This window comes from Lentzea californiensis (assembly GCF_024648825.1).
Taxonomy (GTDB): domain Bacteria; phylum Actinomycetota; class Actinomycetes; order Mycobacteriales; family Pseudonocardiaceae; genus Lentzea; species Lentzea californiensis.
In genome coordinates this window covers 115,344-228,845 of record NZ_JANBBE010000007.1, presented here as the reverse complement: position 1 = coordinate 228,845, position 113,502 = coordinate 115,344, and the positions used below count along the sequence as shown (strand labels likewise).

At 70.1% G+C, this 113,502-nt stretch carries 108 protein-coding genes, 1 pseudogene and 1 riboswitch (2 of these 110 running past the window's edge); of the genes and pseudogenes, 60 read left to right on the top strand and 49 right to left on the bottom strand.

Translation table 11 applies throughout. The annotated features are described in order from the left end of the window. The 3 genes in view from LX88_RS25500 to LX88_RS25490 are tightly spaced (at most 30 nt apart) and all read left to right on the top strand, a layout consistent with a single transcriptional unit that may run on beyond the window. Nucleotides 1-1,057 carry the 3' portion of a phosphocholine-specific phospholipase C gene (locus LX88_RS25500; protein ID WP_258950338.1) on the top strand. 890 nt of this gene lie to the left of the window's left edge, so only the last 1,057 of its 1,947 coding nucleotides appear in the window; its start codon lies beyond the left edge, outside the window; its stop codon occupies nt 1,055-1,057. A 9-nt stretch (nt 1,058-1,066) separates the two neighbouring features. Further along, nucleotides 1,067-2,272, top strand: a complete 1,206-nt coding sequence (locus tag LX88_RS25495) for a hypothetical protein (RefSeq protein ID WP_258950337.1) — start codon at nt 1,067-1,069, stop codon at nt 2,270-2,272. Between the two features lie 30 nt (nt 2,273-2,302). Then, nucleotides 2,303-4,345, top strand: a complete 2,043-nt coding sequence (locus tag LX88_RS25490; RefSeq protein ID WP_258950336.1) for a primosomal protein N' — start codon at nt 2,303-2,305, stop codon at nt 4,343-4,345. Nucleotides 4,346-4,387: 42 nt separating this feature from the next. Here the strand turns inward: LX88_RS25490 and LX88_RS25485 are convergent, their stop codons facing one another. Beyond that, the gene (locus tag LX88_RS25485) at nt 4,388-4,855 is read right to left on the bottom strand and encodes a hypothetical protein (RefSeq protein WP_258950335.1); all 468 of its coding nucleotides are present in this window, start codon (nt 4,853-4,855) and stop codon (nt 4,388-4,390) included. Between the two features lie 65 nt (nt 4,856-4,920). Here LX88_RS25485 and ggt point away from each other — a divergent pair, with 65 nt between their 5' ends. Then, a complete protein-coding gene (ggt, locus tag LX88_RS25480; RefSeq protein WP_258950334.1) occupies nt 4,921-6,690 on the top strand; it encodes a gamma-glutamyltransferase in 1,770 nt (589 codons plus the stop codon). A 258-nt stretch (nt 6,691-6,948) separates the two neighbouring features. Here ggt and LX88_RS25475 read toward each other — a convergent pair whose 3' ends face one another. Beyond that, the gene (locus LX88_RS25475) at nt 6,949-7,467 is read right to left on the bottom strand and encodes a DinB family protein (protein WP_258950333.1); all 519 of its coding nucleotides are present in this window, start codon (nt 7,465-7,467) and stop codon (nt 6,949-6,951) included. A 168-nt stretch (nt 7,468-7,635) separates the two neighbouring features. On the opposite strand from LX88_RS25475, the gene LX88_RS25470 reads away from it, so the two are divergent. The 4 genes from LX88_RS25470 to LX88_RS25455 are packed head-to-tail and all read left to right on the top strand — an operon-like array spanning nt 7,636 to nt 10,742. Then, on the top strand, nt 7,636-7,785 hold the full coding sequence (locus tag LX88_RS25470) for a hypothetical protein (RefSeq protein ID WP_258950332.1): 150 nt from the start codon (nt 7,636-7,638) through the stop codon (nt 7,783-7,785). Between the two features lie 46 nt (nt 7,786-7,831). After that, the gene (gene def / locus LX88_RS25465; protein WP_090069087.1) at nt 7,832-8,380 is read left to right on the top strand and encodes a peptide deformylase; all 549 of its coding nucleotides are present in this window, start codon (nt 7,832-7,834) and stop codon (nt 8,378-8,380) included. A 2-nt stretch (nt 8,381-8,382) separates the two neighbouring features. Next, on the top strand, nt 8,383-9,309 hold the full coding sequence (gene fmt, locus LX88_RS25460) for a methionyl-tRNA formyltransferase (protein ID WP_258950331.1): 927 nt from the start codon (nt 8,383-8,385) through the stop codon (nt 9,307-9,309). Then, a complete protein-coding gene (locus tag LX88_RS25455; RefSeq protein ID WP_258950330.1) occupies nt 9,306-10,742 on the top strand; it encodes an RsmB/NOP family class I SAM-dependent RNA methyltransferase in 1,437 nt (478 codons plus the stop codon). Before fmt ends, LX88_RS25455 begins: the two co-directional genes overlap by 4 nt. A 154-nt stretch (nt 10,743-10,896) precedes the next feature. On the opposite strand, the gene LX88_RS25450 is transcribed toward LX88_RS25455, so the two are convergent. Further along, nucleotides 10,897-11,892 carry a YncE family protein gene (locus tag LX88_RS25450; protein ID WP_258950329.1) on the bottom strand — a complete coding sequence of 332 codons (996 nt, stop codon included), beginning with the start codon at nt 11,890-11,892 and terminating at the stop codon, nt 10,897-10,899. Nucleotides 11,893-11,980: 88 nt separating this feature from the next. On the opposite strand from LX88_RS25450, the gene LX88_RS25445 reads away from it, so the two are divergent. The 7 genes from LX88_RS25445 to LX88_RS25415 are packed head-to-tail and all read left to right on the top strand — an operon-like array spanning nt 11,981 to nt 16,975. Next, nucleotides 11,981-12,481 carry a flavoprotein gene (locus LX88_RS25445; protein WP_258950328.1) on the top strand — a complete coding sequence of 167 codons (501 nt, stop codon included), beginning with the start codon at nt 11,981-11,983 and terminating at the stop codon, nt 12,479-12,481. A 26-nt stretch (nt 12,482-12,507) separates the two neighbouring features. Then, nucleotides 12,508-13,158: a ribulose-phosphate 3-epimerase gene (rpe, locus tag LX88_RS25440; RefSeq protein WP_258950327.1), complete on the top strand. Its 651-nt coding sequence runs from the start codon at nt 12,508-12,510 to the stop codon at nt 13,156-13,158. A gap of 14 nt (nt 13,159-13,172) precedes the next feature. Then, nucleotides 13,173-14,156: a bifunctional diaminohydroxyphosphoribosylaminopyrimidine deaminase/5-amino-6-(5-phosphoribosylamino)uracil reductase RibD gene (gene ribD, locus LX88_RS25435; RefSeq protein WP_258950552.1), complete on the top strand. Its 984-nt coding sequence runs from the start codon at nt 13,173-13,175 to the stop codon at nt 14,154-14,156. 8 nt (nt 14,157-14,164) lie between these two features. Next, the gene (locus LX88_RS25430) at nt 14,165-14,785 is read left to right on the top strand and encodes a riboflavin synthase (protein ID WP_090069094.1); all 621 of its coding nucleotides are present in this window, start codon (nt 14,165-14,167) and stop codon (nt 14,783-14,785) included. Beyond that, nucleotides 14,782-16,044 (top strand): bifunctional 3,4-dihydroxy-2-butanone-4-phosphate synthase/GTP cyclohydrolase II, encoded by a 1,263-nt coding sequence (locus LX88_RS25425; RefSeq protein ID WP_258950326.1) that lies wholly within the window; start codon nt 14,782-14,784, stop codon nt 16,042-16,044. Before LX88_RS25430 ends, LX88_RS25425 begins: the two co-directional genes overlap by 4 nt. Beyond that, nucleotides 16,041-16,538 (top strand): 6,7-dimethyl-8-ribityllumazine synthase, encoded by a 498-nt coding sequence (gene ribH / locus LX88_RS25420; protein ID WP_090069097.1) that lies wholly within the window; start codon nt 16,041-16,043, stop codon nt 16,536-16,538. The genes LX88_RS25425 and ribH overlap by 4 nt, the downstream gene beginning before the upstream one ends. Then, entirely contained in the window at nt 16,535-16,975 is a 441-nt protein-coding gene (locus LX88_RS25415; protein WP_372511416.1) for a PH domain-containing protein, read from the top strand. Before ribH ends, LX88_RS25415 begins: the two co-directional genes overlap by 4 nt. Here LX88_RS25415 and LX88_RS25410 read toward each other — a convergent pair. The 3 genes from LX88_RS25410 to LX88_RS25400 all read right to left on the bottom strand — a co-directional run bounded on the left by LX88_RS25410 (nt 16,972) and on the right by LX88_RS25400 (nt 20,934). Continuing rightward, nucleotides 16,972-17,397, bottom strand: a complete 426-nt coding sequence (locus LX88_RS25410; protein WP_258950324.1) for a DUF1761 domain-containing protein — start codon at nt 17,395-17,397, stop codon at nt 16,972-16,974. The genes LX88_RS25415 and LX88_RS25410 overlap by 4 nt on opposite strands. Nucleotides 17,398-17,521: 124 nt before the next feature. Next, nucleotides 17,522-20,338, bottom strand: coding sequence for an aconitate hydratase (locus tag LX88_RS25405; protein WP_308203459.1), 2,817 nt, complete (start codon nt 20,336-20,338; stop codon nt 17,522-17,524). A gap of 188 nt (nt 20,339-20,526) precedes the next feature. Next, complete coding sequence (locus tag LX88_RS25400) at nt 20,527-20,934, bottom strand: hypothetical protein (protein WP_258950322.1); 408 nt, start codon at nt 20,932-20,934, stop codon at nt 20,527-20,529. Between LX88_RS25400 and LX88_RS25395 the strand changes: the two genes are divergently transcribed. The 3 genes from LX88_RS25395 to LX88_RS25385 are packed head-to-tail and all read left to right on the top strand — an operon-like array spanning nt 20,933 to nt 25,082. After that, nucleotides 20,933-21,664, top strand: coding sequence for an ATP-binding cassette domain-containing protein (locus LX88_RS25395; RefSeq protein WP_258950321.1), 732 nt, complete (start codon nt 20,933-20,935; stop codon nt 21,662-21,664). The two genes, LX88_RS25400 and LX88_RS25395, sit on opposite strands and share 2 nt — an antisense overlap. After that, complete coding sequence (locus LX88_RS25390; protein WP_258950320.1) at nt 21,661-22,293, top strand: hypothetical protein; 633 nt, start codon at nt 21,661-21,663, stop codon at nt 22,291-22,293. The genes LX88_RS25395 and LX88_RS25390 overlap by 4 nt, the downstream gene beginning before the upstream one ends. Beyond that, the gene (locus LX88_RS25385) at nt 22,293-25,082 is read left to right on the top strand and encodes an AfsR/SARP family transcriptional regulator (protein ID WP_258950319.1); all 2,790 of its coding nucleotides are present in this window, start codon (nt 22,293-22,295) and stop codon (nt 25,080-25,082) included. The genes LX88_RS25390 and LX88_RS25385 overlap by 1 nt, the downstream gene beginning before the upstream one ends. On the opposite strand, the gene LX88_RS25380 is transcribed toward LX88_RS25385, so the two are convergent. The 3 genes from LX88_RS25380 to LX88_RS25370 form a co-directional block, all read right to left on the bottom strand. Further along, nucleotides 25,002-26,309: an FAD-dependent monooxygenase gene (locus LX88_RS25380; protein WP_258950318.1), complete on the bottom strand. Its 1,308-nt coding sequence runs from the start codon at nt 26,307-26,309 to the stop codon at nt 25,002-25,004. The genes LX88_RS25385 and LX88_RS25380 overlap by 81 nt on opposite strands. Before the next feature lie 84 nt (nt 26,310-26,393). Beyond that, entirely contained in the window at nt 26,394-27,899 is a 1,506-nt protein-coding gene (locus LX88_RS25375; protein ID WP_258950317.1) for a proline-rich domain-containing protein, read from the bottom strand. Further along, nucleotides 27,896-28,348 (bottom strand): hypothetical protein, encoded by a 453-nt coding sequence (locus LX88_RS25370; protein ID WP_258950316.1) that lies wholly within the window; start codon nt 28,346-28,348, stop codon nt 27,896-27,898. Before LX88_RS25370 ends, LX88_RS25375 begins: the two co-directional genes overlap by 4 nt. A 17-nt stretch (nt 28,349-28,365) precedes the next feature. Between LX88_RS25370 and LX88_RS25365 the strand changes: the two genes are divergently transcribed. From LX88_RS25365 to LX88_RS25355, 3 genes are all read left to right on the top strand, one after another. Then, complete coding sequence (locus tag LX88_RS25365; protein WP_090069116.1) at nt 28,366-29,175, top strand: SIR2 family NAD-dependent protein deacylase; 810 nt, start codon at nt 28,366-28,368, stop codon at nt 29,173-29,175. Nucleotides 29,176-29,185: 10 nt separating this feature from the next. Next, nucleotides 29,186-30,700 (top strand): AMP-binding protein, encoded by a 1,515-nt coding sequence (locus LX88_RS25360; RefSeq protein WP_258950315.1) that lies wholly within the window; start codon nt 29,186-29,188, stop codon nt 30,698-30,700. 355 nt (nt 30,701-31,055) lie between these two features. Beyond that, nucleotides 31,056-32,366: an NlpC/P60 family protein gene (locus LX88_RS25355; protein WP_258950314.1), complete on the top strand. Its 1,311-nt coding sequence runs from the start codon at nt 31,056-31,058 to the stop codon at nt 32,364-32,366. Between the two features lie 60 nt (nt 32,367-32,426). Here LX88_RS25355 and LX88_RS25350 read toward each other — a convergent pair whose 3' ends face one another. Then, nucleotides 32,427-32,903 (bottom strand): GNAT family N-acetyltransferase, encoded by a 477-nt coding sequence (locus LX88_RS25350; RefSeq protein ID WP_258950313.1) that lies wholly within the window; start codon nt 32,901-32,903, stop codon nt 32,427-32,429. 47 nt (nt 32,904-32,950) lie between these two features. Here LX88_RS25350 and LX88_RS25345 point away from each other — a divergent pair, with 47 nt between their 5' ends. From LX88_RS25345 to LX88_RS25335, 3 genes are read left to right on the top strand one after another with little or no spacing between them, the layout of a single operon-like run. Beyond that, entirely contained in the window at nt 32,951-33,484 is a 534-nt protein-coding gene (locus LX88_RS25345) for a TetR/AcrR family transcriptional regulator (protein WP_258950312.1), read from the top strand. Continuing rightward, nucleotides 33,481-34,122: a Rossmann-fold NAD(P)-binding domain-containing protein gene (locus tag LX88_RS25340; RefSeq protein WP_258950311.1), complete on the top strand. Its 642-nt coding sequence runs from the start codon at nt 33,481-33,483 to the stop codon at nt 34,120-34,122. Before LX88_RS25345 ends, LX88_RS25340 begins: the two co-directional genes overlap by 4 nt. After that, complete coding sequence (locus tag LX88_RS25335) at nt 34,119-34,508, top strand: hypothetical protein (protein ID WP_258950310.1); 390 nt, start codon at nt 34,119-34,121, stop codon at nt 34,506-34,508. Before LX88_RS25340 ends, LX88_RS25335 begins: the two co-directional genes overlap by 4 nt. On the opposite strand, the gene LX88_RS25330 is transcribed toward LX88_RS25335, so the two are convergent. From LX88_RS25330 to LX88_RS25315, 4 genes are all read right to left on the bottom strand, one after another. Then, on the bottom strand, nt 34,495-35,052 hold the full coding sequence (locus tag LX88_RS25330; protein ID WP_258950309.1) for an isochorismatase family protein: 558 nt from the start codon (nt 35,050-35,052) through the stop codon (nt 34,495-34,497). The two genes, LX88_RS25335 and LX88_RS25330, sit on opposite strands and share 14 nt — an antisense overlap. Nucleotides 35,053-35,126: 74 nt before the next feature. After that, entirely contained in the window at nt 35,127-36,029 is a 903-nt protein-coding gene (locus tag LX88_RS25325; protein ID WP_258950308.1) for a GlxA family transcriptional regulator, read from the bottom strand. Further along, on the bottom strand, nt 36,026-36,574 hold the full coding sequence (locus LX88_RS25320; protein ID WP_258950307.1) for a cysteine hydrolase family protein: 549 nt from the start codon (nt 36,572-36,574) through the stop codon (nt 36,026-36,028). The genes LX88_RS25325 and LX88_RS25320 overlap by 4 nt, the downstream gene beginning before the upstream one ends. An 83-nt stretch (nt 36,575-36,657) precedes the next feature. Beyond that, the gene (locus LX88_RS25315) at nt 36,658-36,999 is read right to left on the bottom strand and encodes a DUF2203 domain-containing protein (protein WP_258950306.1); all 342 of its coding nucleotides are present in this window, start codon (nt 36,997-36,999) and stop codon (nt 36,658-36,660) included. Between the two features lie 27 nt (nt 37,000-37,026). Here LX88_RS25315 and LX88_RS25310 point away from each other — a divergent pair, with 27 nt between their 5' ends. Then, on the top strand, nt 37,027-37,899 hold the full coding sequence (locus LX88_RS25310) for an oxidoreductase (RefSeq protein WP_258950305.1): 873 nt from the start codon (nt 37,027-37,029) through the stop codon (nt 37,897-37,899). Here LX88_RS25310 and LX88_RS25305 read toward each other — a convergent pair. After that, on the bottom strand, nt 37,886-38,629 hold the full coding sequence (locus LX88_RS25305) for an ABC transporter permease (RefSeq protein WP_258950304.1): 744 nt from the start codon (nt 38,627-38,629) through the stop codon (nt 37,886-37,888). The genes LX88_RS25310 and LX88_RS25305 overlap by 14 nt on opposite strands. Beyond that, nucleotides 38,626-39,534 carry an ATP-binding cassette domain-containing protein gene (locus LX88_RS25300; protein ID WP_258950303.1) on the bottom strand — a complete coding sequence of 303 codons (909 nt, stop codon included), beginning with the start codon at nt 39,532-39,534 and terminating at the stop codon, nt 38,626-38,628. The genes LX88_RS25305 and LX88_RS25300 overlap by 4 nt, the downstream gene beginning before the upstream one ends. A gap of 77 nt (nt 39,535-39,611) precedes the next feature. Between LX88_RS25300 and LX88_RS25295 the strand changes: the two genes are divergently transcribed. The 5 genes from LX88_RS25295 to LX88_RS25275 all read left to right on the top strand — a co-directional run bounded on the left by LX88_RS25295 (nt 39,612) and on the right by LX88_RS25275 (nt 43,839). Then, a complete protein-coding gene (locus tag LX88_RS25295; protein ID WP_258950302.1) occupies nt 39,612-40,295 on the top strand; it encodes a TetR/AcrR family transcriptional regulator in 684 nt (227 codons plus the stop codon). Next, complete coding sequence (mobA, locus tag LX88_RS25290) at nt 40,292-40,822, top strand: molybdenum cofactor guanylyltransferase (protein WP_258950301.1); 531 nt, start codon at nt 40,292-40,294, stop codon at nt 40,820-40,822. The genes LX88_RS25295 and mobA overlap by 4 nt, the downstream gene beginning before the upstream one ends. A gap of 61 nt (nt 40,823-40,883) precedes the next feature. Beyond that, nucleotides 40,884-41,933, top strand: a complete 1,050-nt coding sequence (locus LX88_RS25285) for an AAA family ATPase (protein WP_191304813.1) — start codon at nt 40,884-40,886, stop codon at nt 41,931-41,933. 62 nt (nt 41,934-41,995) lie between these two features. Beyond that, nucleotides 41,996-42,877: a DUF58 domain-containing protein gene (locus tag LX88_RS25280; RefSeq protein WP_258950551.1), complete on the top strand. Its 882-nt coding sequence runs from the start codon at nt 41,996-41,998 to the stop codon at nt 42,875-42,877. Beyond that, the gene (locus tag LX88_RS25275; protein WP_258950300.1) at nt 42,874-43,839 is read left to right on the top strand and encodes a VWA domain-containing protein; all 966 of its coding nucleotides are present in this window, start codon (nt 42,874-42,876) and stop codon (nt 43,837-43,839) included. Before LX88_RS25280 ends, LX88_RS25275 begins: the two co-directional genes overlap by 4 nt. On the opposite strand, the gene LX88_RS25270 is transcribed toward LX88_RS25275, so the two are convergent. The 5 genes from LX88_RS25270 to LX88_RS25250 form a co-directional block, all read right to left on the bottom strand. Next, a complete protein-coding gene (locus tag LX88_RS25270) occupies nt 43,836-44,369 on the bottom strand; it encodes a dihydrofolate reductase family protein (protein WP_258950299.1) in 534 nt (177 codons plus the stop codon). The two genes, LX88_RS25275 and LX88_RS25270, sit on opposite strands and share 4 nt — an antisense overlap. Beyond that, complete coding sequence (locus LX88_RS25265) at nt 44,366-45,229, bottom strand: TAXI family TRAP transporter solute-binding subunit (RefSeq protein WP_258950298.1); 864 nt, start codon at nt 45,227-45,229, stop codon at nt 44,366-44,368. The genes LX88_RS25270 and LX88_RS25265 overlap by 4 nt, the downstream gene beginning before the upstream one ends. Continuing rightward, nucleotides 45,226-46,530, bottom strand: a complete 1,305-nt coding sequence (locus LX88_RS25260) for a sensor histidine kinase (RefSeq protein ID WP_258950297.1) — start codon at nt 46,528-46,530, stop codon at nt 45,226-45,228. The genes LX88_RS25265 and LX88_RS25260 overlap by 4 nt, the downstream gene beginning before the upstream one ends. Next, nucleotides 46,531-47,190, bottom strand: coding sequence for a response regulator transcription factor (locus tag LX88_RS25255; protein ID WP_258950296.1), 660 nt, complete (start codon nt 47,188-47,190; stop codon nt 46,531-46,533). It abuts the gene before it with no gap. A 119-nt stretch (nt 47,191-47,309) separates the two neighbouring features. Further along, complete coding sequence (locus LX88_RS25250) at nt 47,310-49,892, bottom strand: FAD-binding and (Fe-S)-binding domain-containing protein (protein WP_258950295.1); 2,583 nt, start codon at nt 49,890-49,892, stop codon at nt 47,310-47,312. Between the two features lie 108 nt (nt 49,893-50,000). Between LX88_RS25250 and fabG the strand changes: the two genes are divergently transcribed. The 3 genes from fabG to LX88_RS25235 are packed head-to-tail and all read left to right on the top strand — an operon-like array spanning nt 50,001 to nt 52,600. Further along, nucleotides 50,001-50,705: a beta-ketoacyl-ACP reductase gene (fabG, locus tag LX88_RS25245; protein ID WP_030481838.1), complete on the top strand. Its 705-nt coding sequence runs from the start codon at nt 50,001-50,003 to the stop codon at nt 50,703-50,705. A 49-nt stretch (nt 50,706-50,754) separates the two neighbouring features. After that, nucleotides 50,755-51,522 (top strand): enoyl-ACP reductase FabI, encoded by a 768-nt coding sequence (gene fabI, locus LX88_RS25240; protein WP_258950294.1) that lies wholly within the window; start codon nt 50,755-50,757, stop codon nt 51,520-51,522. A gap of 52 nt (nt 51,523-51,574) precedes the next feature. Next, on the top strand, nt 51,575-52,600 hold the full coding sequence (locus LX88_RS25235; RefSeq protein WP_258950293.1) for a ferrochelatase: 1,026 nt from the start codon (nt 51,575-51,577) through the stop codon (nt 52,598-52,600). Here LX88_RS25235 and LX88_RS25230 read toward each other — a convergent pair. From LX88_RS25230 to LX88_RS25215, 4 genes are all read right to left on the bottom strand, one after another. Next, nucleotides 52,597-53,922, bottom strand: a complete 1,326-nt coding sequence (locus tag LX88_RS25230; protein WP_258950292.1) for an extracellular solute-binding protein — start codon at nt 53,920-53,922, stop codon at nt 52,597-52,599. The two genes, LX88_RS25235 and LX88_RS25230, sit on opposite strands and share 4 nt — an antisense overlap. Then, nucleotides 53,919-55,721 (bottom strand): vWA domain-containing protein, encoded by a 1,803-nt coding sequence (locus LX88_RS25225; protein ID WP_258950291.1) that lies wholly within the window; start codon nt 55,719-55,721, stop codon nt 53,919-53,921. Before LX88_RS25225 ends, LX88_RS25230 begins: the two co-directional genes overlap by 4 nt. Nucleotides 55,722-55,847: 126 nt before the next feature. Continuing rightward, nucleotides 55,848-56,645 carry an Rv1486c family protein gene (locus LX88_RS25220; RefSeq protein WP_258950290.1) on the bottom strand — a complete coding sequence of 266 codons (798 nt, stop codon included), beginning with the start codon at nt 56,643-56,645 and terminating at the stop codon, nt 55,848-55,850. 60 nt (nt 56,646-56,705) lie between these two features. Beyond that, nucleotides 56,706-57,131 carry a YcxB family protein gene (locus LX88_RS25215; protein WP_258950289.1) on the bottom strand — a complete coding sequence of 142 codons (426 nt, stop codon included), beginning with the start codon at nt 57,129-57,131 and terminating at the stop codon, nt 56,706-56,708. Between the two features lie 97 nt (nt 57,132-57,228). Between LX88_RS25215 and LX88_RS25210 the strand changes: the two genes are divergently transcribed. The 4 genes from LX88_RS25210 to LX88_RS25195 all read left to right on the top strand — a co-directional run bounded on the left by LX88_RS25210 (nt 57,229) and on the right by LX88_RS25195 (nt 63,253). Further along, entirely contained in the window at nt 57,229-59,373 is a 2,145-nt protein-coding gene (locus LX88_RS25210; protein WP_258950288.1) for a N,N-dimethylformamidase beta subunit family domain-containing protein, read from the top strand. A 55-nt stretch (nt 59,374-59,428) separates the two neighbouring features. Continuing rightward, nucleotides 59,429-60,820, top strand: a complete 1,392-nt coding sequence (locus tag LX88_RS25205; RefSeq protein ID WP_258950287.1) for a sigma 54-interacting transcriptional regulator — start codon at nt 59,429-59,431, stop codon at nt 60,818-60,820. Nucleotides 60,821-60,977: 157 nt separating this feature from the next. After that, the gene (locus LX88_RS25200; RefSeq protein WP_258950286.1) at nt 60,978-62,906 is read left to right on the top strand and encodes a vWA domain-containing protein; all 1,929 of its coding nucleotides are present in this window, start codon (nt 60,978-60,980) and stop codon (nt 62,904-62,906) included. After that, nucleotides 62,906-63,253, top strand: a complete 348-nt coding sequence (locus tag LX88_RS25195) for a hypothetical protein (RefSeq protein ID WP_258950285.1) — start codon at nt 62,906-62,908, stop codon at nt 63,251-63,253. Before LX88_RS25200 ends, LX88_RS25195 begins: the two co-directional genes overlap by 1 nt. On the opposite strand, the gene LX88_RS25190 is transcribed toward LX88_RS25195, so the two are convergent. Beyond that, on the bottom strand, nt 63,241-63,777 hold the full coding sequence (locus LX88_RS25190) for a DUF4240 domain-containing protein (RefSeq protein ID WP_258950284.1): 537 nt from the start codon (nt 63,775-63,777) through the stop codon (nt 63,241-63,243). The two genes, LX88_RS25195 and LX88_RS25190, sit on opposite strands and share 13 nt — an antisense overlap. A 75-nt stretch (nt 63,778-63,852) precedes the next feature. Here LX88_RS25190 and LX88_RS25185 point away from each other — a divergent pair, with 75 nt between their 5' ends. Next, nucleotides 63,853-64,665, top strand: a complete 813-nt coding sequence (locus LX88_RS25185) for an SCO6745 family protein (protein ID WP_258950283.1) — start codon at nt 63,853-63,855, stop codon at nt 64,663-64,665. On the opposite strand, the gene ctaD is transcribed toward LX88_RS25185, so the two are convergent. From ctaD to LX88_RS25165, 4 genes are all read right to left on the bottom strand, one after another. Beyond that, nucleotides 64,662-66,434 (bottom strand): aa3-type cytochrome oxidase subunit I, encoded by a 1,773-nt coding sequence (gene ctaD / locus LX88_RS25180; RefSeq protein ID WP_258950282.1) that lies wholly within the window; start codon nt 66,432-66,434, stop codon nt 64,662-64,664. The two genes, LX88_RS25185 and ctaD, sit on opposite strands and share 4 nt — an antisense overlap. A gap of 38 nt (nt 66,435-66,472) precedes the next feature. Next, nucleotides 66,473-67,798, bottom strand: coding sequence for an alpha/beta hydrolase (locus tag LX88_RS25175; protein ID WP_258950281.1), 1,326 nt, complete (start codon nt 67,796-67,798; stop codon nt 66,473-66,475). Further along, nucleotides 67,799-71,695, bottom strand: coding sequence for an AAA family ATPase (locus LX88_RS25170; protein WP_258950280.1), 3,897 nt, complete (start codon nt 71,693-71,695; stop codon nt 67,799-67,801). A 66-nt stretch (nt 71,696-71,761) separates the two neighbouring features. Then, on the bottom strand, nt 71,762-72,490 hold the full coding sequence (locus tag LX88_RS25165; protein ID WP_307791139.1) for a slipin family protein: 729 nt from the start codon (nt 72,488-72,490) through the stop codon (nt 71,762-71,764). 215 nt (nt 72,491-72,705) lie between these two features. On the opposite strand from LX88_RS25165, the gene mshC reads away from it, so the two are divergent. Beyond that, nucleotides 72,706-73,944 (top strand): cysteine--1-D-myo-inosityl 2-amino-2-deoxy-alpha-D-glucopyranoside ligase, encoded by a 1,239-nt coding sequence (gene mshC / locus LX88_RS25160; protein WP_090070176.1) that lies wholly within the window; start codon nt 72,706-72,708, stop codon nt 73,942-73,944. Here mshC and LX88_RS25155 read toward each other — a convergent pair. The 3 genes from LX88_RS25155 to LX88_RS25145 form a co-directional block, all read right to left on the bottom strand. Next, nucleotides 73,941-74,429, bottom strand: coding sequence for a hypothetical protein (locus tag LX88_RS25155; RefSeq protein ID WP_258950279.1), 489 nt, complete (start codon nt 74,427-74,429; stop codon nt 73,941-73,943). The two genes, mshC and LX88_RS25155, sit on opposite strands and share 4 nt — an antisense overlap. 1 nt (nt 74,430) lies before the next feature. Beyond that, a complete protein-coding gene (locus LX88_RS25150; protein WP_258950278.1) occupies nt 74,431-74,673 on the bottom strand; it encodes an ATP-dependent Clp protease adaptor ClpS in 243 nt (80 codons plus the stop codon). Nucleotides 74,674-74,809: 136 nt separating this feature from the next. Then, nucleotides 74,810-76,513: a S8 family peptidase gene (locus LX88_RS25145; RefSeq protein WP_258950277.1), complete on the bottom strand. Its 1,704-nt coding sequence runs from the start codon at nt 76,511-76,513 to the stop codon at nt 74,810-74,812. A 499-nt stretch (nt 76,514-77,012) separates the two neighbouring features. On the opposite strand from LX88_RS25145, the gene LX88_RS25140 reads away from it, so the two are divergent. Next, nucleotides 77,013-78,113, top strand: a complete 1,101-nt coding sequence (locus tag LX88_RS25140; RefSeq protein WP_258950276.1) for a S1 family peptidase — start codon at nt 77,013-77,015, stop codon at nt 78,111-78,113. Between the two features lie 88 nt (nt 78,114-78,201). On the opposite strand, the gene LX88_RS25135 is transcribed toward LX88_RS25140, so the two are convergent. Next, nucleotides 78,202-78,699 carry a GbsR/MarR family transcriptional regulator gene (locus LX88_RS25135; protein ID WP_258950275.1) on the bottom strand — a complete coding sequence of 166 codons (498 nt, stop codon included), beginning with the start codon at nt 78,697-78,699 and terminating at the stop codon, nt 78,202-78,204. Between the two features lie 82 nt (nt 78,700-78,781). Between LX88_RS25135 and LX88_RS25130 the strand changes: the two genes are divergently transcribed. Next, nucleotides 78,782-79,669 (top strand): ABC transporter ATP-binding protein, encoded by an 888-nt coding sequence (locus tag LX88_RS25130; protein WP_258950274.1) that lies wholly within the window; start codon nt 78,782-78,784, stop codon nt 79,667-79,669. Beyond that, on the top strand, nt 79,666-81,249 hold the full coding sequence (locus tag LX88_RS25125; RefSeq protein ID WP_258950273.1) for an ABC transporter permease: 1,584 nt from the start codon (nt 79,666-79,668) through the stop codon (nt 81,247-81,249). Before LX88_RS25130 ends, LX88_RS25125 begins: the two co-directional genes overlap by 4 nt. On the opposite strand, the gene LX88_RS25120 is transcribed toward LX88_RS25125, so the two are convergent. Further along, nucleotides 81,179-82,339, bottom strand: a complete 1,161-nt coding sequence (locus LX88_RS25120; RefSeq protein WP_258950272.1) for an MFS transporter — start codon at nt 82,337-82,339, stop codon at nt 81,179-81,181. The genes LX88_RS25125 and LX88_RS25120 overlap by 71 nt on opposite strands. 76 nt (nt 82,340-82,415) lie before the next feature. After that, complete coding sequence (locus LX88_RS25115) at nt 82,416-83,315, bottom strand: PAC2 family protein (RefSeq protein ID WP_308203458.1); 900 nt, start codon at nt 83,313-83,315, stop codon at nt 82,416-82,418. A 48-nt stretch (nt 83,316-83,363) separates the two neighbouring features. Between LX88_RS25115 and metH the strand changes: the two genes are divergently transcribed. Together metH and LX88_RS25105 are read left to right on the top strand one after the other, a co-directional pair. Further along, a complete protein-coding gene (metH, locus tag LX88_RS25110; RefSeq protein ID WP_258950271.1) occupies nt 83,364-86,903 on the top strand; it encodes a methionine synthase in 3,540 nt (1,179 codons plus the stop codon). After that, entirely contained in the window at nt 86,896-87,552 is a 657-nt protein-coding gene (locus LX88_RS25105; RefSeq protein ID WP_258950270.1) for an HAD family hydrolase, read from the top strand. The genes metH and LX88_RS25105 overlap by 8 nt, the downstream gene beginning before the upstream one ends. Here the strand turns inward: LX88_RS25105 and LX88_RS25100 are convergent. The 4 genes from LX88_RS25100 to LX88_RS25085 form a co-directional block, all read right to left on the bottom strand. After that, nucleotides 87,549-87,938, bottom strand: a complete 390-nt coding sequence (locus LX88_RS25100; RefSeq protein ID WP_258950269.1) for an SMI1/KNR4 family protein — start codon at nt 87,936-87,938, stop codon at nt 87,549-87,551. The two genes, LX88_RS25105 and LX88_RS25100, sit on opposite strands and share 4 nt — an antisense overlap. Nucleotides 87,939-88,207: 269 nt before the next feature. Further along, entirely contained in the window at nt 88,208-88,963 is a 756-nt protein-coding gene (locus LX88_RS25095) for a CbtA family protein (RefSeq protein ID WP_258950268.1), read from the bottom strand. A 21-nt stretch (nt 88,964-88,984) separates the two neighbouring features. Continuing rightward, on the bottom strand, nt 88,985-89,173 hold the full coding sequence (locus tag LX88_RS25090; protein WP_090070489.1) for a CbtB domain-containing protein: 189 nt from the start codon (nt 89,171-89,173) through the stop codon (nt 88,985-88,987). 33 nt (nt 89,174-89,206) lie between these two features. Then, a riboswitch (cobalamin riboswitch) is annotated at nt 89,207-89,381 on the bottom strand. A gap of 48 nt (nt 89,382-89,429) precedes the next feature. After that, entirely contained in the window at nt 89,430-90,080 is a 651-nt protein-coding gene (locus LX88_RS25085) for a (2Fe-2S)-binding protein (RefSeq protein ID WP_258950267.1), read from the bottom strand. An 83-nt stretch (nt 90,081-90,163) separates the two neighbouring features. Between LX88_RS25085 and LX88_RS25080 the strand changes: the two genes are divergently transcribed. From LX88_RS25080 to LX88_RS25065, 4 genes are all read left to right on the top strand, one after another. Next, nucleotides 90,164-91,369 (top strand): RNA-guided endonuclease InsQ/TnpB family protein, encoded by a 1,206-nt coding sequence (locus LX88_RS25080; RefSeq protein WP_258950266.1) that lies wholly within the window; start codon nt 90,164-90,166, stop codon nt 91,367-91,369. A gap of 124 nt (nt 91,370-91,493) precedes the next feature. Further along, the gene (locus tag LX88_RS25075; RefSeq protein ID WP_089912086.1) at nt 91,494-91,757 is read left to right on the top strand and encodes a phosphoribosyl-ATP diphosphatase; all 264 of its coding nucleotides are present in this window, start codon (nt 91,494-91,496) and stop codon (nt 91,755-91,757) included. Between the two features lie 14 nt (nt 91,758-91,771). Next, a complete protein-coding gene (hisG, locus tag LX88_RS25070) occupies nt 91,772-92,632 on the top strand; it encodes an ATP phosphoribosyltransferase (protein WP_258950265.1) in 861 nt (286 codons plus the stop codon). Continuing rightward, nucleotides 92,629-92,940, top strand: coding sequence for an antibiotic biosynthesis monooxygenase family protein (locus LX88_RS25065; protein ID WP_258950264.1), 312 nt, complete (start codon nt 92,629-92,631; stop codon nt 92,938-92,940). Before hisG ends, LX88_RS25065 begins: the two co-directional genes overlap by 4 nt. On the opposite strand, the gene LX88_RS25060 is transcribed toward LX88_RS25065, so the two are convergent. The 4 genes from LX88_RS25060 to LX88_RS25045 all read right to left on the bottom strand — a co-directional run bounded on the left by LX88_RS25060 (nt 92,901) and on the right by LX88_RS25045 (nt 95,432). After that, nucleotides 92,901-93,515 carry a phosphoribosyltransferase gene (locus tag LX88_RS25060; protein WP_258950263.1) on the bottom strand — a complete coding sequence of 205 codons (615 nt, stop codon included), beginning with the start codon at nt 93,513-93,515 and terminating at the stop codon, nt 92,901-92,903. The two genes, LX88_RS25065 and LX88_RS25060, sit on opposite strands and share 40 nt — an antisense overlap. 29 nt (nt 93,516-93,544) lie before the next feature. Further along, nucleotides 93,545-93,676, bottom strand: a complete 132-nt coding sequence (locus LX88_RS25055; protein WP_258950262.1) for a hypothetical protein — start codon at nt 93,674-93,676, stop codon at nt 93,545-93,547. A gap of 140 nt (nt 93,677-93,816) precedes the next feature. Further along, nucleotides 93,817-94,587: a thioesterase family protein gene (locus LX88_RS25050; protein WP_258950261.1), complete on the bottom strand. Its 771-nt coding sequence runs from the start codon at nt 94,585-94,587 to the stop codon at nt 93,817-93,819. Continuing rightward, nucleotides 94,587-95,432 carry a RecB family exonuclease gene (locus tag LX88_RS25045; RefSeq protein ID WP_258950260.1) on the bottom strand — a complete coding sequence of 282 codons (846 nt, stop codon included), beginning with the start codon at nt 95,430-95,432 and terminating at the stop codon, nt 94,587-94,589. The genes LX88_RS25050 and LX88_RS25045 overlap by 1 nt, the downstream gene beginning before the upstream one ends. A gap of 166 nt (nt 95,433-95,598) precedes the next feature. On the opposite strand from LX88_RS25045, the gene LX88_RS25040 reads away from it, so the two are divergent. Then, on the top strand, nt 95,599-96,717 hold the full coding sequence (locus LX88_RS25040; protein WP_258950259.1) for a site-2 protease family protein: 1,119 nt from the start codon (nt 95,599-95,601) through the stop codon (nt 96,715-96,717). Between the two features lie 12 nt (nt 96,718-96,729). Then, nucleotides 96,730-97,557 (top strand): tRNA (adenine-N1)-methyltransferase, encoded by an 828-nt coding sequence (locus LX88_RS25035; RefSeq protein WP_090005877.1) that lies wholly within the window; start codon nt 96,730-96,732, stop codon nt 97,555-97,557. A gap of 57 nt (nt 97,558-97,614) precedes the next feature. Here LX88_RS25035 and LX88_RS25030 read toward each other — a convergent pair whose 3' ends face one another. Continuing rightward, nucleotides 97,615-98,469: a hypothetical protein gene (locus tag LX88_RS25030; RefSeq protein ID WP_258950258.1), complete on the bottom strand. Its 855-nt coding sequence runs from the start codon at nt 98,467-98,469 to the stop codon at nt 97,615-97,617. 43 nt (nt 98,470-98,512) lie between these two features. Then, complete coding sequence (locus LX88_RS25025; protein WP_258950257.1) at nt 98,513-99,394, bottom strand: Rv0361 family membrane protein; 882 nt, start codon at nt 99,392-99,394, stop codon at nt 98,513-98,515. Between the two features lie 713 nt (nt 99,395-100,107). Between LX88_RS25025 and arc the strand changes: the two genes are divergently transcribed. Then, nucleotides 100,108-101,907 (top strand): proteasome ATPase, encoded by a 1,800-nt coding sequence (arc, locus tag LX88_RS25020; RefSeq protein WP_258950256.1) that lies wholly within the window; start codon nt 100,108-100,110, stop codon nt 101,905-101,907. 340 nt (nt 101,908-102,247) lie between these two features. Here arc and LX88_RS25015 read toward each other — a convergent pair whose 3' ends face one another. Together LX88_RS25015 and LX88_RS25010 are read right to left on the bottom strand one after the other, a co-directional pair. Beyond that, the gene (locus tag LX88_RS25015) at nt 102,248-102,877 is read right to left on the bottom strand and encodes a response regulator (RefSeq protein WP_258950255.1); all 630 of its coding nucleotides are present in this window, start codon (nt 102,875-102,877) and stop codon (nt 102,248-102,250) included. After that, complete coding sequence (locus tag LX88_RS25010) at nt 102,874-103,941, bottom strand: sensor histidine kinase (protein WP_258950254.1); 1,068 nt, start codon at nt 103,939-103,941, stop codon at nt 102,874-102,876. Before LX88_RS25010 ends, LX88_RS25015 begins: the two co-directional genes overlap by 4 nt. A 111-nt stretch (nt 103,942-104,052) precedes the next feature. On the opposite strand from LX88_RS25010, the pseudogene LX88_RS25005 reads away from it, so the two are divergent. From LX88_RS25005 to LX88_RS24985, 5 genes and pseudogenes are all read left to right on the top strand, one after another. Then, a pseudogene (locus LX88_RS25005) lies at nt 104,053-104,694 on the top strand (ABC transporter ATP-binding protein); the annotation flags it as partial. Nucleotides 104,695-104,750: 56 nt separating this feature from the next. Further along, the gene (locus tag LX88_RS25000) at nt 104,751-105,506 is read left to right on the top strand and encodes an ABC transporter permease (RefSeq protein WP_258950253.1); all 756 of its coding nucleotides are present in this window, start codon (nt 104,751-104,753) and stop codon (nt 105,504-105,506) included. 96 nt (nt 105,507-105,602) lie between these two features. Beyond that, the gene (locus LX88_RS24995) at nt 105,603-106,655 is read left to right on the top strand and encodes a glycoside hydrolase family 5 protein (protein WP_258950252.1); all 1,053 of its coding nucleotides are present in this window, start codon (nt 105,603-105,605) and stop codon (nt 106,653-106,655) included. 73 nt (nt 106,656-106,728) lie between these two features. Then, the gene (locus LX88_RS24990) at nt 106,729-107,607 is read left to right on the top strand and encodes an aldo/keto reductase (RefSeq protein ID WP_258950251.1); all 879 of its coding nucleotides are present in this window, start codon (nt 106,729-106,731) and stop codon (nt 107,605-107,607) included. Between the two features lie 13 nt (nt 107,608-107,620). Then, a complete protein-coding gene (locus LX88_RS24985; protein ID WP_258950250.1) occupies nt 107,621-107,956 on the top strand; it encodes an antibiotic biosynthesis monooxygenase family protein in 336 nt (111 codons plus the stop codon). On the opposite strand, the gene LX88_RS24980 is transcribed toward LX88_RS24985, so the two are convergent. Continuing rightward, nucleotides 107,943-108,434: an NUDIX hydrolase gene (locus LX88_RS24980; RefSeq protein ID WP_258950249.1), complete on the bottom strand. Its 492-nt coding sequence runs from the start codon at nt 108,432-108,434 to the stop codon at nt 107,943-107,945. The genes LX88_RS24985 and LX88_RS24980 overlap by 14 nt on opposite strands. Nucleotides 108,435-108,541: 107 nt before the next feature. Between LX88_RS24980 and LX88_RS24975 the strand changes: the two genes are divergently transcribed. From LX88_RS24975 to prcB, 4 genes are all read left to right on the top strand, one after another. Continuing rightward, nucleotides 108,542-110,941 (top strand): FtsX-like permease family protein, encoded by a 2,400-nt coding sequence (locus LX88_RS24975; RefSeq protein ID WP_258950248.1) that lies wholly within the window; start codon nt 108,542-108,544, stop codon nt 110,939-110,941. 97 nt (nt 110,942-111,038) lie between these two features. Then, entirely contained in the window at nt 111,039-112,532 is a 1,494-nt protein-coding gene (gene dop, locus LX88_RS24970) for a depupylase/deamidase Dop (RefSeq protein ID WP_258950247.1), read from the top strand. A 79-nt stretch (nt 112,533-112,611) separates the two neighbouring features. Continuing rightward, nucleotides 112,612-112,806, top strand: a complete 195-nt coding sequence (locus tag LX88_RS24965) for a ubiquitin-like protein Pup (RefSeq protein ID WP_030471529.1) — start codon at nt 112,612-112,614, stop codon at nt 112,804-112,806. Between the two features lie 49 nt (nt 112,807-112,855). Then, nucleotides 112,856-113,502: the 5' portion of a proteasome subunit beta gene (prcB, locus tag LX88_RS24960; protein WP_258950246.1), read on the top strand. 202 nt of this gene lie beyond the right edge of the window; the window shows 647 of its 849 coding nt (coding positions 1-647); its start codon is at nt 112,856-112,858; the stop codon falls past the right edge of the window.

Genomic DNA, 113,502 nt, shown 5'->3' with positions numbered 1-113,502 from the left:
CGCGGGCCGGCTGCCCGCCGTGTCGTACCTGGTCCCGTCCTCTGCGGACTCCGAGCACCCCGGCGCGTCCTCGCCCGCGGCCTCCGCGTCGATCACCTACCAGGTGCTGGACGCGCTGGCGTCCGACCAGGAGGTCTGGGAGTCCACGGTCCTGTTCATCACCTACGACGAGAACGACGGCTTCTACGACCACGTGCCGCCGCCGCGCCCGCCGTTGTCCGTCACCGACGAGTACGTGGGTGACCGGCCGTTGGGACTGGGTGCGCGCGTGCCGATGACCGTCGTCTCGCCGTGGTCCGTGGGCGGTTACGTGAACTCGCAGGTGTTCGACCACACGTCGATGACGCGGTTCCTGGAGAAGTGGACCGGCGTGCGGTCGGAGGAGATCTCCGCGTGGCGCCGGACCGTTGCCGGCGACCTGACCTCGGCGTTCGACTTCGACCGGCGCCGGACGTGGCCCGAGGTCGGCGAGCCCGCCCCGGTACCGCCCGCGACGCCGCGGTGGCGTCCCGCGCCTCCGTCCGAGCAGAAGATGCCGGAGCAGGAGCCCGGACGGCGGCGTGCGCGTGCCCTGCCGTACCAGCCCGAGGCGTCGTTGCGCGGGTCCTCGCTGGAGATGTCGAACTCCGGGGCGGCGTCCGTGCACTTCGCCCTGTACCCGTACTCCGGGCAGTTCGCGTTGCCGCAGCACTTCGACGTCGCGTCGTCGGCTGCACTGGAGGTCGCCGGTGAGCATGACCTCGTGTTGCTGGGACCCAACGGTTTCCGCCGTGAGTTCGCCGGGTCTTCCTCTGACCGTGCGCGCGTCTCGTCGTCGGTGCGTGGATACAGCCGTGTGCTGACGTTGACGTTCGAGAACAGCGGATCGTCGCGGCTGACGTTCGTGCTGGGGCGGCGTCGTTACGTCGTGAAGCCGGGACATCGGCACGTCATCCCGTGGCTGACCGCCATGAACTCCGGGTGGTACGACCTGACGGTGACGGTGGAGGAGGAGCCGGAGTTCCGCCGCCGTTTGTGCGGTCACATCGAGAACGGCCAGGAGTCGATCTCCGGCTAACGTGGCCTCGTGGAGATCACGGGGGACGAGATCCGGAAGCGGATGATCGAGCACGAGGCGCTGGACCCCGGAGGCCTGAAGATCGTCGGCGCGACGATCATCGGCCAGCTCGACCTGTCCGACGTCGTCGCCAAGAAGCCCTTGGTGCTGCGGGACTGCACGACGGAGCAGCCGGTGCTGCTCAACCGGGCGCAGTTCTCGCTGCTGGACCTGCGGGGCCTGGTCGCGCCGGCGGTCGAGGCCCGCGGCCTGGCCGTCGACCACCACCTCCGGCTCAGCGGTGCCCGGCTGGGCGCAGGGGAGTCGGTCGACGCGCCGCACATGCGCATTGGCGGCAGCGTCCACCTGGACGACGGGCTCCACGCGCCGGGTTCGGTGACGCTGAGCGGATCGCGGGTCGCCGGCGTGCTGATGTTCGGTGGCGGACGCTTCGAGTCGGGGCTGACGCTGGTGGACCTGCAGGTCGGTGACGGCATCTTCCTGAACGCGGGGTGCGAGGTCTCGGGCGGTGGCAGGCACGCGGCCGTGCGCATGCGCGGGACCCGCGTGGACGGGCAGGTCGTCCTGCGCGAGGGGCGCTTCAGCTCGTCCGGCGTCGCGCTCGACCTGCGTCACGTGCGCGTCGGCAAGGACCTGCTGATGCCGTTCGGCGGGATCGACGGCCAGGTGCAGCTCGAAGGGCTCACCTACGAAGGGCTGCCGCGCGACGCCACAGTGGACGAATGGCTGTCGTTGTTGCCGGAGCGCACTCTGCGCTACTCGGCTCAGCCGTGGGCCCAGCTGGCCTCGGCGCACCAGGCAGCCGGGCACGAACGCGACGTGCGGCGGATCCGCGTTGCCCAGCAACGTGATCTGCGCCGGCGCGGCCAGCTCTCGCGATGGGGACGCGTCTGGCACCTGGTCCGCGGCATGACCGTCGGGCACGGCTACCGGCCCGGCCTCGCGCTCGTGTGGCTCGCCGGGGTGCTCGCCGTGTCGGTGGGTGTGGTGCTGGTCTCCGGTGCCGTGCGGTGCTCGACGGTCGAGCAGGTCGGCTACGCCCTGAACGTGGCGACGCCGCTGGTCAAGGTGGACGCCGCCCGCTGCACGGTCGACGCGGGTACGGGCGCGGGCCAGGTGGTGCTGGCGTCGACGTGGCTGCTGCAGGTCCTGGCGTGGGCGTTCGCCACCCTGTTCGTGGCGGGCTTCACCGGATTGGTGAGGCGCAACGCGTGACTGTCGGGGGTGTCTGATACACCAGGAGGTATGAACGCGAAGACCGGAGCGAGAAAAGGGGAGCGGGTCCCCGCTGAGTCGCTGCCGGTCGCCCGGATCGTGGTGGACGTGCCGCTGGCCCACCTGGACCGGCCGTTCGACTACTCGGTTCCGTCCGAACTGGACGCTGCCGCGGTGCCCGGCTGCCGGGTCAGGGTGAGGTTCGCGGGCCAGCTGGTCGACGGTTACCTGCTGGAGCGCGTGGAGACGTCGGAGTACGGCAAGAAGCTCGCTTTCATCGAGAAGGTCGTGTCGCCCGAACCGGTGCTCGCGCCCGAGATCGCCACGCTGGCGCGCACGATCGCGGACAGGTACGCGGGCGGCATGATCGACGTGCTGCGGCTGGCCGTCCCGCCCCGCCACGCCCGCGCGGAGGCCGCGGCACCGGGGGAGCCGCCGCCGCTGCCGCAGCTTCCCGCCTGGGTGCCCGCGTCCGCCGGCGGTGAGCCCGCGCGGTCGCAGCTGCCGCCCGTTCCCGCCGACGCCTGGTCGCGCTACCCCCGCGGCCCCAAGTACCTGGAGGCCCTGCACGAGGGCCGGCCCGCCCACGCCGTCTGGCAGGCGCTGCCCGCCGAGGACTGGCCCGCCCGGCTCGCGGAGGCGGCCGCCGCGGTCGCGTCGTCCGGCCGCGGAGTGATCATCGTGGTGCCGGACCACCGCGATCTGGCCCGGGTCGCCAAGGCGTGCGACGCGGTGATCGAGGGCGTGGTGACGCTGTCGGCCGATCTCGGGCCGTCGGAGCGCTACAAGCGCTGGTTGTCCGTGCGCCGTGGCGTGGCTCGGGTGGTGGTCGGCACGCGTGCGACGGCGTTCGCACCGGTGCGGGACCCTGGGCTGCTCGTGGTCTGGGACGACGGCGACGACCTGCACGTCGAGCAGAGGTCGCCGTATCCGAACGTGCGTGACGTGCTGGTGCAGCGTGCGCACATGACGGGTGCCGCGTTGCTCATCGGCGGGTTCGCCCGCACGGCCGAGGCGCAGCTGCTGGTCGAGACGGGCTGGGCGCACGAGATCGTGGCGTCGCGCGAGACGCTGAGGTCCGTCGCGCCGAGGGTGGTCTCGGTGGGCGACAACGAGTGGCAGGACGTCAAGGACCCGGCCGCCCGCACGGCCCGGCTGCCGTCCATCGCGTTCGACGCGGCCCGGTTCGCCCTGGCCGACTCGCCGGTGCTGATCCAGGTGCCGCGCCGGGGCTACGTGCCGTCTCTCGCCTGCGGCCAGTGCCGCGGTCCCGCGCGGTGCCGCCGGTGCGCCGGTCCACTGGCGTTGCCCGGCGGCACCGAGGACGGGCTGCCGAAGCCCGCGTACTGCCGGTGGTGCGCGGCGACGGAGGCCGGGTTCCGCTGCCCCACGTGCGGCTCGCGCAAGCTGCGCGGCCAGGTCATCGGCGCCAAGCGCACGGCGGAGGAGCTCGGGCGTGCGTTCCCCGGTCACCCGGTGCGGACGAGCGGCGCGGACGCGGTGCTGACCGAGGTGCCGGGCAAACCGGCGCTGGTGGTCGCGACACCGGGTGCCGAACCCGTGGCCGAGGGCGGCTACGGCGCGGTGCTGCTGCTCGACGGGTGGGCGTTGCTGGGCAGGGCCGACCTGAGAGCCTCCGAGGAGGCGCTGCGCCGGTGGATGACGGCGGCCGGCCTGGTGCGGCCGGGCAACGGCCGGGTGGTCGTGATCGCCGACTCGTCCCTGACCCCGGTGCAGGCCCTGGTCCGCTGGGACCCGGTGTGGCACGCCGCCACCGAACTGGCCGCCCGCACCGAGCTCGGCTTCCCGCCGGCGGTCCGGATGGCGACCGTCGACGGCACCCCGGACGCGGTGAACGCCATGCTCGACGAACTTCGCCTGCCGCCCACCGGCGAGATCCTCGGCCCGGTGCCTCTGGGCGACGACGAGACGAAGGAACGCGCGCTGGTGCGGGTCTCCCGGGCGGAAGGCCGCCAGCTGGCCGCCGTGCTGGCCGAGGCGCAGGCCGTGCGGACGGCCCGCAAGGAGCAGGACCTGGTGCGCATCAAGCTCGACCCGCTGGAGGTCCTGTAGCGCCGGATTCGGTGAAGGCCCCGCGTCCGGGGCCGACGCGCGTCAGCTGTCGTAGTGGGAGCGCAGGCCCGCCATGTGCTCGCGGATGTCCTCGTCGGTGAGCTTCTCGTACTCGAGGTACTCACTCAGGTACGTCATGAGGTCGCCGCGTTCGGGGTGGTCCTCGCCCGCGATCACGTGCGCCGTCGTGCCCGCGATGCCCGCCGGGAACAGCAGGAAGCCGTCGAGGCCCGCCATGGTGTCGAAGGAGGCGTTCTTGGCCTCCCACAGGGCCCAGACGTCCTCCTCGCGGCCGCACTCGGCGAGCAGCAGGGCGGCGAGCCCCAGCGCCTCGCTCACGCCCCAGCCCTCCTGGTGGGCGGCGGTCTCCTGGGCTAGCAGGTGGCGCAGCAGATCGGCGTCGCCATCGCGGCGTGCGCGCAGCAGGAGGTGCAGCGCTTCCTCGCGGTCCGCCTCGTCGAGCGGGGTGTTCGTGAAACTGGTTCGCAACTGGTCAAGATCGATCGACACGCCCGCACCTTAGGCCTTCCTCAAGGACTGTTGCCATCCGGTCGTAACGGAGTAGAAGTTTCCGCATGTTGCGAACGGTTGCCGCACTGACGCTCTCCGTCGTACTGGTCGCCCCTGCTCCGGCAGGCGCGGCGGAATCATCGCCACGCGTGCCCGAACAGGTGGGCTGGGGAGGCGCTGTCTCGAGCGTCGACCCCGACGCGTCCCAGATCGGCATCGACGTGCTCCGCCGCGGTGGCAACGCCGTCGACGCCGCCGTCGCCACCGCCGCCGCGCTCGGCGTGACCGACCCGTTCAGCGCGGGCATCGGTGGCGGCGGGTTCTTCGTCCACTACGACGCCCGCACCCGCCGCGTGTCCACTTTGGACGGCCGGGAGACCGCGCCGCGGTCCGCCACCGACCAGCTCTTCGTGGAGGACGGCAAGCCCCTGCCGTTCGCCGAGGCGATGACCAGCGGCAAGTCCGTCGGCGTCCCCGGCACGCCCAAGACGTGGCAGCAGGCGCTGCGCAAGTGGGGCACGCTCAACCTTCGCGAGGCCATGGCGCCCGCGGAAGCGCTGGCACGGCGCGGTTTCGTCGTCGACCAGACGTTCAACTCACAGATCACGAACAACGCCGCCCGCTTCGCCGACTTCACCTCGACCCGCGATCTCTACCTGCCCGGCGGGCAGGCTCCCGCGGTCGGCAGCACGTTCCGCAACCCGCAGCTCGCCGACACCTACCGCGAGCTCGCCCGCACCGAACTCGCGTCGCTCTACGGGGGTGCGGTCGGCCGCGACCTGGTGCAGGCCGTGCGGAAGCCGCCGGTCGTGCCCGGCTCGACCCGCAACGTGCGCGCCGGCGACATGCAGCTCTCCGACCTGACGCGCTACCAGGTCGAGCGCCGCGACCCGACGCACACGCGCTACCGGGGCCTCGACGTCTACGGCATGGCCGCACCGTCGTCCGGCGGCACGACCGTCGGCGAGGCGCTCAACATCCTCGAGTCGACCGACCTCTCGAAGGTCTCCGACGTCGAGTACCTGCACCGCTTCATCGAGTCGACGAAGCTCTCCTTCGCCGACCGCCTGCGCTGGGTCGGCGACCCGGCCTTCTCCCGCGTGCCGACCGAGGGCCTGCTCTCGCAGAAGTTCGCGGACAGCCGCGCGTGCCTGATCAAGCCCGACGCCGTGCTGCCCGCCCCGCAGCCCGCCGCCGACCCGCGCAACCCGCAGGCCTGCGAGGCCACCGCCGGTATCTCGGCGCAGCGCGAGGACGCCGAACGCACCACGCACCTCACGACGGCCGACCGCTGGGGCAACGTCGTCGCCTACACCCTGACGATCGAGGCTGAGGGCGGCAGCGGCATCGTCGTGCCGAACCGCGGCTTCCTGCTCAACAACGAGCTCACCGACTTCGAGTTCGTCGCCCCGACCCCGGGCGTCCCGCACCCGAACCTCCCCGGCCCCGGCAAGCGCCCGCGCTCGTCCATGGCCCCGACGATCGTCCTCGACCACGGCAAGGCCCTGCTCGCCGTCGGCTCGCCGGGCGGCTCCACCATCATCACCACGGTCACCCAGATCCTGACCGCCCGCCTGGACCGCAAGATGTCCCTCGTCGACGCGGTGGCCGCCCCGCGCGCCTCGCAGCGCAACGCGGCCACCACCCCGGCCGAGGCGGCGTTCATCGCGGCCTCGACCACGGCCGGCCTGCAGGCCATCGGGCACAGGTTCAGCCAGAACGCCGAGATCGGCGCCGCCACGGCCGTCGAACGGGCCGGGGACGGCCGCTGGCGTGCCGTCGCCGAGCCGACCCGGCGCGGCGGAGGTGCCGCCCGAGTGGTGAAGGTCGGCTGACCCGAACCCGACCGGCTGGAGTGCGCGACGCCGCACTCCAGCCGGTCGGTCACGCCACGACGGTCTCGCCCTAGAACAGGTCCCGGCCGGGATTTGCGGTGCAGCGGACGGCCATGTACGTCTGCGGCCCGCGAACTTGGTGACAGTTCCCTCGTCGCCGCCCCGGCCGGTGCGATGACAGCGGACACGGCCGCCACGACTGCGGCGAGCACGGCACCGAGCCGCGTGGTGATCCTCCGCCACAGCAGAGAAATGCCGCTATTCGTTGGTACGTCCGTCGATGCGTTCGCGGATGAGGTCGGCGTGACCGTTGTGCTGCGCGTACTCCTCGATCAGGTGGATGTAGAGCCAGCGCACTGAGATCTCGCCCACGCGCTCGTGCACGAAGGTGTCGTCGAGGTCCCGGGCCGCCACCGCCGTGCGGGACTCGGCCATGGCGTCGAGCAGGCCGGCGTACTCCGCCTCGGCGCGTGCGGGGGCCAGGTGCTCGAAGGCGCCGTCCCGGTTGCCCGGCACGCTGTAGCGGGCCTTGACGTCCTCGCCCGCCAGGCGGCGGCGGAACCAGACGCGCTCGACGTCCGTGAGGTGGCGGACCAGGCCCAGCAGGGTCAGGTTCGACGGTGGTGTGGACGCCACGGCGAGTTGTTCGCCGGAGAGGCCCGCGCAGTTGGCCAGGAAGGTGGCGCGGTGGCGGTCCAGCCACGCTTCGAGCATCGGGCGTTCCGCACCGAGCAGTGGTTCGCCGGCCGGGGTGACTTCGGGTGCCGTCCAGGTCATGGGGTCATGCCTAGCCGATGCCGCCCGGCCTCGTCGCATCAGCCTCATGACCTCGGCGGATCCACCTTCCGGCCGAGGCCGGCGCGTGATCTTCCTACCCTGGGCTGATGCCGGCTCGATACCGCGAGCCGATGTGGGCTGACCTGCGTGAACGGCACAGTTCACGGCATGACGACGACCACGGTTTCCAGCGCCCCGGCTGCCCACATCGACTTCCACGCGCTGTTCCGCCCCGTGCTGACGGCGCTGCGGTTCACCGTCCACTTCCTCCTGGCACTGGTGGGCGTGATCTTCCTCGGCAGCGCGTCCGAGCACTGACCGCGCTCCTCGTAGACTGACCTCCAGTCCACACGAGGAGCACTGCGTGACCGTCCAACCCATCCGCCTGTTCGGCGACCCCGTGCTGCGCACCGCGGCCACCGAGGTCACCGACTTCGACAAGGAACTGCGCACCCTGGTCAAAGACCTGTGGGACACGATGCAGGACGCGGGCGGAGCAGGACTCGCCGCGCCACAGCTCGGTGTCGGACTGCGGGTGTTCACGTACCACTGCGACGGTTTCGCCGGCCATCTCGTCAACCCGACGTGGGACGTGGTGGGCGAGGAGATGCAGGACGGCTCCGAGGGCTGCCTGTCCATCCCCGGCATGTCGTGGGACTGCAAGCGCCACCTGCACGTCGTGGCCAAGGGCTGGAACATGCACGGTGAGCCCGTCGAGGTCGAAGGCACCGAGACGCTGGCCCGTTGCATCCAGCACGAGTCGGACCACCTCGACGGCGTGTTGTTCCTCGACCGCCTCGACGCCGACACCCGCAAGCAGGCCATGCGGGAGATCCGGCAGTCCGAGTGGTTCGACGGTACGGTGCCCACCTTGAAACAGAGCCCGCACCCACTCTTCGGCAGGTCCAGCTGACCATGCGACTCGTGTTCGCCGGTACGCCCGAGGTCGCACTGCCCTCGCTGCGCGCCCTCATCGCCTCCTCCCGCCACGACGTCGTCGCCGTGGTCACCCGTCCCGACGCACCCTCCGGCCGTGGCCGCAGGCTCGAGCGCTCCCCGGTGGGCGCGCTCGCCGACGAGCACGGCATCGAGGTCCTCACGCCCGCCAAGGCGGGGGAACCCGAGTTCCTCGACCGCCTGCGCGCGCTCGAACCCGACCTCTGCCCGGTCGTCGCCTACGGCAACCTGCTCCCGCAGCGCACGCTCGACGTGCCGAAGTTCGGCTGGGTCAACCTCCACTTCTCCGTGCTGCCCGCGTGGCGCGGCGCCGCGCCGGTGCAGGCTTCCGTGCGCAACGGCGACGACATCACGGGCGCCTCGACGTTCCGCATCGTGAAGGAGCTCGACGCGGGTCCGGTGTTCGGCGTCGTCACCGAGAAGGTGCGCGACCGCGACACCTCCGGCGACCTGCTGACCCGGTTGTCCGAGTCCGGTGCCCACCTCCTGCTGTCCACTGTGGACGGCATCGAGGACGGCACGCTGGTCGCCGTCGACCAGCCCACCGACGGCGTCACCTACGCCGGCAAGATCACCGTCGAGGACGCCCGCCTCGACTTCGCCGCGCCCGCCGTGGCGGTGGACCGCCTGGCGCGCGCCGTCACGCCGGAGCCCGGCGCGTGGGCCGAGTTCCGCGGCGAGCGGTTGAAGCTCGGCCCCGTGACGCCGGTGGACGACGTGACGTTGCCGGCCGGCGAGATCCTCGTCGAACGCAAGCGCGTGCTCGTGGGCACGGCGACCACCGCCGTGGCGCTGGGCGAGGTACAGGCACAGGGCAAGAAACGCATGGGCGCCACCGACTGGGCCCGCGGCACGCGTATCGAAGCAGGGGAGCGCATCGCATGACCGGCCATTCGCGAGGAGCTTCCAAGCCGTCGCGCCCGAGCAGTCCCCACCCGCCGAAGCGGCGCACCGGCCCCTCCCGGCCACCCGTGGAGGACCCGGCACGCCTCGCCGCGCTGGAGACGCTGCGCGCGGTGCGCCAGCGCGACGCGTACGCCAACCTCGTGCTGCCGCAGCTGCTGCGCGAACGCCGTATCACCGGCCGTGACGCGGCGCTCGCCACCGAACTCACCTACGGCACGTCGCGAGCGCAGGGCCTGCTCGACGCAGTCATCGAGTCGTGCTCCGACCGGCCGCTGTCCGAAGTGGACGGTTCGGCGCTCGACGCGTTGCGGCTCGGTGCGTACCAGCTGCTGCGCACCCGCATCCCGTCACACGCGGCGGTCGCCTCGACCGTCGACCTCGTCCGAGCCGAGCGGGGCTCCGGGATCGCGGGCTTCGTCAACGCCGTCCTGCGCCGGGTCGCGGCGCAGGACGAGGCGGCCTGGGTCGACGAGCTCGCCCCCGACCCGGAGACCGACCCGATCGGCAACCTGGCCTTCACCCACGCCCACCCGCGCTGGATCGCGCAGGCGTTCGCGGAGGCCCTCGGCAGCCGCGAGGAGCCGCTCAAGCGTGCCCTGGAGGCCGATGACGCACGGCCGGCCGTGCATCTGGTGGCCCGTCCGGGCGAGGTGAGCGCCGACGAGCTCGCCGCCATCACCGGCGGTGACGTGGCGCCGTACTCGCCCTACGGTGTGCACCTGGAGGCCGGGGCGGGCGACCCGGGCGATCTCGAGCCCGTCCGGGAGCGCCTCGCCCACGTCCAGGACGAAGGCAGCCAGCTCTGCGCACTCGCACTGACGCGCGCGCCGATCGAAGGTACGGACGACCGCTGGCTCGATCTTTGCGCGGGCCCCGGCGGCAAGGCCGCCCTGCTCGCCGCGCTGGTCGGCATCGAAGGCGGCGAGTTGATCGCCGTCGAGAAGGCACCCCACCGCGCCGAGCTCGTGCGCAAGCTCACCTCAGGCCTGCCGGTCACCGTGGAGGTGGCCGACGGGCTCGAGACCGGCTTCGTCGAAGGAGCGTTCGACCGCGTGCTGGTCGATGCGCCCTGCACCGGTCTCGGTGCGCTGCGCAGGCGCCCGGAGGCGCGGTGGAGGCGCCAGCCCGCCGACGTCGGCACGCTCACGAAGCTGCAACGCGAGCTGCTGACCGAGGCGCTGCGGCTGGTGCGCCCTGGCGGCGTGGTGGCTTATGTCGTGTGCTCACCTCATCTCTCCGAGACCGTAGGGGTGTTGACGGACGTCGCGCAGCGGACCGGGGCCGAGGTGCTGGACACGCGGGAGTTCTTCCCCGGAGTTCCGGACCTCGGGGAGGGACCGCACGTTCAGCTGTGGCCTCATCTGCACGGCACCGACGCGATGTTCTGCGTGGTGCTGCGACGCCCTGTTTGAGCGCTCGTGAAGGACGCTAGCGACGGGGTCTGACAGGTTCGGGCCCGTCGGCTCGCAAAGGGGTGCAACGGCTTCGGGGTTCACCGGTTCGAGTGACGAAGTGATGCCCTGCACCAACGGGCCGGGCGAGCAACAGCTCGTCCGGCCACTCACGTCAGGCCTTCAGCACGTGCAGCTGAGCCGGCTGACCGAACCGGTTGCCCACCGCGTAGACCCAGCGGCCGCCGGGACCCCACGCCAGGCTCGCCTGGTACAGGTACGGCGCCTCGTACGAACGGGACTCGTCGAGCGAGCCCGCCGGGTAGAGGCGCACGGACGTGTCGCTGTTGACCCCCGCGGCGAGAGCACCGGAGTCGGCGCTCACCGCCACCGCCACCGGGTAGGGCCCGGTGTTGTAGGTGCCGCGCACCGCGAGGGTGTCGGTCGTGTACGACTGGATCTGGTACGGCGCCCCACTCGCCACGTGGACCTGGCTGCCGTCCTGGGAGAACTCGACGTCGGCCAGGTTGCTGCCCGCCTCGCGGGACGCCTGGACGGCGAGCCCGTCGCCCTCCTCGCGCAGGACGACGAGGTCCGACGGCGACAGGCTCGGCTGGCCCGCCGCCAGCAGGCCGGGCCTGGCGGGCGACGTCGCGAGCTGCTGCGGGCTGTAGTGCCCGGTCACGAGGCCCGTGCGGGCGTCCGCGCCGTTGAACGAGACACGGCCGATGCCGCCGCCCCACGTGTTGCAGCCGTAGCTGAAGTACAGGCGGTTGCTGGTGATCGCGAGGTCGGACGGGCACACCTCACCGACCGGGTAGCGAGCCCGCTCGGTCAGCGTGAGCGTGTCCAGCGCGGCGATCGCGCCGTACTGGGACAGGGCGACGAAGACCGTCTCGCCGTCCGGGCTCAGCGCCAGACCCGTGGCGCCGGGCAGGTTCGACAGCTTGGTGACCGGGTTGCCCGACAGGTCCGTGACGGCGACGGCGTTGTCGGTCTTGCTGCTCACGAACACGTGGCCCAGCGTCGGGTCGACCGCGATGTCCGAGAAGGACTTCAGCGCCAGCGGCACGGTGCGCTGCGGCGGTTCGGCGGACGCGGGAAGGGCTGTGGCCGCCACCAGGACGGCCGTCATCGCGGTGGCGCTGAGCCACCGGTTCCACTTGTGCATCTTGCTCCCCTCAGTGTGCGGGTGATCACCCGCGGTAGGGGACGTTAGCGGCGGTGTCCGACAAAAAAGACCGCCTAACATCGCAGCGGTGACTACGCGTGGATTGCTCGGATTGGCCGCTTCCGGGTGCGGCGGTGTCGAGTCGTGGTTCCGCACGGAACTCGCCGAGCCGGCCGTGCGACGGGGGTGGCGGTTGGCCATCACGTTCACGCCGGCGGTCGTCCCGTGGTTCGAGGAGGCCGGTGAACTGGGCAGGCTGCAGGCGCTGACGGACCTCCCGATCCGCTGGGAGCCGAGGATGCCGAGCCAGCCCAAGCCCTACCCGACGCCGGACGCGTTCCTCTTCGCCCCGGCCAGCGCGAACTCCGTGGCCAAGCTGGCCCTGGGCATCGGCGACAACCAAGCGCTGACCGCCCTGAACGAGGGCATCGGCGTCGAGAACTGCAAGGTCGTCGTCATGCCCCAGGCCAACGCGGACAAGCGCCGTCACCCCATGTGGGAGACGCACGTCACGACGCTCACCAATGCGGGTGTCGTCGTGGTCTCAGACGTGGCTCCCGGCAGGCTGCTCGACCTGCTGGACACCTAGACTTCACCCTTGTGGTCCACACGCCGATGATCGCCCCCAGCATCCTGTCCGCCGACTTCGCGCGCCTCGCCGACGAGCTCGCCGCGGTGCCCACGTCGGACTGGATCCACGTCGACGTCATGGACAACCACTTCGTGCCGAACCTGACGCTCGGCCTGCCCGTGGTGAAGTCGCTGCTCAAGGTCACCGACATCCCGATCGACTGCCACCTGATGATCGCGGACCCGGACCGCTGGGCCATCGGCTACGCGGAGGCCGGCGCGTACAACGTGACCGTGCACGTCGAGGCTGCGAGCGACCCGGTGGCGCTGGCCAAGAACCTGAGGGCGGCGGGCAGCAAGGCCGGTCTGAGCATCAAGCCCGGCACCCCGCTGGAGCCGTACGTCGAGGTCCTCAAGCACTACGACACGCTGCTGGTCATGTCGGTCGAGCCGGGCTTCGGCGGGCAGAGCTTCATGGCGGACGTGCTGGACAAGGTCCGCCAGGCCCGTCACCTCGTCGACACCGGGCACCTGAAGCTGCTGGTGGAGATCGACGGCGGCATCAACGCCGACACGATCGAGCAGGCCGCGCAGGCCGGTGTGGACTGCTTCGTCGCGGGTTCCGCCGTGTACGACGCCGCGGACCCCGGCAAGGCCGTCGAGGCACTGCGCGCCCAGGCAGCCGGTGCGAGGTGACCCCGCAGGACGCGATGACGCTCGCCATCGCGGAGAGCGAACGGGTCCGGGGCACCACCAGCCCCAACCCGCCGGTCGGCTGCGTCATCCTCGACGAGGGCGGTAACGCGGTCGGGTTCGGGGGCACGCAGCCGGTCGGCGGGCCGCACGCCGAAGTGATGGCGCTCAGGGCAGCGGGCTCGAAGGCTCGTGGCGGCACCGCGGTGGTCACCCTCGAACCGTGCGCGCACCATGGCCGTACGCCGCCGTGCGCCGAGACGCTCATCGAAGCCGGCATCAAGCACGTCATCCACGCCACCAGTGACCCGAACCCGAAGGCCGCGGGCGGCGTCGAGGTGCTCAGGGCAGCCGGTGTCACCGTCGAGAGCGGCCTGATGGAGCAGGAAGTCAGCCGAGGCCCCCTCAGGGCGTGGCTGCATTACGCGCGCACGGGCCGTCCACATGTCACGTGGAAGTACGCGGCCTCGCTCGACGGCCGGATCGCGGCCAAGGACGGCACCAGTCGGTGGATCAGCTCCGAGGCCTCCCGCAAGGAGGTCCACGACCTGCGCGCCAAGCTCGACGCGATCGTCGTCGGCATGAACACGGTGAGGCTGGACGACCCCGCTCTGACGGCCAGGGACGCCGGTGGAATGCCGTTGCCCCGCCAGCCGTTGCCGGTGGTGGTGGGCAAGAGCGACCTGCCGGAGGGAGCGAAGCTCCAGCACACCGCACTGCACCTGCGCACGCACGAACCGGACGCCGTCCTGGCCGCGCTCGCCGAGCGCGGCGTGGTCGACGTGGTGCTGGAGGGCGGCCCGACGCTCGCCGGTGCGTTCTGGCGCGCCGGCAGGATCGACCGGGTCCTCGCCTACATCGCGCCCACGCTGCTCGGGGACGGTCCCGCGGCGGTGCTGGACGCGGGCGTGTCAACCATCACGGACGCTGTGAGGCTGACCGTGGAAGACGTCACCATGAGCGGACCGGACTTGCGGATCAGCGCGGTTCCGCGAACTTAGGAGGAGCGGTGTTCACCGGGATCGTCGAGGAACTCGGCCACGTCGAGGCGATTGAGGACCTGCCTGACGCGGCACGGATCCGCATCGCCGGGCCGATCGTGACCAGCGACGCGAAGCACGGCGACTCCATCGCGGTGAGCGGCGTCTGCCTCACCGTCGTGGAAGTCGAGAACGACAGCTTCACCGCGGACGTGATGCGCGAGACCCTCACGCGCAGCAGCCTCGCGAAGGTCGCCGCGGGCGACCGGGTCAACCTGGAGCGCGCGGCCGCGGTCGGCCAGCGCCTCGGCGGCCACATCGTGCAGGGCCACGTCGACGGCACGGGCACGATTCTCGCGCGGGAGAAGGCCGAGCACTGGGAGATCGTCCACATCGGACTCCCGCCGAGCCTCTCCCGGTACGTCGTGGAGAAGGGCTCCATCACGGTCGACGGGGTCTCGCTGACGGTCGTGACGGTCTCCGAGGACCAGTTCACCGTGAGCCTGATCCCGACGACCCTCGAACTCACCACGCTCGGGCAGCGGATTCCGGGCGACCTGGTGAACCTGGAGGTCGACGTGCTGGCGAAGTACGTCGAACGACTGGCGATCCCGCACCTGCGGGCCATCGCGGGCGAGGAGGCCCAGTGAGCACGGACTTCGCTGAGATCGAGCGCGCGATCAGGGACGTCGCCGCCGGTCGTCCCGTGGTCGTCGTGGACGACGAGGACCGCGAGAACGAGGGCGACCTGATCTTCGCCGCCGAGAAGGCGACGCCCGAGCTGCTCGCGTTCATGGTCCGCTACACGTCCGGCTACATCTGCGTGCCGCTGACCGAGGAGGACTGCGACCGCCTCGACCTGCCGCCGATGTTCCACACGAACCAGGACGTGCGCGGCACCGCCTACACCGTCACGGTCGACGCGCGCGAGGGCGTGAGCACCGGCATCTCGGCCGCGGACCGCGCCCGCACGATCCGGCTGCTCGCGGACCCGACCGCGAAGGCCAGCGACTTCAACCGCCCGGGCCACGTCGTGCCGTTGCGTGCCAAGGCCGGTGGCGTGCTGCGCCGTCCCGGGCACACCGAGGCCGCCGTCGACCTGGCGCGGATGGCCGGGTTGTCGCCCGCGGGCGTGCTCTGCGAGATCGTGTCGCAGAAGGACGAGGGCGACATGGCCCGCCGCGACGAGCTGGAGGTCTTCGCCGCGGACCACGACCTCGCGATCATCACGATCGCCGACCTCATCGCGTACCGCCGCCGGGTCGAGACCCAGGTCGTGCGCGCCGCCGAGGCCCGCATCCCGACCGCGCACGGCGTGTTCACGGCGTTCGGCTACGACAGCCTGCTCGACGGCATCGAGCACGTCGCCCTGGTGTACGGCGAGATCGGCGACGGCGAGGACGTGCTGGTGCGCGTGCACTCCGAGTGCCTCACCGGCGACGTCCTGGGCTCGCTGCGCTGTGACTGCGGTCCGCAGCTCGACGCGGCGATGGAAGCCGTTGCGGCACAAGGCCGTGGCGTCGTGCTGTACATGCGCGGTCACGAGGGCCGTGGCATCGGCCTGATGCACAAGCTGCAGGCGTACCAGCTGCAGGACCAGGGCGCCGACACCGTGGACGCGAACCTGGTGCAGGGCCTGCCCGCCGACGCACGCGACTACGGCACGGGTGCGCAGATCCTCGTGGAGCTCGGCATCAAGTCCATGCGGCTGCTGACGAACAACCCGGCCAAGCGCGTCGGCCTGGAGGCCGGATACGGTCTCCGGGTGCTCGACCGGGTGCCGCTGCCGGTCTCCCCGAACCCGGAGAACCTGCGGTACCTGCGCACCAAGCGCGACCGGATGGGTCACGAACTGCACCAGCTCGAGCAGTACGAGACCGTTGTTTCCGCTACGGAGGACCAGGAATGAGCGGCGAGGGCCGTCCAGACCAGACCAGGCTCGACGGCAAGGGCCTGAGCGTCGCGATCGCGGCGACGCGCTGGCACACCAAGATCACCGACCAGCTCGTCGAGCGGGCACTGAAGGCCGCTGAGGACGCGGGTTGCGTCGACACGACGGTCGTGCGCGTGGCGGGGGCGATCGAGCTCCCCGTCGTGGTGCAGGAACTGGCGCGTCACCACGACGCGGTGGTCGCGCTGGGCGTGGTCATCCGCGGCGGCACCCCGCACTTCGAGTACGTGTGCGACTCGGTGACGGACGGGCTCACGCGCGTCGCGCTCGACGAGTCCACGCCCGTGGGCAACGGCGTGCTGACGACCAACACCGAGGAACAGGCCCTGGCTCGCGCCGGCCTGCCGGACTCGGTGGAGGACAAGGGGTACGAGGCGACCGTCGCCGCGATCGACACGGCACTGGTGCTGCGCGGCCTGCGCCAGCCCTGGACCGAGCGGGGTTTCGAATGATGACGGCCGAAGCGCTCGTCCTGCGCCCCAAGAAGATCCGCCGCGTCGCGTGGGCGTGCGCGGTCGGTCTGGTCGTGGTGTTCACGGTGGTGGGCCTGCTGCTGGGCAACACGCCGACCGGGGTGATCTTCCGGACCTCCGACCAGATCGCCATGATCCTGCTGGGCTTCCTGCTCGCGGGTGGTGTGCTGCTGCTGACCCGTCCCCGCGTCACGGCCGATGCGTCAGGCGTCGACGTGCGCAACGTCGTGACGTCACACCACTTCGACTGGAACGACGTGCTGTCGGTCAGCTTCCCGGACGGTGCCGCGTGGGCCCGGTTGGAGCTGCCGGACGACGAGTACATCTCTCTGATGGCCGTGCAGGCCGTGGACCGCGAATACGCCGTTTCGTCCGTGCGCGCGTTGCGTGAGCTGCACAAGGCAGCAAGGAACTAGATCCACTGACCGAGGATCGCGCCCGCGAGCGTGAGTCCGACGACGTGATAGCCCGCTCCGATGGCCGCGAAGGTGATCGGGGCGGGCTTCGTCATGTCGTAGGCCCCGGTCACGAACCTGACCGGCAGCGCGATGCCGAGACCGACGACAAGGCCCAGCAGGATGCCTTCCATGATGTTGTCGGTGCGGGAGGCGTAACCGATCATCGCGGTGGCGAGCGTGATGACGAAGCACGTGACCAGCGGGATGGCGAAGACGCCCACCCCCACCTTCTCGGGTGGGCTCAGGTCCCAGCCGGCCGCGCGTTGCCAGGCCCTGCCGAAGGCGTAGTCCGCGTACCAGACCAGGCCGAGCGCGAAGTACGCGATCGTGGCGACGACGACGGCCAACCAGTTGAGGTCGCCGAGCACGGTCAAGCTCATGAGGGGTCTCCCGCGGTGATCAGGGTGACTTGGCATCGCGGGGTGCACGCCCACCGTTACGAGTGCATTCACGGCGAAAGGGCCGCCCACCGGGTGGTGGACGGCCCTTTCAGCGAAACGGGGACTAGCTGCGGACCATCTTGCGCAGCACGTACTGCATGATGCCGCCGTTGCGGTAGTAGTCGGCCTCACCGGGCGTGTCGATGCGGACGACCGCGTCGAACTCGACCTTCGAGCCGTCCGCCTTGGTGGCGACGACGTGCACCGTCGACGGCGTGGTGCCGTTGTTCAGCTCCGTGACGCCGGTGAAGTCGAACGTCTCGGTGCCGTCGAGACCCAGCGACGACGCGGTGTCGCCCGCCGGGTACTGCAGCGGCAGCACGCCCATGCCGATGAGGTTCGAGCGGTGGATGCGCTCGTAGGACTCGGCGATGACGGCGCGGACGCCGAGCAGCGAGGTGCCCTTGGCCGCCCAGTCGCGCGACGAGCCGGAGCCGTACTCCTTGCCCGCCAGCACGACCAGCGGAACGCCGGCCTCCGCGTACGACACGGACGCGTCGTAGATGGTGGTCTGCGGGGCGCCGTCGGCCAGGAAGTCGCGGGTGAAGCCGCCCTGGACGTCGTCGAGCAGCAGGTTGCGCAGGCGGATGTTCGCGAACGTGCCGCGGATCATCACCTCGTGGTTGCCGCGGCGGGAGCCGTAGGAGTTGAAGTCCTTGCGCTCCACGCCGTGCTCGGTCAGGTACTTGCCCGCGGGCGAGTCGGCCTTGATCGAACCGGCGGGGGAGATGTGGTCCGTGGTGACCGAATCGCCCAGCAGCGCGAGCACACGGGCACCCGAGATGTCGGTGACCGGCTTCGGCTCCATCTCCATGCCCTCGAAGTACGGGGGCTTGCGCACGTAGGTGGACTCGGTGTCCCACTCGAACGTGTTGCCGGTCGGCGTGGGCAGCGACTGCCAGCGCTCGTCACCGGAGAACACGTTCTTGTAGCCCTTGGTGAAGCCCTCCGCGGAGATCGAGGTCGAGATGACCTCGGCGATCTCGGCCGGGGTCGGCCAGATCTCCGACAGGTACACCGGCTTGCCCTCGGGGTCGTACGCGAGCGGCTCGGTGGTGATGTCCTTGTCCATCGAACCGGCCAGCGCGTACGCCACGACCAGCGGCGGCGACGCGAGGTAGTTCATCTTGATGTCCGGGTTGATCCGGCCCTCGAAGTTGCGGTTGCCGGACAGCACCGAGACGACCGCGAGGTCGCCTTCCTGCACACCCGCCGAGATCTCGTCCTGCAGCGGGCCCGAGTTGCCGATGCAGGTGGTGCAGCCGTAGCCGACCAGGTGGAAGCCGAGCTTCTCCAGGTACGGCATGAGGCCGGCGCGCTCGTAGTAGTCCATGACGACCTTCGAGCCCGGCGCCAGGGTCGTCTTGACCCACGGCTTGCGCTCGAGGCCGCGCTCGACGGCCTTCTTCGCGAGAAGAGCGGCACCGAGCATCACGGACGGGTTCGAGGTGTTGGTGCACGACGTGATCGCGGCGATCGCGACGGCGCCGTGGTCCAGCTCGAACTCGGCACCGTCGAGGGTGACCTTGACCGGCTTCGACACGCGGCCGGTGGCGCCCTCGGCGGCGGACTGGAACACCTTCGGCGCGCCCGAGCCGTTCTCGCCCTCGTGGACGGCGACCGGGTCGCTGGCCGGGAACGTCTCGTCGACGGCCTCGTCCACGCCGGACAGCTCCGGGGAGTCGGTGTGCGCGACGTAGGCGCCCAGGGCCTGGCGGAACGCCTCCTTGGCGTTCGTCAGCTCGATGCGGTCCTGCGGGCGCTTCGGGCCGGCGATGGACGGGACGACCGTCGCCAGGTCGAGCTCCAGCGTCTCGGAGAAGACCGGCTCGCGGGACGCGTCGTGCCAGAGGCCCTGCTCCTTGGCGTAGGCCTCGACGAGCGCGATCTGCTCCTCGGTGCGGCCGGTCAGGCGCAGGTAGTCGATGGTCTCGCCGTCGATCGGGAAGATGCCGACCGTGGAGCCGAACTCCGGCGACATGTTGCCGATCGTGGCGCGGTTCGCGAGCGGCACGGCGCTGACGCCCTCGCCGTAGAACTCGACGAACTTGCCGACGACGCCCTGCTTGCGCAGCATCTCGGTGATCGTGAGCACGAGGTCGGTCGCGGTGGCGCCGGGGGGCAGCTCACCGGAGAGCTTGAAGCCCACGACGCGCGGGATCAGCATGGAGACCGGCTGGCCGAGCATCGCGGCCTCGGCCTCGATGCCGCCGACGCCCCAGCCCAGCACGCCGATGCCGTTGACCATCGTGGTGTGCGAGTCGGTGCCGACCAGCGTGTCCGGGTACGCCTGGCCGTTGCGGACCATGACGACGCGGGCCAGGTGCTCGATGTTGACCTGGTGCACGATGCCGGTGCCGGGCGGGACGACCTTGAACTCGTCGAACGCCGTCTGGCCCCAGCGCAGGAACTGGTAGCGCTCGCGGTTGCGCTCGTACTCCAGGTCGACGTTCTGCTCGAACGCGTCCGGGCGGCCGAAGATGTCGGCGATGACCGAGTGGTCGATCACGAGCTCGGCGGGCGCGAGCGGGTTGACCTTCTCGGCGTCGCCGCCGAGCTGGGTGACGGCCTCGCGCATGGTGGCGAGGTCGACGACGCAGGGCACACCGGTGAAGTCCTGCATCACGACGCGGGCGGGCGTGAACTGGATCTCGGTGTTCGGCTCGGCGGCCGGGTCCCAGTTGGCGAGAGCGCGCACGTGGTCGGCGGTGATGTTCGCGCCGTCCTCGGTCCGCAGCAGGTTCTCCAGCAGGATCTTCAGGCTGAACGGCAGACGCTCGGCGCCCTCCACGGCGCTCAGCCGGAACACCTCGTAAGAGGCGTCGCCGACGTTGAGCGTGCCGCGGGCGCCGAAGCTGTCCTTGCTAGCTGGTGCAGTCACGTGCAACTCCATAACTGGTGACGGCGCGGTGGTCAGTTCGGGATGGGGGAGAGTCTTCCTCACCGGGTCGGCCCCTGCCCCTCGACCCCAAACAGTACGCTTGTCCTGTAAGCCGGTTCAAGCCAGGTTGCCCTAAGTCACGATCCCGGTGCGGTACTCGCCGGGGCCCGCCGAGCCGGCGGATCCGATCACAGCAGGATGATCGCGAACGCGACCAGCATCAGCACCTTCACACCTTCGAGCGCGATGTAGACGAGGTGCGCGCGGGACTTCGGCGGTGTCCCTCCCGTGATGATGAGCGCGGCCCTGGCTTCGAGCCGGGGCCGCAGCACCGTCACCTGGGTCGCCAGCGTCACGGCCAGCGCGACCAGCAGCACGGTCGCGGCCACCGGGCGCGGGGCGAGCGCGAACGTGATCGCCGTGGCCGCCGCGAGCACGATCTCCGCCGAGTTCAGGGCGCGGAACACGAGCCGGCCGATGCCGAGTCCCAGCGGCAGCGTGATGCCGGGCGCGCGGAACTTCAGCGGCGCCTCGATCGAGATCGCCAGCACCATGCCGAGCCAGATGCACGCCAAAGCGAGCGGGAGCGGTGTCATGGGTGGTTATCTTGGCGTGGTGCTCCTAGATCGTGTTTCGAAGCGGTACGGGCGTGGGCCCTGGGTGCTGCGCGACCTCACGCTGGAGGTCTCCGGCCTGACCGTGCTGACCGGCGCGAACGGCACCGGCAAGTCGACGTTGCTCAAGATCGCCGCCGGCGTCCTGAGGCCGACGTCCGGACGTGTCGAGCGGCCCGCCTCGGTCGGTTACGTGCCCGAGCGCTTCCCTTCTGACGTCAGGATGTCCGCTTCGTCCTACCTCGCGCACATGGGGCGCGTCCGCGGGGCCGAGGCCGGTGACGCGCTGGAACGGCTGGGGTTCGTCGGTTCGATGACGGCACCGATGTCCGAGCTGTCCAAGGGCAACACGCAGAAGGTCGCGCTCGCGCAGGCGTTGGCGGCTTCGGACGTGCTGGTGCTCGACGAGCCGTGGTCCGGGCTCGACCCCGCTGCGTCCGCCGAACTGGTGTCGTTGCTGGAGGGACGGACGGCGCTGGTGTCCGACCACGAGGGACACCTCGCGTCGGCGACGCGCGTGGACCTCTTCGGCGGGCACGTGACGATCGAGCTCAGCCGGGTCGCCGCACCCGATGCGTTGGAGGCCCTGGAAGGCGTGCGGTCGGTGCAGGCACGCGGGTCCTCGGTGCGGGTGGTCGTGGCGCCGGAGCAAAGCGATCAAGTGCTGGCGGAGGCGTTGCGGCTCGGCTGCTCGGTGCGGAGCGTGCGGTGATCTCACTCGTCCGGTACCTCGCGGTCGACGTTCTTCGCGGGCAACGGTATTTGGCGCCACTGCTGGTGTTCCTCGGCGTGATGGGGATGTTGTTCTCCGCCGACGCCGGGCAGCCGCTGGAGGCGTATTCGGGTTCGTCCGCGTTGCTCTACCCGATCGCGGCGTGGATGGCCGTCGTGGTGGCGACGTCCGAGGACGTGGTGCGGCGCGAGATCACCGTGGTCACAGCCGGCGGCTGGCCGCGGGTGCTGACGGCGGCGGCGCTGGTCGCGGTGATGTTCGCGATGGCCATGGCGGTGCTGGCGGCGGTGTGGCCGGTGATCACGAACCCCCACCCGTACACGGCAGGCGAATTCTTTGTCGGACTGGCGGCCCATACTGGGTGTGCGCTGCTCGGCGTCGGGGTGGGCCTGCTGTTCGCCCGCCCCGTCCTCGACTCCACCGGGCGCACCGTGCTGGCGGTGTTCTCGGTGGTGGTGCTGACGTACCCGCTGGGGCGGATCACCCCGCTCGGGTGGGTGCTGGACGCGCTGGGCCACAACAGGGTGTCGCTGTCCCTGCTGGGCACGGCGGCGGTCGGCGTCGCGCTCGTGGCGGCCGCGGTGGTGGCCGGGGTCCGGCGGGCCTGATGCGGGTCGACGTGCTCGGGCCGCTGCGGGTCGTGGCCGAAGACGGCGCACCGGTCGAGGTGCGCGGCAAGCGGCTGCGGTGGCTGCTGATCCGGCTGGCGGTGGAACCCGGCACCGTCGTCGCGCCGGACCGGCTGATCGCCGACCTGTGGCCGGACGAGCCGCCGGTCGACGGTGCCGCGGCGTTGCAGTCGCTCGTGTCGCGGTTGCGGCGGGTGCTCGGTGCCGCCGTGATCTCGTCGCACGCGGCGGGCTACCGGCTGGACGCGGAGACCGACGTCGAGGTCTTCTCGCGGACGCGTGACGCGGCGTTGTGGCGTGGCGCGGCGTTCGAGGAGGCACCGTTCGCGGTCGACGAGGCCGTGCGGCTGGCGTTGCTGCGCGACGACCTCGCGGGTCTGGAGGCGCTGGCGGCGGCGCATCCGCTGCGCGAGGACGTGCAGGCCCGGTTGATGCTGGGGCTGAACGCCGCCGGACGGCGGTCGGACGCGCTGGCGGTGTTCGCGCGCGTTCGCACGGCTCTCGCCGACGAGTTGGGCGTGGATCCCGGTGAGGCGCTGGCGGCCGCCCACCTGGCGGTGCTGCGCGAACGCGTCGCGCGCGGCAACCTGCCGGCACAGGTCGGGTCGTTCGTCGGGCGTGGCTCGGACCTGGCCGCGCTGGCCTCGTTGTTGCGCGACAACCGGTTGGTGACGCTGACCGGTTTTGGAGGCGTGGGCAAGACACGCCTCGCGCTGACGCACGCCGCGTCGGAGCCGCAGGCGTGGTTCGTCGAACTGGACTCGGCGGCCGAGCCGCTGGCGGCACTGGACGCCGCCCTGGGGCCGAACCCGTTGGCGGCGCCGGTGTTCTCGCGGCTCGGGTCGTCGCTGGTGGTGCTCGACAACTGCGAGCACGTCGTGGACGCGGCCGCGGCGCTGTGCGTCCGGCTGCTGGCCGAGGCGCCGGACGCGCGCGTCCTGGCGACGTCGCGCGAGCCGCTGGGGATTCCGGGCGAGGTCGTGTGCCCGGTCGCGCCGCTCGACCTTGATCACGCCGTGCGGTTGTTCTCGGCGCGGGTCGGGACGGCGTTGGACGCTGACGTGGTGCGGCGGGTTTGTGCTGCGCTGGAAGGGATTCCGCTCGCCCTGGAGCTGGCGGCGGCACGGGCGCGGTCGCTGTCTGCGGCGCAGCTGGAGTCGCGAGTGGACAGCCGGCTGCGGTTGCTCGACCGCGGCGCGCGGACCGGGCCGGTGCGGCACCGGACGCTGCGGGCGGTGATCGACTGGAGCTGGGAGCTGCTGGACGAGGCCGAGCGCGCGTTGCTGGCGCGACTGGCCGTTTTCGCGGGTGGGGCGACCGCTGCGGCGGTGCACTTCGTGTGCGGGGCAGGCTCGCGCAGGGGTACCCCCTCGCTGGGAACCCCTGCATCACAACGTACTCAGGAGGTCCGACAAGATCAGGACCTCTGGGACACCGAGGACCTGCTGGCCGCGCTCGTGGAGAAGTCGCTGGTCGTGCGCGTGGGCGAGCGCTACCGGCTGCTGGAGACCGTGCGCGAGTACGCGTTGGAGCAAGGGCAGACAGATCCTGCGAGGCACGCCGCCTACTACGGGGAGCTGGCCGAGCGGAACGAACCGTTGCTGCGCGGCCCTGAGCAGCTGGACGCGTTGAAGGTCTTCGACGTGGAACGCGGCAACCTCGACGCGGCGCAGGCGTGGGCGGTGCGGCACGACCCGGCGATCGCACGGCGCATGATGGCCGCGCGCACGTGGCATTGGCTCGTGATGACGAAGCGGTTCGAGGAGATCCGCCGCTGGGCGTCGCTCACGCCGGACGATCCGCTGTCGGAGGTGCTGGCCTCGCTCGGCACGCCGGCCGCCATCGTCGCGGCGGAGCGGTTGTGGCAGGAGGACCTGCCGACGGCGCTGTGCGCGTTGATGCTGACGAGTGGTCAGGTCTGGGGTCAGACGGCGCTGGCGGAACGGCTCGAGGTGCTGGCCGGCCGGCTGGACCGGTCGCCGGACGCGTGGATGCGCGCGTTTGCGGCGCTCGTGCGCGGGCTGGTGGCCGGTGAGTTCAGCGAGGGCTCGGCGCCGCGGGCGGAGGCCGCGTACCGGGAGGCGCTGCGGGGGTTCCGGGCGGTGGGCGACCGGTGGGCCGTGGTGTTCGGGCTGTCCTGCCTGGTCATGGTGCTGATCAACCGGGGTGCGTTCGCCGAGGGCCTGCAGGCGGTCTCCGAGGCGAGACAGGTGGCGGCCGAGCTGGGCGAGCCGGAGTCGGTGCTGGTGCCGATGTCGGTGCTCATGCAGGCGGCGCGCATCAAGATCAGGATCGGCGACCTCGCGGGCGCCCGCGAGGACCTGGAACTGGTACCGCCGTCCCCGTTCGGCCTGGACCAGGCACGGATCACCCAGGCCCACGGTGAGATGGCGTACTTCAGCGGTGACTTCGAGCAGGCCGTCACGTTGTACCGGCAGGTGCTCGACGCCACGGAGGACTCGCCCGCGAACCAGTTCCGCGCCACCGTCCACGCCGGACTGGGACTGGCGCTGACCCGCCTCGGCCGGCTCGCCGAGGCGGGCGAGCACCACGGCCGGGCGCTCGACACCGTCAACAGGAGCGCTGACGGCCCGGCCCGTGCCATGGTGCTGGAGTGGTACGCGGACTGGCTGTGCGCCCAGGGCGATCCCGTCAGCGCGGGGAACGCCCTGGACGAGGCCGAACGGCTACGCGGCGGACCGAGCAGCGACCCGGCGGTGGTGCAGCTGCGTGACCGGGTTCGCGCCGAAGTACGCGTCGATCGCTGACCGCCCGATCGCGGCGACGTACCCGTCCGGGCGCACCAGGACCGGGCCGTCGGGGAAGTCGAGCGTCACGAAGTCGGGGCCGCGCAGCAGGTCGAAGATGCGGCCCTGCTCGGTGGTCCCGTCGGGCATGCGGTCACCCGCGCGCAGACCGGGGCCGTCCTCGGTCCGGTACGACAGCGAGAGCTGCAGCGTCTCGTCCCCGCGACGTTCGAACGGGTTGCCGGACATCATGATCCCGGTGGTCATGCCGAGCAGCCACTCGGCGACGGGCTTGCGCTCGGCCTCGTAGGTGTCGAGCAGCGTCTCCATCCCGAGCTTCCAGCCCAGGTTGTAGGCGTCCTGAATGCCGGTGTTCATGCCCTGCGCGCCGGCGGGGGAGTGCACGTGCGCGGCGTCGCCGGCGAGGAACACCCGGCCGGTGCGGAACCTGTCCACCATGCGGATGTTGGTGCGGTGCAGGGACATCCACGTCGCGTCGTGCAGGACCACGTCGTCCAGGCCGGTGCACTCGCGGACGATCCGCTGGTACAGCTCCAACGACGGTTCGTGGTCGTCGTCGGCTGCCGCCTGGAACTGGAAGAGGTCCGTGCCGGGCAGCGGGCACAGGGCGAGCCACTGGCCGGCGCGGCTGCCCCACTGGTGCCAGTGGTCGCGGTCGAGACCGGACACCCGGACGTCGCCGACGAGCATCCGCAGGTCGTCGTGGGTCTCGCCGGCGAACGAGACGCCGAGTTCCTTGCGCACGAACGACTTGCCGCCGTCGCACCCGACGAGGTACTGGGCCCGCACGGTCTCCGAGCCGACGACGGCCGTCACGCCGGAGTCGTCCTGGGTGAACGACGTGAGCGGCATCCCGTACTCGACGGGCCGGGGGAGTGCTTCGCGAAGGACCTGCTCGACCCGGAACTGCGGGATGAGCATGGTGCGGGCGTACGGGCGTTCTTCTGTGGGGTGGCGGCCCTCGTGCACGTCCCACTCACGCAACACTTCGCGGCCCTTGTAGGCGCGCATGGTCAAGTCGAGCCGGCCGGACGCCAGCACGGGCTCGATCACGCCCAGGTCGTGGAAGACCTCCATGCTGCGCGGCTGCAGGCCCTTGCCGCGGGAACCGGCGAAGGGCGCGGGCGCCGCGTCGACGACGCGGAACGGCACCCCGCGGCGGGAGAGGTCGAGGGCCAGGGTGAGGCCGGTCGGGCCGGCGCCGATGATCAAAACCTGAGTGTCCATGGCCCTGAGGTTCGGCCCCGGAACTGCCACGGCCCTGCCACCGCGCTGTTGCGGGTGACAGGGCCGTCGCGGACCTGCGGGAACTTACTTCTTGAGCAGCGCGATCAGCGCGTCGACGTCCTTCGGCTCGAAGCCGCGGAACAGCGTCAGGGCCAGCTCGTAGTAGGAGCGGACCGGGCTGACGTACCACTTGCCGTCGACCTCGGTGGTGACGACGCCGACACCGGTCTTCATGACCGACCCGGCCACCCGGCCGATGATCTCGACGGCCTCGGCGGGGATCTTCTTGCCGCCCTGCTGCTGCAGCAGCTGGGTGATCTCGTCCGCGCACAGCTTCTGCGAGCCCTGGCCGGGCACGTCGGCCGCGTAGCAGTCGCCCTCGCGGGTGATCGTCACCGTCTCGCCCTCGGCGGTGATCGACACCTTCTTGACCGTGACCTGCTTGCCGCCGGCCACGTCCTTGACGTCGGTCTCCAGCGCGTTCAGCTTGGCGCCGGTCGGCTTCTGCTTGCCGGCCTCGGCCAGCAGCAGCGGACCGAGGTCCTGCAGCACACCGGCCTCGTCGGGCGGGAGCAGCGCGATGACCTTCGTCAGGTCGGCGTCGAGCGCGGCGTTCACCATCTGCTTCGCGGCGTCCTCGGCCGAGCTCGCGCCCTGCGGTGCGATGCCCTGCGCCGGCCACTTCTTCTTGTCCTCCTCCAGGATCGCGTTGGCGATCGTGTAGAAGGCGCTCGGGTACCACTTGTCGCCGACCTTGATCGACGCGATGCCGATCGGCGTGCCGCGCTTCGCCACCTCGGCGGTGATGTCGAAGGTCTCGGACTTCGACGAGGTAAGGTTCAGGTCGTCACCGATGGCGTCGACGAGCTTGTCGGTGAGCGGGATCTTCGACGCGTCCGAGGTGATCGTGATCTTGCCCTCGACCAGCTTGTTGATGGTGAGGTGGTCGTTGATCTTCTCGGCCTTGGCCTCGTCGAACTTGATGTTCTCGCTCTTGAACTCGACGCCGCTCAGCTTGTTCGGGTCGGCCTCCTGCTTGAGGATCTCGAGACGCTTCATCTCCTTCGTCATCGAGTCCATGTAGTCCTTCGACAACGCGGCCTCGGCCGGCGCGAGCGAGGCCATGATGCCGACGACGTCACCGCTGCCCAGTTGCTCGACGAGGTTCTTCGCCGCGACGGCGGGAGAGTCCTGGCCCGCGTTCGCCCCGGGGTCGGCCTTCTGGATCGCGAAGAACGTGACACCGCCGCCGATCAGCAGCAGCACGGCGACGACGGCCGTGACGACCAGGCCGGTGCGCTTCTTCTTCGGCGGCTCGCCGCCCATCGGCGCGTAGCCGTACGGCTGCTGGGGGAAGCCCTGCTGGGGAAAGCCCTGCGGGCCCGTCTGCGGGTAGCCCTGCTGCGGGAAGCCCTGCGGCCCGGTCTGGGGGTAGCCGCCCTGCTGGGGCTGCTGCGGGTAGCCGCCTGGCTGCTGCGGGTAGCCACCCGGCTGCTGGGGCTGCTGCTGGTAGCCGCCCTGCTGGGGCTGCTGCCCGTACGGGTTGTTCTGCGGCTGCCACTGGTCGCCGCCACCACCTGGGTAGCTCACGGGTTCCCTCCTGAGGTTCTCACTGCGCTGCGCCTTGTCGAGGTGAGCACCGTGATCGCCCCCACGATCGTCAGTACGGCACCGGCAAGGGTCGTGACTGGTCCGGAGGTGCTGATTCCGACCAACGCGCCCTTGTTGTCCCCTTGGACTGTGGCAACCAGGGCCACGGTTCCCCCGATCGTGCCAAAGAGAATTCCGATGCACCCGGCAAACCGTGGAAATCGGACCACGTACAGCGCGATCGTGACCATCGCCAGCGGTGTCAGTCCCACCCAGACCGACGTGACGACGGTGCCCGCCACCCCGTCCAACCCGGCGAGATCACGCAGCGAAAGCACTTCGTAACTGTCTCTCGTGGTCGATCCGGATTTCAGCCACGGCAGGAAAGTCCCGACGATGGTGGTGACCAAGCCCACTGCCGCGATCGCGGCTCCCACAGCGCTGCGCACGGGACTAGTGTGAACCGATGCCTTCCCAGGCGTGCGCAGAGGCACGCGCTCTGGTCGCGTCGGCGCACCGGATCACGGTGCTGACGGGGGCAGGTGTCTCCACCGATTCGGGCATCCCGGACTTCCGCGGCCCGGCCGGGCTGTGGACCCGCGACGCCGACGCCGGGCGCGGGTCGTCGCTGCAGGCCTACCTCGCCGATGCGGAACTGCGCAGGCTCGCCTGGCGCGCGAAGCTCGACAGTCCCGTGTGGACGGCCCGGCCGAACGCCGCGCACAAGGCGCTGGTGGAACTGGAACGGTCCGGCCGGTTGCGCACCGTGGTCACCCAGAACATCGACGGCCTGCACCAGAAGGCGGGCTCCGATCCCCATCGCGTGCTGGAACTGCACGGCACGCTGCACGCCACCGTGTGCCTGGGATGTGGTGCCACGGGCCCGATGCGGGACGCGTTGAAGCGCGTGGCCGGCGGTGAACAGGAGCCGGACTGCCCGCGGTGCCGCGGAATCCTCAAGTCCGCCACCATCTCGTTCGGGCAGGAGCTCGACGGCGAGGTGCTGCGCCGCGCCCGGCTCGCCGCCCTGGACTGCGACGTGCTGCTGGTGGCGGGAACGTCGCTGTCGGTGCAGCCCGCCGCGGGTCTCGTGTCGCTGGCGGCCAAGGCCGGCGCGCAGGTCATCATCTGCAACGCCGAACCGACGCCGTACGACGCCGTGGCGGCCGTTGTGCTGCACGAACCCGTCGGGGACGTGCTGCCGGACCTGAGCTCCGTTCCTCCATCCGGGGGAGGCCGATTCTCGTCCTGGGGAGATCCGAGCACCTGGTCGTAGGGTCGGGTCCATGCGCGTACCGCTGATCACCACCGACTTCCTGGACCGGGCGTCGTTCGCGTTCGCGGCGACGACGGCGACCATCGACGAGCCCGGCCAGCCCGCGAAGCCGGTCGCGACGACGACCTACGCGGAGATGGCGACCCGCGTGCGCGCGTGGCAGGCCGGGTTCGACGCACTCGGCGTCGGCGAGGGCGAACGGGTCGCCGTCGTCAGCCACAACTCCGCGCGGATGCTCGAGCTGCTGCACGCGCTGCCCGGCAGCGGCCGGATCTGCGTGCCGGTGAACTTCCGCCTGCGCCCCGACGAGGTGAAGTACATCGTCGAGCACAGCGGCGCCTCGGCGTTGTTCGTCGACCCGGAGCTGGAACTGGACGACGTCGTGGCACGCCACCGGTTCACGCTCGGCGAGGAGTCGGAGGCGTTGCTCCGGTTCGATGTGGAGCCACGGCCGTGGAGCGCGCCCTCGGAGGACGCGACGGCGACCATCAACTACACGTCCGGCACGACCGCGCGCCCCAAGGGCGTGCAGCTGACGCACCGCAACATCTGGCTCAACGCGGTCACGTTCGCCATGCACACCCGTGCGTGGGAGGGCGACGTGTACATGCACGTGCTGCCGATGTTCCACTGCAACGGCTGGGGAATGCCGTTCGGACTCGCGGGCTTCGGTGTGCCACAGGTGGTGCTGCGCAAGGTCGACGGCGCCGAGATCCTGCACCGCGTGCGCGACCACGGCGTCACGCTCATGTGCGGTGCACCGGCCGTGTGGAACGCCGTGCTGGACGCCGCCGCGTCGTGGGACGGCGAGATCCCCGGCCGTGGCACCGTGCGAATCGTGTGCGCCGGTGCGCCGCCGCCTTCGCGCACGATCCAGCGCGTGACCGAGGAACTCGGCTGGGAGTTCCTGCAGATCTACGGCCTGACCGAGACGGCGCCCTTGCTCACCTTCAACCGCGCCCAGCCGGGGCCGGAGGGTGAGGAGAAGGCGAAGAAGCAGTCGCGGGCGGGCGCGCCGGCGCTCGGGGCACAGTTGCGGATCTCGGAGAACGGCGAGGTGATGGCGCGCTCGAACGTCGTCATGGAGGGCTACTGGGAGAACCCGGAGTCCACCGTGGACGCGATCGAGGACGGCTGGTTCCACACCGGCGACGGCGGCTACTTCGACGACGACGGCTACCTGACGATCTCCGACCGCAAGAAGGACGTGATCATCACCGGCGGTGAGAACGTCTCGTCCATCGAGGTCGAGGACTGCCTGTTCTCGCACCCGGCCGTCGCCGAGGTCGCGGTCATCGGCGTACCCCACGAGAAGTGGGGTGAAACGATCAAGGCTCTGGTCGTGCTCTCCGGCGAGGCCACCGAGGCCGAGCTGGTCAAGCACTGCAAGGAGCGGCTCGCCGGGTACAAGGCGCCGACGTCGATCGAGTTCCGCGACTCCATCCCGCGCACGGCGACCGGCAAGATCCAGAAGTTCAAGCTCCGCGAGCCGTACTGGACCGGGCGCGACCGAGGCGTGAACTAAGCACCTGGCCGGAAGTCCTGTCCGAATGGGCGGGACGCCCGGGCTCTGAGGTTGATGAGGGGAGCTTTCATAAACCTGAGGTTTATGAAAGCTCCCCTCATCAACGTCGTGTGGGGATGTCCGGCGTGGTGCGAGACTTCGCCGGGCGGGAAGGGGTGATGCCGCTTTGAGACAGAACTTCTGAGCAGGTGCTTAGAGGCGCCGGGCTGATCCATACCGGCGACACGCCAAGACTCCGATCGTCCCAAAAGGACCACCGACCGTGTTCCACTGTGACACGAGTGGTTGACGGTGCGTTAGTTCCTGATGCGCCGGATGCGTCTGATTGGTCTAATGCGGTTGGAGGTGATGTCCCGTGTTGACACGACTCTCCGCCGTGGTCGCGGTGTTGATGACGGCCGTCCTCACGGGGACGGCCGCTGCCGCGCCGCCTCCGCCGCCGAACCCGAGCGACTCGGAGATCTCGGCGTCGCGGGCGGAAGCGAACGCGAAGGCCGCCCGCGTGGGCGAGCTGACCGGGCGGCTCACGCAGGCCGAGTCACGCCTGCAGGAGCTGTTCGACGACGTCTCGTACAAGCGCGAGCTCGCCAACAAGGCGCGCGTCGACCTCGAGACGGCGATCTCCGAGGCGGAGGCCGCCCGTCGTGAGGCCACTGCGGCCCGGGTGGAGGCCGACGCGGCCTCCGCGGCCGTGGAGAAGAGCCGGCTCGAGTTGGACGAGTTCGCCGCGGCGTCCTACGCGCAGGGCACCACCGTCGGCTCGTTCTCCGCGTTCATCGGCGCCAAGTCGCCCGAGGACCTGCTGGCCCGCGCCCAGATGCTGGAGGCGGTGTCGGCGTCCAGCCTGAACCGGCTCGACCAGGTCACCCGTGACCAGGGCACCGCCGCGAACCTCGACTCCGCCGCCCGCGCCGCGCTCACCAAGGCCGAGACGAAGCAGGCCGCCGCGGACGAGGCCAAGAAGGTCGCCGAGCAGGCACAGCAGGTGGCCGTGGAGGCGCACTCGGCGCAGGCCGCGGCGACCGAGGAACTGCAGTCCGACAGGGACGCAGTCGAACGTGAGCTGGCCGCCGCGCGAGGTGCGGCCAACGGACTCGAAGCACAGCGCCAGCAGTACGACCAGTGGACCGAGGCGAAGAGGCGCGAGGACGAGGAGAACGCTCGCCGTGCCGCCGCCGCGGCCGCCGCCCAGTCCGCGCCGAAGCCCCAGGCACCCCGCCCGATCGCGGCAGTGCCCGCGCCGTCCGGCAACCGCGTGCAGACCGTGATCAACCGGGCGCTGGCCCAGCGCGGTGTGATCTACGCGTGGGGCGGCGGCAACCACTACGGCCCGACCTACGGCGTGCGTGACGGCGGCGTCGCCGACTCCTACGGAGACTTCCGCAAGATCGGCTTCGACTGCTCCGGCCTGATGATGTACGCCTTCGCGGGCGCCGGCGTGTTCCTGCCGCACTACAGCGGCTACCAGTACAACTCCGGCCGCAAGGTGCCGCTGTCGCAGATGGCCCCCGGCGACATGATCTTCTGGGGACCGGGCGGCGGCACGCACGTGGCGTTGTACCTGGGCGGCGGGATGATGGTGGAAGCGCCGCATTCTGGTGCCGTGGTGAGGATCTCGCCCGTGCGGTACGGCGGCATCATGCCGTACGTCACTCGCATGCTGTGACCGCGTCGTAGAGCAACGGATCGGTGGCCCGCTGATGAACGGGTCACCGGAATCCGCAGTTCAGAGTCCGCGCGTCCAGAGCTGGCCGGTCACGTCGTGGCCGAAGCTGTGCTGCGGGGTCTCCTCGCGAAGCTCGAACCCGTGTGCCTCGTAGATCTTCCTGGCGGACGCGAGTCCGTCGACCGTCCACAACACCATGCGTTCGTAGCACGCGCCTCGGGCGAACTCGATGCACGTGCTGACGAGCTTGTTGCCCGCGCCGTGGCCACGTGCGTCGGGGTGTACGAGCAGCACGCGCAACTTCGCAGTCGTGTCGTCCTCACGAACGCAGAACACGCATCCGACGCGTTGGCCGTCGAGTTCGGCGATCCACGCGCCCTCTCTTGTGGCGTCGTGGTCCGCCGCGTAGTCGCCGACGATCTTGGCGACCAGCGCCTCGAACGAGGTGTCCCAGGCGAGCTCGGACGCGTAGAGCTCGCCGTGCGCCTGGACCACCCAGCCCAGGTCTCCGGGATGGCCGAGCGGGCGGATCAGCATGGTCGCCTCCACTGACACGAGTGTTTCAGTGATGCGAGACTAGCGCCATGCCGTCCGCCCGCGAGACCGAACTGCTCGAAGCCGCCTACCGGTACGTGCTCACCCACGGCCTCGCCGACGTGTCGCTGCGGCCGTTGGCGGCGGCCATCGGATCGAGCACGCGCGTGCTGCTCTACCTCTTCGGCAGCAAGGAAGGCCTGGTCAAGGCGCTGCTGGCGCGCGCTCGCGCCGACGAACTGGCGTTGCTCGCCGACATCGGCGCGGGGCCGGGGGTGGTCCGGCGGTTGTGGGAGTGGCTGGCCGCGCCGGCGCATCGGCCGTTGCTGACGTTGTGGCTGGAGGCGTACGCGCGCTCTCTCGTGGAACCCGACGGGCCGTGGGCGGGCTTCGCGCGTGCGACCGTGGAGGACTGGCTGGAGGTGCTCAAGACTTCTCAGCCCGAGGACGTGCGTGACACCGCTGACGGGCTGGCCCTGCGCACGCGTGAGCTCGCGTTGCTGCGGGGTGCGTTGCTGGACCTGCTGGCGACCGGGGACGGTGAACGCGTCACCGCGGCGCTGGCGACTAGTTTGATGCCGTGAAGATCGTGGTGTTCGGTGCGTCCGGCATGGTGGGTCAGGGCGCTTTGCGGGAGTGCCTGCTCGATCCCGCGGTGGATTCCGTTGTGACGGTGGGACGTTCGCCGTCGAGCGTGAGCGATCCGAAGCTGCGGCACGTCGTGCATGCCGACTTCGGTGACCTTTCGCCGGTCGCGTCGGAGCTGGCCGGTGCTGACGCGTGCTTCTACTGCATGGGCGTGACGTCCGCTGGTCTGACCGAGGCCGAGTACACGCCCGTGACACACGACTACGCGCTGGAGGCCGCACGGGTCGTTGGCGGCACCTATGTGTACGTGTCCGGTGAGGGCGCTGGCGCTGACAGCAAGACGATGTGGGCGCGGGTGAAGGGGCGTACGGAGAACGAACTGCTGGCGCTGGACCGGCCGGTGTTCGTGCTGCGGCCGGGCTTCATCCAGCCACGGCACGGGATCACCTCGCGCACCAGAATCTACCGGTACGTCTACTCGTGGTCCTCGTGGCTGTTCCCGGTGCTGCGCAAGGTGGCTCCGAAGTACGTCACGACCACGGAACTCGTGGGACGCGCGATGGTGGCGCTGGCCAAAGGCGCACCCGCGGAGCGCGTGCTGCGCAGCGACGGGATCAACCGGGTGGCGGGATGACGCTCGAAGAGGCGATCCGCGAATACCAGGAAGACGGCTACGAGGTCACGCACGTCGTCGAGTCGGTCTGCGGCGGCTGTGGCGGCACGTCGTTCGTGGTGCAGTTGACCGAGGACCAGGCGATGCGCCGGACCTGTCTCGGCTGCGGTCTGGCGGAGTTCATCGGCGACTCCGACGAGCACTGGGACGATGACGACGCGGAAAAGTGCGAGTGCACGTGCGGCGGCGAGGAGTTCGCCGCCGCGCTCGGGTCGTCGTGCCGTCCGGACGGCGAGGTGCGCTGGCTGACCGTCGGGCTGCGGTGCCTGAAGTGCGGGCTGTGCGGCGTGTACGAGGACTGGAAGATCGACTACATGCCGAGCGTGCACCTCATCACGCGGGCTTGAACGCGTCCTCGGTCTTCACGACGCCCGCGCTGCGGCCGGGCGCGGTGTGGTTCTCCCAGTAGAGGTTGGTGTGGGCGATGACCTTGTCCGGCGTGGGGGCGCCGTACTCCGACAGGTCCTCGGTCGTGTGCGCGTCGCTGACCAGCAGGGCGTCGTAACCGCGCACGATGGCTCCGTGCAGCGTCGAGCGGATGCACTCGTCGGTCTGCGCGCCGGACACCACGAGGCTGCCGATTCCCTTGCCCGCCAGCACTTCCTCCAGGTCGGTCGCCTCGAACGAGTCGGCGTAGGTCTTGTGCACCACAGGTTCACCGTCGGCGAGCTTCAGCTCGGGCACGAACTGCCAGCCGTCGGACTCCTTGGGCATGTGCTCGGCGTTGCTGTGCTGCACCCACACGACGTCGACGCCGGCCGTGCGCGCCTTGTCGACGAGAGCGGCCACGTTGGCGACGACCTCGTCACGGTTGTGGGCGTGGTCCACCACGCCGTTCTGCACGTCGATCACGAGCAACGCGGTGTTGAGGCGGTTCGCCAGAGTCGTCACGCGGCACAGCTTAGGCCGGTTCCGATGGCGTTCAAGGGTGTTCCGTCGCCTGTGGACGGCCGCACGCGTGCGGCTCAGCGGGAACGCAATCGGCGCAACATCCGGGCGTCTTCGAACCCGACGTTGCGCGCCGCCGTCTCCACCGTGGCGCCCTGACCGATCAGGTGCTCGGCTCGCTCGACGCGCAACGCCTGCTGGTACTTCAACGGAGTCATGCCCGTCGCACGGCCGAACAGCCGCGTCACGGTCCGTTCGCTGCACCCGGCGTGGATGGCGAGTTCCGAGAGAGAAAGGCGCTCGGCGAGCCGTGACTCGATGACGTCTTGGATGCGGTGCACCGTCTCGTTGATGTGCGACCGATGCCGCATCAGCACGCTGTCTTGCTGGTCGTCGCCGTTCCTGCGCGCGTAGATGACCATCGTCCGTGCGATCGCGGCGGCTACGGCCGGCCCATGACGCACGGCGACGAGATGCAACGCGAGGTCGATACCGCTCGCGATGCCCGCAGACGTCACGACCCTGTTGTCCTCCACGAACAACACGTCCCGCACGACGTGTGCGGCCGGGTAACGCCGTGCGAGCTCCTCCTGCAGTTCGTGATGTGTGGTGCAACGCCGTCCGTCGAGCAAACCCGCGCGTCCCAATGCATCCGCGCCGGCACACACACTCGCAACCGTGCCGCCGCCGTCGTGGTGCGCGCGCAACCACGCCATCGCGCGTTCGCTCAAGTGACCGGTGCCCACGATCTTCGGCGACCGCCACCCCGGCACGAACACGAGGTCGTCCGCCGCGAGAGAGGGCAACTCACGCGACGCACCGAGCGGCACGCCTTGATGACTGAGCACGGTGTCCGTGTCGCCCACGTAGGACAACTCGTAGCCGTTCACGAGATCGGCAGCGCTGGAGAACACCTGCGCCGGCCCCGCGAGGTCGAGCAGGTGCAGTCCAGGAACCAGCAGGAAGACGACTCTGGTCACGATCCGGTCAGCGTAGCGACGTCCGAGATCCGCGCGAACCGGCCGGCCAGCACGTACTCGGTGCGCTCGATGATCTCGTCGACCCCGAGCACCTTCCCGGTGCGCCAGTGCGGCAGCGGCATGGTCGCCGTCGCATCCGTCACGAACGTCATGCCGAACCCGAGGTCCGACCCGACCCGCGTCGTCGTCTCGCAGCACTGCTCGGTCCGGATGCCGCTGATCAGCAACTCCCGCACCCCCCGCGTCGTCAGCGTCTGCTGCAGGTTCGTCGTGGTGAACGCGTTGTGCGCGGTCTTGGTGAGCACCGGCTCGTCGTCGAGCGGCTTCAGCCCGTCGATCAGCCGCACGTGCCCGAGCGCGGGGTCGAACACGTCGCCGGAACCGGGCTCGGAGTGCAGCACCCACACCACGAGGTCACCGGCGTCGCGGCTCATGTCGACCAGCTGGTTCACCTTGCCCACGACGTCCGGGTCGGACACCTCGGCCCAGTTGGCGCGCTGGCGGAACGACTCCTGCACGTCGATGACGATCAATGCTCGCTTCATGGTCCCCAGCCTCGCCGGCCCCAAGGGCGGGGGACAGGCACGACCCGGGCGGGGAGCGGACGGATCCGGTCACCGCTTGAAGATCACAGCGGGCGGCGGCCCGCGAAGCCCAGATCGGTCCGGTGGTACCAGCCCAGCTCGCGGTCACCCTCGAGCCAGCACAGCAGCACCGGGACACCGTCCCTCTCCGACGGGAAGTCCACGAGCAACGGCGCGAAGCCCTTCAGCTCCGCCCCCGTCTGCTGCACCGCCTCCATCAGCTCGTCCAGCCGGGCCTGCGCGGCCTTGAACTCCGGCAGCCCGCCCAGCGCGGAGCCCCCGACGGCCAGTTCGGCGGCGTCGGCTCGCAGGCGCACGATCTCGTCGAGCACGGGCAGCAGTCGTGCGAGTTCGGCTTGGGCATCGGAGAGCGTGAACAGTCCCACGGCGCCAAGGCTGGCACAGTGGGAGGAATGACGTGGCGACTGGGTGACCTCACCGTGAACCGGGTCGGGTTCGGTGCGATGCGACTGCCGCAGCGCGGGACGGCGTTCGACCGGCGGGCCGAGCCGCGCGACCGCGGGCAGGCGATCGAGGTGCTGCGCAAGGCCGTCGAGCTCGGGGTGGACCACGTCGACACCGCCGCCTTCTACTTCTCCGCCACGCGGTCGGCGAACGAGCTGATCAACAGCGCGCTCGCGCCGTACCCGGAGGGCCTGGTGATCGTCACCAAGATCGGGCCCGGCCGCACGCCGCAGGGGGAGTGGCTGCCGCTCGCCACGCCGGAGCAGCTCAAGGGGCAGGTCGAGGAGAACCTGCGGCAGCTCGGCCGCGACCACCTCGACGTGGTCAACCTGCGGATCAGCGGCCTGGACGACCTCAGCGAGCACTTCGGGCGGCTCGCCGAGCTGCAGCGGGACGGGCTGGTCCGGCACCTCGGGCTGTCCAACGTCAAGCCGCACCACCTCGACCAGGCGCAACGCATCGCCGAGGTCGTGTGCGTGCAGAACTCCTACGGGCTCGGCCACCACCCCGAGCAGGACGACTTCGTCGGCGTGTGCCGGGAGCGCGGCATCGCGTACGTGCCGTTCTTCGCGCTCGCCGGCGCCAACCAGGAGGCCGGGACGTCGGCCGAGGACGACGTGGTCACCGAGATCGCGCACGCGCGCGGCGCCACGCCCGCCCAAGTCAGGCTGGCGTGGACGCTGGCGCGCGGGCCGCACGTGCTGGTCATCCCCGGCACGGGCGATCCGGCGCACCTGCGGCAGAACGTCGAGGCGGGCGAGATCGACCTCACCGCGGACGAGCTCACCCGCCTCGACGCCGCGCACCTCAGCGGCGGTTGATCCGGCCGAACAACCAGGTCGACCAGCCGAACGCCGCGACCAGCAGCCCGCCGGACCACGCCAGCGCGAGCCAGCCCGAGGACACGGGCTGATCGTTCAGCAACGCCCGCACCGTCTCGATGACCGGTGTGATCGGCTGGTGTTCGCTGACCGGCCGCAGCCAGGACGGCATCGTCTCCACCGGCACGAAAGCGCTGCTCAGGTACGGGATGAACAGCATGAAGAAGCCGAGCAGGCTGGCCGACTCGACGCTGCGCGCGACCACGCCGAAGCCCGCCGCGAGCCACGACAGCGCCAGCACGTAGAGCAGCAGCACGCCCATCGCCAGCACCCATCCGACAGGCGAGGCGGCGGGCCGGAAGCCCATCAGCAACGCGACCAGGACCACCGCGAACGTCGCGAGGGCGTTGCGGGCCACCGAGGCGACGACGTGGCCGGTCAGCAGGGAGAACCCGTTGATCGGCATCGAGCGGAACCGGTCGACCACGCCCTTCTTCATGTCGTCGGTCACCGACATCGCGGTGGACGTGGCGCCGTAACCGGTGGACAGCACCAGGATGCCGGGCACCACGTAATCCACATAGGACTGAACGGAGCCGATCGCGCCGCCGAACACGTACACGAACAACGCCATCATCATCACCGGCAACACGATCGCCATGATCACGAGGTCGAAGTTGCGGCGGCTCAGCCGGATGCTGCGGCCGATCATCGTCAGCGACGCGGTCATGCGGCCACCGCCGTCAACGAGGTGAACACGTCGTCCAGGGTCGGGCGGTGCGTGGAGACCCGCAGCACGTCCACCCGTGCGGCCAGCACGTCGTCCAGCACTCGGTGCAGGTGGACCGCGCTGCCGTCGGACGGCACGCTCAGCGTCATGCCGTCGGCGGTTCCGCCGGTCACGGCCTTCGCGCGCAACGCGTCCTCGGCACACGGGAAGGTCAGGTCCAGGCGGGTGCCCCCGACCGAGTTCTTCAACGCGTCCGCGGTGCCGTCCGCGACGACGCCCCCGTTGTGCAGCACCACGATCCGGTCGGCGAGGCGGTCGGCCTCCTCGAGGTACTGGGTGGTGAGGAAGATCGTCACGCCGTCGCGCACCAGGTCCCCGATCGCGTCCCACATCGTCGTGCGGCTGACCGGGTCGAGGCCGGTGGTCGGCTCGTCCAGGAACAGCAGCCGCGGCTGTGCCACCAGGCTCATGGCCAGGTCCAGGCGCCGGCGCATGCCGCCGGAGTAGGTGCGCACCCGCCGGTCCGCCGCGTCGGTCAGGCCGAACCGCTCCAGCAGCTCGAGAGCCCGTGCGCGAGCCGCCGGCCTCGCGAAACCGCGCAGGCGGGCGATCATGACCAGGTTCTCGCGCCCGGTCTGCTCCTCGTCGACCGCCGCGTACTGGCCGGTCAGGCTGATCATGCCGCGCACAGCGGCGGCCTCGCGCGCCACGTCGAACCCGCACACCTGCGCCGTGCCGCCATCGGGCCTGGTCAGCGTGCTCAGGATGCGGATCGTGGTGGTCTTGCCGGCGCCGTTCGGGCCGAGCAGCGCGAGCACGGACCCTTCCGCGACTTTCAGGTCCAGGCCGCTGAGCACGGTCGTGGAGCCATATCTCTTCGTCAGACCTTCTGTCTCGACGATCATCGATCCCCCTTTTATGCGTATCTCATACGCAAAACCTGAATTAGCGTATGCCATACGCATCTGTTTGACTAGGGGGCATGAAAAGGGGGCGGAAGCCGACCATCGACGCCGCCGACATCACGCGGGCCGCCATCGCGGTCGCGGACGCCGAAGGGCTCGCCTCCGTGTCGATGGCACGCGTCGCGCAGGAGATGGGCAACGCGACGATGGCCCTCTATCGGCACGTGAAGAGCAAAGACGAGCTGCTCACGTTGATGGCCGACGCCGCGATGGACGAGCCGCCCCCGTTGCCGGACGGCGACTGGCGTGAGCAGCTCGGCTTCTGGGCGAAAGCGGTGCTCGAAGCCATCCGCAAGCGCCCGTGGTTCCTGCAGATCCCGATCAGCGGACCGCCGACCGGCCTGACGAGCCTCGCGTGGCTCGACAGCGCGCTCGGCGCACTCCGGGACACGCCGCTGGAGGCAGGGGAGAAGGTCGGCGTGGTGATGGGCCTGATGACCTTCGTGCACGGCGAGGCGCGGCTGGGTGTCACGCTGGCGCAGGGCTTCGAGGACGACCCCGCGGCGTTCGGCAGCCAGTACGGCAAGGTTCTGCGCGAGATCGTCGACCCGCGCCGGATGCCCGCGCTCGCCGAGGTCCTCGACTCCGGGGTGTTCGACCTGGACGACGTGGCCGCGGCCGAGGACGTCGAGGCGGAGTTCGACTTCGGCCTGCACCTGTTCCTGGAGGGCGTCGCGACGCACATCGGAGGCAGGGCATGACGTACGCGGTGATCATCCTCACCGGTGGCACGGGCGAACGGCTCGGCGGCGTCGACAAGGCCGCGCTGTCCTATCGGGACGCCACACTGCTCGACCACGTGCTGTCCGTTGTGGACGACGCGGCGCAGAAGGTCGTCGTCGGCCCGGAGAAGGACCTGCCAGGTGTCGTCTGGGCACGGGAGGACCCGCCGGGCGGAGGACCGCTCGCCGGTCTGGCCGCCGGACTGGCGAAGATCACCGAGGACTGGGTCGCGGTGCTCGCCGTGGACCAGCCCGGACTCACCGCGGACACCATCGCGAGGCTGCGCGCCGCCGGCCGCAACGCCGTGCTCAAGGACGACAGGGTGCAGTGGCTGATCGGTTACTGGAACGCCGCCGACCTGCGCGCGGCCCTACCCGGAGATCCGCGGAACCTGCCGCTGCGCAAGACTCTTCTGCGGCTCGACCCCGTCGAGGTGTCCGCTTTGCCCGGTGAGGCGAGGGACGTCGACACACCCGCCGACCTGGACACCCTTCACAGCGGTTGAACAGGCGGGGGGTAAGACTGTTCAACGATCGGTAAACCCTGTTCCGCATGGAGGCCCGCACGTGACCGAGCCCGCCGCCGAGGCAACGCCGAACGCATCGGCGCCCGTCACCCCGGCTCGTGATGCCCAGCTGCTCGAACGCACCGTGTTCGAGGTGAAGCGGGTGATCGTCGGCCAGGACCGGCTCGTCGAGCGGATGCTCGTGGGTCTGCTGGCCAAGGGCCATCTGCTGCTCGAAGGTGTGCCGGGCGTCGCCAAGACGCTCGCCGTCGAGACGTTCGCCCGCGTGGTCGGCGGCTCGTTCTCCCGCGTGCAGTTCACGCCCGACCTGGTGCCCGCCGACATCCTCGGCACCCGCATCTACCGCCAGTCCACCGAGACGTTCGACGTCGAGCTCGGTCCCGTCGTCGCGAACTTCGTGCTCGCCGACGAGATCAACCGCGCGCCCGCCAAGGTGCAGTCGGCGATGCTCGAGGTCATGGCCGAGCGGCACGTCTCCATCGGTGGCCGCACGTTCCCGATGCCGAACCCGTTCCTGGTGCTGGCGACGCAGAACCCGATCGAGAACGAGGGCGTGTACCCGCTGCCCGAGGCGCAGCGCGACAGGTTCCTGTTCAAGATCCAGGTCGAGTACCCGACCGCCGAGGAAGAGCGCGAGATCGTCTACCGCATGGGCGTCGAGGCGCCCACGCCGAACCAGGTCCTCTCGCCCGAGGAGCTGGTGCGCCTGCAGGGCGTCGCCTCGCGCGTCTTCGTCCACCACGCGCTCGTCGACTACGTGGTCCGCCTGGTGATCGCGACCCGCGCGCCCGGCGAGCACGGCCTCACCGACGTCGCCGGCTGGGTCGCCTACGGTGCCTCGCCGCGTGCGTCGCTCGGCATCATCGCCGCCGCTCGTGGCCTCGCGCTCGTGCGCGGCCGTGACTACGTGCTGCCGCAGGACGTCGTGGACGTCGTCCCGGACGTGCTGCGCCACCGCCTCGTGCTCTCGTACGACGCGCTGGCCGACGGCGTCCCGATCGACCACATCATCACCCGAGTGCTGCAGATCGTGCCGTTGCCGCAGGTGTCGGCCCGTCCGCAGCAGCCGGTTCCGGCTGGTAGGCCGTGAGCAGGGACAAGGCCGAGGAGGAGCGCCCGTCCTGGGCGCCGCCCGTCCTGCGCGGCGTCAAGATGGAAGCCGCGCTGCGCATGCTGGAGCTCGAGGTCCGGCGCCGTCTCGACGGCCTGCTGCAGGGCAACCACCTCGGCCTCGTGCCGGGGCCGGGCTCCGAACCGGGCGAGGCCCGCACCTACCAGCCCGGCGACGACGTGCGCCGGATGGACTGGGCGGTCACGGCCCGCACGACGATCCCGCACATCCGCGAGACGGTCGCCGACCGCGAGCTGGAGACGTGGCTCGCGATCGACCTGTCGCCGTCGCTCGACTTCGGCACCGCCGCGTGCGAGAAGCGTGATCTCGCCATCGCCGCGACGGCCGCGGTCGCGCACCTGACGCGCGGCGGCGGCAACCGGATCGGCGCCGCGGTCTCGACGGGCGCGGAGAGCGTCCGCATCCCCGCGCGCGGTGGCCTGGCCCACGCGCGCGGCATGATCCGCAAGATCGCCGAGATCGACCGGGCGCCCGAGGGCACCCGCGGCGACCTGGCCGCGTTGCTCGAACAACTGCGCCGCCCGCCACGCCGGCGCGGCCTGATCGTGGTGATCTCCGACTTCCTCGGCGAGATGGAGTGGCAACGGCCGTTGCGCGCCCTGTCCGCGCGCCACGACATCGTGGCCATCGAGGTCGTCGACCCGCGTGACGTCGACCTGCCCGAGGTCGGCACCGTCGTGCTGTCCGACCCGGAGAGCGGGCGGCAGCGCGAGGTGACCGCGTCCGCGTTGCTGCGCAAGGAGTTCAACGCCGCGGCCGCGGAACACCGGGGCGAGGTGGCGGCGGGCCTGCGGCGCGCGGGCGCCGGGCACCTGGTGCTGCGGACCGACTCGGACTGGATCGCGGACACGGTTCGTTTCGTGGTGGCGCGCAAGCGCCGCTGGTCTGGGGGTGTCGCGTGAGCTTCTCGAACTTCGTCGCCCCGTGGTGGTTCCTGCTGCTGCTCGGCGTGGCGCTGCTCACCGCCGGATACGTGGTGGCGCAACGAGTCCGCCGCAAGCGGGTGCTGCGGTTCACGAACCTGGAACTGCTGGAGAAGGTCGCGCCCAAGCGGGAACGCTGGTCGCGCCACGTCCCGGCGGCGTTCCTGCTGGCCGCACTGGCGTTGCTGACGGTCGCGCTGGCCGGCCCGACGTCCGAGCAACGGGTCCCGCGCAACCGGGCGACCGTGATGCTCGTGGTCGACGTGTCGCTGTCGATGAAGGCCACCGACGTGAAGCCGTCGAGGCTGGAGGCCGCGCAGGTGGCCGCCAAGTCGTTCGCCGAGGGCCTCACACCGGGCATCAACCTCGGCCTGATCTCGTTCGCCGGCTCGGCCACCGTGCTCGTCGCGCCGACCACCGACCGCGTCGCCGTCACGCAGTCGATCGACGGGCTCAAGCTCGCCCAGTCGACCGCGACCGGTGACGCGCTGGTGGCCGCGATGGCGTCGATCGACTCGTTCGGCAAGGTCGTCGGCGGTGCCGAGGGCCCACCGCCCGCCCGCATCGTGCTGATGACGGACGGCAAGGAGACGGTGGGCACCCGCAAGGCGTTCGACGCGGCCGAGGACGCGAAGAAGGCCGGCACCCCGATCTCGACGATCTCGTTCGGCACCGAGGAAGGCGTGGTCGACATCGAGGGGCGGCAGCAGTCCGTGCCCGTCGACGACGACTCGATGAAGGAGATCGCGAAGATCTCCGGCGGCGAGTTCTTCAAGGCCGCCTCCGCCGAGGAGTTGCGGCGCGTCTACGACACGCTCGGCGAGCAGATCGGCTACGAGAAGAAGCAGGCGGACGCGTCGAAGCCGTGGCTGTTGCTCGGCACGCTGACGGCGATGTTCGCGGCCGCCGCGGCCTTGTTGCTCGGGCAGCGACTTCCCTAGGGCCTGCCGTAGATCAGCTCGACCACGCCCGTCCCGAACGCCCTGGTGCTCTCGAGCGCCAGGGCGATCGGCTTCTTGAAGAACGGCGTGCCCTCACCGATCGCCACCGGGTTCAGGTAGAGCCGCACCTCGTCGATCAGGTCGTGCTCGAAGAACGAGCCCACCAGCTGCGCGCCGCCGACCATGCTGTCGCCGGCCAGCGCCCTGATCTCGTCCGGCACGACCTCGCGCTTCACCGTGGTGTTCCACTCGGTGGTGTCCAGCGTCCGTGAGTAAACGATCTTGGGCATGTCCCGCCAGATCCGGCCGAAGTCGTGCATCGGCTGCGGCCACTCCGGGTGGTCGTCGGTGTGCGGCCACGTCTCGAGCATCGTCTCGTGGCTGCGGCGGCCGTCGATGAACCTGGTCATCCGCGCGAGCCCGGTGTTGAAGTGCTCGTGCAGTTCGTCGTCGACGACGTGCCAGCTGATGTCGTGGCCGGGGCCCTCCATGAACCCGTCCAGCGAGACCGACGCCATCGTGATGATCATCCGTGCAACCTCCGGTACTCCGCCGCCGCACCTGGGTGCAGGGGCACCTTGCCCGTGTCGATGAGACTGCGCACGTCGAGGTACTGGGTGCCGAGGGCCTGTTGCGGCACGAGTTCGGCGGCCCTGCCCACGAGCAGCCGCACGACGGCACCCGCGTACCCGGTGCTCAGGTCGGGGCGGCACACCAGCAGGTTCGGGGTGCCGATCGTGGGGACGTCGACGGGGGAGCCGTAGACGCCCATGCGGACGTCCACGCGTTCGTAGACCTTGCCGTAGTCCCGGCGCAGCCTCGGCAGGAAACCGTCGAGCGGCAGCAGCCTGATGCCGCTGGCCCGGTCGAGTTCCGGGGTCGGGACGCCGCCGGACCACAGCAGGGCGGCGATCTCGCCGGCCTTCAGGGCGTCGACGGCGTTGCGCAGTGGGTAGTGCTCCTCCTGCACGCCCAGGGCGAGTCTGGAGCCCTGCAGTGCGGCGCCGGAGCCGTCCGCGCCCAGGGACACCGGCCTGCCGATCAGGTCGGCCGCCGTCCTGTACGGCGAGGACTGCAGGACGACGAGCTGCAGGTAGTTCTCGTAGACGCGGCCCAGGGCGACGAGGCCGGGTTCCATGTGGGCGCTGTCGCTCAGGGAGAGGCCGATGTCGGCGCCGCCCTCGCGCAGGTGCTTCAGGTTGTCGGCGCTGCCGCCGGTCTCGATCGGCGTGATGGTCAGCGGGCTGGGTGCCAGGCGGGAGAACAGCGCGGCGAAGTCGTTGTAGAAGCCGCCGGGCTCGCCTCCCGCGATCCTGATCGTGCCGTCGGGTTCGCTCGTTCCGCACGCGGTGAGGGCGAGTGCGCCGAGCAGGAACGTCCGGCGCCTCACAGCAGTGGCTCCTTCGGCAGTTCCACCGTCGCGACGAGGCCCTGGTCGGTGCGCAGCCGCAGCTTCCCGCCGTGCGCGGTGACGATGCGTTCCGCGATGGCCAGGCCCAGGCCGGTGCCGCGCCGGGAGTCGTCGCCGCGCCAGAACCGTTCGGTGGCGCGCTCTATGTCTTTTTTGGACAAACCGGGGCCGTTGTCCCGCACGGTCAGGGTGGCGCGGTCGCAGATCACGGTGACCTCGGTGCCGCCGTACCTGATGGCGTTGTCCAGCAAGACGTCCAGCACCTGCGCGAGGTCCGACACCGCGCACCGCACTAGGCCGGGCGCGCGGTCGTCGACGGTGATCGTGACGCCGTCGGCCTGGGCCGCCGCGCGCCAGGCGTCGACGCGGTCGTGCGCCACGACCTGAAGATCCGCGAGTTCGGGTTCGATGCCGCCCGCGGCGCGTTCGGTGGCGGTGCTCTCGGCGGAGGCCAGCGCCAGGAGTCCGTCCAGCAACGACTCGAGGCGTTCGACCTCGGTCAGCAGCGAGCCGTTGGACGGCAGCATGTCGACGCGCAACCGGAGTGCGGCCATGGGGTTGCGCAGCTGGTGCGAGGCGTCGGCGATCAACCGTCGTTGCTGGTCGGCGGCCTCGGCGACGGCGTCGGACATGCGGTTGAACGACTCCGACAGCGCCCGCAGTTCGGCCGGGCCGGCGGTGTCGGCGACGTGGGTGCGCCGCTGGCCTTCCGCGACCGCGCGGACTCCTCGATCCAGTTCTTTGAGAGGTCGCAGCAGCCAGCGGGACACGACGAGTGCCAGCAGCACGCACGCGCACGCCGCGAGCAACGCCCCGGCCAGCACGAGAGCCCATCGCCGTGCGACGTCCAGAGCGGCTACGCGCGTCGAGGCACGCAGCACCACAGCGCCCGCGACCTTCGTGCCGATGCCGACGGGCCGGGCGAACAGGACGTCGCCACCGCTCCACGGCAACACGGTCGGCGCCGGTGCGGCGGGCTGGTTGCGCAACGCCGCGTCGATCTGCGCGGACACGTCCTGCGCCGTCATGCCCGACTCGACGACGGGCGTGCCGGACGCGTCGACGACCACGATCTCCTCGCCGTACACCTCGGCGTACCGCTCCGCCTCGGACACCACGACGTCGACCGGCAGCGTGGCGAAGCGGTCCAGGTCGGCGGTGCGGCTGATCACGAACTGCTGGGTGCGTTCCGAAGCCGTGCTCATCAGCAACGGGAAGGCGAACGCCGTGACGGCCGAGAGCGAGAACAGCAGCAACACCAACAGAAGCCGTCGCCGCATCTATTCACCGAGCCGGTAGCCGAAACCGCGGATCGTGTGCAGCAACCCCGGCCGGTCGAGCTTGGCGCGCAACTGCGTGAGGTGGACGTCGAGCGTGCGCGACACCGCCACGAACGCGTTGCCCCACACCTCGTCCATCAACTGCTGGCGGCTCACCGCCGTGCCGGGCCGGCGCGCCAGCACCGCGAGAACTTCGAACTCCTTGGTGGTCAACGAGATCTCACGCCCGCCGACCACGACCTGACGGCTCTGCAGGTCGATCTCCACATCGGACACGCGCACGAGCTCGTCCGGTTCCTGCGACCGGGCCGCACTGCGCCGCGCCACCGCGTCGATGCGTGCCAGCAACTCGGCCAGCCGCACCGGCTTCACCAGGTAGTCGTCCGCGCCGAGCCGCAGCCCGCGCACCACCGTGCGTTCGTCCCCGCGCGCCGTCAGTACGAGCACCGGCACCGGGTCGATCTTGCGGAGCTTGCGCAGCACCTCCAGGCCGTCCTGGTCGGGCAGGCCGAGGTCGAGCAGCACGACGTCCGCGTCGCGGTGCGCGATCAGGGCGTCGGAGCCCCTGCGCACGCGGGAAGGCCGGTGCCCGTTCGCCCGCAACGCCTCCACCAGGGCGTCCGCGACTCCGTCGTCGTCTTCGACCAGCAGCACCCGCATGGGAGCAGTATCGCCCCAGAAGGTCGTTTCCGGGGTGTGCCGACGCGCTTAAGTGACTGTAAAGAAGCCTCCGCCCCAGGTCGAGCTCTCCGCTTCTGCTGGTCCTCGTGCTTGGTTGGTCAGCGGTAGGTCACTCCCAGGCGGGCCGCCAGCGCGCTGGCCAAATGGACCGGCTCGCGTTCGGTCGTGTGGCGGATCTGCGTGCGGCAGCTGAAGCCGTCCGCGATCACCAGCGCGTCCTCGTCGTCGCGCAACGCGGGCAGCAGGTCCTGCTCGGCGCACGCGATCGAGACGTCGTAGTGACCCTTCTCGAACCCGAAGTTGCCGGCCAGGCCGCAGCAGCCCTCGACGACCTTCGGCCGCAGGCCCGCCCTGGCCATGGCCTCGCGGTCCGCGTCGAAGCCGAGTTCCGCGTACTGGTGGCAGTGCGTCTGCACGACGGCGTCGCGGCCGCCCTCCACCTCGGGCAGCATCGGCGCCACGTGCTCGGCGAACGTCCGGGTGGCGCGCGCAAGCGCTTGTACTGCAGGGTCGCCGGACAGTTTCGGTGCCTCCACGCGGAGGAACGCGGTGCAACTCGGTTCCAGGCCGATCACCGGAACGCCCCGGCTCGTCCACGGCAGCAGCGCCCGCGCGGTGCGTTCGACCACCCGGCGCGCCTTGCCGAGCTGGCCCGTCGAGTGCCAGGTCAGTCCACAGCAGACGTTCGCGGACGGCACCTCGACGTGGTTTCCCAAGTGTGCCAGCACGTTCGCGGCGTCGAGGCCGATGCCCGGCTCGAAGAAGTTCGTGAACGTGTCGGGGAACAGCAGCACCGGATCGCCCTTGCCCAGCGGGTGCAGCTGCCGGACCAGGGGAGTCCTCCGGCGCGGCAGTTCGCGTTCCGGCGTGATGCCCGCGAACCGGCCGAGACGAGTCGTGAACCTGTTGACCAGGCCGTACTTCAGCCACGTCGGCAGCCAGCCCATGGCGTAGTGCGCAGGCGGCCTGATCCGGCCCTTGTAGTGCTCGTGCAGGAACTCGGCCTTGTAGCTCGCCATGTCGACGTCGACCGGGCAGTCGCGCTTGCAGCCCTTGCACCCCAGGCAGAGGTCGAGGGCCTCCGCCACCTCCGGCGACCTCCAGCCGCCCTTGATGACGTCGCCGTTGAGCATCTCGAACAGCAGGTGCGCGCGGCCTCGCGTGGAGTGCTTCTCCTCCTTGGTCACGCGGTAGCTCGGGCACATCACGCCGCCCTTGGTGTTCAGGCACTTGCCGACGCCGACGCACCTGCGCGTGTCGCTCGCGAACTCCGCGCGGGTCGGGATCCTCGGTGGCGCCACGAGGACACGCAGGTCGTCGTCGAGCTTCAGCGGCTCCACGATCCGGCCGGGGTTGAGCAGGTTCCGCGGGTCGAAGGCGCGCTTGAACTCGCCGAACGCCCTGATCGCCGCGGGCGGGTACATCCGGCCGAGCAGCTCGGACCGCGCCTGGCCGTCGCCGTGCTCGCCCGACAGGCTGCCGCCGTGGCTGACCACCAGGTCGGCCGCGTCCTGCAGGAACTCCCGGTGCCCGCTGGCCAGGTCGAAGTCGATGCGGACGTGCAGGCACCCCTCGCCGTAGTGGCCGTAGGTGATGCCGCGCCGCCCGTACCTGGTCAGCAGCTGGTCGAACTCGCGCAGGTAGGCGCCGAGCCGCTCCGGCGGGACGGCCGCGTCCTCCCAGCCCGACCACGCCTCGCTGCCGTCGGCCATGCGGGTGGCGAGCCCGGCGCCGTCCTCGCGGATCCGCCACAGCGCGCGCTGGTGGACCGGGTCCTGGATGATCATCGAGTTCTTGGTGATCCGGGCGACCCGCTCCGGGCGGTCCTCGACCTCGACGAACAGCCAGCTGCGGCCTTCCGGCAGGTCGGGACGGGTTCGGACGCTGTGCACCAGTGCCTCGTTCAGGCCTTCGATCGCGAGCGCGTCCTCGATCTGCATGACCTGGTCGGCGGCCTCGTAGGTGTCCGCGAACCCGAGCACGACCAGGACGCGGCGTTCCGGCCTGCGCACCAGCTTCAGCTCCGCGCCCAGCAGCACCACGCAGGTGCCCTCGGTGCCGACCAGTTGCTGCGTCAGCGTCGGAGCGTCCAGCGCGTACCCGCTGACACGACGGCTGAGCTGGGGGAACCACGCCGGGTCGTGGGCAGGCAGGGCCAGCTCCGGCGGGTTCGTCGTGTCGAACGTGCGGCCGTCGACGGTGAGGACGTTCAGGTTCGTGACGTTCTCGCTGGTCTTGCCCCACTTCACCGAGTGCGCGCCGCACGCGTTGTTGCCGATCATCCCGCCGATGGTGCACCGCGAGTGCGTCGACGGATCTGGGCCGAACAGGTAGTCGCCGGCCCGGGCGTTGATCCTGTCGAGCACCGCTCCCGGCTGGACCAGCGCCCGGTCGCCGGAGATCTCGAACGCGGTCAGGTACCGGCTGAAGTCGATCACCAGGCCGGTGCCGCACGCGTTGCCCGCGATGGAGGTTCCCGCGCCCCGGCTGGTGATCGGCACGCCCTGCTCGGCGGCGATCGCGACGGCCGTCACGACGGCGTCCGTCGTGCGTGGACGGACGACGACCCGCGGCACGTGCCGGTAGTTCGACGCGTCCGCCGAGTACAGGGCCCGGCTCGCCGGGTCGTCGAGGACGTCACCGTCCACCTGGCGCCGGAGCTGATCGAGAAAGGCCCGCATCACCCGATCATGCCCGGACGGATGTGACATGGCTCCGCCGATGCCGGACTACCTGCCGGTAGCCGATAGCCTCACCCGGTCAACCAGCAGCGATTCTCAGGAGAGCTAGTGAGTCGGTCCGTTCTGGTCACCGGAGGCAACCGCGGCATCGGCCTCGCGATCGCGCAGGCGTTCGCGGCGCAGGGCGACAAGGTCGCGGTGACGCACCGCGGGTCCGGCGCTCCCGAAGGTCTGCTCGGCGTGAAGTGCGACGTGACGAACTCGGCGGAGATCGACGCCGCGTTCACCGAGGTCGAAGCCGCGCACGGCCCCGTCGAGGTGCTCGTCTGCAACGCGGGCATGACGCAGGACACCCTGCTGCTGCGCATGAGCGAGGAGCAGTTCACCCAGGTCGTCGACGCGAACCTGACCGGCGCGTTCCGCTTCGCCCAGCGCGCCTCCCGCGGCATGCTGCGCAAGAAGTTCGGCCGCATCGTCTTCATCTCGTCCGTCGTGGGCCTGACCGGTGGCGCCGGCCAGGTGAACTACGCCGCCTCCAAGGCCGGCATGGTCGGCATGGCGCGCTCGATCGCGCTGGAGCTCGGCTCGCGCAACATCACCGCGAACGTCATCGCGCCCGGCTTCATCACCACCGACATGACCGCGGAGCTGCCCGAGGCCGTCCGCGAGGCAGCGCTCAAGCAGATCCCGGCCGGCCGTTACGGTGCGGCCGACGAGATCGCGCGCGCCGTCACGTTCCTCGCGGCGACCGAGTCGGGCTACATCAACGGTGCCGTGCTGCCGGTCGACGGCGGCCTCGGCATGGGCCACTGACTTTCTCGAACCACGGCTGGTTTCCCGTACTGCGAAAGGGTTGGATCAAGTGACCGGACTGCTCGAAGGCAAGCGACTGCTGATCACGGGTGTGATCACCGACGCGTCGATCGCCTTCCACGTCGCACGCGTCGCCCAGGAGCAGGGCGCCGAGGTCGTGCTGACCGGGTTCGGCCGGATGAGCCTCGTGACGCGCATCGCGCAGCGTCTGCCCAAGCCCGCGCCCGTCGTCGAGCTGGACGTGCAGAACCAGGAGCACCTCGACACGCTCGCCGACCGGGTGCGTGAGCACGTCGACGGTCTCGACGGCGTCGTGCACGCCATCGGCTTCGCCCCGCAGAGCTGCCTCGGCGCCCCGTTCATGGACGCGCCGTGGGAGGACGTCTCCGTGGCGATGCACGTCTCCGCGTACTCGTACAAGGCCCTGGTGCAGGCCGCGCGCCCGTTGTTGTCGCACGGCTCGTCGGTCGTCGGCCTCGACTTCGACGCCCGTCAGGCGTGGCCCGCCTACAACTGGATGGGCGCTGCCAAGGCGGCGTTCGAGTCGATCAACCGCTACATGGCGCGCGACCTCGGCCCGGACGGCATCCGCGTGAATCTGATCTCCGCCGGCCCGGTCCGCACCATGGCCGCGAAGTCCATCCCGGGCTTCGGCGAGCTGGAGAAGATGTGGGGCGAGAAGGCTCCGCTGAGCTGGGACGTCGACGACCCCACGCCGGTCGCGAAGTCCGTCTGCGGCCTGCTCTCCGACTGGTTCCCGGCCACCACGGGCTCGATGGTGTTCGTCGACGGCGGCGTGCACTTCCTCGGTCTCTGACGTCACATCCGTTCGTCATGTGAGGTGTTCGGGCGTCTGATTGGATGGAGTGGTGAGTTTCGATGCGCTGCTCTGGCTGTCGTTCGGCGGCCCAGAAGGTCCTGAGGACGTCCGTCCCTTCCTGGAGAACGTGGTTCGCGGACGTGGCGTGCCGCCGGAGCGGCTGGACGAGGTCGAGGCCCACTACCAGCACTTCGGCGGCGTCTCGCCGATCAACCGCCTGAACCTCGAAGCCATCGACGCCGTGCGGGCCCGTGGCTTCGAGCTGCCGATCTACTTCGGCAACCGCAACTGGCACCCGATGGCCGAGGACGTCGTCGCGCAGATGAAGGCCGACGGCGTCCAGCGCGCCTTGGTGTTTCCGACGAGCGCGTACGGCGGCTACTCCGCGTGCCGGCAGTACGACGAGGACATCGTGCGCGCGCTGCAGGCCGTGCCGGACGGCCCCGAGCTCGTGAAGCTGCGCCAGTTCTTCGACCACCCGCTGTTCATCTCCTCGTTCGCCGACGGGGTGCGCGCCGCGGCCGCGTCCCTGTCCGGCCCGTACCGCCTGGTGTTCACCGCGCACTCGGTGCCGGTGTCCGCGGACAAGGCCGCGGGACCGCCCGCGGAAGGCGGCTACCGCTACTCGCGCCAGGTCGTCGAGGCGTCCCGGCTCGTGGCCGCGGAGCTGGGCGTCACCGAGTACGACGTCGTGTGGCAGTCGCGGTCCGGCCCGCCGCAGATCCCGTGGCTCGAGCCCGACGTCGTGGACCACATCGACGCCCTGCACGCCAAGGGCGTCACCGGGGTCGTGGTGTGCCCGATCGGGTTCGTGTCCGACCACCTCGAAGTGGTGTGGGACCTCGACACCGAGGCCCGCGACCGCGCGTTGGAGCTCGGGATGGAGTTCGCCCGCGCCGCCACGCCCAACGGGGATCCGCGCTTCGCCGAGCTCGTGACCGAACTGGTCGCCGAGCACACTTCCGGGGCTCCGGTGCGGAAGTTGTCGTCGTTCGTGGTGGCCGGGTGCACGGTGAACGGTGCGCCTTGTGCGCCGTTGTGCTGCGAACCGGCCAAGAGGCCTGCCAGGGCCTAGCGACCTTGCAGGGCTGCGGTCAGTGCCTCTTCGGCGTTGGCGGGTAGAGCGCCGTCGTGGTCGAGGGCGTAGCGGACGATGGTGCGGAACTCGTCGCTGAAGCGTGAGTAGTACGGCGTGACCGGGCGCAACCGGGCGTCCTCGATCGCCTTCAGGAGCGTGCGGGCGTACGGGTGCTCGGTGGCGACCCTGCTGTCCTGGTAGACGATGCCGCGGGTGGCGGCGAGGCCTCCTCGTTCGAAGAGGAGCTGCTGGCTGCGCGGGCCGGTGAGGAACTCGATGAGCGCCTGGGCGGCGCGCGGTTTGGTGGACTTCGCGGAGATGGCGAGGTTCTGGCCGCCCAGGACGCTCGGGCCGGGCAGCTGCGCCACCTCGAAGTCGATGCCGGGACGGCCCGCGGACTCGCCGCGGTTGCCCTGCAGGGTGCGGTGGGCCACCGGCCAGTTGCGCATGAACGCGATCTTGCCGTCGCGGAACGCCTGGGTGGTCAGCTCCTCGCTCTGCGTGCGAGATTCGGGCAGCACCACGGGTTTGTCGCCCTTGAGGCCGTCGGCGAGCCAGCGCAGGGCGCGGCGGGTGCGGTCGGAGTCGATCACGACCTTGCCGGTCTCGTCGACCACCTCGCCCTTCTCCGCCCAGATCAGTTCCAGAGCGTTCACGGTGAGGCCCTCGTAGTCGAGGAACTGGCCCGCGTAACCGGCGGTGAGACGGGCGTCCCGCGCTGCCCGCAGCGCGCGGGTGGAGGTGTCGGCGATGTCGTCGAGGCCGAGAGGTTCGTCCTGCACCAGGTCCTTGCGGTAGAAGAGCAGACCCGCGTCCGTGTTGAACGGCAGCGCCCACAGCACGTCCTTGTAGCGGCAGCTCTCCAGCGGACGGCGCAGGAACCCGCTGGTGTCCACAGAGGACAGCGGGCGCAGGTGACCGGCCTGGGCGAACTCCGCGGTCCAGGTGACGTCCAGGTTGTAGACGTCCGCGTTCTCGGCCTGCTCCCTCGCCCGCGCGACCATCTCGCTGCGCTGGCCGTCGGCCTCCGTCGGCAGTTCGATGATCTCCGCCGGCTGTTCGGGGTGCTCGGAGTTCCACTGGTTGATCAACGCGCGCCGCTGGCCGCCGTCGCTCTGGTCGCGGCCGCTGAGCACGACGAGCTTGCCCTTCTCCCACTCGGCCGACTCGCGGAAGAGCGGCTGGATCCCGCTGGTGAACAGGATCGTCAGCACGATGCCGACGGCCACGCCCATCGCGAGCCACGACCGGTTCGCCCACACCACGCCGGGCGGGCCCAGCCTCGGCAGGGCCGCCCACGTGCGCCGAAACCAGCTCATCCGGCACCTCCCCACACTCGGCGGAACAACGCCGCCAGGTCGTCGCCGAGCGTGTCCGTGGTCGAGTCGCGGCACTCGCCGCCGGACGCGTCCGTGATGGAGGTCAGCGCGTGCGCCGCACAGCTGGCCTCGCCGACGGCGATCACGAACACCCGGATTCCCTTCTGCCGCACCGCGTTCACCACGTCCTGCCGGGTCTGCGCGCTCGTCGTGTCCTCGCCGTCGGTCAACGCGATGACCGCGCTGACGTGGTCCGCGTCGTCGGCACCGACCCGGTCGAGGCTGTCGACGATCGCCTGGTGCAGCGGCGTGCCACCGGAGGGCTGCACCGCGTTCAACGCGGCGGCCGTGGCCTCCTTGTCGCGCCTGCCGAGCGAGACGAGCGGCCGCACCTCGTTGTTGTTGAACACCGACAGGCCGTACGTGTCCCTGGCGCCCATCTGAGTGAGCGCTTTGCTGACACCTTCGACCGCCACGGTGAACCGCTTCTCCCCGGTGGCCGTCGGCTCGACCATCGACCCGGACGCGTCGAGCGTGAGCCAGACCCTGCCGTCCCTCTTGGCCTGCTCGTACTTCTTCAGGAACGCGGCCTGGGCCTCGTCGCCGGGCGCCGCCTCGGCCCGGTCGAGCGCCAGACCGGCCCGCACCCCGAACTCCTCGCGGAACTCGGCTCCCGCGGCCTGCCGGGCGGGACGCAGGCCGGCGGCGTTGAGCGCCGTCATGCCCTCCTGCGTGCCGAGCCACGCCTGGAACGCCTTCGCCGGCACGCGGGCGGCCAGGTTCGACACGTCCTGCGCGTCCCACTCGACGAGGTTCAGCGGGTAGTCGGCGCGGTAGGTGTCCGACGGGTACAACGCGGTGAGGCACGGCTTCTGCGCGCAGCCGGTCTTGTTGTGCCGCAACAGGACCTGCTCGGTCGTGATCATCGCGGCGCCCGGCTGCGGCCGGTCGGCCTCCGTGACCCGGCGCTCGACGACGGCCGGTTCGAGCGTCTCGTACAACGCCGCCGTGGCAAGCCTGCCGTCGATCGCCATCAGCGGGTTCGGCCTGCCGATCTCGGTGCCGGTGCTGCCGACCTTGGTCAGCAGGTCGCCCCACCTCTCCGGCACGCCGGACACGACGTCCTGCGCGATCTGCGCGGGCACCGCGAGCACGACGGGCGAGAACGCGACCGAGTCGCCCGGCGTGATGCGCACCGCCGACCCGATGCCGCCGGTGCGGCGCACCACCTCGTTCGTCTCCGTGGTCGAGTCCGGCAGCCACACGTCCGGGTGCGGCCCGATCTCCCGCAGGTCCTGCGTCGACCACGACGACCGCAGCGCGATCGCACCCCTGTTGCCCGGCGCCGAGAACACGTAGAGACGCGCCGTGCGGCACCCGTGGTTCTTCGCCGCCGTGTGCTGCTCGAACTTCCGCGCGACTTCGCCGATCGCGGGCGCCGCGTCCTGCGACGTCAGCACCCGCACCTCGGTCGGTTGTGGACAACCCAGCAGCAGCACCCGTCCGTACGCGACCATCGGCGGTGCCGCGACCGCGACCAGCGCCACCGCGACCACCAGCACGGCCGTGAACACCACCCAGCGCAGCCGGATGCGTTTGGCCAGCTGGTTCAACCTGTCGATGGCGGACGCGGACAGGACCAGGAGCGCCGCGCCGATGCCGTAGAGCACCCACGACTGCCAGGTCGTGAGCGCTCCCGTGGCCGTCTCGGACAACAGGTGCCCGGCGACCGCGGCCAGCATGAGGGCGCCCGCGTACCTGGGTGCTGTGCTCGACCGGCGCTGGTCGACGTCCTCCATCCGGCGTCCTCCCCACCCGGCACCATATGTCGGAGCACCGACGCTTCTGGGGGAGTTGCCCGCTCAGGCGGGGTCGCGGGTGGAGAACCACTCGTTTGGATCAGCGGCTACCGCGTCTGCCGAACGTCAGTGCCGGCCCGCTCCGCTGTCCGCCAGGACACGCACGGCCTCGTCGACCGCCGCGCACCGTGCGCGGCGCACGGCTTCGGAGACGGGGCGCAGTGCGTCGGTGCGAGCGGTCATGGCCGACGCGGACAGCGCGCCGCCGGGGGCGTCGGAGCTGGCCACGGACACGATCGCGGCCACCTCGGCGGCCCGTTGCAGCACCCGGAGCGCTCGCGGCGGCATCGCGTCCGGCCACGGCAGCGTGGAGTTCTCGGCCGCGAGGTCGGCGATCTCCTTGCGGACGTTCGGCCGGTGCTTGGCCACGTCCAGCGACGCCAGGGCCGCCGTCGCCTCGCGCAGCGCCGCGCCCAGGCCGTGCTCGGCCTCGCCGATCGGGATGTGCTCGAGGCCGTTGGACGACGGCAGGTCGAACACCGTCCAGCGCATCACGCCGTCGGCGACGATCTTCGGCACGAGCCCGATGTGCACGGACGGCACGACGAGCGCCTCGCCGGAGCGCAGCGCACACGTCGAGAGGGGGCCCTTGCCACCGAGACCTCTCACGTCGCCCGGTACTGGCAGCACCAGCCGGGCGGAGGTGGCGCCCGCGCGCCGCAGTGCGGCCAGCAGCAGGGCCGGGCCCACGGGGGCCTCGTCGGGACCGGGGAGGTCGAGCGCCGTGGCGGTGCCGTCGTCGTCGGCCACCACCTCGTGCTGCTCGGCCCACATGTGCAGGGCGTCGAGGACGTCGTCGGCGGCGGCTAGACCGTGCAGCCAGCCCGACGTCCACACGACCAGCGTGGCACTTGCACAGGACACCCGACGAGATTACGTGGCCCGGCCCCGGTAGCCCCACCCGGTGTGCCCGATCCGGGGCACCTACTTCGCCGGACCGATGTGCTCCTCGAGCAGCGACCGGAACGACGTCAGGTCCTCATCGGACGCGAACGCCCGGTGCGGCACGGACAGCGACGCCGCGCCCTCGTCCAGCGTCTCCAGCACGAACCCCTGCCGCGTCTCGGTCCAGCCCGGCAGTTCCTCCCAGACGATCTCCTCGCGCACGGCGTTGCCCACGGCCATCCGGAACGACCGCGCGTCGGCGCTGCCCATCACGGTCCGGCTGATCATCTCGTCGGACGTGAAGCGCCACCACACCGCGACCGGCTCCATGAAACCGATGACCAGCGCGCACAGCAGGCCGAACAACGCCACCGGCAGCGTGTCCTCGAAGCCCAGCAGCAGCACGAGGGAGAACACCGCGAGCACGAGCGCGAACCACGGCGCCCACTTGAACATCGGCACCATCGCCCGCAGGCTGGCCCGCCAGTCCGCGGGTGACGGGGCCCATCTGAAATCGACACAGTTGCTCATAACGCCTCGCATTGTGCTGCACGATGCCCGCATGCATCTGGGGGATGACGAAAAGGGAACCGTCGCGCGCCGGACCGTCCTGAAGGGCACGGCGGCCGCGCTCGCCGGGGTCGCGCTGGTGGCGGGTCAGCAGCCGGTCGCACACGCCGTGGTCCCGGACGACCCGGAACAGCGGCTGCTGCAGATCGTGCCCGGAGGCAACGGGATCATCTACACGCTCTACGCCGACGGCCGCATCAAGTGGTTCAAGCACCTGGGCCGCGACAACGGCACCTACAACTGGGCCAGCGGTGACGGCCGGGAGATCGGCAGCGGCTGGCAGATTCACACGAACGTGCTGGCGGACCAGAACGGCCAGCTCTTCGGTCTGTGCGGCGACGGCACGATGTGGTGGCACAAGTGGGTTCTCACGAACCCCGCCACCGGCGAGGGCTATTGGGCGCCCGGCACGAACAACGTCATCCACCGCGGTTTCGGCCAGTACTCCTACGTCTTCGGCGGCTGGGACGGTGTCTTCTACGCGGTGGACGCCCACGGCGACATGTACTGGTTCCGCTACGTCGCCGGTGACGGCTCGAACGGCCCTGGCGCGTGGGCCAACAACGGCGTCGGGCAGAAGATCGCGAGCGAGAAGCGCGACTACGACATGTTCTTCGCCGACATGAACGGCGTCATCTACGGCGTCCGGCACGGTGCGTCGCTGCACTGGTTCCGCTACCTCGCCGGTGACGGCACCAACGGTCCCGGCGCGTGGGCGAACAACGGCAACGGCATCCAGGTCGGTTCCGGCTTCGACTTCGGCTCGTGCGTCGAGCGGTTCACCGAGAACGGCGTCGTCTACGTCGTGTGGGTCAACAAGGACCACACCCAGGCAGACCACGAACTGCGCTGGTACAAGCTCGCCGACCACCTCACGATCGACACCTCCGGGGTGTTCTGGCCCAACGGCGACGGCGCGCTGGTCGGCACCGGCTTCAGCGTGACCAGAGGCGCGAACCTGCAGGGCTACACCAGCTGGTCGGTCGGACCTGGGCAAAGGCTCGACGTCGCGGTCTCGACGACGTTCGACCAGTTCAGCGCCAGCGTGCTGCGGCTCGCCGGGCCGATCGAGCAGGGTGGCGCGACGCAGGTCAGGGCGCCGCAGACGTATCGGGGGCAGCGGCACCTGCTCCGGTCCGGTTACCGGGCGAACGGGCCCGCCTGGCCGGCGTCGTTCTCCTTCACCGTGCCCGACGACTGGCAGTCCGGGTTCCACGTCGTGAAGCTCGAAGGCCCGCACGGCCTGAGGCAGTACATCCCGTTCGTGGTGAAGCCGAAGCAGCCGCGAGAGAAGGTGGCGCTGCTCCTGCCGTACCTGACGCACAACGCCTACAACCACTGGGGCGGCCACTTCCAGTACTCCTGGGAACCGGAGTACGGGAGGCGTCAGATCTCCACCCGGCGGCCGTTCGCGAACGCCTACGTCGAGGCTCCCGGGTTCATCGACGTCCGGTTCCACGGCGACCTGCTGCTGATGAAGTGGTTCGCGGACAACAACGTCGCCTATGACTGCTACCAGGACCTCGACCTGCACGACCCGTCGTGGCTGGCGCAGTACAAGACGCTCGTCCTCGCGACGCACCCCGAGTACTGGACGCCGGAGATGCGCACGGCGCTGGAGACCTACCTCGCCAACGGCGGCCGTGTGATCTACACGGGCGGCAACGGCATGTACGAGCGAGTCGACTACGACGCTTCCGGCGGGTTCGTGCTGCACCGCAACCAGCAGGGCCACCGCTGGCTGTGGCGCGACCAGGGACGGCCGGAGTCGCAGGTGCTCGGCGTCGCGTACGACAGCTACTCCTACATGGAGATGTACCCGTACGTCGTCACCGCCGCCCATCCGTTCCTGGAGGGCACCGGGCTCGCGGTCGGCGACCGGTTCGGCGAGACCGGGTACAACTTCGCGGCCAGCGGCTGGGAGGTCGACACCAGGGCCGGCGCGGGCCCGGAGGCACCCGGCGTCGTCCAGTTCGCTCAAGGAGAACAGGCGCACGGCGCCGAGATGTGCGTCCTGCCCAAGCCGAACGGTGGATGGGTGTTCAGCGCGAGTTCCCTGTGTTTCAACGGTGCTCTCGCCCATGACCTGAAGATGTCGCGGATTCTGCTCAACGCGGTGAACGCCGCTCAGGCCTAGGCCCTGGAGTCGCTCCACGTCGACGGGTCAGGTTCTGGTGCGTAGCGTCGTCTGCGTGACCCAGAACCTGGCCCGCACGGCGGGCGAACTGCGCGCCGCCGGGCACCTGCCGCGCGGCGTCAAGACCGAGATCAGGGAGAACCTCCTCGCGGCCCTGCGCGAAGGACGCAACCCGTGGCCCGGCATCGTCGGTTTCGACCGCACGGTGCTCCCGCAGCTCGAACGCGCGCTGCTCGCCGGCCACGACGTCGTCCTGCTCGGCGAGCGCGGGCAGGGCAAGACCCGCCTGCTGCGCGGCCTGATCTCGTTGCTCGACGAGTGGACACCCGTCATCGAGGGCTCCGAGCTGGGCGAACACCCGCTCGACCCGATCACTCCGGAGTCGAAGCGGCGTGCCGCCGAGCTCGGCGACGACCTGCCGGTGGTGTGGCGGCACCGCGGCGAGCGCTACGCGGAGAAGCTCGCGACACCCGACACGTCCGTAGGCGACCTGGTCGGCGACGTCGACCCGGTGAAGGTGGCCGAAGGGCGGTCGCTCGGTGACCCGGAGACCATCCACTACGGCATGCTCCCGCGTGCCCACCGCGGCATCATCGCCATCAACGAGCTCCCCGACCTGGCCGAACGCATCCAGGTGTCGTTGCTCAACGTCATGGAGGAGCGCGACATCCAGGTCCGCGGCTACACGCTGCGGCTGCCGCTGGACGTGCTGCTCGTGGCGACCGCAAACCCCGAGGACTACACGAACCGCGGCCGCATCATCACGCCGCTGAAGGACCGCTTCGGCGCCGAGGTGCGCACGCACTACCCGTTGGAGATCGAGGCCGAGGTCGACCTGGTGCGCCAGGAGGCGGACCTGGTCGCCGAGGTGGGCGACCACCTGCTGGAGATCATCGCCCGGTTCGTGCGGCACCTGCGCGAGTCGTCGTCGATCGACCAGCGCTCCGGTGTCTCGGCCCGGTTCGCGGTCGCGGCGGCGGAGACCGTCGCGGCGTCGGCGCTGCGCCGGTCCGCGCTGATCGGCGAGACCCCGGCCATCGCCCGCCCGGTCGACCTGGAGTCGGTGCCGGAAGTGCTGCGCGGCAAGCTCGAGTTCGAGGCGGGGGAGGAGGGCCGTGAGGAAGAGGTGCTGGTCCACCTGCTGCGCCGCTCCATCGCCGACACCGCCCGGGCCCGCTTGGCCGGGCTGAACCTGCGCGCGCTGGCCGAAGTCGTCTCGGACGGCCACCCCGTCGCCACGGGAGACCGCGTGCACGCCGGTGACCTGCTGGCCGCGTTGCCCGAGCTGCCGATCCTGCACGAGGTCGCGGCACGGCTGGGCGCGGGCCCGAAGGACCCCGTCGGCCGCATCGCCTCGGCCGTGGAGCTGGCCCTGGAGTCGCTGTACCTGACGCGCAACCTGTCGAAGGACAACTCCTCGGACGACGACCGATCCGTGTACGGCTGACCCCTTCCCGCGGCGAGCCGGGGAACTTCTTGTTTCCCGGCTCGCCGCCTGGGGGCAGCAGTGAAGGGACGGTGTCCCCTCCACGGACCTGACTTCCCGCCGGCCCGGCGGCAGTTGCCCGGGTCGATCGGCTGATTTCCTCGACGGAGGCGAACCGATGAGATACCGCTACGGACGCTGGGGCGGCGGCGCCGATCCGCTGGCGCCCCCGGTCGACCTCCGCGCGGCCGTGGACGAGCTCGGCCGCGAGGTCATGGAGGGCGCCTCGCCGTCGTCCGCCCTGCGCGAACTGCTGCGCCGCGGCGTCGACGGCACCCGCGGCCTCGACGACCTGACCTCGCGCCTGTGGCAGCGCCGTGCGTCGATCCAGCGCCGGCACCGCCTGGACGGCACGCTGACCGAGGTCAAGCAGCTGTTGGATCGCGCGGTCGAAGCCGAGCGCCGGGCGCTGTTCCCGGACCCGTCCGACGACGCGCGCTTCCGCGAGGCCCAGCTCGACGCCCTGCCGTCGGGCACCGCCGCGGCCGTGCAGGAACTCTCTTCCTACGACTGGCGTTCCGAGGAGGCGCGCGAGGCGTTCGAACAGATCCGCGACCTGCTCGGCCGCGAACTGCTGGACCAGCGCTTCCAGGGCATGAAGGAAGCGATGTCCAATGTGGACTCTCGTGACGTCGAGCGCATCCAGCGCATGCTGCAGGACCTCAACTCGCTGCTGGAGGCGCACGCGTCGGGTTCGCCGGACACGCCGCGCATGTTCGACGACTTCATGCGCAAGCACGGCGAGTTCTTCCCGGAGAAGCCCCGCAACGTCGACGAGCTGATCGACGCCCTGGCCGCCCGTTCGGCCGCCGCGCAACGCATGATGAACTCGATGACCGACGCTCAACGCGCCGAGCTGTCCGCGCTGTCCCAGCAGGCCTTCGGCGGCATCGGCTCCTCCCTGTCCACGCTGGACTCCCTGTTGCAACGCCTGCGGCCTGGCGAGGACTGGACGTCGTCCGCCCGCTTCCGCGGCCAGGACCCGCTGGGCCTGGGCGAGGGCGCGCAGGCCATGGCGGACCTGGCCGAACTCGACGCGCTGGCCGAGCAGCTCTCCCAGTCGTATCCGGGCGCCCGCCTGGAGGACATCGACTTGGAGGCGCTGGAACGCCAGCTGGGCGAGTCGGCCACCGTCGACGCCCGCCGCCTCGCGGAGCTGGAGAAGGCACTGCGTTCGCAGAACATCGTGGAACGCGCCCCCGACGGTTCCCTGAAGCTGACGCCGAAAGCGTTGCGGCGCCTCGGCGAAACGGCCCTGCGCGGCGTCGTGGACCAGCTGCGTTCGTCGCAGGGCTCCCGCGAGACCACCTCGGCCGGTGCCGCGGGCGAACTGATCGGCTCGACCCGCCCGTGGCAGTTCGGCGACACCGAACCCTGGGACGTGCCACGAACCCTGCGCAACTCCGTGCTGCGGTCCGGCAAGATGTCCATGGACGTCGTGGACCTCGAAGTGTCCGAGACCGAACACCGCACCCGTGCGGCCGTCGCGTTGTGCGTCGACACCTCCTGGTCGATGGTGCAGGACGGCCGTTGGGTGCCGATGAAACGCACGGCGTTGGCGTTGCACCACCTCGTGCGCACCCGTTTCCGGACGGATGCTCTTCAGCTGGTGACGTTCGGGCGTTATGCCGAGGCCGTGGACATCGGACAGCTGACGGCTCTGGAAGGTGTGTGGGAGCAGGGCACGAACCTGCACCACGCCCTGTTGCTGGCCGGGCGCCACGTCCGGCGCCATCCCGACGCGCAACCCGTGGTGCTGGTCGTGACCGACGGCGAACCCACCGCCCACCTCGAACCCGAGGGTGACGCGGAGTTCAACTACCCGCCGCTGCCCCGGACCCTCGCCAAGACCCTGAACGAGGTCGACGCGCTGGCCCGGCTCGGCGCGACGATCTCGGTGTTCAAGCTGGGCGACGACCCGCGGCTGGCCGCGTTCGTCGACATCGTGGCCCGGCGGGGTGGCGGGCGAGTGGTGTCGGCGGACGAGGAAGGCCTCGGCGCGGCCGTGGTCAGCGACTACCTGAAGTCCCGGCGCCGGCGGCGGTGATGCGCCGGTACCTCCTCGCGGTCGTGCTGAGCGGCGTGCCGTCCACCGTGCACGCGCTGGTGACGGGCGACGACGTGTTGCGCGCCACCAGGGCTGCCGGGTCGTTGGCCGGCGGTGGGGTGCGTGAAGGCGTGGCGGTGCACCTCGCCGTGTCAGCGTTCTGGACGGTCGTGCTGACGCGGCTTCGAGTGCGGGGTGCCGTAGCTGGTGCCGTGGCCGGGTTACTGATCGCCGCCCTCGACCTGGAGGTCGTCGGGCGCCACAACGCGCAGATCCGCGCTCTGCCGCGGGTTCCGCAGTGGCTGGACCACGTGGCGTTCGGCGTGCTCGTCGCTCAGAGGTCGTAGAGCGCTGCCAGGCGGGGGAGACGAGGGGCCATTTCGGCGCTGTCGTCGAAGTCGAAGTCCCACTCCGGATCGAGGTCGGGGTAGCGGATGCGGAAAGCGTCCTGCGGCAGCTGCATGCCCGTCGCCTTCAGGTGGGCGTTCCACGCGATCGACAGGGCCTCCTGGCACTCGAACTCCTCGCCGGACTCGGCGGCCGCCACCACCGCGGGTAAGGCCGCCAGCGAGTCGGGGTCGGCCAGGACGGCCGTGTAGACCTCCTCTCCCTGGGTGACCAGCCAGCCGCGGAAGTAGTCGAAGCCGTCGTCCGAGCAGCCGCCGTTGATCACGTAGGCCGCCGCCCACAGCGGGTTCTGGTACGAGGTGGTCAGCACCTCCCACAGGACCTGCTGGGTCGCGACGATCTCGGCGGGCGGCCGCTCGGCGAGCAGGGTGGTGGCCGCGGCCGCCACGGCGTCGCCGTCGGACGGGTCGGCCACGCTCGCCCTGGCGTCGGCGATGAGCTTCCAGAAGTTGTTCGGATCCACGTCGCTGAGCATGGCAGGGAGGTCTGACAATTTTTGGCGCCTGACTTACGAGCCGGGAGGTTCTAGGTTGTAGACATGATCAGGACTCTGTTTCGCTCGCTCGAGGCCGTGCACGGAATGATCTACTTCGCCCCGGAGGCCGACTCGCGGTACGCGAGCGCCGGTCTCGACCGGCCCGGCGGCTACTTCGCGTCCCGGGCGGCGGCGCTGGGGGCGGTCGGGGCCGAGGTCGTGATCGCGACGTTCTACAACTTCAACCCCGCGATCGTGCGGGCGCGCATCCCGCAGGCGTGGGAGACGGTCTCGCCGGAGCGCATGCTCGAACTGCGGTGGGAGGCGGCGGACGAGGCTCTCAAGAAGGTCCTGCCGGACGACCTCAAGGAGATCAACGAGCTGGCGAAGCGGGCTGCCGAGCGGTCCAAGGAGATGCCGCACGGCCGCACGTTGTTCGCCGCGCACGCCGCCCTGCCGTGGCCGGACGAACCCCGCCTGCAGCTGTTCCACGCCCAGACGCTGCTGCGCGAGTTCCGCGGCGACGGGCACCTCGCGGCCCTGCTCCGGCACAACGTCACCGGCATCGAGGCGCTTGTGCTGCACGCCGCGACCGGTGAGGTTCCGGCTGAAGCGCTGCGCAAGACGCGTGCGTGGTCCGAGGAGCAGTGGGCGGCCACGCTGGAGGACCTGCGGAAGCGCGGGCTCGTCGGCGAGGACCAGCTGCTCACGGAGAAGGGGCGCGAGCTGCGGCAGGGCATCGAGGACGACACGGACCACATGGCCGCTGCGGCCTACGACGTCCTCTCCGACCAGGAGAAGCAGCGGTTCGTCGAACTGGCCTCGCCGCTGAGCAAGGCCGTCGTCGAGGCCGGGATGGTTCCCGGCCGCCGCTAGTCCTCGTCCGTGTCGGTGCCGTCCCGTTCGGTCGACGCGAGCGCCTTCTCGGTGACCTCGTCCTTGCCCGCCCGGTGCTTGCCGGGATGGGTCAGCGAGAAGTGCGCCTCGTCGCGCATCCGCTCCACCATGTGCGGGTAGTGCAGCTCGAACGCCGGACGCTCCGAGCGGATCCGCGGCAGCTCCGTGAAGTTGTGCCGCGGCGGGGGTGAGGTCGTGGCCCACTCCAGCGAGTTGCCGTAGCCCCACGGGTCGTCCTGCGGGGCCGGGTCGCCGTAGCGGTAGGACCGGAAGACGTTCCACACGAACGGGAGCACGGACGCGCCGAGCAGGAACGCGCCGATCGTGGAGAGCGTGTTGAGGAACGTGAAGCCGTCGGAGGGCAGGTAGTCGGCGTAACGGCGTGGCATGCCCTCGTTGCCCAGCCAGTGCTGCACGAGGAACGTGCCGTGGAAGCCGAAGAACGTCGTCCAGAAGTGCAGCTTGCCCAGCGGCTCGTCCAGCATCCGGCCGGTCATCTTCGGGAACCAGAAGTAGAGGCCAGCGTACGTGGCGAACACGATCGTGCCGAACAGCACGTAGTGGAAGTGCGCCACCACGAAGTACGTGTCGGACACGTGGAAGTCGACGGCCGGTGAGGCGAGCAGGATGCCCGTCAGGCCACCGAAGAGGAACGTCACGAGGAAGCCGATCGAGAACAGCATCGGCGTCTCGAACGTCAGCTGCCCCTTCCACATCGTGCCGATCCAGTTGAAGAACTTGATGCCCGTCGGCACCGCGATGAGGAACGTCATCAGCGCGAAGAACGGCAGCAGCACCGCGCCCGTCGCGTACATGTGGTGCGCCCACACGGCCACGGACAGCATCGCGATCGCGAGGGTCGCGAACACCAGGCCCTTGTAGCCGAACAGCGGTTTGCGGCTGAACACGGGGAAGATCTCCGTCACGATCCCGAAGAACGGCAACGCGACGATGTACACCTCGGGATGGCCGAAGAACCAGAACAGGTGCTGCCACAGGATCACGCCGCCGTTGGCGGGGTCGAACACGTGCGCCCCGAGGTGCCGGTCCGCCGCCAGGCCCATCAAAGCGGCCGTGAGGATCGGGAACGCCAGCAGGATCAGCACGGCCGTCACCAGGATGTTCCAGGTGAAGACCGGCATCCGGAACATCGTCATGCCCGGCGCCCGCAGGCACACGACCGTGGTGATCATGTTGACCGCGCCGAGGATCGTGCCCAGACCGGACACCGCCAGACCCATGATCCACAGGTCCGCGCCGACACCCGGCGAGTGCACGGCGGAGGACAACGGGGTGTAGGCGAACCAGCCGAAGTCCGCCGCACCACCAGGCGTCAGGAACCCCGAGACGGTGATGATGGCCCCGAACAGGTACAGCCAGTACGAGAAGGCGTTCAGGCGCGGGAACGCGACGTCCGGCGAGCCGATCTGCAGCGGCAGGATGAAGTTCGCGAACCCGAACAGGATCGGCGTCGCGTACAGCAGCAGCATGATCGTGCCGTGCATGGTGAACAGCTGGTTGTACTGCTCGTTCGACAGGAACTGCAGCCCCGGCCGCCCCAGCTCGGCGCGCATCAGCAACGCCATCACGCCGCCGATCATGAAGAACACGAACGACGTGGTCAGGTACATGATCCCGATCTGCTTGGGATCTGTGGTCTTGAACAGCTGGAGGAAGTACGAGCCCTTGGGTCGTGCGCGCGCCGCCCCCGGATGGGGGACTACGGGCGTTGGCTTGATCGTGGTCATCGCGCCTCCTCCGTGCCAGAGGTGAATCGTCCTCCCGGTCAGACCGAGGGGCAATCCGCGACGAGCACCGCACTGGTCACCGGGACCACCGGAGCGCCCACCGAAATGCCGCTGACCTGCACGTAGTAGGCGCCGGGGGTCAATTCACCGAATCTGATCGACATCCTCTCGGAGATCGCCGGACTGCGCGATTCGACCTGTTTGCCGTTCTCGTCGAGCACCGCCACCTTCAGCGCCCGTGCCGGTGTGTCCTTCAGTTCGACGGTGACCTCCAGGTCCTCCCCGGCCAGGGCCAGGTCCGGCACGCTGACCTGCGGCTCGGTCGAGGTCACGTTGCGCGGGACGATCGGCTTCGCGGTCAGGAACGACTCCACGGCGTCCAGTACGGCGGCGTTGTCCTGCAACGACGTGTGCTGCTCCGTCACGCGGTGCAGCGTGTTCGAGTCCAACGCCAGGCCACGGCGTGCGGCACCGAGCATCGGCACGGTCGAGTCGCCGTACAGCTCGTCGCCCTCGTACGTGCGATAACAGGTGACTTTGCCGTCGGCGATACGCGCAGTGGTGGCCGTCGGCTGCTTACCGCCGAGGATCGCGTACGTCCGATCGGCGAACGAGTCGGTCAACGCGCCGTGGAACGCCATCGCGTCCGTGACCATCTTCGTGTCGAGCTCGGGCAACGACACCTCAGTGGTCTTGATGAGGCCACCAGAGGACTCGATGCACGCGTACTCGGGCAGCAGCTGGTGCAGCGACGGCATCGACCGCGCGAACTCCGTCAGGTCGATCGCCAGCGGCCCGAGCTCCTTGCGCACGCCGTTGACCAGCTGGTCCAGCGCCGCGGTCGCCCCGCGGTACGGCGTGCCCATCGTGATCAGCTTCGCGGTCCGCTCCGCCATCCCGCACTGCTCGATGCACCACCGCGCGACCAGCCCACCCATCGAGTGGCAGACGAAGCTCACCTTGGCGTCAGGCCCGATCCGGTCCAGCGCCTCGTCCACCCGCCGGGCCAGCAACGCGCCGTTGTAGCGGTTCGACAGCCGCCAGTCGTAGGCGAAAAGCAACAGGTTGCCCTTCTCGACGGTGTAGCCGAGCGAGTTCATCCGCCTGGTCACCCGGTCGTAGCCCTTCAGCGGCGTCCAGATGCCGGGGATGACGTGCAGGTCCGCCATCAGCCCCACGGGCTCGACGCCGTCGCCGGGGTGCTCGTCGCCGATGCCCTCCGGGAGCTTGAGCTTCTTCAGGCCGCGGCCGAGCGTCAGCACCGCGCGCAACGCGGCCTTGCCCGACACCTCCCACACCATGCCGTCCTCGTTGCGCAGCGTGCTGCCGAGAATTCCGGGCAGGACCACCACCAGATCGGTCATTTAGGACTCCTCGGCGAGCGTGCGGATGAGGGAGAGCAACGCGAAGTTCGCGGGCACCAGGTACGTCAGCTCGTGGATCCACGCCAGCCGCTGGCTGTGCGCGGGCAACGCCAGCCGCGAGTCTCCGGCCCGAGCGCGCGCGACCGCCTTGTACAGCGCTGCCAACGCGTGCGGCTCCAACGCCGTCACGGCCTGGGTCAGCGCCTGAGGTGACGCATGAGCTGCGAGCCCGCGCAGGACGTCGGTCACGCGCACAGGGTCTTCCACGGCGTCCAGCACGAGGTCGAGCACATCGGCGTCCTCGTCCGCGAGCAGCAGCAACGCGTGCACGGGCCGGTTGTCGCGGACGTTCTTCAGCACTTCCTTGTCCAGCAACTCCTCCCGGCGCGTCGCGAGCAGTTCACGCCGGCGTGCGGGTGTGGCGTCCACGAACTCGTCCGCGAGACTCGCGAGCAGCCACGGCCGATAGGCGAGCACGACGCCCTGCTGCTGCGCGGTCACCCGGCGTGCCTGGATGACCTGCGCCTCGATCAGGCTCGTCCCGTACAACGCCTCCGTGACGGCGACGTCCGCGTCCGTGGACAACAACTCGGGATGGCGGAGCAGGATGTCGCGCTCCTCCAGGTACGAGCGCGCGAACACCCACGACCGCGCGGTCCGCAGCAGCGTCCGGTCGACCGACAGCCAGTCCGGCGTGGTGTCCCACGGCCACGGCCCGGAGTCGTAGTGGCGGCGGGCGATGTCGTGCACGTCGTGGATCGCCTGCCGCGACTGGCCGACGTGCGTGAGCGCCTGGCACAGCCACTTCGCCGCCGCCGGATCACCGGCCCTCGTGGCCGCCGCCCGCAGCATCAGCAGCGTGGCGAGGTGCGGGCCGACGAACCGCGCGGTCACCCGTTCCCAGGTCTCGTCGACGATCTCCGGCTGCTTCAGGCCCGCGCAGAGCGTGTCGAGCGTGAACAACGCCGCCGACAACGTCGACAGCCGGTCGGTGTTCTCCGGCAGCAGGCACACCTCGACGGTGCGCAGGCCGGTGACCAGCGCCTCGCGGGGCTTGTCCGCGTCGCGCTGGCGGCGCATCAGGTTGTGCAGCGCCTGGCCGTGCACGGGCAGGCCGTCGGCGAGGTCGGCGGCCTGCCGGGCGGCGTCCAGGGCCGCGTCGGTGCGGCCGACCATGCTGTACGCGACGCTCAGGCTCAGCGCGGCGTCGGCGAGCTGGGGCCGGAACGCGGCGTGCCGGCCGAGGGTGCCGCTGATGTCCGCGGCCTGCTGCGTCATGCTGCCGGCGTCGGACAGCCTGCCCAGCGCCAGGTAGTCGCGGCTCAGTTCGACCAGCGCGCTGACCAGGTCCGCGAGGAACACCGGATTCGTCTGCGCGAGCGAGTAGTACAGCTCGACGGCCTGCTTCGACCGTTGCATCGCCTCGTAGCGCAGACCGGAGTCACTGCACCGTGCGGCGAGACACGTGATCGCGCGCGCAAGCGGTGCGTCGGTCTCCACGGCCGCAACGGCGTCACGAGCCGTGGACAGTGCGTCCCGCCTGCGCCCGAGCATCGCGTAAACCTCGCTCAGGTCCACCAGCGCGCCGCTGAGGTGTGCCGCGTACGTCGGGTTGTCGCCGCCGTGCGTCGTCGTCTTCGCGATGCGTTGCGCAAGCCGTTTGTGCGTAAGGCTTTCCGCCGTCGTCGGAGTCGACGCCACCAGCTCGCGGTACCGCACGGCAGCCTCTTCCGCGGGCGCCACGGCCTGCTGCAGACGTCCTGCCTCACGGAACCGGCGGCCCAGCTTGTTCAGCACGAAAGCCAAGTCCGCCAGGTACATCCGCAGCGTCGGCACCAGCGCGCGGAAGTGTTCGGCGGCCTCTTCGAGAGGCGGGATGGCCTCGTCGCCGCGACCCCAGTGCATCAGCTCGTTCGCCGCCGTCGTGGCCGCGAGTGCGATGTCCGGCAACAACATCCGGTTCATCACCGCGAGCGCGCGCAACCCGTCCAACGCCCGAGTGCCCGCGTGCCCGCAGTGCCGCCAGGCGTACTTCCACAGGTAACCCGGCACGTTCGGCGGGACCCCGGCCTCCATGCGCTGCCGGTACAGCTCGATCAGCGCGCAGGCCACCTTCTCCGCGTCCGGCGCGAACACCTCGTCGCGGCTCGGCGCGAACGGCGGCCGAAGGTGGTCGGCGAACGTCTGGTGCGTCAGCTTGAAGACCGCCGTGCCCTCCTCACCGTCCTGCACGACGTGACGGCCCAGTTCGGTGAGCACTGCGGTGATGTCCTCACGCGTGAACTCCTCACCGGACAACGCCTGCGCGACCGCCCTCCACTCGGCCTCGGGGAACCCCGCGCCGTAGCTCCACGTCAGCGCCGTCAGCAGCGCACGCGCCGCGGGCACCTTCGCGAGCTCACGGTCGAACGCCGCGTCCAGTGAAAGCTTCAGATCGGCGCCGCCGTCGGCGAGCACCTGGTCGGTGATCATCCACGCGGTCAGGAACGGCAGCTTCGCCAGTTCGTCCACAGTGGACTGCGCCGCGCCGGGGCCCAGCCGTGCCACGACGTACTCGCGGACGTCGGTCTCGCTGTCCGCGTCGTCCAGGTCCAGCACCTCGACCGGCGACAGCTCGGTCAGCAGGGGAGCACCGCCCGCGACCCGGTGCGCCTGCCGCGTCGAGACGATCACGACGGCGTGGCTCGCGAGCTTGGTCAGCAGCGAGGTGGCGATCGAGAACGACTCACCGCGTGCCTCGTCCAGGCCGTCGACCACCAGCACCGGCGGCGAGGCCAGCGCGCTGATGACACCGACCAGTTCGGCGGCGCCCCGGCGCGGGCCGTCGGGAGCGGGGACCAGGCCCGCGGCGACGAGCTGGCGGCTGAGCAGGTCGGCCACGCGGTCGGCGTCCATCGCGCGGGCGTGCACGGCCGCGTCGACCGAGCAAGGACCGGGGTCGGCGTGCCGGAACGACGGCCCGGTGCTCAGCAGCAGGTCGCGCTCCGCCGGGTTGGACAGGCTGACGACCCGGCCGACGACCGCGGACTTGCCGGTGCCCGGCGACCCGGTGACCACCCGCAGACCGGCCGACTCGGACTTCACCCAGCTCACGACCTTGTCGACCTGGGCGGTGCGGCCGGTGAACCACGAACGGCCGGACGTGGAGTCACCACCGCGTGCCGCGAGCAGGAGGTGCTTCACGACCGTGTTCGCGGCGTAGAGAGGGTTCGGCAGCATCGGCTGCGAGGACCCGTACTGCATGAAGCGCGGCCGTTGGACGTCGCTGTCCCACGCGTTCAGCAACGCCGTGCCGACGGCACCACCGTCGACCAACGCGATGCGATCGCTCCACCGCCGTGCGTCCTCATCGGCCGTGGGACCGGCACGCAGCAGCTTGCGCAGCTTCCCGCCGAACAGGCCGTCCCTGGCCGTTTCGACGCTCGAACACGACACCAGCACGCCCGCCCAGTGCACCTGGCCCGCCAGCAGCTCCTCCTGGACGGCGGCGACCGTGCGGACGGCCTCGTCGAGCTGGGCGCCCGAGTAGCAGGCGTCGACGATGATGAGCACCTGATGCGCGCCCGACGCGGCGCACCACAACGCGAACTCATGCAGCATGACGCCGTCGACCACGCCGTCGTTGTCCCTGGCCAGGAGCCTGAGGTTGCCCGCGACGGGGATCGCGTGCCCGCTCCACAACGCGACCAGCGCCCCGCCGTCCTGGGGTTGCTGGCGCAGCGCCTTCATGTGCGCGCGGATCTCGGCCTCGGTCGGATCCGCCAGCGGCTCGCCCTCGTAGCCCTTGAGCAGCGCATGCAGCTCCCGCACGTCGCTCACGGCGTGCTGCAGCGGCTGCACCAGCTCGTAGGAGCCGACGCCGATGCCGACGAACCTGCCTCTGACCCGATCCTGCATTGCCACTACCCCCTGTCCACACGTCGTTCTGGGGGAGTGCTCGTTAGCCGGGGTAACTCACATGGCCTACTGCTCCGGCGAATCCTTCGGCAGCTCCAGGTTCGTGTTCTTCTCCAGGAACCTCAGGAGCTCCACGGGGAACGGCAGCACCAGCGTCGAGTTCTTCTCCGCGGCCACCTCCACGATGGTCTGCAGCAACCGCAGCTGGAGCGCGCCGGGCGTGGCCTCCATGGTCCCGGCGGCTTCAGAGAGCTTCTTGGACGCCTGCAGCTCGCCGTCCGCGGTGATGATCCGGGCGCGGCGTTCCCGTTCGGCCTCGGCCTGCCGCGACATCGAGCGCTTCATGCTCTCCGGCAGCGCCACGTCCTTGATCTCGACGCGGTCGATGTCGACGCCCCACTGCAGCGCGGGCGTGTCGATCATCAGCTCCAGGCCCTGGTTGAGCCGCTCGCGGTTGGACAGCAGGTCGTCGAGCTCGCTCTTGCCGATGATCGACCTGAGCGAGGCCTGCGCGACCTGCTGCATCGCGAACCGGTAGTCCTCGATGCTGATGACTGCCTTCGCCGCGTCCTGCACCTTGAAGTACACGACCGCGTCCACGCGCACCGTGACGTTGTCGCGCGTGATGCCGTCCTGCGCCGGAATGGGCAGGGTGACGATCTGCAGGTTGACCTTCCGGAGCTGGTCGACCCCGGGGATCAGCATCGTCAGCCCCGGCCCGCGCACGCCCTCGCGGAGCTTGCCGAACCGGAACACCAGCCCCTGTTCGAACTGTTTGATCACTCGGGCGCTCATGGCGAGGCCGAGGCCTCCGAGCACGACGATCCCACCGAGAACTTCGAAGATGATCACGAGACCCCGCCTTTCAGCGGCGAATGCCCTGTCGTCCAACGGTACGCCTGGGGTGCGTCGGCGAACGTCCTGGCTTTTCGCCCGAACGAGCCAGGGCGTGGTCGTCCCGACACGCGGAAATCACGCTCCGCCCGGTGGCACGCGTTAGTGTCGGATGCATGCAGACCTGGTCATCGATTCCTGTGCCACGGGTTCCGGGGGACCCCCGCCCGCTGAGGCTGTTCGACACGGCTACAGGCGAAGTGCGTCCGACGGCTCCAGGAGACACCGCCAGGTTGTACGTCTGCGGCATCACGCCGTACGACGCGACTCACCTAGGCCACGCCGCCACCTATCTGGCGTTCGACCTCGTGCACCGCGTGTGGCTCGACAACGGCCACAACGTGCACTACGTCCAGAACGTCACCGACGTCGACGACCCGCTCCTGGAGCGGGCGCTGCGCGACAAGGACGACTGGGAGGTGCTCGCCATGCGCGAGACCGCCCTGTTCCGGGAGGACATGGAGGCGTTGCGCGTCCTGCCGCCGCAGGACTACGTCGGCGTCGTCGAGGCGGTCCCGGAGATCGTCGAGGTGGTCGCGAAGCTGCTCGCCGACGGCCACGCCTACCGCGCGGACGACTCCGAGTACCCGGACATCTACTTCGAGCACAACGCCACCGGCCGGTTCGGCTATGAGTCGAACTACTCCTCCGAGGAGATGCTCCGGCTCTTCGCCGAACGAGGCGGCGACCCGGACCGCCCCGGCAAGCGCCACCCGCTCGACGCCCTGCTGTGGCGCATGAAGCGCCCCGGCGAGCCCGCGTGGCCGTCCGAACTGGGCGAGGGCCGCCCCGGCTGGCACATCGAGTGCAGCGCCATCGCCCACAACCGCCTCGGCGCCGGCTTCGACGTCCAGGGCGGCGGCTCCGATCTGATCTTCCCGCACCACGAGTACTCCGCGGCCCACGCCGAGGCCCAGACCGGCCAGCACCCGTTCGCCCGCCACTACGTGCACGCGGGCATGATCGGCCTCGACGGCGAGAAGATGTCGAAGTCGCGCGGCAACCTGGTCTTCGTCTCGAAGCTGCGGTCGCAGAAGGTGGACCCGAACGGCGTCCGCCTGGCGCTGCTCGCGGGTCACTACCGAGCCGACCGCCCTTGGACCCAGTCGCTGCTGGACGAGGCACTGACCCGGCTGGACAAGTGGCGCCGCGCCGCGGACCTCGACACCGGACCGTCCGCTGTGGACACCGTGACTCGGTTGCGGGACCACCTGGGCAACGACCTCGACACGCCTCGCGCGCTGGCCGCCGTTGACGCCTGGGCCGACGAGGCGTTGACGCACGGCGGGTCGGACAGGCACGGGCCGTCGCAGATCCGTGACGCGGTGGACGCGCTTCTGGGCGTGGACCTCTAACCGGCAGGCCATCCGGTGGCGGCCCTAGGTTCAAGGGCCGTCACCAGCGCCTGCTGCACACCGCTGAACGCCGTGGCGCTGATGGTGGTCGAGCGGTTCCACGTCAAGTGCAGCCCTCGCAACTGTGCGAACGTGATGAGCCAGTCGTCGACCTCGTCGAACCCGAGCAACCACGGAGTGGGCTCCGCGCACCGCTTCCGCACGCGCCACGCGGGCTCGGGGTCGGTCAGCACGTTCCGGTGACGTTCCCAGAAGGCGTCCGCCTCGGCAGCAGACCTGGACGAGTCGGGGAACATCTGCCGAATCAGGGCTTCGGCGGTGGGAGCACGCCAGAACCGCCTCCTGCGCTCACGCGGTAGCACGCCGTCCTCGAGCAGGTCGAGCAGTTCGGCCAGCACAGGCAACGCGGACGCGACGAACGCGTCCGACGCGCGGACGAGCAGGCCGTCGCCCATCGAGACCACGACGAAGCCGTCCTCCTCCACCTCATGCCTTCCCGAACGTCGTGTGCAGGCCGAACCTGATCAGGTCCAGCGCGGTCGTCTCGGCCTCGTCACGGCTTTCGTACTCGCCGACCACCGCACGCCCGTCCCGGTGGACCTCGGTGGTCTTCTCCCGCGCGACCGCATCGCTCGCACCACACACCTTGCGCATCAGGTGGTGAACGACCGCGAACACGTTGTGGTCGTCGTTGTGCACGACGACCTGCCATCTCTCGCCCGAAATCACCGGCAGAGTATGAGGCAGCACCACAATGGACTCGTGACGGGGTTTTCGCTGCTGCGGTTGCATGCTGTCGGGGCCAGGACGTGGAACCGCCCCCGAGGCGGAAGCACCGGGGGCGGTTCGTTCAGCGAGCAGGAGCTCAGACGTCGAGCGTCCAGTTGTTCAACGTGCCGGTGTCCAGGGACGCCGCGTCGCGCACGCGCAGCGTCCAGGTGCCGTTGGCGGCCTCACCAGAGAGGTTCTTGGTGTAGGTCTCGTTGATGTTGTCGGCCGAGCCGCCGCTGCGGTTGTGCAGGTTGACGACGGTGCCGTCCGGTGCGACCAGGTCGACCACGAGGTCGCCCTTGTAGGTGTGGGTGATCGAGACCTTGATCGACGCGGTGGCCGACGCGTTGCCCGCGCAGCCGGAGACGACGATCGTGCTGGTCACGGTGGTGTTGTCGGGGATGGCGACCGGGGTGGAGTTGGTCTTGGCGTCACAGCTGCCGCCGACCGCGTTGACCACCCAGGAGAACGTGGCCGTGCCGGTCTTGTTCGCCGCGTCGGTCACCGTCGCGGTCACCGAGTAGGTGCCCGCGGTGGTCGGGGTGCCGGAGATCGCGCCGGAGGCGTTCGCCGACAGACCGGCCGGGAGACCGGAGACGGACCACGTGTACGGCGCGGTGCCGCCCGAGGCCGAGAGCTGCAACGACGCCGGCGTGCCGACCGTGGAGGTCTGCGTGCCGGGGTTCGTCACCGCGGGGTTGCCCGAGGGGGCCCCGAAGAGCGAGTACAGCAGCTTGTTCGGCGTGTTGGCGCCGACGTTGGTGATCTTGTTGGGCGTGGAGGCGGCGTTGATGCCGTTCCACACGGCGGCGGGGGAGTCGGTGGGGTGCGTGGCGAGCCACAGGGCTGCCGCGCCCGCGACGTGCGGGGTGGCCATCGACGTGCCGGAGATGTTGTTCGTGGCGGTGTCGTTGGTGTTCCACGCCGACACGATGTTCGAGCCCGGAGCGTAGATGTCCGTGCAGGAGCCGTAGTTCGAGAACGACGAACGTGCGTCGGTGTTCGTCGAGGAGTTGACCGTGATGGCCTCGGTGACGCGTGCCGGCGAGGTGCTGCAGGCATCGGTGTTCGAGTTGCCGGACGCGATCGCGTAGGTCACGCCGGACGCGATGGAACGGCGCACCGCCGCGTCCAGGGTGGCGTCCGCGCCGCCGCCGAGCGACATGTTGGCGACAGCGGGCTTGACCGCGTTCGCCGTCACCCAGTCGATACCACCGACGACACCGGCGGTCGTGCCGGAACCGCCACAGGTCAGCACCTTGACGGCGACGATCTTGGCGGCCTTCGCGAGGCCGTACTGCGAGCCCGCGATGGTGCCGGCGACGTGCGTGCCGTGACCGTTGCAGTCGCTGTTGTTGCCGTCACCGGAGGTGTTGGTGCCCCACGTCGCACGGCCACCGAACGTGGAGTGCGTCGTGCGCACACCGGTGTCGATGACGTACGCCGTCACGTTGGACGCCGTGGTGTCGTACTGGTAGCTGTTGCTCAGCGGCAGGTCTCGCTGGTCGACGCGGTCCAGGCCCCACGACGGCGGGTTCTGCTGGACGTCGAGCGCGTGCACCTCGGCGTCCTGCTGGACGAACGCGACCTTCGGGTCCGCGGCGAGGCGGGCGGCCTGCTGGGCCGTCATCTTCACCGAGAAGCCGTTGAGCGCGTGCTGCCAGACCTGGCCGACCTGGCCGCCGTACTTGCTCGCCAAGCCCGGTGCGGCGGCCCTCGACGCCGTGTCGGCCTTCAGCGAGACGATGTAGCTGTCCTTCACGACATCGGCGCGGTCCGCGCCGAGAATCGTCCCCACGTTTTCTTGAGCTGACGCAGCCGGGACCACAGCGGCGGCCAAACACATGGCGGCAGCGGCTGTGAGTCCGGCACCCAAGACTCTTCGCATGGCAGGGTTCTCCCTCGTGCAGGGAACAGGGTGTCCAGCACGCTAGCCCTAAACCGCAGGTCAGAGGGATACGCCGGTCGTTGCGAACTGTTGACAGATTTGACTTTGCGTGTCAAAGCGAATGGTCGCTCTGCGTCACGGAAATAGGCTGAGAGAACGCATTTGGATTCCCTATACCAACCCGAACGCCGCGAGGTCCACCCCTCGAACGACCCTACCGGCCGGTAGACATGCCGAAGTAGCGTCGCCCAGACGGAGGAACGAACTGATCGGGCAGTTCGCCGCCTGGGGACGCCATTCATCCGGTGTCGTACGAGCTGTGTTGCAGCACAGCTGATCTCCTCATCGCGGTTGCCCGGTCCGGCGTTACACCGGCCCTGCACAAACCGAAGACCAAGGAGAATTGCCTATGAAGCGCATGGCTGTCGCAGCTGTGGCCGTGTTGGCGGGCGCTCTCGCGACGACGGTCTCCCCTGCCGCCGTCGCCGCCGAGGGACCCTCCGCCGGCCTGCTCGCCGCGATGCAGCGCGACCTCGGGCTCGACGCCACGCAGGCGGCGGAGAGGCTGCGCCAGGAGAGCGCGGCCACGGTCCTGCAGCGAGTCGCGGAAGGGTTCGCCGGCGAGAGCTACGGCGGCGCGTGGTTCGACGCGTCCATCGGCAAGCTCGTCGTGGGCGTGACCGACGAGGCCAAGACCGACCGGCTCCGCAAGCTCGGCGCGGAGCCCCGCACGGTCGCGCACAAGGCGAGCGACCTCGACGCGGCCAAGGCGAAGCTCGACGCGTCGCCGGCTCCGGCCGAGGTCACCGGCTGGTACGTCGACACCAGGGCGAACGCGGTCACGATCACCGTCAAGCGAGGTCAGGCCCAGGCGGCGCAGGCCCTGGTGGAGAAGGCGGGCGCGGTCGCGAAGGTCGTCGAGACCGACGAGGCGCCGCGGCTGTTCAAGGACACCCGCGGTGGCGACGCCTACTACATCAACAACGCCGGACGCTGCTCCGTCGGCTTCGCGGTCGCGGGCGGCTTCGTCACCGCCGGGCACTGCGGTTCGCCCGGCGACACGGTGACCGGCGTCGACAAGACGGCGATGGGCGCGTTCGAGAAGTCGTCCTTCCCGGGCAACGACTACGCGTTCGTCAAGACCAACTCGTCGTGGACGTCGACGGCCAAGGTGAACCACTACGGCGGCGCGGACGTGATCGTCTCCGGTCACACCGAGTCCGCCGTCGGCGCCTCGATCTGCCGTTCCGGCTCGACCACGGGCTGGCACTGCGGCGAGGTCCAGGCCAAGAGCCAGACCGTGAACTACCAGGAGGGCTCGGTCAGCGGCCTCACGCGCACGAACGTGTGCGCGGAGCCCGGTGACTCGGGTGGCTCGTGGGTCAGCGGCACGCAGGCGCAGGGCGTCACCTCGGGTGGCTCCGGCAACTGCACCAGCGGCGGCACGACCTACTACCAGCCGGTCAACGAGATCCTCGAGACCTACGGTCTGACGCTCACCACGGGCTGATCACCTGAAGTGAACGAAACGGAGGCGGCATCACCCGAACGGGTGGTGCCGCCTCTCGTTGCAGGAAGCAGGAATCAACGGTAAGCCGTTAGCCCTGGCGCTCTTGCATCCACTTTTCGCGGTGCACGCGCCACCGGTCCAGCATCGAGCCGAGCTCGCCGTGCACGAAGCGGAAGAACTCGCGCGTCTCGTCCAGCCGGATCCCCGCCTCGGAGTCCGCGCCGAGCGCCTCGACGCCCTCGCCGAGCACCTCGTCGATCATGCCGAGCATCTGGTCCTTGCGGAACGTCGCCTCGAACCAGACGTTGTCGCGCATCCGGTAGACGTCGCGGCGCGATCCGGGCTCGCGCTCGCGGCTGACGATCTGGACGGTGCTCAGGTAGCGCACCGCGCCCGACACCGCCGCGGGGGAGATCTGCAGCAGGTCGGAGATCTCGGCCGCGGTGAGCCGGCCGGAGTCCGTCGTCAGCAGGGCCGCGAGGATGCGAGCCGGCATGCGGGGCACGCCGGTGTCCGCCAGGATCCCGCCGAACCGTTCGACGAACTGGCTCACCGCCTGCGTGTCACGCTCCGTAGCACTCGTCACGGCGGCATCATCCCTTTCGTCAGTCGATCGAGCAAAATTTACACGCTTCACGAAGTTGTGAAAGAAGCGTAGCTTACCCGCCATGACATCTGCGATATCCGTGTCGGGCCTGGTGAAGACCTTCGGCCCGACGCGCGCGCTGGACGACCTGAACCTGGACGTCCACACCGGCGAGGTGCACGGCTTCCTGGGCCCGAACGGCGCCGGCAAGTCGACGGCGATCCGGGTCCTCCTCGGCCTGCTGCGTGCCGACTCCGGCACCGCGCGGCTGCTCGGCGGCGACCCGTGGAAGGACACCGCGGCCCTGCACCGCCGCCTCGCCTACGTCCCCGGCGACGTCAACCTCTGGCCCAACCTGACCGGTGGCGAGGTCATCGACCTGCTCGGACGGCTCCGCGGCGGCCTGAACAAGGCCCGCCGCGCCGAGCTCCTGGAGCGCTTCGAACTGGACCCGCGCAAGAAGGGCCGCACCTACTCCAAGGGCAACCGGCAGAAGGTCGCGCTGGTCGCCGCCCTGTCGAGCGACGTCGAGCTGCTGATCCTCGACGAGCCGACCTCGGGCCTCGACCCGCTGATGGAGGCCGTCTTCCAGGACTGCATCAACGACGAACGCTCCCGCGGCCGCACCGTGCTGCTCTCCAGCCACATCCTCGCCGAGGTCGAGGCCCTGTGCGACCGGGTCAGCATCATCCGGGGCGGCCACATCGTGGAGACCGGCACGCTCGCCGACCTGCGGCACCTCACCCGCACGTCGATCTCCGCCGAGCTCGCGGGCCCGCCCAACGGTCTCGCGGACCTGGCCGGCGTGCACGACCTGGTCGCCGAGGGCAACCGGGTCAGGTTCGAGGTCGACTCGGACGAGCTCGATCCGGTGCTCAAGCAGCTCGTGGCGACGGGCGTGCGCACGCTGACCTCCCAGCCGCCCACTCTGGAAGAGCTGTTCCTGCGCCACTACGAGGACGCGAAGTGATCGGCACCGGGCACCTCGTGCGGCTGGCGCTGCGCCGCGACCGGATCCTGCTGCCGGTCTGGGTCCTGTTCCTGGTCGGCGTCACCTACTCGACGACGACCGCGCTGGAGGAGCTGTACGCAACGGCCGAGTCGCGGGCGCTGCTCGGCGTCACCGCGAACGCGAACTCCGCCTTCCTCGCGATGCTCGGCCCGCTGCACGACTGGTCGTCGCTGGGCGGCCTGGTGGTGTGGCGCTGGGGCGTCTTCTCCGGCCTGTTCGTCGCGATCATGGCCATGCTGGTCGTCACCCGGCACACGCGCGCGGAAGAAGAGGCGGGCCGCACCGAGCTCATCGCCGCCACGGTCGTCGGACGGCACGCGCCGCTCGCCGCCGCGGTGATCGTCGCCGGCGGCACGAGCCTGCTGATCGGGCTGTTGCAGGCGCTGGCGCTGATCGGCAAGGACCTGGCCCCGGCCGGCGCGTTCGCGTTCGGCCTCTCCACGGCGAGCGTCGGACTGGTGTTCACCGCCGTCAGCGCGTGCACCGCGCAGCTCTCCGAGAACTCGCGCGTGTCCAACGCGATCGCGGGCGGGTTCCTCGGTGTCACCTACCTGCTGCGTGCGGCGGGCGACGCGGCGGGGGAGTCGGGGCCGCAGTGGCTGACCTGGTTCTCGCCGATCGGCTGGACCGAGCACGTGCGGTCGTTCGGCGACAACAGGTTCTGGGTGCTGCTGCTCCCGCTCGCGGCGTTCGTCCTGCTGACGGGCGTGTCCGCGTACATCGTGACCCGCCGCGACGTGGGGCTCGGTCTGCTGGCCGCCCGGCTCGGCCCGCCGCACGGCACGATCGGCAGCCCGTTCGGGCTGGCGTGGCGGCTGCAGAAGGGCTCGCTGATCGGCTGGTCCGTCGCGCTGTTCGCGGTGGGGGTGATCTACGGCAGCGTCGCGCAGGCCGTCGGGCAGATGGTGCAGGACAACCCGGCGCTCGGCCAGATCGTCAGCAAGATCGGCGGGGCCGACGCGATGGTCGACGCGTTCTTCGCGACCGTCACCCAGCTCCTCGGGCTGATCTCGTCGATCTACCTCGTGCAGGCGGTCCTGCGGCTGCGGTCGGAGGAGACGTCGTTCCGCGCGGAGCCGATCCTCGCCACGCCGGTCTCGCGCTGGGGCTGGGTGGCCTCGCACGCGGTGTTCGCCCTGGTGGGCGGTGCGGTCGTGCTGGCGGCGGCCGGTCTGGGCCTGGGCCTCGTCTACGGGACGCAGACGAGGGACCTGGGCGCCGTCCTGCCGCAGATGCTCGGCGCGGCACTGGCCCAGCTCCCGGCCGCGTGGGTGATCGCGGGCGTGGCGCTGGTCCTGTTCGGACTGTTCCCGCAGCTCACGGGCGTGAGTTGGGCGGTGGTGTCGGTGGCGCTGGTCCTCACGCTGCTCGGCCCCGCGCTGCAGCTCGACCAGTGGATGATCGACCTCTCGCCGTTCACGCACGTCCCGAAGTACCCGGACATCACCTTCGGGCCGCTCGCCTGGCTCACAGTGGTGGCGGTGCTGCTCCTGGCGGCGGGGTTCGCCGGGTTCCGCCGGCGCGACCTGTCCACGTGACGATCGCGGGCACGGTCACCAGCAACGCCGCCGGGACGAGGAAGGCCGTCAGCGGATGTGACTGGTAGAGCGGGACGAACGCCAGCGGGGCCGCGGCGGCGCCCATGAAGCGCAGTGACTGCACGACGCTGACGCTGCCGCCCCTGTTGGCGCTGCCGTTCTGCAGCACCAGCGCGTTGAGACTCACCAGCACGCCCTGCGCGGCGGCTCCGGTCAGCGCCCACGCGATGACCGCGACCGCCGCGACCGGCGTCGTGCCCACCGCCGCGACGAGCCCCGCGCCCAGCGTCGCGCCGACGACGACCGTGGTGGCGGCACCGAACCTGTCGATGGCCTTGCCGATCTGCCGCGCGGTCAGGAACCCGACGATGCCGAAGCCGGTGAGCAGCAGGCCGCGTTCGCCCGCGCTGAGGCCGAACACGTCGTCCAGCCGGAACGCCACGAGGAACGACAACCCGCCGAGGCACCCCCAGCAGACGAACGCGATGAGCGCGGGCCGCAGCGTGCTCGGCACGAACGCGCTGCGCAGACTCGCGTCGCGCTCCGGTTCGGCCTCCGTCTGCGGCACGCCCAGGACCGCCAGCGCGACGGCGACCACCGCGATGACCACGAACGCCAGCCGCCAGTCGACCTCGGCGGTGAGCCCGCCGACGAGCGGCGCGGACGTCTGCCCGGCCGCCTGCATCGAGCCGAACAACCCCAGCGCCCGGCCGAGCTTCTCCCTGGGCGTCGAGGCGGCGATCACCGCCAGCAGCACCGGCGTCGTGAACGAGTTCGCCGCGCCCTGCAACGCGCGGGAGGCCAGCAGCACCTCGAAGCTCCAGGAGCAGGCGGCCAGCACGGACGTCAGCGCGTAGGCGACGTAGGCGATCCGGATGGTCCGTTGTGGACCCCAGCGCTGCGCGAGCGTGCCGGAAGCCAGCATCAGCACCGCGAACGGCACGAGGTAGTAGGTGAGCGTCGAGGCGGCGTTGCCCGCCGACCGCCCGAAGCTGTCGCCGATCTCGGGCAGGATCGAGGTGGTCACGGCGCCGCCGAACGGCCCGATCACCGCACCCGCGTACAACCCGGCGCGTGCCAACCGTCCCACGGACACCTCCGCCGCTCACCCTATTGCGGTGAGCGGCGGAGAGCGCCCAAAAGTGGTTGTTGTCGCTAAGTTCCTGTCAGCGCGGACCGGGCGACGGCCAGCCCGGACCACGGCCGCGGCGGCGCAGGTAGCGCTCGAACTCCGCGGCGATGTCGTCACCCGACGCCTCGGTGATCTGCAGCTCCGCGTCGCCGCGCTCTTCCAGGGCGCGCACGTAGTTGCGCACGTCCTCGTCCTCGTCGGCCATCTCGGAGACCGTGCGCTCCCACTCCTCGGCCTGCTCCGGCAGGGCGCCGAGCGGGACCTCGATGTCGAGCACCTCCTCGACCCGGTGCAGCAGGGCCAGCGTGGCCTTGGGGGAGGGAGGCTGCGAGACGTAGTGCGGCACGGCGGCCCAGAACGAGATGGCCGGGATGCCCGCCTGCACGCACGCGTCCTGGAACACGCCGACGATGCCGGTCGGGCCCTCGTACTTCGAGTGCTCCAGGCCGAACTTCTCGGCGGCGTCCGCGTCGTAGGCGGTGCCGGTGACCGGGACCGGGCGCGTGTGGGGCGTGTCCATCAGCAGTGCGCCCAGCGTCACCACCGTCGTCACCCCGAGGGCGTCGATGTGGCCCAGCAGCTCGGCGGCGAACTTGCGCCACCGCATGTTCGGCTCGATGCCGTGCACGAGGATGACGTCCACGTCCGAGCCGGGGGGCCTGCACACCGACAGTCGTGTCGTCGGCCAGTCGACCCTGCGGGTGACGCCGTCCACCAGGCGGACGCTGGGGCGCGTCACCTGGAAGTCGTAGTAGTCGTCCGGGTCGATCTCGGCGAGCGGGGTGGCGTCCCAGGTGAGTTGGAGGTGCTCGATCGCGGTGCTGGCGGCGTCGCCGGCGTCGTTCCAGCCTTCGAACGCACAGACCATGATCGGAGCCGTGAGCGGGATGCGCGGGTTCGAGGGGGTCGGGGATTCCTGGGACGGATCGTTCACGGCGCCAGACTACGGGTTCCGCCAGTCAACTCATCGTAGGCTTGGCCCATGCGTGATCGCGGAGAGTCGCCGTTGCTGGAAGCGCTGGTGAACCGTGTCGTCGTCGCTGACGGGGCCATGGGCACGATGCTTCAGGCCGTTGACCTCTCCCTCGACGACTTCAACGGTCTCGAGGGCTGCAACGAGATCCTGAACGTCACCCGCCCGGACGTCGTCAAGGCGGTGCACCGCGGCTATCTCGAGGTCGGCTGCGACGCCGTGGAAACGAACACTTTCGGTGCGAACCTCGCGAACCTCGCCGAGTACGACATTCCGGACCAGATCTTCCACCTGTCCGAGCGAGGTGCCGCACTGGCACGCGAGGTGGCGGACGAGTTCGCCACGTCCGGGCAGCCCCGGTTCGTGCTCGGCTCCGTCGGTCCCGGCACCAAGCTGCCGACGCTCGGCCACGCTCCTTATGCGACGTTGCGCGACGCCTACCAGGAGCAGTGCAAGGGTCTGCTCGTCGGCGGGGTGGACGCGATCATCGTCGAGACCTCGCAGGACCTGCTGCAGACCAAGGCGTCCGTCGTCGGCGCCAAACGCGCGATGACGGCCGAGGGCCGGTTCGTGCCGATCATCGCCCAGGTGACCGTGGAGACGACCGGCACGATGCTGCTCGGCTCGGAGATCGGCGCCGCGCTGGAACCGCTGGGAATCGACCTGATCGGCCTGAACTGCGCCACCGGTCCCGCCGAGATGAGCGAGCACCTGCGCACGCTCTCGAAGCACGCGCGCATCCCGTTGTCGGTGATGCCGAACGCCGGACTCCCCGAACTGGGGCCGCACGGCGCGGTCTACCCGTTGTCGCCGGAGGAACTGGCCCAGGCGCTGGCGGGGTTCGTCCGCGAGTTCGGTGCCCGGCTCGTCGGTGGCTGCTGCGGCACGACGTCCGAGCACCTGCGCCAGGTGGCCGACGCGGTGCGCGACCTCGGTCCGTCGACGCGCCGGCCGCGCCCGGAACCGGGTGTGTCGTCCCTGTACCAGGCCGTCCCGTTCACACAGGACGCTTCGGTGCTGATGATCGGCGAGCGCACGAACGCCAACGGCTCCAAGGCGTTCCGCGAGGCGATGCTCGCGGAGAAGTGGGAGGACTGCATCGAGATCGCGCGCGACCAGACGCGCGAGGGTGCCCACCTGATCGACCTCTGCATCGACTACGTGGGCCGCGACGGCGAGGCGGACATGCGTGCGCTGGCCTCGCGGCTGGCCACCGCGTCGACGTTGCCGATCGTGCTCGACTCCACCGAACCGGGCGTGCTGCAGGCCGGTCTGGAGTGCCTCGGCGGCCGCAGCGCCGTCAACTCGGTCAACTACGAGGACGGCGACGGCCCGGACTCCCGGTTCCAGAAGATCATGCGGCTCGTCTCCGAGCACGGCGCGGCGGTCGTGGCGCTGTGCATCGACGAGGAGGGCCAGGCCCGCACGGCCGAGTGGAAGGTCCGCGTCGCGACCCGGCTGATCGAGGACCTCACGACGAACTGGGGCATGCGGGTCGACGACATCATCGTCGACTGCCTGACCTTCCCGATCTCCACCGGCCAGGAGGAGGTGCGCCGCGACGCCGTCGAGACGATCGAGGCGATCCGCGAGCTCAAGCGCCGTCATCCGGACGTGCAAACGACTCTGGGCCTGTCGAACGTCTCCTTCGGACTCAACCCCGCCGCGCGCCAGGTGCTGAACTCCGTGTTCCTGCACGAATGCGTGCAGGCGGGCCTCGACACCGCGATCGTGCACGCGTCCAAGATCGTGCCTATGGCCCGCATCCCCGACGAGCAGCGCGCGGTGGCCCTCGACCTCGTCTACGACCGCCGCCGCGAGGGCTACGACCCGCTGCAGAAGCTCATGGAACTGTTCGAGGGCGTCACCACGAAGTCGAACTCCGCCACGCGGGCTCAGGAACTGGCCGCGCTGCCGTTGTTCGAACGCCTGCAGCGCCGCATAGTCGACGGCGAGCGCAACGGCCTGGAAGCCGATCTGGACCTTGCTCTGGACGAGCGCCCGGCGTTGCAGATCATCAACGACACGTTGCTCGCCGGCATGAAGACCGTCGGCGAACTCTTCGGCTCCGGCCAGATGCAGCTGCCGTTCGTGCTGCAGTCCGCGGAGGTCATGAAGACCGCCGTCGCGCACCTCGAACCCCACATGGAACGGTCCGAGGACGACGCTGCCGGCGGCAAGGGCCGGATCGTGCTCGCCACCGTGAAGGGCGACGTCCACGACATCGGCAAGAACCTCGTCGACATCATCCTGTCCAACAACGGCTACGAGGTCGTGAACATCGGCATCAAGCAGCCGATCAACACGATCCTGGAGGCCGCGGAGGAACACCGCGCGGACGCGATCGGCATGTCCGGCCTGCTGGTCAAGTCGACCGTGATCATGAAGGAGAACCTCGAGGAGATGAACTCCCGGGGTGTCGCCGCGCGATGGCCGGTGCTGCTGGGCGGCGCGGCGTTGACGCGTGCGTACGTCGAGAACGACCTGACGGAGATGTACTTCGGCGACGTCCGCTACGCCCGTGACGCCTTCGAGGGCCTGCGGCTGATGGACGCGATCATGGCGGCCAAGCGCGGCGAGACCCCGCTGGTGGATTCCGAGGCCCAGGCGAAGGTCCTGGAGCGCAAGGCCCGTCGCGAACGGTCGCTGCGCATCGCGGCGGCCCGCAAAGCCGTTGCGGGAGAAGAAGAAGTCGTGTCCGGCCGCTCCGACGTGGCGGCCGGCAACCCGATCCCCGTGCCGCCGTTCTGGGGCAGCCGGGTCGTGAAGGGCATCCCGGTCGCGGAGTACGGCGCTTTGCTGGACGAGCGCGCGACGTTCATGGGGCAGTGGGGCCTCAAGGGCACGCGCGGCGGCGGCCCGACCTACGAGGAACTGGTCGAGACCGAAGGCCGCCCACGCCTGCGCTACTGGATGGAACGCCTTGCCACGGAAGGTGTTCTTGCCCACGCCGCGGTCGTCTACGGCTACTTCCCGTGCGTCTCCGACGGTGAGGACCTGGTCATCCTGGAGGAGCCCTCCATCGGGTCCGCTGAACGCTTCCGGTTCACCTTTCCGCGCCAGAAAAGGAATCGCCGCCTCTGCCTGGCGGACTTCTGGCGTCCTCGCGACGCCGGCGAGGTCGACGTGATCGCGTTCCACCTCGTCACGATGGGCCAGCCGATCGCCGACTACGCGAACGAGCTGTTCGCCAAGAACGCGTATCGTGAGTACCTGGAAGTCCACGGACTGGGGGTCCAGCTCACCGAGGCGCTGGCCGAGTACTGGCACAAGCGGGTCCGCGAGGAGCTCGTCTGGCCGGCGGGCGGCACCGTCGCCGCCGAAGACCCGGCCGACGTCGAGGAGTACTTCAAACTCGGCTACCGCGGCGCGCGTTACTCGTTCGGCTACGGCGCCTGCCCCGAGATGGAAGACCGCGCCCGCATCGTCGAGCTCCTGGAGCCGTCGCGCATCGGGGTCTCGCTGTCCGAGGAACTCCAGCTACACCCGGAACAGTCCACCGACGCCTTCGTGGCGCACCACCCGGAGGCGAAGTACTTCAATGTCTGACTTGCAGGCTGTCCTGTGGGACATGGACGGCACGCTGCTGGACTCCGAGAAGCTGTGGGACATCCCGCTCTACGAGTACGCGGAGAAGCTTGGCGGCGTCCTGTCACTGGAGACCCGTGAGCGCATGGTCGGCAGCAACGTGCCCACCACCATGCGCCTGCTGTTCGCCGACGTCGGCATCGAACCCACCGAGGCCGACATGGCCGACGGCGCCGCGTGGATCTCACGCCGCACCGAAGAGGTGTTCCGCACCGGCCTGCCGTGGCGTCCGGGGGCCCAGGAGGCGCTGCGGGCCGTGCGCGAGTCGGGCGTGCCGATGGCGTTGGTGACGTCGACCGAGCGCTCGCTGACCGAGGTCGCGCTGGACACGATCGGGCGGGACCTGTTCGACGTGACCGTGTGCGGCGACGAGGTGGACGGGCTGAACAAGCCGCTGCCCGAGCCGTACCTGAAGGCGGCCCGCCTGCTGGGCGTGGACGCGGCCCGGTGCGTCGCGATCGAGGACTCGCCGACCGGGGTGGCCGCGGCCGTCGCCGCCGGGTGCACCGTGCTGGTCGTGCCGTGCGACGTCGAGGTCGAGGCGGGGGAGCGGCGGATCTTCCGCGACTCGCTCGTGGGCGTGGACGTCGAGGTGCTGAAGGCCCTCTAGGTCCGCGACCGCTGCCAGCTCAGCCTGGCGTCGTGCACTTCGGGCACGTAGACGGAGACCAAGAAGAACTTGGCCCTGGCGGCGTCCGCGTGCCAGTGGAGAGCCGGTTCGCCGGTGTCGAGTGAGTGCGCGATGTCGGTGAGCATCGCGTCCAGACTCGGCCACAGGGAAGGCAGCCGGCTGCCCTCGTCCACGTCCCACTCGCGGACGCACCCGGACTCCGGCCCCGGCCGTTCGTCGACGAGCAGGTAGTCACCCATGCCGTCCGCGGCGATGGGAACGAATTCGCCGAGGAAGATCCCCGACGTCGTGCCCGCCGGTTCCGCCTCTGTTTCGAGTTCGGTCCGCTTCCGGGTTTGCTCTCGCTGGGAGTCCTCCGAGGACAACGGGGTGTATCGCGTCGGAATCAGATTTTCCGCCGCGGCGAGACTTCAGAAGCCCGTTGCGCCGGATCCGGCGGTGATCTGGTCGAAAGTGCGGGATGCGTTGACGTGCAACCAGTCTTGGATGCGTTCCCACGGCTGAAGACCGTTCTCCGTCATGGCGCCATGATGCCGCACCGGCACTGCCGACGTTACGAGCTGTAGTGGGTGTCGCTGGGCGGAACCCACCGGCCGACGACGGTGTGGGGTGGCCTCGCGGCCACCCCACACCGTCACGCGACTGCGGCCTTCTCGGAGGCCTTGACCCTGCGCGTGGCCGGGTCGATCAACAGGCCGAACACCACGCCGATGCCGACGTAGAGCGTGGCGAGCTGGGCGAGCGAGCTGAGGCGGAACTGCCACAGCACGTTCACGGGCATGTCCGCGGGGATCGTGTCCGGCGGCGCGGGGAACGCCAGCAGCACCACCGCGGTGGCCGCGGCCACCGCGAGGAGCACGGCCGTCGTCCGCACCGGCTGCGACTGCGCGCGCAGCTGCTCGGCGAGCCAGCTGGCGCCCCACACGATCACCAGACCGGCCACCACCACACCGAGGTAGAGCGCGGTCCGGTAGTTCACCGTCTCCGGGTCGCCCACGCCAGGCGGGTTGGCTGGGTACTTGAGCCACGGCAGCAGCGCCACGGCACCGAACACCGCGGCACCGAACGCGAAGCTGCGGCTGAACGGCGTGCTGCCGGTGAACCAGCGCTTCGACAGCGCGTAGGCCGTGGCGAACACCAGGCCCACCGCGATGCCGACGATCACCACGCCGAGCATGCCGCCCACGACCTGGGCGCCACGGCTGACGAGCTCTTCTTCGCCGCCGTGCGAGTGGCCGGCTTCCTCACCGGCGGGTGCCCGTGCCTCTTCGACCGCGAGCGCGGCACGAATCGGGATCTCGGTCACCAGGAGCTGCACCAGCGCGGACGCGACACCGGCGATGCCGCCGGCCGCGACTCCGCGCAGCGCAAGGGACTTGTACGTCGTCATCTGCTCGACCGGTGGGTCTGATCAGTGGCAGGGGACGCCGAGGGCGTGGCGGCCGTCGTGGAAGAACTCGTGCAGCAACCCGGAACTCGCGCCGAGCGCGAGGCCGTTCTCCTGCAGGACCAGGTAGGTGACGATCAGGCCGAGCACTGAGACGGCGAAGGCCCATTTGGGCACGCGGACGGCGGACAGGCTTGCTGCGGGGCTCGTCATGACGGGCTCCTCCATACCTCGTGGAAGGTCAACTCTCCTTGCGGCGCCGCAGCCGGTCTCCTGACTCCCGGATCAACGCTGCCCCCGCGTCTTCCCAGTCCCGGCGGGGACCAGTGACGTGCTCGGCGGGGATCGCTTCCCGGTCACAGTGGCGAGGACCGCGCCGGATTCTCACCGGCTTCCCGTCACTGCGGCGCGTGCACCGTAAGTTGATCGGCCCGTTAAGCACAACCGGCCATAAGAGTTGTTGCGTTGCTCACTTCACGAGTGGACAGTCACCACACTTCCCACCTGCGGCGACGCGGTAGTAGAGACAACAGCTCCTGCGCCGGAAAGTGACCTCGCCGGGAAAACTCAGGAATTCTCCTGCCTGCTCGAACGGCGGCGCGCTCATGAGCCGTTCGCCCCGTTCTTCCGCTTCCTCCTCGGTGAGCATGCGTGCGCGCACAACCATTTTCAGCGCGCCCGCGATGTTCGACATCGCGTTGCCCCACAACAATCCGCGCGCCACCGGCGTGACCTGCTGAATCGCTTCCACCACCGGTTCGAGCGCCTCCGCGGCCCCTGGGCCCAGTCGCGGCTGGTCGATGCGGACGCTCAGGCCGTTCGCGGGGTGGTACTGCCACCACAGGTTCTCCGGACGGACGTCGATGGGGATGTTCGCGGCCGTGAGCGGGCTGAGCAGCCGTGCCGTGTAGCTGAGGAAGAACAGGCTCGCCGCCACGCGTGGTTCGTCGGCTTTGTACCGGTCGGCGATGGCGTCGATCGTGGTCTTGAGCGCCGGGCCCTCCAGGAGCGCCGTTCCCGGCTGCCAGGAATCGTCGGGCCTGCCCACGTCGAGGGCGAAGAACGGGTTGATCCCGCGCACGCGGCGCAGCGCTTCGAGTACCTCGGCGAACTCAGACACGAAGTTCACGCTACCGAGTGGAATCGCTTCGCCGGGCACAGAAGGCCCGATCACGGGGCAGGCCGGTCGGCTAGCTTGAGATCGTGAGGACGGCCTACCGATGCCGGGCCTATCCGGACCCAGACCAGATCGCGATGCTGAACCGTACTTTCGGGTGCGTGCGACTGGTGTGGAACAAGACTCTTGCGGAGCGGTCGCATCGTTACCGCACCGAGGGCAAGACCACCTCGTACCGGGAGACCGACGCCACTCTCACCGCCTGGAAGCGCACCGACGACCTGGCCTTCTTGTCCGAAGTGTCCTGTGTGCCTCTGCAGCAGACGCTGCGTCACCAGTACACCGCGTACCGGAACTTCTTCGCCGGACACGCGCGGTTCCCGCGCTTCAAGTCGCGGACGGGCCGGCAGTCGGCGCACTTCACCCGTTCGGCCTTCCGCATGCGCGAAGGTCGGCTCCACCTGGCCAAGACCACGGGGCCGATGCACTTCGTGTGGTCGTTCGATCAGGTGAATCTGGCCACGCTCGAGCCGAGCATGGTCGTCGTCGCGCGAGAGCCTGACCACCGCTGGTACGTCACGTTCACAATCGACACCAGCGACCCTGTGCCGCTGCCTGCTACCGGCCACGCCGTCGGTCTGGATCTCGGCGTGAAGGACTTCATCGTCACGAGCGACGGCCAACGGATCGCCAATCCTCGGCATCTGGAACGCAAGGTGCACAACCTCGCCCGCTACCAGCGGCGTCTGGCTCGTGCACAACGTGGCTCCAACAACCGCGTCAAAGCCAAGCGAAGAGTTGCTGCCGCGCACCGCAAGGTCTGCAACGCTCGCCGCGATTTCCTGCATCGCACCAGTACTCGCCTCGTCCGAGATGCTGATGTCATCGCGATTGAGGATCTCGCGGTTGCGAACATGGTTCGGAACCGGCGGATGGCCCGCGCGATCAGCGACGTGGCGTGGGGCGAGTTCCGGGCGATCCTGCAGTACAAGGCGCATCGCGCCGGACGGACGCTCCTGATCGTCGATCGCTGGTGTCCCAGCACCAAAACGTGTTCAGCCTGCGGACATCTGCTGGCTGAGCTCAGTCTGTCCGTTCGACACTGGACGTGTCCGAACTGTCGCACCCGGCACGACCGGGACCTCAACGCGGCGAAGAACATCCTTGCGGCTGGTCGAGCCGTAGCCCGGCAAGTCTCGGGCGATGCCTGTGGAGCTGATGTGAGACGGCGAGGGTTCGCCCTTCCGCTGTCAGCTGTGAAGCAGGAACCCCGTGTCGTGAGGCGCGCCTGATGGTGTTCGACATGAGTCGGACGGGGCTCCTCGCCCGCGGGTGAGGAGAAAGTCAAGTCCATCGCCTGGGACAGATGCCACCGCGGTGTGGACTGGGGCCGCCGGGATGGGAGGATGTCGTGCCGTGAAGACCTTCGATTCCCTGTTCGCCGAACTGACCGAACGAGCCGCCACCAAGCCGGAGGGATCCGGCACCGTCGCTGCGCTCGAGGCCGGGGTCCATGCGCAGGGGAAGAAGGTCCTGGAGGAGGCGGGCGAAGTCTGGATCGCCGCCGAGTACGAGTCCGACGAGAAGCTCTCCGAGGAGATCTCGCAGCTGCTCTACCGCCTCCAGGTGCTCATGCTGGGCCGTGGCCTCACGCTCGAAGACGTCTACAAGTACCTCTGACGGAAGACTTTCACATGCTGCGCGTAGCAGTCCCGAACAAGGGCGCGCTCGCTGAACGCGCCTCCGCCATGCTCACCGAGGCCGGTTACCGGCAGCGGCACGAGCCGCGTGACCTGACCGTGCTCGACAACAACAACGAGGTCGAGTTCTTCTTCCTGCGTCCCAAGGACATCGCGATCTACGTGGCGTCCGGCGACCTCGACCTCGGCATCACCGGCCGCGACCTGGCCGCCGACTCGGGCGCCGACGACAACGGCTCCTCCGTCGAGGAGCTGCTGGCGCTGGGCTTCGGCTCGTCGACCTTCCGCTACGCCGGGCCTCGCGGCACGGACTGGAAGGTCTCCGACCTCGAAGGCAAGCGCCTGGCCACCGCGTACCCGAAGCTCGTGGGCCGCGACCTCAAGGCCCGTGGCATCACCGCGCAGGTGATCCGTCTCGACGGCGCCGTGGAGATCTCGATCCAGCTGGGCGTGGCCGACCTGATCGCCGACGTCGTGGGCTCGGGCCGGACTCTCAAGCAGCACGACCTGGTGCCGTTCGGCGACCCGATCTGCGAGTCCGAGGCGATCCTGATCCACCGCAACGGCTCCGAGGTCACCGCGGCCAAGAAGCAGCTGACAGCTCGCCTGCAGGGCGTCGTGTTCGCGCAGCAGTACCTGATGCTCGACTACGACTGCCCGCGTTCGCTCCTCGACGCCGCGATCGCGCTGACCCCGGGCCTGGAGTCACCGACCGTCGCGCCGCTGGCCAACCCGGAGTGGTCGGCCGTGCGGGCGATGGTGTCGCGCAAGGAGGCGAACAAGGTGATGGACGAGCTGGCCGCCATCGGTGCCAAGGCCGTGCTGGCCTCGGACATCAGGTTCTGCCGGCTGTGATCACGGAGCACGCCCTGCTGGACGTGCTGCCGGGTTCGGCCGAGGAGTTCGAGTGGGCGTTCGGCGAGGCGCGGGAGCTGATCTCCGCCTCGCCGGGCTTCCGCGGCCTCGAACTGCTGCGGTGCCTGGACACGCCGTCGCGCTACCTGCTGCTCGTGCGCTGGGACACGGTCGAGTCGCACACGGTGGGCTTCCGGCAGGGGCCTTCGTACGCGCGGTGGTCTGAGCTGCTGCACCGCTTCTACTCGCCGTTCCCGGTCGTGTCGCACTACGAGAGCGCCTTGAGCACCTCTTCGTCCGTGGTCTGATCGAAGCTCTCGTACCAGCGGCTCACGGCCTGGAAGTGCTTCGGCGTGAGGACGGCGATCACTCTCGTCCTGAACGTCTTGAGGGAGTCCCTCGCGGCTACCGGAACCGCCAGGGTGACGCTCCTGGGTTCGCGTCTGGCGATCCAGTGGAGCGCTGCTCTGGCCGTGACGCCGGTGGCCAGGCCGTCGTCCACGAGGATGACGTCGCGGTCCTCGACGGTGAGCGGTTTGTCGCCGCGGTAGAGGGTCGTGCGCCTTCGGGCTTCGGCTCGTTCCTCGTCGCAGGCGCGGCCCAGTTGCTCCTCGGTGAGGTGCAGGGCTCTGAGCACTCCCGGGTCGTAGATGGGCTCGCTGTCCGCGGTGACGGCGCCTACGCCGTACTCGGGGTGGCCCGGGGCGCCGATCTTGCGCGCCACCACCACGTCCAGTTCGGCGTTGAGGTGCCTGGCTACTTCCTTGGCCACCGGGACGCCGCCTCTGGGCAGGCCCAGGACCAGCGGGTCGTGCCAGGGGAGGTCCGCGAGTCGCGCGGCGAGGGCGCGGCCCGCTTCCTGCCGGTTCGCGAACCTCTTCACAGTCCCGCTGACGCTACGCCCTTCCCGGCTCAGCCGAACAGCACGCCGTTCGAGGTGTTGCGGCACGGCAGGCCCTGCCTGGCCGGCGCACCGCACGCGACCGGGTAGAGCACGGCGATGATCCAGCAGGCCGTCGCGACGGCGAAGGAACCCGTCCACACGACTCCGAGGTGGTCCCCGCTTCCACCCTCGCTGTCCGCACGCGTGCGGCGGTAGCGCCCGGGAGGGGACTGTGATCGCGGGCCGTCGCGATCAGTGGGGTTGCCGGTGAGGTTGCGACTGAGGCGTGTCCTGTGAGGTATCAGCGTTCGCGGACGAACAGCGCCTGCGCCGTCGTGCCCACCGGCCCGGCCACGTCGTGCACCACGCTGGTCGCGAGCCCGACGCCGTCCGGCCCGATGGTCGTCCGCGCGTCCATGCCGACCCACTCGCCGACGGGGCGGCGGTGCAGGTGGACGGTCAGGTCGGTGTTGATGGCGTACCACTTGCGAATGTCCACACGGGACGAGACGCCGCTCGCCGAGTCGACCACGGCGAACAGCAGTTCTTCCGGTGACGGCTCGGAACCCTCCACCACGGCCACGCGCGGGCGGGCCCACACCTGGGCGTCGCCCGGAGTGAAGATGCCGCCGGACACGGAAAGCCATTCGACCGCGGCCAGGTAGCCGCCGCCCCAGTGGTCGGGGACCTCCATCGGCACGGCGGACTCGGGTGGTGCCAGTGCGGGAACCTCGCCGCCCGCCACCGAAGCCGTGTCCGAGGTCACGATGCGCCACGCTCGCGCCGTGAGCACGGTGCGGCCCTCGTGGGACAGGGAGGCCGCCAGCAGTTCTACCGAGCGGCCGGGGCGTTCGACCGAAGTGGACACCGTCAGGTCGGCCACCGGGACGGGGCCCAGCACCTCGAACGTGACGCGTGCCAAGGCCGACGACGGGTTGCCCAGAGCGAGCAGCGACCGCACCAGCAACGCCGAGGGCGGGCCGAGGTGCTGGCTGTCCGGGCCCCACGGGCCGACGGTGTGGTCGGTGGAGCGGAACGTGTCGCCGCCCAGCGGCAGGTAGAAGGCCGGCATCAGTCGCGGTCCTGGAGGGGCTCGGTGTCGTCCGGCTCCGGCCAGCCCGGGTAGGGCGGCGGGGTGCCGTCGAACGCCGGGCAGAAGGCCTTGTGGTCGCAGTAGTCGCACAGGCGGCTGGGGTTGGGGCGGAAGTCGCCCGTCGGCGCGGCGCGCATGATGGCCTGCCAGATCGCGTCGAGCGTGCGCTCGAAGCGGGCGAGCTCGGACTCGTCCGGGGTGTAGGCGAGGGCCTGGCGGTCGGCGAGGTACATCAGGCGCAGCTGGCGGGGGACGACGCCGCGCAGCTTCCACAGCACCAGGGCGTAGAACTTCATCTGGAACAACGCCTTCGCCTCGCCGATCTGGCGGGGCGCGGCGCCGGTCTTGTAGTCCACGACGCGGATCTCACCCGTCGGGGCGACGTCCACCCGGTCGATGTAGCCGCGCAGCAGCACGCCGGACGGCAGCTCGGACTCCACCAGCAGCTCGCGCGACTCCGGTTCCAGGCGCCTCGGGTCCTCCAGGCCGAAGTAGCCGTCGAGCAGCTTCGTGGCGGATTCCAGCCACTCCGCCTCCTCCTCGCTGCCCTCGACCTCGAACAGCGTGGCGAACTCCGGGCGCTCGGCCTTCACCCGCTCCCAGGCCGGTGTGATCATCGAACGCGCGCGGTCGGGCACCCGCTCGGCCGCGGGCAGTGCGAACAGGTCTTCCAGCACCGCGTGCACCACCGTGCCGCGCACCTGCGCCTTCGTCGGCCTCTCCGGCAGCCGGTCGACCGCGCGGAACCGGTAGAGCAGCGGGCACTGCTTGAAGTCCCCTGCCCGGGAAGGCGAGAGCGCGGGCCTGCGCAACGTGGTGCTCATGGTTCGCACCCTAGGACAGGGGTCTGACAATCCCGGGAGCGCCACCTGGGTACCGGCCGCTCGAAGCCGGTGAGCGCCGGTCCCGAAGACGTGCGCACCAAGCGGAGCCGCCTCGGGCGAATCGCACCGAACCGCGAGATCACACCACCCCCTCTACAGTGCTTCCGTGGCCGCGCGGATCAGTGATCGAGTGGGCGGCCTGCTGCTGTTCCGGGTAGCGGGCATCCCCGTGTTGCTCGCGCCGTCGTGGTGGATCGGCTCGGCGATCGTGGTGGCGTTCTACGCCCCGTTCGTCGACGACCTCGCTCCCGGCACGGCTCCGGGCGTCGGGTTGCTGATGGCCGTGCTGCTCGCGCTCTTCCTCGGGTTGTCGGTGCTCGCGCACGAACTCGGCCACTGCGTCGTGGCGCTGCGGCTCGGCCTGCCGGTCCGGCGGCTGCACCTGTTCCTGCTGGGCGGCTCGACCGAGATCATGCGCACACCCGGCAAACCGGCCCACGAGGGTGCGGTCGCGGGCGCCGGGCCCGCCGTGTCCGTCGTGCTGGCGATCCTGTTCGGCCTCGGCGCGATGGTCATGACCCAGGACGGCGTCGTGTGGGTGCTGGTCTTCCAGCTCGCCGCCGCGAACGCCGCCGTCGCCCTCTTCAACCTCCTGCCCGGCCTGCCGCTGGACGGTGGCCGGATCGTCAGGGCCGGTGTGTGGGCCATCACCGGGCAACGGGCGATGGGCACGCGTGTCGCCGTGGTCGGCGGTATCGCCGTGGCCATCGCACTCGTGGCGTGGGCGCTGTACGGAGTCGCGGAAGGCGCGGAAGACCGTTGGCTGCGCTTCGGCGTGTGCGTGCTGACGGCGTGGGGTGTCGTCGTCGGTGCGAGGGGTGAGCTCGCCAGCGAACGCCGTCGCACCTGGCCCGCCGGTCTGACCCTCGCCGACCTGATCCGCCCGGTGCTCCAGCTGCCCGCGGAGAGTCCCGTCGCGGACGCGCTGAGCACCTCGGCCGGGCGGGGTGTGGTGCTGGTACGGGCGGACGGCGTCGCGGCCGGCCTGCTCGACACCGCGCTGGCCGAGAAGCTCGCCGCGGCAAGCCCTTTCGCGCCCGCGGAGCAGGCGGCCGAGCCGATCCTGCCCGAGACCGTGCTGCTCGCGGACGAGCCCGGCGAGGAGATCGTCGAGCGCGTCCAGGGCACCGCCGCGTGGCAGTTCCTCGTCGTCGACCTGGAGGGCCGTCCGGCCGGTGTGCTGCACAGGGAGGACCTGCGTGCGGCCATTGAGAAGGGCGTTTGACACCATTGCGCGGTGATTAGCGCAAGTGGACCGTTCCAACCGGGCGACCGGGTTCAGCTGACCGACCCCAAGGGGCGGCACTACACCGTTGTCCTCGAACCCGGCAAGGAGTACCACACCCACCGCGGCGCCATCCCGCACGACCTGCTCCTCGGGCAGCCCGAGGGGTCCGTGGTGCAGTCGGTGGGCGGCACGACCTTCCTGGCGCTGCGCCCGCTGCTGCCGGACTACGTGCTGTCGATGCCGCGTGGCGCGCAGGTGATCTACCCGAAGGACGCCGCGCAGATCTGCATGTACGGCGACATCTTCCCGGGCGCGCGTGTTCTGGAGGCGGGGGCGGGCTCCGGCGCGTTGTCGTGCTCGCTGCTGCGTGCGGTGGGGGAGAAGGGCAGCGTCCAGTCCTACGAGGTGCGCGAGGACCACGCGGTCCACGCCATCCGCAACGTGGAGACGTTCTTCGGCGAGCGCCCCGGCAACTGGTCGATCACCGTCGACGATGTGAAGAACCACGAGGGCGAGGTCGACCGGGTCATCCTCGACATGCTCTCGCCATGGGAGGTGCTGCCCTCGGTCGCGAAGAACCTCATCCCCGGCGGCGTCCTGGTCGTCTACGTCGCCACGACGACGCAGCTCTCCGTGGTCACCGAGGCGCTGCGGGAGATGACGTGCTTCACCGAGCCCCACGCCTGGGAGACGCTCGTCCGCCCGTGGCACGTCGTCGGCCTCGCCGTGCGGCCGGAGCACCGGATGATCGGGCACACCGCGTTCCTGCTGACCACGCGCAGGCTCGCCGAGGGCGTCACGGCGCCCAGGCCGCAGCGCCGCCCCAGCAAGGGCTGACCCGGCAACGCCGAGGGCCCCGCACTCCACCGGAGTGCGGGGCCCTCGTGCGTCAGGTCAGTTGCCCTCGAGCTTGTCGATGCCGCAGACCTTCCAGTCGCCGCCCTCTTTGGACAGCTTGTAGATGATGGCGCCCGACTGGACCTTGCCCGGGTTGTTCGGGTCCTGGACCCCGGTGATGCTCTGCTTGAACGTGCCGGTGCTGCCCGACGTCTTGACCTCCGACACGGTGGCCTTGACGCTCGGGTTCGGCGCGGCGTTCTGGGGCTTGAGCTTGGGGAACTCCGCCGAGCACACGAGGTCCTTGACGTCGTCCGGGGTGCTGTTGCCCGCGTGGACGCCCTCGATGATCCTCTCGGTGAACTCGTTCGCGACCTTCTTGGCGTCACTGTCACCGCCGCTCGACGAGCTCTTCGACGACGGCGTGGCCGGCTTCGAGGAGGTGCCGCCCGTCGGGTCCGTGTTCGTGCCCGTCGCCGCGTTGTTGTCGCCGCCGCCCGAGTCGCCGGAGAGCAGGACCACGGCCGTGATGCCACCGCCGACGAGCACCAGCACGCCGACGACGACGCCGATGATCAGGCCGGTGTTGCTCTTCTTGGGCGGAGGGCCGCCGAACCCGCCCGGCTGGCCGAAGGGCTGCTGGCCGTACGGACCGGGCTGGCCCGGCTGCTGGCCGTACTGACCCTGCTGCGGCCCGTACTGGCCCTGCTGCTGGAAGCCACCGCTGGGCGGTCCCTGCTGGCCGAACGGGTCCTGCTGCGGCTGGCCGTACTGACCGGGCTGCTGCCCGTACCCGGGAGGCGGCTGCTGGCCGTACCCCGGCTGCTGCCCCGGCGGCGGCTGCTGGCCGTAGCCGGGCTGCTGCGGCGGCTGCTGGCCGTAGGGCCCCGGCTGCTGTGGCGGGTAAGTCATGGAGTTCCCCCGAAGTGGATGAAGCGGACCGACCGGCCGACGACTAGCGCGTCGTCGGGATCTTGATGTCCTTGGCCAGCGTGCAGACCTTCCAGTCGCCCGACTCCTTCTTGAACTTCAGCTCGGAGTCGATGGTCTGGGGCGTGCCGCCGTAGTCGCCGCTGATCGTGAGCTTGACGGTCGCCTCGTCACCGGAGACGGTCGCGCCCTTGTACGTCATCTTCGGCACCGGCAGCTTCTTGGCGTCCTCGGCCAGCTTCCGCTGCTCGGGGGTCAGCTTCTTCTCGAGCTCGGCCGCCTCGTCGAGCATGGCCTTGCAGGCCATCGACTTGGCCTTGCTCTCGTTCTTCGAGGTCACGACGGAGATGTACTCCTCGACGGCCTCCTTGACGTCGGCCTCGTCACCGCCGCCGCTGTTGTTGCCGTTGTTGCTCGAACCCGGTTCCGGCGACGAGCTGCTGGAGCTGTTGCCGGTGAGCATGACGGCCGCCGTGATGCCACCACCGAGGAGCACCAGCACACCGACGATGACGCCGACGACCAGGCCGGTGTTGCTCTTCTTGGGCGGGGGACCGCCGAACCCGCCGGGCTGGCCGTACGGCTGCTGACCATAGGGCTGCTGGCCGTAGGGCTGTTGCCCGTACGGACCGGGCTGGCCCGGCTGCTGGCCGTACTGGCCCTGCTGCTGGAAGCCACCGCTGGGCGGTCCCTGCTGGCCGAACGGGTCCTGCTGCGGCTGGCCGTACTGACCGGGCTGCTGCCCGTACCCGGGAGGCGGCTGCTGGCCGTATCCGGGCTGCGGCTGGCCGTGACCCGGCTGGGGCTGCTGGCCCTGACCCGGCTGCTGCGGCGGCTGCTGCCCGTACGGCCCACCGGGCTGCGGCTGCTGCCCGTAGGGACCGGGCTGCTGCGGCGGGTAGGTCATCGAAACTCCCCCGATGGGATGAGGTGATCTTTCTCTGGACATTGTGGTGCTTCGCCGTGCGACCCGCGGGCGAATGGCGTCTATCGACACCCGTGAGTGGTCATGCACACGCCCCGAAGTCGCGATCTGGTCGCGCGAAGGTCGTGTCTGATAACGATTGTGGCAACTCCACCGGGAATCGAGTGCGATGCACTGCGCTGTCGGGGTGGTGCGCCGGACGCGTCGGCGGAACCACCCGGTTGGCGGCACGCCGGCCGGTCGCACCGGAGCCCCGCTCCAGCGGGTCCTCCGACCGACACGAACGAGGTGGGTAGCGGTGCGTGACCACCGAACGGCTCAACCGCTGGTCCACCTGGTGGGACGACGGCGGATCGCCGCCTGTCGCCGGGCTGTGAGCTGTACCAGGTGTGTCCGTGGTCGCCCGAGGGGGGTCGCGGACCGTAGGGACCGGGCTGCCGCCCTGGTGCTCCCATGACCCTCTCCTCGGACTTCTCGCAGGTCGTCTGGCGTGTCGAGACACGAAACGCCGGTCGTGGTTTCTGGGACGCACCGTAGCGGTTGGGCGGTCGAACCGGACACCGAGATGGACCAGTTGACCTCTGTTGGAGGCCTCACCGTTGCACCACACGAGCGAAGATGATGTTGTGAGTACCCCATTTTGTCGGTGATCGCCGGTACCGTAATCGGTACGAACACGGGAGGAGGGTGCCGACATGCAGCACGGTCATCCCGGCAGCCAACCCGATGAGGGTGGCGAGCTGAACCAAGGCAACATTTCTGCTGAGCTGACTGCGCAGATCAGGTTCCTCGAGGACGAGATCGCGTCGTTGCGTCGCAAGCTGACCGAGTCCCCGCGGCACACGCGGTTGCTCGAGCAGCGCTTGGCTGAGGCGACAGAGCGCGTCAGCCAGCTGACCGAGCGAAACACGAAGCTCATAGACACCCTCCGCGAAGCACGAAGCCAGCTGCTCGCGCTGCGTGAGGAAGTCGACCGGCTGGCGCAACCGCCCAGCGGGTACGGCGTCTTCATGGCACGTTTCGACGACGGGACCGTGGACGTCTTCACGTCCGGCCGCAGGATGCGCGTAGCCGTGTCCCCCGCGGTCGAGCCGGAGAAGATCGCCTACGGCCAGTCCGTGCGCCTCAACGAGGCGCTGACGGTCGTCGAGGCCGGCGGGTTCGAGCGTTCCGGCGAGGTCTGCTCTCTGCGGGAGGTGCTGACCGACGACGACGGTCTGGACACCATTTCTCGCGCGCTGGTCGTCGGCCACGCGGACGAGGAGAGGGTGGTCTGGCTCGCCCAGCCGCTGCTCGACTCGCCGCTGAAGCCCGGCGACTCGCTGCTGGTCGACTCGAAGGCGGGTTTCGCCTACGAACGGGTCCCCAAGGCCGAGGTCGAGGACCTCGTGCTCGAGGAGGTCCCGGACATCGACTACAGCGACATCGGTGGCCTCTCCAGGCAGATCGAGCAGATCCGCGACGCCGTGGAGCTGCCGTTCCTGCACGCCGACCTGTTCCGCGAGTACGAGCTGCGCCCGCCCAAGGGCGTTCTGCTCTACGGCCCTCCCGGCTGCGGCAAGACGCTCATCGCGAAGGCGGTGGCGAACTCCCTGGCCAAGAAGGTGCGGGAGCTCCGCGGCGAGACCGACAAGCAGGCCAAGTCCTACTTCCTCAACATCAAGGGCCCCGAGCTCCTCAACAAGTTCGTCGGTGAGACCGAGCGGCACATCCGCCTGATCTTCCAGCGGGCTCGTGAGAAGGCGTCCGACGGCACCCCCGTGATCGTGTTCTTCGACGAGATGGACTCGATCTTCCGCACCCGTGGTTCGGGCGTGTCGTCCGACGTCGAGACGACGATCGTGCCCCAGCTCCTCGCCGAGATCGACGGCGTCGAGGGCCTGGAGAACGTCATCGTCATCGGCGCCTCCAACCGTGAAGACATGATCGACCCGGCGATCCTCCGCCCCGGCCGACTCGACGTGAAGATCAAGATCGAGCGACCGGACGCCGAGGGCGCGAAGGACATCTTCAACAAGTACCTGACGCCCAACCTCCCGCTGCACGCCGACGACCTCGCCGAGTTCGGCGGGGACCCGAAGGCCTGCATCGAGGGCATGGTGCAGCACACCGTGGAGCGCATGTACGAGGAGTCCGAGGACAACCGGTTCCTGGAGGTCACCTACGCCAACGGTGACAAGGAGGTCCTGTACTTCCGGGACTTCAACTCCGGTGCCATGATCCAGAACATCGTCGACAGGGCGAAGAAGGCGGCGATCAAGTCGCTGCTGGACACCAAGCAGCCCGGGCTCTCCGTCCGGCACCTGCAGGCCGCCATCCTCGACGAGTTCGCCGAGAACGAGGACCTGCCGAACACGACGAACCCGGACGACTGGGCTCGCATCTCGGGCAAGAAGGGCGAGCGGATCGTCTACATCCGCACGCTCGTCACCGGGAAGAACCAGGACGCCGGCCGCGCGATCGACACGGCCACGAACACCGGCACGTACCTGTAGTACCGCTTCACCGAACCGCCCCGGTCGCTGCACACGGCCGGGGCGGTTTCGCGTTGCGCGGGTCCTCGGCCCGGCGGAAGTGGGGAAGTCCTCCTCCGCCGGTGGTCACCTGCCTGGACTTCTCCGCCGGTCGAGTCCACGCGCGTCCTCTCGGACGACGGCTGCGAGCGGCCACCCGGACACCGGCTCATCACCCCGCAGAGGCTGCGGGACAGCGTCTTGGAGGTGGGCGTTACCACCGGCGAGCTCGTCATCCGCACGGTTCACGGCGACGTCTCTTCCTCTGCGGGGTTCCAGAGAAGATCACGTCCGTGCGGATCAGGGCCTACGACGCGGTGATCTAACGCGCCAGACCGGACTCGTAGGCCGCGATCACGAGCTGGGCGCGGTCGCGGGCGTGCAGCTTCGCCAGCAGGTTCCCGACGTGCGTCTTCACGGTGCCGGTGCTGACGTGCAGCTCGGCCATGATCTCCGCGTTGGACCGCCCGCGGGCGATCAGCCGCAGCACCTCCTTCTCCCGCTCGGTCAGGCGCTCCAGCCCGCGCACCGCGGGTGCGGCGGGGTGCCGGACGAACTCCGAGATGAGCCGGCGCGTGACCGTCGGCGAGAGCAGCGACTCGCCGGACGCCACCACGCGGATCGCGGCCAGCAGCTCGGCGGGGGGCGTGTCCTTGAGCAGGAAGCCCGAGGCGCCGGCCCGCAGCGCGCCGAAGACGTACTCGTCGAGGTCGAACGTCGTCAGCACCAGCACGCGCGGCCCGTCGAGCAGCCGGGTGGCCTCGATGCCGTCCATCTCGGGCATGCGGATGTCCATCAGCACGACGTCCGGCTCCAGTTCGGACGCCAATGCGACGGCTTCGGCGCCGGTGCCGGCCTCGGCCACGACGGTGAGGTCCGGTTCGTGGTCGACCAGCATCCGGAAGCTGGCGCGCAGCAACGCCTGGTCGTCGGCTATCAGCACGCGGATCATCGCTGCGGCAGTTCCGCGACGACCCGGAAACCGCCCTCGGAACCGGGGCCCGCGCTGAACGTGCCGCCGTAGACGGCCACGCGTTCGCGCATGCCGATCAGTCCGTGCCCCACTCCGAGCTCCTTCACCCCAGGCCCGTCGTCCGCCACCTCGACGCGGACGGCTTCCGGGGTCACGTCTACCAGGACCGTGCACGACGCGGGCGCCGCGTGCTTCACGACGTTCGTCAGCGCCTCCTGCACGATCCGGTACGCCGAGAGCCCGATGCCTTCCGGCACAGCGGTGTCGCCGCGCACGTCCAGCGTGACGCGCACCCCCGCGAGTGACGCGCGGTCGGCGAGGCCGGCGAGCCCGCCGAGGCCGGGGGAGGGCGCCAGGTCGGCGTCGGAGCGCAGCACGCCCAGCAGTCCGCGCATCTCGGTCAGCGCCGCCCTGCTCGTCTCCGAGATCACCCGCAACGCCTCGTACGCGTGCTCGGGTGACCGAACGTGTGCGGCGTTCGCGGCCTGCACGGTGATCAGGGAGAGGTTGTGCGCCACCACGTCGTGCAGCTCGCGGGCGATGCGCATGCGTTCGTCGGAGAGGGCCTGTTCGGCCTGTTGCGCGGTTTCCCGTGCGAAGTACGACCGCCGCATCCGGGTCGTGTAGCCGATGACCCAGACGGCGGTCGTCGCCGCGAGGACGACCAGCACGTTCTCCGGTTCACCGCCGGAGACGCCGGAGATGGCGACCACGACGCCCGCGAGTCCGGCGAGCGACCAGGTCCGGGAACGTTCGACGGCCACCGTGTAAAGCGCGAAGCACACGGCTCCGACCGGAGCACCGAGCGCCTCTGTCGGCAGCACCTGACCGACCACCACCGCCGCCGTGGCGGCCGTGGTGACCACCAGCGCGGTCACGGGCCAGATCCGGCGGACCGCGACGGGCAGCGCGACGAGGAGGGTGCCGGGGACGACGAGCCACCACGGCTTGTCCTGGTGCTCCACCATCGCGTAGCCCACGAGAACGCCGATCACCAGCGCCGCGGTCACGTCGACCAGGTAGAGGTGCAGTCTTGCGATCACGACGACGACGGTAACGAGCGTGCGTCCGAATCGCCTCGGACCACGGTCCGATTCCCGTGATCGGAGCACGGGCCGATCCCTTCCCGCGGGATTCGGCCGACTCTCTTCCGCATGATCGAGGTGCGGAACCTGACGAAGAGATACGGGGACACGACAGCGGTCCAGGACCTGTCGTTCACCGTCCACCCCGGACTGGTGACGGGCTTCCTCGGCCCGAACGGCGCCGGCAAGTCCACGGCCATGCGGATGATCCTCGGCCTGGACCGGCCCACGGGTGGTGAGGCCCTGATCGCCGGCCGGCGCTACCAGGACCTGGACCGGCCGTTGCGGCACGTCGGCGCGTTGCTCGACCCCGCCGCCGTGCACCACGGCCGCAAGGCGCTCGACCACCTGCGCTGGCTCGCCGCGAGCAACGGCATCGGCGAGAAGCGCGCGGTCGAGCTGCTGGAGCAGGTCGGTCTGGGAGGCCTGCGGCACAAGCGGATCAGGGCGTTGTCGCTCGGCATGAAGCAACGGCTGGGCGTCGCGGCGGCACTGCTCGGCGACCCCGCGGTGCTGATGTTCGACGAGCCGGTGAACGGGCTCGACCCCGAGGGGGTGCGGTGGATCCGCGACCTGATGCGCGGGCTCGCGAAGGAGGGCCGCACGGTCTTCGTCTCCAGTCACCTGATGAGCGAGATGGCGCTGACCGCGGACCACGTCGTGATCGTCGCAAGAGGACAGCTGGTCAAGGAGACGCCAATGGAGGCGTTGACCCGCAACGGTTCGCTGGAGGACGCATACCTCGAACTCACCTCCGGGAGGGGACTGTGAAGAACGCGCTCGCCGCGGAGTGGCTGAAGCTCCGGACCGTCCGCGCGTCGTACGGACTGGTGGGCACCGTCGGCCTGATGGTGCTCGCGGGCGCGCTGCTGTCGTGGCTGATCGTCCAGGACTACGACACGTCCCCGGCCGCCGAGCAGGCGCGGTTCGCGTCCGCCGACAACAGCGTGGTGATCACGCCGGTCGTCCAGTTCCTCATCGCCGCGCTCGGCGCCCTGGTCGCCACCTCCGACCCGAGGCTGACCGCGCTGACCGCGGTGCCGGACCGCAAGCGCCTGCTGGCCGCCAAGACCGTCCTCGTGGCCGCCGCGTCCGTGGTGATCGGTGTCGTCACGCTCGCCCTCAGCGTGGGCGGCAGCCGGCTGATCATGGGGGACCGGCCGCCGCCGATCGCGCCCTGGGACGGCCTGGGCGACGTGCTGCCGTGGACCGGTGCCGCCGTGCTGTCGATCCTGGTGACGGGTCTGGCCGGCCTCGGGATCGGTCTCGCGGTGCGGTCGACGGCCGTCACGATCGTCGTGGTGGGCGTGCTGCTGTGGGGTCTGCCCGCGATCACGCCGATGTTGCCGGAGCCCTGGAACGTGGACGCGTCCGCGGTGATGGTGCCGTACCTGGTGTGGGAGGTCGCGGGCGTCGTCGAAGACCCACCGCTGGGCCCGATGGCCGCCGTCGCAGTTTTGGCACTTTACGTACTGGTGACTCTGGGTACCGGAACAGTGACTCTTCTGCGACGAGACGCTTGACGCGCTCCAGGGGCGGCCCTATGGTCGTCTGTACCTTTAACGGTAAGGAAACTTACCTAACTAATCCGCCGCCAGCAGTCCGAGAGGAGACGCTGTATGTCTTGGCAGAAGTCTGTGGTGGCGCTCGCCGCGGCAGTTGTGCTCCCGCTGACCGGTGTGATGACGGGCAGTTCCGTCGCCGCTCCCGAGGGCGACTTCGCCGCTGCCGCGCTGCCGCCGGGTTCGCCCGCGGCGGTCAACGGTCAGCTGAAGGTCTGCGGCGTCAAGCTGTGCAACAAGAACGGCAAGCAGATCCAGTTGCGCGGCATGAGCACGCACGGCATCCAGTGGTACTCCCAGTGCGTGAAGACCGCGTCCCTGGACGCGCTCTCCAACGACTGGAAGGCGGACGTCCTCCGCATCTCGATGTACATCCAGGAGGGTGGCTACGAGAGCAACCCCCGCAAGTTCACCGACATGGTGCACGGATACATCGAGGAGGCCACGAAGCGCGGCCTGTACGCGCTCGTCGACTGGCACCAGCTCTCGCCGGGCGACCCGAACCACAACACCGCGCGCGCCAAGACCTTCTTCAAGGAGATCGCGCAGCGGCACAAGGACAAGACGAACATCATCTACGACATCGCCAACGAACCGAACGGCGTGACGTGGTCGCGGGTCAAGACCTACGCGGAGGCCGTCATCCCGACGATCCGCGCGGAGGACCCGGACAGCCTCGTGCTCGTCGGCACGCACGGCTGGTCGACGTTCGGCCTGTCCGACGGCAGGAACATCAACGAGGTCAGCCAGAACAAGGTCAACGCCTCGAACCTGATGTACACGTTCCACTTCTACGCGAAGGACCACCGCGACTCGTACCTCAACGCGTTGCGCACGGTCTCGAGCCAGGTGCCGGTCTTCGTCACCGAGTTCGGTTCGCAGGAGGCCTCCGGTGACGGTCCCAACGACTTCACCATGGCGAACAAGTTCATCTCGTTCATGAAGGAGGCGAAGATCTCCTGGACGAACTGGAACTTCTCCGACGACCACCGCACGGGTGCGGTGTTCAAGAGCGGCACGTGCTCCGGGAACAGCTTTTCCGGTGAGGGTCCTCTGAAGGACGCCGGCAAGTGGGTGCGCAACCACATCCGCACGGCCGACGACTTCTGATCTGCCTGATCGACCGGCCCCGGCGGGTCACGTGAGCGGCGGTCCTCCGGGGCCGCCGTTTACCGTTGTCCGCATGGCTCAACTCGCACTCGGTCTCGCCTCGCTCGGTCGTCCCGCCTACATCAACCTCGGGCGTGAGGGCGCGCTCCCCGCCGTGCGCGATGTCGAGTCCATGCGGGCGCAGTGCCATCGCGTCCTCGACGCGGCCTACGAGCTGGGCGTCCGCTGGGTCGACGCGGCCCGTTCGTACGGGCTGTCGGAGGACTTCCTGTCGTCGTGGCTGCCCGGACACGACGACGTGACGGTCTCCAGCAAGTGGGGCTACGCCTACACCGCGGACTGGCGGCCGGACGCCGAGGTGCACGAGGTCAAGGAGCACTCGCTCGCGCGGTTCAGCCGGCAATGGCAGGAGACTTCGGCTCTGCTGCCACGGGTCTCGCTCTACCAGGTGCACTCGCTGACGGCCGACAGCCCGCTGTTCGCCGACCGCGCGCTGCAGGAGGCGATGGCCGGGATCGGTGTGCCGCTGGGCTTCTCGACATCGGGGCCGCGGCAGGCCGACACGATCCGCAAAGCACTGGAGCTCGGCATCTTCGGATCGGTCCAGTCCACCTGGAACCTGCTGGAGACCTCGGCGGGGGAGGCCCTGCGGGAGGCGCACGACGCCGGGCTGCGGGTGATCGTCAAGGAGGGCGTGGCCAACGGACGGCTCGTCGTGGAACCTCCGCAAGCGGTTGCGGCACAGGCGAAGGCGCTGGGCGTCGGGCCGGACGCGGTCGCACTGGCGGCGATCGTGCGGCAGCCGTGGGCGGACGTCGTGCTGTCCGGCGCGGCGAGCCCGGAGCAGCTGCGGTCCAATGTGGATGCTTTGCGCGTCCACGCAGACCTTCCCGATCTGGCCGAACCCGCCGGGCAGTACTGGAAAATCCGTTCCGGGCTCACCTGGAACTAGTTACGGTGACGCCGTGAGCGATGCGCCCTTCGAGGCCTACGAACCCCCGTACTACGCGGTTGTCTTCACCACCGTCCGGACCGACGACCAGAGCGGCTACCGCGAGACCAACGCGCGCATGGAGGAACTGGTGCGGGGCGTCCCCGGATACCTGGGGATGGACCACGCCCAGAACCCAGGCGGGCTCGGCATCACCGTCGCGTACTTCCGCGACGAGGACGCTCTCACGCGGTGGCGGACCGACCTCGAGCACCGGGCGGCGCAGAAGCGCGGCCGGGACAGCTGGTACGAGAGCTACACGCTGCACGTGGCGAAGGTGGAGCGCAGCCACACGTTCAAGCGCCCCTAGACAGCCACTCCCGGCCGATCGCGCGGCCGTCCGGCACGAGCGGCCAGCCGGGGTCCTCGATCTTGCCGCGCAGTTCGGCCACGTCCATCCACCCGCCCCACGCGACCTCCTCGGGCTGGTGGGTGAACGGGCCGTCGCTGCGCGTCTCGTAGACCCACGCGTGGTAGCGCGTCAGCTCGTCGACGTAGGTGGTGCGGAAGAGCGGGGTCAGCGGCGTCTCGACGCCGAGCTCCTCGCGCAGCTCGCGGACCGCCGCCTCGTCCGGGGTCTCGCCCGCGTCGATCACGCCGCCCGCCGAGAAGTCGTACAGGCCGGGGAAGATGTCCTTGGTGTCCGTGCGGCGGTGCACGTAGACCTGTTCGCCGTCGCCGGAGAACACCACGGTCAGGACGCAGCCGTGCCAGAGGTTCTCCGCGCGCATCCGCTCGCGGGTCACCTCGCCGATCACGTTCGCGGCCTCGTCGTAGAGGTTGATCATCCCCGTGTCCTCCTGTGGTCGTACGCGAGCCTGCTACCCCAGTCCGACGCCCGCTGATCGCCTTCCTTCCTACCTTCGTGGACGTCAGACGTCACCGAGGAGGATTCGTGTCCACTTCCCTGCGGCTCGGCGTCGCCGAGTTCCGCGCCCGGCCGGGCCGCGCGCTGCTGCCCGGCGTCGCGCTCGTCGTCGGCGTGGCCTGCCTGCTGGCCGCCCTGGTGCTGAGCGACGCGCTCACCCGATCGGTCGACGAGGGCGCGCCCCTCACACCGTCGTCGGTGAGCCACGTGGTGGACACCGAACCCGCCGAGTACGGCACCACGGAGGCGAACCGGCCGAAGCTGGACGACGCCGTGCTGGCCAAGCTCTCCGCCGTCGGCAGGGCGGTGCCGGTGCAGGTGGCGCAGGCCGACCTGCTCGACGCGAACGGCCGTGCGGGACAGCACCGGGCCGAGGTGCACGTCCAGCAGCCCGACCTGGTGCGCTGGCCGCTGGCCGAGGGCAAGGCCCCGGCGGCGAACGGCGAGGTCGCCGTCGACAAGATCACCGCCTACGAGCGCGGCCTGAAGCCCGGCGACAGGATCGAACTCGCCGCCGCGGACGGCAAACCGGTCGAGGTGACCGTCAGCGGGATCATGAAGAAGGGCGGCATGGACGCGCGCCCGGTCCTGGTCGCCGGTCCGGACCTGGCACGCGCTCTCGACCCGGCGCCGTTCACCAAGGAGATCTGGGTGCTCGGCGGTGGCCGGGACGCCGTCAAGGCCGCGGCGGGTGCCTCGTACGTCGTGAGGACCCCGTCGCCGGACGCCGACAGCATCGGCAACGACCTGACGTTCATCCTGCTGCCGTTCAGCGTGCTCGCACTGGCCACCGCGGTCTTCGTCGCGGCGGCCACGTTCCGCGCGGTCTACGCGCAACGGCAACGGCAGACGGCGCTGCTGCGGTGCATCGGTGCCCAGCGCGGTCCGTTGGTGCGCAGGAGCCTGTTCGAGGCGTTCGTGACGGGTGCGGTGGCCGGCGTCGGCGGTGCGTTGCTCGGCGGGCCGATGGCGTGGCTGCTCGCCAGGACGTTCGACGCCACCGGCATCTCGGTGCTGTTCGGCGCGGTGGAGCTGAGTCCCGAGCTGCTGCCGTCGCTCGGCTACGTCGTCCTCGGAGTCGTCGTGGCCGCTCTGCTGAGCGTGATGGCGGCCGTTCGTCCCGCGATCAACGCCGCTCGTGTGTCGCCGTTGGCCGCACTGCGTGACGCGGACAGCGAGGTGCCGACTCGCTCCGTTCGCCGCCTTCGGCTCGTGTTCGGTGTTCTGTTCACCGGTGGTGCCGCGCTGCTCGCGATGCTGGCCATCGCAGCCAAGGGCACGGTCGCGGCTCCTCTCTCCGTGACGTTCTCCGCGATCGCCGCGGTGACCGGGCTGTTCTGGATCCTCGGCCCCGTCACGGTGCCGTTCATCGCGCGGCTGTTCGGCAAGATCGGTGGTACAGGTTGGACACAGTGGAAGCTCGCCGGCGCCGAGGTGCGCCGGATGCCGCAGCGGTCCGCGTCCGTCGCGCTGCCGCTGCTGCTGGCCAGCTCGATGGTGACGTTCTTCCTGGTCCTGCTGGGTGGCGCGCAGGAGATGACGTACCAGTACGCCAACGAGGAACGCCCGGACGCGACCGTGGTGGACGCGGGCGAGCGGCCGTTGCCGGCGATCCCCGCGCAGCCGGACGTGGCCGCGAGCGTCGTGCTGCACAAGACCTCGGACAGCGCCGCGAGCGTCGACCCCGAGGAGTTCAGGGCCTGGCTCAAGGCGCAGAACGTGTCCGGTGCCGAGCAACTCGTCGCAGGGACCGCGATCGTGCCGCCGCACTGGGAGGGCAGGCCGTTCGTCGAGGCCGACGGCACGCAGTACAAGGTCGTGGGCACGGTTCCCGGCAGCATCACCGGCTACCTGCCGATCATCGCCGGCCCCACCTCAGGGCCCGCGGAGAAGGTGCTCGTCGCGTTGAAGCCCGGCGCCGACCCGGCGCAGTTCCGGGCGGGACTGCAGGCCGCTCTGCCGAACAACCCGACCGTGATCGTGCAGACCGACGCGGACGAGCGCGCCGAGGCGGACCGGTACATGCACCTGGGCACCGTGCTGATGATGGTCCTGCTCGGACTGTCCGTGGCGGTCGCCGTGACCGGCATCGGCACCGCGCTGACCATCTCCGTGCAGGAACGCCGCAAGGAGCTCGCGCTAAGGCGCGCCTTGGGCGTCACTAGGGGCGGACTGCAGGGCGGAGTCATCGCTGAAGCGATCATGCTGGCCCTGGTCGGCGTGATCGGGGGCGGCGTCCTCGGGTTCGTCTACGCGGAAATCGCGATCCTCTCGACCGGCATCGAGATGTCGCTGCCCGGCCTGCAGGTCGTGTTGCCGCTGGTCATCGGCGCGATGGCGGTCGTGGTGCTCGCGGTGCTGGCGGCGTTCGGGCCCTCCCGCGGCGCGTCGCGGATCCGTCCGGCCGCTGGACTCGCCTCCGGCTGAACCCCCGGATCGGGCATCCGGGTGAATAGGGTGGGGGGAGCTTCAACGCGAGGCTCCCCACACGCTTGTGCCGGGGTCAGGTCATAAGGTGTTGCGCATGCGGCGGATCATGGGAACCGAGGTCGAGTACGGCATCTCAGTGCCGGGTGACGCGACCGCGAACCCGGTGCTCACTTCGACACAGGTGGTGCTCGCGTACGCGGCGGCGGCGGACATACCGCGCGCCAGGCGGGCGCGCTGGGACTACGAGGTGGAGTCCCCGTTGCGCGACGCGCGCGGGTTCGACCTGGGATCGCCCGGCGGGCATCCCGCCGACTCCGACGTCGAGGACCTGGGCGCGGCGAACGTCATCCTCACCAACGGCGCGCGGCTCTACGTAGACCACGCGCACCCCGAGTACTCGGCGCCTGAGGTCACCAACGCGCGTGACGCGGTGATCTGGGACAAGGCGGGGGAACGGATCATGGAGGAGGCGGCGATCAAGGCCGCGTCCGTGCCCGGCCAGCCCCGCCTGCAGCTGTACAAGAACAACGTCGACGGCAAGGGCGCGTCGTACGGCACGCACGAGAACTACCTGATGCAGCGCTCGACGCCGTTCACGGCCGTCATCGCGGGCCTCACGCCGTTCTTCGCGTCGCGCCAGGTCATCACGGGTTCCGGCCGCGTGGGCGTCGGGCAGTCCGGCGAGGAGCCCGGCTTCCAGCTCTCGCAGCGCTCCGACTACATCGAGGTCGAGGTCGGCCTGGAGACGACGCTCAAGCGCGGCATCATCAACACCCGCGACGAGCCGCACGCGGACGCGGACAAGTACCGCCGCCTGCACGTCATCATCGGCGACGCGAACCTGGCCGAGTACTCCACGTTCCTCAAGGTCGGCACCGCGTCCCTGGTGCTCGACATGATCGAGGCCGGGCAGCGGTTCGACGACCTGCGCATGGTCGACCCGGTGCGCGCGGTGCACCAGATCAGCCACGACCCGACCTTGAAGACCAAGGTCGAGATGACCGGCGGGCGCAAGTTCACCGGCCTCGACGTGCAGTTCGCCTACCACGAGCGGGCGCTGGCGTTCGTCGAGAAGGAAGGCGTCGGCGACCGGGAGGTCCTGCGGATCTGGGGCGAGGTGCTCGACGCGCTGGCCCGCGACCCGGCGGAGTGCGCCGACCGGCTCGACTGGGTCGCGAAGCTCCGGCTGCTCGAGGGCTACCGGCAGCGCGACGGCCTGGAGTGGGGCGCGGCCCGGCTCAACCTGGTCGACCTGCAGTACTCCGACGTCCGCCTCGACAAGGGCCTCTACAACCGCCTGGTCGCGCGCGGCTCGATGAAGCGGCTCGTGAGCGAGGAAGAGGTCCGCGCGGCCATCACCTCGCCGCCCGAGGACACGCGTGCGTACTTCCGCGGCCGGTGCCTGGAGCGCTACCCGACCTCGGTCGCGGCCGCGTCGTGGGACTCGGTGATCTTTGACCTCGGTCGAGAATCCCTCGTGCGAATTCCGACGCTGGAACCGCTCCGCGGGACGAAAGCGCACGTCGGAGCCCTTCTGGAGGCCTCCGACACCGCCGAGCAGCTGGTGGACGCGCTCACTCGCGGGTGATCGTCTACCCGAGTGGCTCAGGGTTTTTGTCGGTGCCGCTGGGTAGTGTTCTTGTCAGGCGAGTCAGTGGGAGGCCGAGATGTCCCAGGAACAGAAGCAGCGCCAGGGTGGTGGCGACGGCGACGACGGCGCGGATGACGCCGCCGGCGCAGGTCAGGAACGCCGCGAGAAGCTCGGCGAGGACGTGGACGCGATCCTCGACGAGATCGACGACGTGCTCGAGGAGAACGCGGAGGACTTCGTCCGCGCTTACGTGCAAAAGGGTGGTCAGTAGGCCTTCGGGGGCCTGTTGACCAACTCGGGGACGGGAGAACAACCAACACATGGACAACAGCTCGACCGGGCGTTACCCGGCCGCGGCGCTGCCCTCGGCGTACCTCACGCCGGGCTCGTCGTCGTTCACGGACTTCCTGCGGGCACAGGCACCCGACATGCTGCCTAGTGGCCGGAAGCTCCCGGAGGGGACCGTCCAGGCCCCGCACGGGACGACGATCGTCGCGGCCACCTACAAGGGTGGTGTCGTGATCGCCGGCGACAGGCGCGCGACCATGGGCAACGTGATCGCCCAGCGCGACATGAAGAAGGTCTTCGTGACCGACGACCACTCGGCCGTCGGCATCGCGGGCACGGCCGGCATCGCGATCGAGATCGTGCGCCTGTACACGGTGGAGCTGCGCCACTACGAGAAGATCGAGGGCGTGCCGCTGTCGCTGGACGGCAAGGCGAACCGCCTCTCGGCGATGATCAGGGGCAACCTCGACGCGGCCATGGCCGGCCTCGCCGTGGTGCCCCTCTTCGCCGGGTACGACACCTCGGCCACCGACTCGGACCGCGCCGGCCGCATCGTGTCCTACGACGTCACCGGCGGCCGTTACGAGGAGTCGCAGGGCTACCAGGCCGTCGGCTCGGGCTCGCTGTTCGCGAAGTCGGCGCTCAAGAAGCTCTACGACCCGGACGCGGACGTCGAAGC

Excerpts from the sequence above, each read along its gene's own strand:
- LX88_RS25490 (WP_258950336.1), top strand. The coding sequence starts at position 2,303 with ATGAACGCGAAGACCGGAGCGAGAAAAGGGGAGCGGGTCCCCGCTGAG.
- ggt (WP_258950334.1), top strand. The coding sequence starts at position 4,921 with ATGTTGCGAACGGTTGCCGCACTGACGCTCTCCGTCGTACTGGTCGCC.
- LX88_RS25475 (WP_258950333.1), bottom strand. The coding sequence starts at position 7,467 with ATGACCTGGACGGCACCCGAAGTCACCCCGGCCGGCGAACCACTGCTC.
- LX88_RS25470 (WP_258950332.1), top strand. The coding sequence starts at position 7,636 with ATGACGACGACCACGGTTTCCAGCGCCCCGGCTGCCCACATCGACTTC.
- fmt (WP_258950331.1), top strand. The coding sequence starts at position 8,383 with ATGCGACTCGTGTTCGCCGGTACGCCCGAGGTCGCACTGCCCTCGCTG.
- LX88_RS25455 (WP_258950330.1), top strand. The coding sequence starts at position 9,306 with ATGACCGGCCATTCGCGAGGAGCTTCCAAGCCGTCGCGCCCGAGCAGT.
- LX88_RS25450 (WP_258950329.1), bottom strand. The coding sequence starts at position 11,892 with ATGCACAAGTGGAACCGGTGGCTCAGCGCCACCGCGATGACGGCCGTC.
- rpe (WP_258950327.1), top strand. The coding sequence starts at position 12,508 with ATGATCGCCCCCAGCATCCTGTCCGCCGACTTCGCGCGCCTCGCCGAC.
- ribD (WP_258950552.1), top strand. The coding sequence starts at position 13,173 with ATGACGCTCGCCATCGCGGAGAGCGAACGGGTCCGGGGCACCACCAGC.
- ribH (WP_090069097.1), top strand. The coding sequence starts at position 16,041 with ATGAGCGGCGAGGGCCGTCCAGACCAGACCAGGCTCGACGGCAAGGGC.
- LX88_RS25415 (WP_372511416.1), top strand. The coding sequence starts at position 16,535 with ATGATGACGGCCGAAGCGCTCGTCCTGCGCCCCAAGAAGATCCGCCGC.
- LX88_RS25410 (WP_258950324.1), bottom strand. The coding sequence starts at position 17,397 with ATGAGCTTGACCGTGCTCGGCGACCTCAACTGGTTGGCCGTCGTCGTC.
- LX88_RS25395 (WP_258950321.1), top strand. The coding sequence starts at position 20,933 with ATGGGTGGTTATCTTGGCGTGGTGCTCCTAGATCGTGTTTCGAAGCGG.
- LX88_RS25400 (WP_258950322.1), bottom strand. The coding sequence starts at position 20,934 with ATGACACCGCTCCCGCTCGCTTTGGCGTGCATCTGGCTCGGCATGGTG.
- LX88_RS25385 (WP_258950319.1), top strand. The coding sequence starts at position 22,293 with ATGCGGGTCGACGTGCTCGGGCCGCTGCGGGTCGTGGCCGAAGACGGC.
- LX88_RS25380 (WP_258950318.1), bottom strand. The coding sequence starts at position 26,309 with ATGGACACTCAGGTTTTGATCATCGGCGCCGGCCCGACCGGCCTCACC.
- LX88_RS25365 (WP_090069116.1), top strand. The coding sequence starts at position 28,366 with ATGCCTTCCCAGGCGTGCGCAGAGGCACGCGCTCTGGTCGCGTCGGCG.
- LX88_RS25360 (WP_258950315.1), top strand. The coding sequence starts at position 29,186 with ATGCGCGTACCGCTGATCACCACCGACTTCCTGGACCGGGCGTCGTTC.
- LX88_RS25350 (WP_258950313.1), bottom strand. The coding sequence starts at position 32,903 with ATGCTGATCCGCCCGCTCGGCCATCCCGGAGACCTGGGCTGGGTGGTC.
- LX88_RS25345 (WP_258950312.1), top strand. The coding sequence starts at position 32,951 with ATGCCGTCCGCCCGCGAGACCGAACTGCTCGAAGCCGCCTACCGGTAC.
- LX88_RS25335 (WP_258950310.1), top strand. The coding sequence starts at position 34,119 with ATGACGCTCGAAGAGGCGATCCGCGAATACCAGGAAGACGGCTACGAG.
- LX88_RS25320 (WP_258950307.1), bottom strand. The coding sequence starts at position 36,574 with ATGAAGCGAGCATTGATCGTCATCGACGTGCAGGAGTCGTTCCGCCAG.
- LX88_RS25310 (WP_258950305.1), top strand. The coding sequence starts at position 37,027 with ATGACGTGGCGACTGGGTGACCTCACCGTGAACCGGGTCGGGTTCGGT.
- LX88_RS25305 (WP_258950304.1), bottom strand. The coding sequence starts at position 38,629 with ATGACCGCGTCGCTGACGATGATCGGCCGCAGCATCCGGCTGAGCCGC.
- LX88_RS25300 (WP_258950303.1), bottom strand. The coding sequence starts at position 39,534 with ATGATCGTCGAGACAGAAGGTCTGACGAAGAGATATGGCTCCACGACC.
- LX88_RS25295 (WP_258950302.1), top strand. The coding sequence starts at position 39,612 with ATGAAAAGGGGGCGGAAGCCGACCATCGACGCCGCCGACATCACGCGG.
- mobA (WP_258950301.1), top strand. The coding sequence starts at position 40,292 with ATGACGTACGCGGTGATCATCCTCACCGGTGGCACGGGCGAACGGCTC.
- LX88_RS25280 (WP_258950551.1), top strand. The coding sequence starts at position 41,996 with ATGGAAGCCGCGCTGCGCATGCTGGAGCTCGAGGTCCGGCGCCGTCTC.
- LX88_RS25270 (WP_258950299.1), bottom strand. The coding sequence starts at position 44,369 with ATGATCATCACGATGGCGTCGGTCTCGCTGGACGGGTTCATGGAGGGC.
- LX88_RS25260 (WP_258950297.1), bottom strand. The coding sequence starts at position 46,530 with ATGCGGCGACGGCTTCTGTTGGTGTTGCTGCTGTTCTCGCTCTCGGCC.
- LX88_RS25255 (WP_258950296.1), bottom strand. The coding sequence starts at position 47,190 with ATGCGGGTGCTGCTGGTCGAAGACGACGACGGAGTCGCGGACGCCCTG.
- LX88_RS25250 (WP_258950295.1), bottom strand. The coding sequence starts at position 49,892 with ATGCGGGCCTTTCTCGATCAGCTCCGGCGCCAGGTGGACGGTGACGTC.
- LX88_RS25230 (WP_258950292.1), bottom strand. The coding sequence starts at position 53,922 with ATGAGCTGGTTTCGGCGCACGTGGGCGGCCCTGCCGAGGCTGGGCCCG.
- LX88_RS25225 (WP_258950291.1), bottom strand. The coding sequence starts at position 55,721 with ATGGAGGACGTCGACCAGCGCCGGTCGAGCACAGCACCCAGGTACGCG.
- LX88_RS25215 (WP_258950289.1), bottom strand. The coding sequence starts at position 57,131 with ATGGTGCCGATGTTCAAGTGGGCGCCGTGGTTCGCGCTCGTGCTCGCG.
- LX88_RS25210 (WP_258950288.1), top strand. The coding sequence starts at position 57,229 with ATGCATCTGGGGGATGACGAAAAGGGAACCGTCGCGCGCCGGACCGTC.
- LX88_RS25200 (WP_258950286.1), top strand. The coding sequence starts at position 60,978 with ATGAGATACCGCTACGGACGCTGGGGCGGCGGCGCCGATCCGCTGGCG.
- LX88_RS25195 (WP_258950285.1), top strand. The coding sequence starts at position 62,906 with ATGCGCCGGTACCTCCTCGCGGTCGTGCTGAGCGGCGTGCCGTCCACC.
- LX88_RS25185 (WP_258950283.1), top strand. The coding sequence starts at position 63,853 with ATGATCAGGACTCTGTTTCGCTCGCTCGAGGCCGTGCACGGAATGATC.
- ctaD (WP_258950282.1), bottom strand. The coding sequence starts at position 66,434 with ATGACCACGATCAAGCCAACGCCCGTAGTCCCCCATCCGGGGGCGGCG.
- LX88_RS25175 (WP_258950281.1), bottom strand. The coding sequence starts at position 67,798 with ATGACCGATCTGGTGGTGGTCCTGCCCGGAATTCTCGGCAGCACGCTG.
- LX88_RS25170 (WP_258950280.1), bottom strand. The coding sequence starts at position 71,695 with ATGCAGGATCGGGTCAGAGGCAGGTTCGTCGGCATCGGCGTCGGCTCC.
- LX88_RS25165 (WP_307791139.1), bottom strand. The coding sequence starts at position 72,490 with ATGAGCGCCCGAGTGATCAAACAGTTCGAACAGGGGCTGGTGTTCCGG.
- mshC (WP_090070176.1), top strand. The coding sequence starts at position 72,706 with ATGCAGACCTGGTCATCGATTCCTGTGCCACGGGTTCCGGGGGACCCC.
- LX88_RS25140 (WP_258950276.1), top strand. The coding sequence starts at position 77,013 with ATGAAGCGCATGGCTGTCGCAGCTGTGGCCGTGTTGGCGGGCGCTCTC.
- LX88_RS25130 (WP_258950274.1), top strand. The coding sequence starts at position 78,782 with ATGACATCTGCGATATCCGTGTCGGGCCTGGTGAAGACCTTCGGCCCG.
- metH (WP_258950271.1), top strand. The coding sequence starts at position 83,364 with ATGCGTGATCGCGGAGAGTCGCCGTTGCTGGAAGCGCTGGTGAACCGT.
- LX88_RS25105 (WP_258950270.1), top strand. The coding sequence starts at position 86,896 with ATGTCTGACTTGCAGGCTGTCCTGTGGGACATGGACGGCACGCTGCTG.
- LX88_RS25095 (WP_258950268.1), bottom strand. The coding sequence starts at position 88,963 with ATGACGACGTACAAGTCCCTTGCGCTGCGCGGAGTCGCGGCCGGCGGC.
- LX88_RS25090 (WP_090070489.1), bottom strand. The coding sequence starts at position 89,173 with ATGACGAGCCCCGCAGCAAGCCTGTCCGCCGTCCGCGTGCCCAAATGG.
- hisG (WP_258950265.1), top strand. The coding sequence starts at position 91,772 with ATGCTGCGCGTAGCAGTCCCGAACAAGGGCGCGCTCGCTGAACGCGCC.
- LX88_RS25050 (WP_258950261.1), bottom strand. The coding sequence starts at position 94,587 with ATGCCGGCCTTCTACCTGCCGCTGGGCGGCGACACGTTCCGCTCCACC.
- LX88_RS25045 (WP_258950260.1), bottom strand. The coding sequence starts at position 95,432 with ATGAGCACCACGTTGCGCAGGCCCGCGCTCTCGCCTTCCCGGGCAGGG.
- LX88_RS25030 (WP_258950258.1), bottom strand. The coding sequence starts at position 98,469 with ATGACTTACCCGCCACAGCAGCCGGGGCCCTACGGCCAGCAGCCGCCG.
- LX88_RS25025 (WP_258950257.1), bottom strand. The coding sequence starts at position 99,394 with ATGACCTACCCGCCGCAGCAGCCCGGTCCCTACGGGCAGCAGCCGCAG.
- arc (WP_258950256.1), top strand. The coding sequence starts at position 100,108 with ATGCAGCACGGTCATCCCGGCAGCCAACCCGATGAGGGTGGCGAGCTG.
- LX88_RS25015 (WP_258950255.1), bottom strand. The coding sequence starts at position 102,877 with ATGATCCGCGTGCTGATAGCCGACGACCAGGCGTTGCTGCGCGCCAGC.
- LX88_RS24995 (WP_258950252.1), top strand. The coding sequence starts at position 105,603 with ATGTCTTGGCAGAAGTCTGTGGTGGCGCTCGCCGCGGCAGTTGTGCTC.
- LX88_RS24990 (WP_258950251.1), top strand. The coding sequence starts at position 106,729 with ATGGCTCAACTCGCACTCGGTCTCGCCTCGCTCGGTCGTCCCGCCTAC.
- LX88_RS24980 (WP_258950249.1), bottom strand. The coding sequence starts at position 108,434 with ATGATCAACCTCTACGACGAGGCCGCGAACGTGATCGGCGAGGTGACC.
- dop (WP_258950247.1), top strand. The coding sequence starts at position 111,039 with ATGCGGCGGATCATGGGAACCGAGGTCGAGTACGGCATCTCAGTGCCG.
- LX88_RS24965 (WP_030471529.1), top strand. The coding sequence starts at position 112,612 with ATGTCCCAGGAACAGAAGCAGCGCCAGGGTGGTGGCGACGGCGACGAC.